Origin of the sequence: Flexithrix dorotheae DSM 6795 (genome assembly GCF_000379765.1) — a bacterium.
Classification (GTDB): Bacteria; Bacteroidota; Bacteroidia; order Cytophagales; family Flammeovirgaceae; genus Flexithrix; species Flexithrix dorotheae.
Genome location: NZ_KB903434.1, coordinates 1 through 115,343, shown reverse-complemented (window position 1 = coordinate 115,343; position 115,343 = coordinate 1). Strand labels below are relative to the sequence as shown.

At 36.0% G+C, this 115,343-nt stretch carries 91 protein-coding genes, 1 other RNA gene and 1 pseudogene (1 of these 93 running past the window's edge); 37 read left to right on the top strand and 56 right to left on the bottom strand.

Annotated elements, in window-relative coordinates:
* The 3 genes from A3EM_RS0109055 to A3EM_RS0109040 all read right to left on the bottom strand — a co-directional run.
* Positions 1–189 carry the start of a hypothetical protein gene (locus tag A3EM_RS0109055; RefSeq protein ID WP_169513340.1) on the bottom strand. The gene continues 4,734 nt to the left of window position 1, outside the view, so the window shows 189 of its 4,923 coding nt (coding positions 1–189); its start codon is at positions 187–189; the stop codon falls past the left edge of the window.
* A gap of 404 nt (positions 190–593) precedes the next feature.
* Positions 594–1,742 carry a hypothetical protein gene (locus tag A3EM_RS0109045; protein WP_020527876.1) on the bottom strand — a complete coding sequence of 383 codons (1,149 nt, stop codon included), beginning with the start codon at positions 1,740–1,742 and terminating at the stop codon, positions 594–596.
* Positions 1,743–1,881: 139 nt separating this feature from the next.
* Positions 1,882–3,858, bottom strand: coding sequence for a retaining alpha-galactosidase (locus A3EM_RS0109040; protein ID WP_020527875.1), 1,977 nt, complete (start codon positions 3,856–3,858; stop codon positions 1,882–1,884).
* A 553-nt stretch (positions 3,859–4,411) separates the two neighbouring features.
* Here A3EM_RS0109040 and A3EM_RS45655 point away from each other — a divergent pair.
* Both A3EM_RS45655 and A3EM_RS0109025 read left to right on the top strand, forming a co-directional pair.
* Entirely contained in the window at positions 4,412–6,016 is a 1,605-nt protein-coding gene (locus A3EM_RS45655; protein ID WP_020527873.1) for a GAF domain-containing protein, read from the top strand.
* A gap of 184 nt (positions 6,017–6,200) precedes the next feature.
* Positions 6,201–7,151, top strand: coding sequence for a D-2-hydroxyacid dehydrogenase (locus tag A3EM_RS0109025; RefSeq protein ID WP_020527872.1), 951 nt, complete (start codon positions 6,201–6,203; stop codon positions 7,149–7,151).
* 43 nt (positions 7,152–7,194) lie between these two features.
* Here the strand turns inward: A3EM_RS0109025 and A3EM_RS0109020 are convergent, their stop codons facing one another.
* Complete coding sequence (locus tag A3EM_RS0109020) at positions 7,195–8,790, bottom strand: sulfatase family protein (protein WP_020527871.1); 1,596 nt, start codon at positions 8,788–8,790, stop codon at positions 7,195–7,197.
* A gap of 192 nt (positions 8,791–8,982) precedes the next feature.
* A complete protein-coding gene (locus tag A3EM_RS0109015) occupies positions 8,983–9,546 on the bottom strand; it encodes a hypothetical protein (protein WP_020527870.1) in 564 nt (187 codons plus the stop codon).
* A gap of 114 nt (positions 9,547–9,660) precedes the next feature.
* Here A3EM_RS0109015 and A3EM_RS0109010 point away from each other — a divergent pair, with 114 nt between their 5' ends.
* On the top strand, positions 9,661–12,477 hold the full coding sequence (locus tag A3EM_RS0109010; protein WP_020527869.1) for a TonB-dependent receptor: 2,817 nt from the start codon (positions 9,661–9,663) through the stop codon (positions 12,475–12,477).
* Here the strand turns inward: A3EM_RS0109010 and A3EM_RS0109005 are convergent.
* Positions 12,474–12,974, bottom strand: a complete 501-nt coding sequence (locus A3EM_RS0109005) for an NADH-quinone oxidoreductase subunit C (protein ID WP_020527868.1) — start codon at positions 12,972–12,974, stop codon at positions 12,474–12,476. The genes A3EM_RS0109010 and A3EM_RS0109005 overlap by 4 nt on opposite strands.
* Positions 12,975–13,008: 34 nt before the next feature.
* Complete coding sequence (gene nuoB, locus A3EM_RS0109000; protein WP_020527867.1) at positions 13,009–13,530, bottom strand: NADH-quinone oxidoreductase subunit NuoB; 522 nt, start codon at positions 13,528–13,530, stop codon at positions 13,009–13,011.
* Positions 13,531–14,015: 485 nt separating this feature from the next.
* On the opposite strand from nuoB, the gene A3EM_RS41920 reads away from it, so the two are divergent.
* A complete protein-coding gene (locus A3EM_RS41920; protein ID WP_157637793.1) occupies positions 14,016–14,759 on the top strand; it encodes a CRISPR-associated endoribonuclease Cas6 in 744 nt (247 codons plus the stop codon).
* Between the two features lie 173 nt (positions 14,760–14,932).
* Here the strand turns inward: A3EM_RS41920 and A3EM_RS0108990 are convergent, their stop codons facing one another.
* The gene (locus A3EM_RS0108990) at positions 14,933–16,294 is read right to left on the bottom strand and encodes a sensor histidine kinase (RefSeq protein WP_020527865.1); all 1,362 of its coding nucleotides are present in this window, start codon (positions 16,292–16,294) and stop codon (positions 14,933–14,935) included.
* Positions 16,284–17,666 (bottom strand): sigma-54-dependent transcriptional regulator, encoded by a 1,383-nt coding sequence (locus A3EM_RS0108985; RefSeq protein ID WP_245576494.1) that lies wholly within the window; start codon positions 17,664–17,666, stop codon positions 16,284–16,286. The genes A3EM_RS0108990 and A3EM_RS0108985 overlap by 11 nt, the downstream gene beginning before the upstream one ends.
* Before the next feature lie 282 nt (positions 17,667–17,948).
* On the opposite strand from A3EM_RS0108985, the gene A3EM_RS0108980 reads away from it, so the two are divergent.
* Positions 17,949–18,575 (top strand): hypothetical protein, encoded by a 627-nt coding sequence (locus A3EM_RS0108980; protein ID WP_020527863.1) that lies wholly within the window; start codon positions 17,949–17,951, stop codon positions 18,573–18,575.
* A gap of 111 nt (positions 18,576–18,686) precedes the next feature.
* The gene (locus A3EM_RS0108975) at positions 18,687–21,647 is read left to right on the top strand and encodes a TolB-like translocation protein (protein WP_020527862.1); all 2,961 of its coding nucleotides are present in this window, start codon (positions 18,687–18,689) and stop codon (positions 21,645–21,647) included.
* A gap of 15 nt (positions 21,648–21,662) precedes the next feature.
* On the opposite strand, the gene A3EM_RS0108970 is transcribed toward A3EM_RS0108975, so the two are convergent.
* From A3EM_RS0108970 to A3EM_RS0108955, 4 genes are all read right to left on the bottom strand, one after another.
* Complete coding sequence (locus tag A3EM_RS0108970; RefSeq protein WP_020527861.1) at positions 21,663–22,697, bottom strand: hypothetical protein; 1,035 nt, start codon at positions 22,695–22,697, stop codon at positions 21,663–21,665.
* Between the two features lie 173 nt (positions 22,698–22,870).
* Positions 22,871–23,152, bottom strand: coding sequence for a DUF427 domain-containing protein (locus A3EM_RS0108965; protein ID WP_020527860.1), 282 nt, complete (start codon positions 23,150–23,152; stop codon positions 22,871–22,873).
* 195 nt (positions 23,153–23,347) lie between these two features.
* Positions 23,348–24,535, bottom strand: a complete 1,188-nt coding sequence (gene trpB / locus A3EM_RS0108960; RefSeq protein WP_020527859.1) for a tryptophan synthase subunit beta — start codon at positions 24,533–24,535, stop codon at positions 23,348–23,350.
* A gap of 229 nt (positions 24,536–24,764) precedes the next feature.
* Positions 24,765–25,460 carry a phosphoribosylanthranilate isomerase gene (locus tag A3EM_RS0108955; protein WP_245576493.1) on the bottom strand — a complete coding sequence of 232 codons (696 nt, stop codon included), beginning with the start codon at positions 25,458–25,460 and terminating at the stop codon, positions 24,765–24,767.
* A 267-nt stretch (positions 25,461–25,727) separates the two neighbouring features.
* Between A3EM_RS0108955 and A3EM_RS0108950 the strand changes: the two genes are divergently transcribed.
* Both A3EM_RS0108950 and A3EM_RS0108945 read left to right on the top strand, forming a co-directional pair.
* Positions 25,728–27,308 carry an NAD(P)/FAD-dependent oxidoreductase gene (locus A3EM_RS0108950; RefSeq protein WP_020527857.1) on the top strand — a complete coding sequence of 527 codons (1,581 nt, stop codon included), beginning with the start codon at positions 25,728–25,730 and terminating at the stop codon, positions 27,306–27,308.
* 221 nt (positions 27,309–27,529) lie between these two features.
* Positions 27,530–28,441 carry an SdiA-regulated domain-containing protein gene (locus A3EM_RS0108945; protein WP_157637792.1) on the top strand — a complete coding sequence of 304 codons (912 nt, stop codon included), beginning with the start codon at positions 27,530–27,532 and terminating at the stop codon, positions 28,439–28,441.
* Between the two features lies 1 nt (position 28,442).
* Here the strand turns inward: A3EM_RS0108945 and corA are convergent, their stop codons facing one another.
* Positions 28,443–29,549 carry a magnesium/cobalt transporter CorA gene (gene corA / locus A3EM_RS0108940; RefSeq protein ID WP_083925200.1) on the bottom strand — a complete coding sequence of 369 codons (1,107 nt, stop codon included), beginning with the start codon at positions 29,547–29,549 and terminating at the stop codon, positions 28,443–28,445.
* A gap of 289 nt (positions 29,550–29,838) precedes the next feature.
* Between corA and A3EM_RS0108935 the strand changes: the two genes are divergently transcribed.
* The 5 genes from A3EM_RS0108935 (at position 29,839) to A3EM_RS0108915 (ending at position 33,771) form a co-directional block, all read left to right on the top strand.
* Positions 29,839–31,314, top strand: coding sequence for a cobyric acid synthase (locus A3EM_RS0108935; protein WP_026210191.1), 1,476 nt, complete (start codon positions 29,839–29,841; stop codon positions 31,312–31,314).
* Between the two features lie 18 nt (positions 31,315–31,332).
* Complete coding sequence (locus tag A3EM_RS41915; RefSeq protein ID WP_020527853.1) at positions 31,333–31,920, top strand: Crp/Fnr family transcriptional regulator; 588 nt, start codon at positions 31,333–31,335, stop codon at positions 31,918–31,920.
* Between the two features lie 72 nt (positions 31,921–31,992).
* Complete coding sequence (locus A3EM_RS0108925) at positions 31,993–32,271, top strand: hypothetical protein (RefSeq protein ID WP_020527852.1); 279 nt, start codon at positions 31,993–31,995, stop codon at positions 32,269–32,271.
* 12 nt (positions 32,272–32,283) lie between these two features.
* Positions 32,284–32,997 (top strand): hypothetical protein, encoded by a 714-nt coding sequence (locus tag A3EM_RS0108920; protein WP_026210190.1) that lies wholly within the window; start codon positions 32,284–32,286, stop codon positions 32,995–32,997.
* A gap of 48 nt (positions 32,998–33,045) precedes the next feature.
* The gene (locus tag A3EM_RS0108915; protein ID WP_020527850.1) at positions 33,046–33,771 is read left to right on the top strand and encodes an SDR family oxidoreductase; all 726 of its coding nucleotides are present in this window, start codon (positions 33,046–33,048) and stop codon (positions 33,769–33,771) included.
* 47 nt (positions 33,772–33,818) lie between these two features.
* Here the strand turns inward: A3EM_RS0108915 and ssrA are convergent.
* From ssrA to A3EM_RS0108880, 8 genes are all read right to left on the bottom strand, one after another.
* Positions 33,819–34,219, bottom strand: a transfer-messenger RNA (tmRNA) gene (gene ssrA / locus A3EM_RS46895).
* 80 nt (positions 34,220–34,299) lie between these two features.
* Positions 34,300–35,370, bottom strand: a complete 1,071-nt coding sequence (locus A3EM_RS0108910) for a branched-chain amino acid aminotransferase (protein WP_026210189.1) — start codon at positions 35,368–35,370, stop codon at positions 34,300–34,302.
* A 321-nt stretch (positions 35,371–35,691) separates the two neighbouring features.
* Positions 35,692–36,483: an inositol monophosphatase family protein gene (locus A3EM_RS0108905; RefSeq protein WP_020527848.1), complete on the bottom strand. Its 792-nt coding sequence runs from the start codon at positions 36,481–36,483 to the stop codon at positions 35,692–35,694.
* Between the two features lie 21 nt (positions 36,484–36,504).
* The gene (locus A3EM_RS0108900; RefSeq protein WP_020527847.1) at positions 36,505–37,998 is read right to left on the bottom strand and encodes a S1C family serine protease; all 1,494 of its coding nucleotides are present in this window, start codon (positions 37,996–37,998) and stop codon (positions 36,505–36,507) included.
* A gap of 355 nt (positions 37,999–38,353) precedes the next feature.
* Positions 38,354–39,454, bottom strand: a complete 1,101-nt coding sequence (locus A3EM_RS0108895; protein ID WP_020527846.1) for a glycoside hydrolase family 88/105 protein — start codon at positions 39,452–39,454, stop codon at positions 38,354–38,356.
* Between the two features lie 195 nt (positions 39,455–39,649).
* Entirely contained in the window at positions 39,650–41,170 is a 1,521-nt protein-coding gene (locus A3EM_RS0108890; RefSeq protein WP_020527845.1) for a RagB/SusD family nutrient uptake outer membrane protein, read from the bottom strand.
* A 34-nt stretch (positions 41,171–41,204) separates the two neighbouring features.
* A complete protein-coding gene (locus A3EM_RS0108885; protein ID WP_026210188.1) occupies positions 41,205–44,585 on the bottom strand; it encodes a SusC/RagA family TonB-linked outer membrane protein in 3,381 nt (1,126 codons plus the stop codon).
* 220 nt (positions 44,586–44,805) lie between these two features.
* Positions 44,806–45,867 (bottom strand): FecR family protein, encoded by a 1,062-nt coding sequence (locus A3EM_RS0108880; protein ID WP_020527843.1) that lies wholly within the window; start codon positions 45,865–45,867, stop codon positions 44,806–44,808.
* A gap of 308 nt (positions 45,868–46,175) precedes the next feature.
* On the opposite strand from A3EM_RS0108880, the gene lepB reads away from it, so the two are divergent.
* Positions 46,176–47,294, top strand: a complete 1,119-nt coding sequence (gene lepB / locus A3EM_RS0108875; protein WP_020527842.1) for a signal peptidase I — start codon at positions 46,176–46,178, stop codon at positions 47,292–47,294.
* 368 nt (positions 47,295–47,662) lie between these two features.
* On the opposite strand, the gene A3EM_RS0108865 is transcribed toward lepB, so the two are convergent.
* The 9 genes from A3EM_RS0108865 to A3EM_RS41910 all read right to left on the bottom strand — a co-directional run bounded on the left by A3EM_RS0108865 (position 47,663) and on the right by A3EM_RS41910 (position 57,849).
* On the bottom strand, positions 47,663–49,204 hold the full coding sequence (locus A3EM_RS0108865; RefSeq protein ID WP_020527840.1) for a carboxypeptidase-like regulatory domain-containing protein: 1,542 nt from the start codon (positions 49,202–49,204) through the stop codon (positions 47,663–47,665).
* Positions 49,205–49,422: 218 nt separating this feature from the next.
* A complete protein-coding gene (locus A3EM_RS0108860; RefSeq protein ID WP_020527839.1) occupies positions 49,423–50,613 on the bottom strand; it encodes a DUF4097 family beta strand repeat-containing protein in 1,191 nt (396 codons plus the stop codon).
* Positions 50,614–50,769: 156 nt separating this feature from the next.
* A complete protein-coding gene (locus A3EM_RS0108850) occupies positions 50,770–51,750 on the bottom strand; it encodes a FecR family protein (protein WP_020527837.1) in 981 nt (326 codons plus the stop codon).
* Between the two features lie 244 nt (positions 51,751–51,994).
* The gene (locus A3EM_RS0108840; RefSeq protein ID WP_020527835.1) at positions 51,995–52,606 is read right to left on the bottom strand and encodes an RNA polymerase sigma-70 factor; all 612 of its coding nucleotides are present in this window, start codon (positions 52,604–52,606) and stop codon (positions 51,995–51,997) included.
* Positions 52,607–53,854, bottom strand: coding sequence for a hypothetical protein (locus A3EM_RS0108835; RefSeq protein WP_020527834.1), 1,248 nt, complete (start codon positions 53,852–53,854; stop codon positions 52,607–52,609).
* Positions 53,855–53,859: 5 nt separating this feature from the next.
* Positions 53,860–54,807, bottom strand: coding sequence for a DUF6263 family protein (locus tag A3EM_RS0108830; RefSeq protein WP_020527833.1), 948 nt, complete (start codon positions 54,805–54,807; stop codon positions 53,860–53,862).
* Between the two features lie 59 nt (positions 54,808–54,866).
* A complete protein-coding gene (gene pyrF / locus A3EM_RS0108825; RefSeq protein ID WP_020527832.1) occupies positions 54,867–55,682 on the bottom strand; it encodes an orotidine-5'-phosphate decarboxylase in 816 nt (271 codons plus the stop codon).
* A 107-nt stretch (positions 55,683–55,789) separates the two neighbouring features.
* Positions 55,790–56,137, bottom strand: a complete 348-nt coding sequence (locus A3EM_RS0108820) for an MGMT family protein (protein WP_020527831.1) — start codon at positions 56,135–56,137, stop codon at positions 55,790–55,792.
* A gap of 32 nt (positions 56,138–56,169) precedes the next feature.
* Positions 56,170–57,849: a glycoside hydrolase family 10-like protein gene (locus tag A3EM_RS41910; protein ID WP_020527830.1), complete on the bottom strand. Its 1,680-nt coding sequence runs from the start codon at positions 57,847–57,849 to the stop codon at positions 56,170–56,172.
* 244 nt (positions 57,850–58,093) lie between these two features.
* On the opposite strand from A3EM_RS41910, the gene A3EM_RS0108810 reads away from it, so the two are divergent.
* Positions 58,094–59,101 (top strand): hypothetical protein, encoded by a 1,008-nt coding sequence (locus A3EM_RS0108810; RefSeq protein ID WP_157637791.1) that lies wholly within the window; start codon positions 58,094–58,096, stop codon positions 59,099–59,101.
* A gap of 178 nt (positions 59,102–59,279) precedes the next feature.
* Positions 59,280–60,380, top strand: a complete 1,101-nt coding sequence (recF, locus tag A3EM_RS0108805; protein ID WP_020527828.1) for a DNA replication/repair protein RecF — start codon at positions 59,280–59,282, stop codon at positions 60,378–60,380.
* A gap of 31 nt (positions 60,381–60,411) precedes the next feature.
* On the opposite strand, the gene A3EM_RS0108800 is transcribed toward recF, so the two are convergent.
* The 5 genes from A3EM_RS0108800 to dxs form a co-directional block, all read right to left on the bottom strand.
* On the bottom strand, positions 60,412–60,996 hold the full coding sequence (locus A3EM_RS0108800; RefSeq protein ID WP_169513339.1) for a hypothetical protein: 585 nt from the start codon (positions 60,994–60,996) through the stop codon (positions 60,412–60,414).
* 294 nt (positions 60,997–61,290) lie between these two features.
* The gene (locus tag A3EM_RS0108795; RefSeq protein WP_020527826.1) at positions 61,291–62,106 is read right to left on the bottom strand and encodes an MOSC domain-containing protein; all 816 of its coding nucleotides are present in this window, start codon (positions 62,104–62,106) and stop codon (positions 61,291–61,293) included.
* 1 nt (position 62,107) lies between these two features.
* On the bottom strand, positions 62,108–63,466 hold the full coding sequence (locus tag A3EM_RS0108790; RefSeq protein ID WP_020527825.1) for a glutamine synthetase family protein: 1,359 nt from the start codon (positions 63,464–63,466) through the stop codon (positions 62,108–62,110).
* A 207-nt stretch (positions 63,467–63,673) separates the two neighbouring features.
* A complete protein-coding gene (eat, locus tag A3EM_RS0108785; RefSeq protein WP_083925206.1) occupies positions 63,674–64,999 on the bottom strand; it encodes an ethanolamine permease in 1,326 nt (441 codons plus the stop codon).
* A 102-nt stretch (positions 65,000–65,101) separates the two neighbouring features.
* Positions 65,102–67,027 (bottom strand): 1-deoxy-D-xylulose-5-phosphate synthase, encoded by a 1,926-nt coding sequence (dxs, locus tag A3EM_RS0108780; protein WP_020527823.1) that lies wholly within the window; start codon positions 67,025–67,027, stop codon positions 65,102–65,104.
* A gap of 341 nt (positions 67,028–67,368) precedes the next feature.
* Between dxs and A3EM_RS0108770 the strand changes: the two genes are divergently transcribed.
* Entirely contained in the window at positions 67,369–67,905 is a 537-nt protein-coding gene (locus A3EM_RS0108770; RefSeq protein WP_245576492.1) for a DUF2911 domain-containing protein, read from the top strand.
* A 77-nt stretch (positions 67,906–67,982) separates the two neighbouring features.
* On the opposite strand, the gene A3EM_RS0108765 is transcribed toward A3EM_RS0108770, so the two are convergent.
* The 7 genes from A3EM_RS0108765 to A3EM_RS0108725 all read right to left on the bottom strand — a co-directional run bounded on the left by A3EM_RS0108765 (position 67,983) and on the right by A3EM_RS0108725 (position 75,398).
* On the bottom strand, positions 67,983–68,390 hold the full coding sequence (locus A3EM_RS0108765) for a T9SS type A sorting domain-containing protein (RefSeq protein WP_020527820.1): 408 nt from the start codon (positions 68,388–68,390) through the stop codon (positions 67,983–67,985).
* A gap of 136 nt (positions 68,391–68,526) precedes the next feature.
* The gene (locus A3EM_RS0108760; protein ID WP_020527819.1) at positions 68,527–69,648 is read right to left on the bottom strand and encodes a BamA/TamA family outer membrane protein; all 1,122 of its coding nucleotides are present in this window, start codon (positions 69,646–69,648) and stop codon (positions 68,527–68,529) included.
* Positions 69,648–70,517, bottom strand: a complete 870-nt coding sequence (locus tag A3EM_RS0108755) for a hypothetical protein (RefSeq protein ID WP_020527818.1) — start codon at positions 70,515–70,517, stop codon at positions 69,648–69,650. The genes A3EM_RS0108760 and A3EM_RS0108755 overlap by 1 nt, the downstream gene beginning before the upstream one ends.
* A gap of 166 nt (positions 70,518–70,683) precedes the next feature.
* Positions 70,684–71,715, bottom strand: a complete 1,032-nt coding sequence (locus A3EM_RS0108745) for a S1C family serine protease (protein ID WP_020527816.1) — start codon at positions 71,713–71,715, stop codon at positions 70,684–70,686.
* 177 nt (positions 71,716–71,892) lie between these two features.
* Positions 71,893–72,924, bottom strand: coding sequence for a S1C family serine protease (locus A3EM_RS0108740; protein WP_026210186.1), 1,032 nt, complete (start codon positions 72,922–72,924; stop codon positions 71,893–71,895).
* Positions 72,925–73,421: 497 nt separating this feature from the next.
* The gene (locus A3EM_RS0108730) at positions 73,422–73,859 is read right to left on the bottom strand and encodes a hypothetical protein (RefSeq protein ID WP_020527813.1); all 438 of its coding nucleotides are present in this window, start codon (positions 73,857–73,859) and stop codon (positions 73,422–73,424) included.
* Positions 73,860–74,108: 249 nt separating this feature from the next.
* A complete protein-coding gene (locus A3EM_RS0108725; protein ID WP_020527812.1) occupies positions 74,109–75,398 on the bottom strand; it encodes a Gfo/Idh/MocA family protein in 1,290 nt (429 codons plus the stop codon).
* Between the two features lie 411 nt (positions 75,399–75,809).
* Here A3EM_RS0108725 and gyrA point away from each other — a divergent pair, with 411 nt between their 5' ends.
* The 3 genes from gyrA to A3EM_RS41905 all read left to right on the top strand — a co-directional run bounded on the left by gyrA (position 75,810) and on the right by A3EM_RS41905 (position 80,973).
* Positions 75,810–78,326 (top strand): DNA gyrase subunit A, encoded by a 2,517-nt coding sequence (gene gyrA, locus A3EM_RS0108720; protein ID WP_020527811.1) that lies wholly within the window; start codon positions 75,810–75,812, stop codon positions 78,324–78,326.
* 495 nt (positions 78,327–78,821) lie between these two features.
* Positions 78,822–80,093 carry a tetratricopeptide repeat protein gene (locus A3EM_RS0108715; protein WP_020527810.1) on the top strand — a complete coding sequence of 424 codons (1,272 nt, stop codon included), beginning with the start codon at positions 78,822–78,824 and terminating at the stop codon, positions 80,091–80,093.
* Between the two features lie 169 nt (positions 80,094–80,262).
* On the top strand, positions 80,263–80,973 hold the full coding sequence (locus tag A3EM_RS41905) for a hypothetical protein (RefSeq protein ID WP_020527809.1): 711 nt from the start codon (positions 80,263–80,265) through the stop codon (positions 80,971–80,973).
* A gap of 19 nt (positions 80,974–80,992) precedes the next feature.
* On the opposite strand, the gene panB is transcribed toward A3EM_RS41905, so the two are convergent.
* On the bottom strand, positions 80,993–81,811 hold the full coding sequence (gene panB, locus A3EM_RS0108705) for a 3-methyl-2-oxobutanoate hydroxymethyltransferase (protein ID WP_026210185.1): 819 nt from the start codon (positions 81,809–81,811) through the stop codon (positions 80,993–80,995).
* 440 nt (positions 81,812–82,251) lie between these two features.
* Between panB and A3EM_RS0108700 the strand changes: the two genes are divergently transcribed.
* The gene (locus A3EM_RS0108700) at positions 82,252–83,022 is read left to right on the top strand and encodes a TerC family protein (RefSeq protein ID WP_020527807.1); all 771 of its coding nucleotides are present in this window, start codon (positions 82,252–82,254) and stop codon (positions 83,020–83,022) included.
* A 40-nt stretch (positions 83,023–83,062) separates the two neighbouring features.
* Here A3EM_RS0108700 and A3EM_RS0108695 read toward each other — a convergent pair whose 3' ends face one another.
* The 3 genes from A3EM_RS0108695 to A3EM_RS0108685 all read right to left on the bottom strand — a co-directional run bounded on the left by A3EM_RS0108695 (position 83,063) and on the right by A3EM_RS0108685 (position 87,848).
* Positions 83,063–84,325 carry a M16 family metallopeptidase gene (locus tag A3EM_RS0108695; protein WP_020527806.1) on the bottom strand — a complete coding sequence of 421 codons (1,263 nt, stop codon included), beginning with the start codon at positions 84,323–84,325 and terminating at the stop codon, positions 83,063–83,065.
* A gap of 73 nt (positions 84,326–84,398) precedes the next feature.
* Entirely contained in the window at positions 84,399–85,364 is a 966-nt protein-coding gene (locus A3EM_RS0108690; RefSeq protein WP_020527805.1) for a hypothetical protein, read from the bottom strand.
* Between the two features lie 99 nt (positions 85,365–85,463).
* Positions 85,464–87,848, bottom strand: a complete 2,385-nt coding sequence (locus A3EM_RS0108685; RefSeq protein ID WP_020527804.1) for an ABC transporter permease — start codon at positions 87,846–87,848, stop codon at positions 85,464–85,466.
* 408 nt (positions 87,849–88,256) lie between these two features.
* Here A3EM_RS0108685 and A3EM_RS0108675 point away from each other — a divergent pair, with 408 nt between their 5' ends.
* Positions 88,257–89,303 carry a Gfo/Idh/MocA family oxidoreductase gene (locus tag A3EM_RS0108675; RefSeq protein WP_020527802.1) on the top strand — a complete coding sequence of 349 codons (1,047 nt, stop codon included), beginning with the start codon at positions 88,257–88,259 and terminating at the stop codon, positions 89,301–89,303.
* A 132-nt stretch (positions 89,304–89,435) separates the two neighbouring features.
* Positions 89,436–89,804, top strand: a complete 369-nt coding sequence (locus A3EM_RS0108665; RefSeq protein ID WP_020527800.1) for a transmembrane 220 family protein — start codon at positions 89,436–89,438, stop codon at positions 89,802–89,804.
* A gap of 35 nt (positions 89,805–89,839) precedes the next feature.
* Here the strand turns inward: A3EM_RS0108665 and A3EM_RS41900 are convergent, their stop codons facing one another.
* Positions 89,840–91,336 carry a BamA/TamA family outer membrane protein gene (locus A3EM_RS41900; protein ID WP_020527799.1) on the bottom strand — a complete coding sequence of 499 codons (1,497 nt, stop codon included), beginning with the start codon at positions 91,334–91,336 and terminating at the stop codon, positions 89,840–89,842.
* A 286-nt stretch (positions 91,337–91,622) separates the two neighbouring features.
* Here A3EM_RS41900 and A3EM_RS0108650 point away from each other — a divergent pair, with 286 nt between their 5' ends.
* The 5 genes from A3EM_RS0108650 to A3EM_RS0108630 all read left to right on the top strand — a co-directional run bounded on the left by A3EM_RS0108650 (position 91,623) and on the right by A3EM_RS0108630 (position 96,867).
* Positions 91,623–93,668 carry a GAF domain-containing SpoIIE family protein phosphatase gene (locus tag A3EM_RS0108650; RefSeq protein ID WP_020527797.1) on the top strand — a complete coding sequence of 682 codons (2,046 nt, stop codon included), beginning with the start codon at positions 91,623–91,625 and terminating at the stop codon, positions 93,666–93,668.
* 35 nt (positions 93,669–93,703) lie between these two features.
* Entirely contained in the window at positions 93,704–94,042 is a 339-nt protein-coding gene (locus A3EM_RS0108645; protein WP_020527796.1) for an anti-sigma factor antagonist, read from the top strand.
* Entirely contained in the window at positions 94,043–94,456 is a 414-nt protein-coding gene (locus A3EM_RS0108640; protein WP_020527795.1) for an ATP-binding protein, read from the top strand.
* Between the two features lie 248 nt (positions 94,457–94,704).
* The gene (locus tag A3EM_RS0108635; RefSeq protein WP_020527794.1) at positions 94,705–95,682 is read left to right on the top strand and encodes a pentapeptide repeat-containing protein; all 978 of its coding nucleotides are present in this window, start codon (positions 94,705–94,707) and stop codon (positions 95,680–95,682) included.
* A gap of 93 nt (positions 95,683–95,775) precedes the next feature.
* A complete protein-coding gene (locus tag A3EM_RS0108630; protein WP_020527793.1) occupies positions 95,776–96,867 on the top strand; it encodes an acyloxyacyl hydrolase in 1,092 nt (363 codons plus the stop codon).
* 4 nt (positions 96,868–96,871) lie between these two features.
* Here the strand turns inward: A3EM_RS0108630 and A3EM_RS0108625 are convergent, their stop codons facing one another.
* From A3EM_RS0108625 to A3EM_RS0108590, 7 genes are all read right to left on the bottom strand, one after another.
* The gene (locus A3EM_RS0108625; RefSeq protein WP_026210184.1) at positions 96,872–97,594 is read right to left on the bottom strand and encodes a carbon-nitrogen hydrolase family protein; all 723 of its coding nucleotides are present in this window, start codon (positions 97,592–97,594) and stop codon (positions 96,872–96,874) included.
* 12 nt (positions 97,595–97,606) lie between these two features.
* Entirely contained in the window at positions 97,607–98,062 is a 456-nt protein-coding gene (locus tag A3EM_RS45650) for a hypothetical protein (protein WP_020527791.1), read from the bottom strand.
* A 170-nt stretch (positions 98,063–98,232) separates the two neighbouring features.
* Positions 98,233–98,793 (bottom strand): DUF4251 domain-containing protein, encoded by a 561-nt coding sequence (locus A3EM_RS0108610; protein WP_020527789.1) that lies wholly within the window; start codon positions 98,791–98,793, stop codon positions 98,233–98,235.
* Positions 98,794–98,955: 162 nt separating this feature from the next.
* Positions 98,956–99,489: an NUDIX hydrolase gene (locus tag A3EM_RS0108605; RefSeq protein WP_020527788.1), complete on the bottom strand. Its 534-nt coding sequence runs from the start codon at positions 99,487–99,489 to the stop codon at positions 98,956–98,958.
* A 132-nt stretch (positions 99,490–99,621) separates the two neighbouring features.
* Complete coding sequence (locus A3EM_RS0108600) at positions 99,622–100,410, bottom strand: SDR family oxidoreductase (RefSeq protein WP_020527787.1); 789 nt, start codon at positions 100,408–100,410, stop codon at positions 99,622–99,624.
* 80 nt (positions 100,411–100,490) lie between these two features.
* The gene (locus A3EM_RS0108595) at positions 100,491–100,967 is read right to left on the bottom strand and encodes a c-type cytochrome (protein ID WP_020527786.1); all 477 of its coding nucleotides are present in this window, start codon (positions 100,965–100,967) and stop codon (positions 100,491–100,493) included.
* Between the two features lie 173 nt (positions 100,968–101,140).
* Positions 101,141–102,499, bottom strand: a complete 1,359-nt coding sequence (locus A3EM_RS0108590; protein WP_020527785.1) for a PQQ-dependent sugar dehydrogenase — start codon at positions 102,497–102,499, stop codon at positions 101,141–101,143.
* Between the two features lie 576 nt (positions 102,500–103,075).
* Here A3EM_RS0108590 and A3EM_RS0108580 point away from each other — a divergent pair.
* From A3EM_RS0108580 to A3EM_RS0108540, 9 genes are all read left to right on the top strand, one after another.
* The gene (locus A3EM_RS0108580) at positions 103,076–103,903 is read left to right on the top strand and encodes a CheR family methyltransferase (protein WP_020527783.1); all 828 of its coding nucleotides are present in this window, start codon (positions 103,076–103,078) and stop codon (positions 103,901–103,903) included.
* A 61-nt stretch (positions 103,904–103,964) separates the two neighbouring features.
* Positions 103,965–104,564, top strand: coding sequence for a chemotaxis protein CheB (locus A3EM_RS0108575; RefSeq protein WP_020527782.1), 600 nt, complete (start codon positions 103,965–103,967; stop codon positions 104,562–104,564).
* A gap of 237 nt (positions 104,565–104,801) precedes the next feature.
* Positions 104,802–105,623, top strand: a complete 822-nt coding sequence (locus tag A3EM_RS0108570; RefSeq protein ID WP_020527781.1) for a GAF domain-containing protein — start codon at positions 104,802–104,804, stop codon at positions 105,621–105,623.
* A 43-nt stretch (positions 105,624–105,666) separates the two neighbouring features.
* Positions 105,667–109,125: a PAS domain S-box protein gene (locus A3EM_RS0108565; protein ID WP_020527780.1), complete on the top strand. Its 3,459-nt coding sequence runs from the start codon at positions 105,667–105,669 to the stop codon at positions 109,123–109,125.
* Positions 109,126–109,228: 103 nt separating this feature from the next.
* A complete protein-coding gene (locus A3EM_RS0108560; RefSeq protein WP_026210183.1) occupies positions 109,229–109,771 on the top strand; it encodes a SiaB family protein kinase in 543 nt (180 codons plus the stop codon).
* A 15-nt stretch (positions 109,772–109,786) separates the two neighbouring features.
* A complete protein-coding gene (locus A3EM_RS0108555; RefSeq protein ID WP_020527778.1) occupies positions 109,787–110,149 on the top strand; it encodes a DUF1987 domain-containing protein in 363 nt (120 codons plus the stop codon).
* Between the two features lie 294 nt (positions 110,150–110,443).
* Complete coding sequence (locus A3EM_RS0108550; protein ID WP_020527777.1) at positions 110,444–113,557, top strand: ATP-binding cassette domain-containing protein; 3,114 nt, start codon at positions 110,444–110,446, stop codon at positions 113,555–113,557.
* An 81-nt stretch (positions 113,558–113,638) separates the two neighbouring features.
* Positions 113,639–114,562, top strand: a complete 924-nt coding sequence (locus tag A3EM_RS0108545; protein ID WP_157637790.1) for a hypothetical protein — start codon at positions 113,639–113,641, stop codon at positions 114,560–114,562.
* 28 nt (positions 114,563–114,590) lie between these two features.
* Positions 114,591–115,019: a hypothetical protein gene (locus tag A3EM_RS0108540; protein WP_020527775.1), complete on the top strand. Its 429-nt coding sequence runs from the start codon at positions 114,591–114,593 to the stop codon at positions 115,017–115,019.
* 50 nt (positions 115,020–115,069) lie between these two features.
* Here A3EM_RS0108540 and A3EM_RS41890 read toward each other — a convergent pair.
* Positions 115,070–115,343 (bottom strand): annotated as a pseudogene (locus A3EM_RS41890) (hypothetical protein); the annotation flags it as partial.

The window sequence follows — 115,343 nt, the reverse complement described above, 5'->3', positions numbered from 1 at the left end:
CGCCAGGGAGATTTTGTAAATCAACAATTGTTGTTCTGCAGGCAGACTTGAAAATTTATTTTCAAATCCGCTGTAAAGGGAATCTACAACCGCTTCTTCGCCTGTACCTTTAGTGAAAAGGCGCTCCACATCCACCAGGAGGCTGTCTGCATTGGAAAATGGACGCTCCCTGAATTTTTGTGCGTTCAAAATATTTGAACAAACAATAAATGTGATAACAAAAACTAAAACTTTTCCCTTCATTGTGTTTAATTGTGCAGTGATTCCCAGTTAACGAAACAAATTAAAAGCTATTTTGCTTCATTTAATAAGCTAAAACAATCCAAAAAGATTGCCATAAAGGCCTTAAAATTTAAAAAAATATTTCGTAAACCAGATTGTTAGCAAAGTCAGGATACTACTAATGAGTAATGCTTTTTATTATTTTGAAAATAGAAAAAAACTGATTGTCATTAGCCTGCTTATGGAAGACCCATTGAAAAGGAGAAAAGTTCAGAGAATATGGGTTGAGGGGAAATAATGTAAAAAGTCAGGTTGATTCAATATTTACTAAAATCAACCTGACTTGGGCCACTTGGGTATTTATATTTTTTTTACTTAATAATTTCTTCACCAAGAGAGATTTCCTCTACCATATCGAAGAAAGCCTGTTTTCTTTCTGAACTAATTCTCCAGTCTACCGGAACACTTTGGAAGCCATTTTCGAATTCCTCTCCGGTTCTGCGATAATCAAAAAATCCCCAAGAGGCATGCGCACTAATTGCAGAAGCAAAGTTATTGTACCCTTTTTCAAATTCGTAGTGGTCATCCTCATTAAATACAATTGGTTTGGGCGTATAGCCAGGAACGTTTTTTGTCTTTTCCACCATTGCCACAATTTCCCTTGGATCAGTAATGCCATTTCCATGCAGAAGTATAAAGTCAGCGACTTCTACCACATTTGATTTTGGGATCGATTTCCCTCCATAACTTGTGCTTACCAAATATCGAAATCCATTCCTGTTTTTGGATTGTATTTGTAGAATTAATTCATGAACCCTTTCCTGTTGTAAAATGGCATGATCATAGGCACCAGTGCATTCATTATTCACCTCGATTAACACATTTTTATAATCGTGATCAAACAACCAGTCGATTACATTATCTACCGCATCTTTTACGGCCTGCTCATCTTTTAGTCTTTCATCCTGACCAAAATAAAATAGTCCTAATATTGGTACCATTTCTAATTCCTCAGCTCTATCCAGTATTTTCTTCAACCGGTTCATATATTCCGGTTTCAAGTCTCCGTTTTCCTCATATGGACTATTATTCCAGGGGTGTTCTGCAGAATATCCATGTGGACTTCCTCCCTGCATATTGATGGTAAATCCAAGAAGTCCTTTTGCTTTCCAGGTGGACATTGAAGCTATAAAACCATCAGTATTTCTTTCAGGATCCCAGGTTTTGGTATCAGGATAAGCCCAGAGGCTCTGTGTTTCAGGGTTTGAATCATCAAAAATACCATTTACCAATCTGGCGTTGGGCAATAATCCTTCTACACGAAAGCCTCTCCATTCTATTCCCTCAAGAGTGATTTTATTATTTATATAAAAATCTTCTCCTTTTATTTTTACAACAGGTTTAATAGCTTCTTCTTCTATTTCCTCCCGAAATACGAATTGATCATTGCAGCTTAGTAAACAAAAATTGATAGCAATTAATAATGCTAATTGGTTTAAATTTTTAAAAATCGTAGTCATAGTCAAAAAAATTAAAAAAAATCCCGGTAAAGATTTTACTCTTCCGGGATTCTGCTAATTCAACAACTATTCCAATCTTTAAATAAATGTTAATAATATTGTTAGTGTTTTGATATTAATTTTTATTTAGAATTAAATTTTACTTTTTAGGTGTAATTCTTATTGAAAATCCTCCGCCTGGGGCTAAATCGAATTCCATTCTATTACTTGCTTTTATGGTTTTTGTTTCTTTAATATAATCTTCCCCTAATCGATCGGCATTTAAGCCATCTTTAAAAATTTCTGCTAAAAATTCCCCATCTCCAAGAAATGAAAAGTTTACCGCTAATGTTCGGGCTTCTGTATTAGTCATCCCCCCTACAAACCAGTCTTCTCCTTTTTGTTTGGCAATTACTGCATACTCCCCAACTTTTCCGCTAATAACCCAAGTATTGTCCCAGGTAGTTGGGACTTTACTTAAAAAATCCAGTATTTCCGGTTCTCCTTCATAAGCAGTTGGCGCATCTGCAAGCATTTGAAGGGGTGAATAATAAATAATAAACATAGCCAGTTGCTGGCATCTTGTTCCCTGACTCATTGGTCGATCAAACCTTACCACAAAATCTTCACTTTGTGCATTCACCATGGCACCGGGAGTGTAATCCATTGATCCTGCAAGCATTCTGATAAATGGAATAGTAACAGCATGATCAGCGGTAGTACCCATAGGTTTGGCAAATTTATTATACTCTAGTCCTCTTACGGCCTCCTGATTGATCACATTAGGAAAAGTTTTATTTAAACCAGTGGGCTTATATGCTCCGTGAAAATTGACCAACAACTTTCGCTTTGCAGCTTCTTCCGCAACCCGGTTATAGAAATCAACCATTACCTGATCATCCCTGTCCATGAAATCTACCTTTATTCCTTTTACACCCCACTCCACAAACTGATCCAATGCCTCTTCAAGTTGCGCATCCAAAGTTCTGGCTACACACCAGACAATTATATCCACATTTTTCTTTTTGGCATAATCCAAAATTTCTATCATATCAATTTGATCGTCTAGTTTTAATAAATCAAACTGATCGGACCAGCCTTCATCAAGGTTAACATATTCTATTCCATGCTCAGCAGCAAAATCGATAAAATACTTGTAAGTTTCTGTATTGATTCCACTTTTAAAATTAACACCTTTAAGGTTCATCGCATTCCACCAATCCCAGGCCACTTTTCCCGGTTTCACCCACGAAAAGTCCCCTTCTGCTGGTTTGCTTAGTTTGTATACCAAATCATTATCTAATAGCTCTGTATCAATTTCGGATACAATAAATACTCTCCAGGGAAAATTTCGAGTACCTGGAGATTCAGCAATATAATCGGCCCTTTCTGTCACTACAAGGTTGAAATCATTGTGGCCACCAATCTTTGTCTTAGTAGGATATCCGGGGAAAACACCTTTCAAACTATTTTTTCCTTTTTCATTAATAGCCAGATGCATTCCGGGATAATCAAACAAATCAGCCTCGGTTAATCCAATTTTCACATTTTTTTTGGCTTCTACCAATATTGGAAGCATTCCCATGGAATCTTTAGATACTTCCGAAAGCTTCAAATAATTGTAAAAATCTTCATAGCTATGTTGGAAATTATTTGTTCTGGGTTGGGAAATATAAATTGGGTAATCTTCTTCAAAATTATAAGTCACTTCTTCAGTCACTACTTTAAAATCCTTTTTTAGAGCTGATTTGAAGCGGTACCCAAATCCATCATTATACGCTCTTACTTCTAATGAATAGCCTCCTTTAAAAATGACTTCAACGAAATTATACTTTTCATCTATTTCGGATTTATTACCAAAAATTGGATAAATATCTTCATTTACATAGTCGTTAATTACTTTTCGAATTTTAGGATTTTCTCCGAGCACTTCACCATCTTCCAGAGTAATTGATATAGGTGAGGGTTTTATGATTTCCTGTTCCCTTACCTGTAATGAATAATAAATTTTCTCATTTACATCAACCTGAATAATCAGACTTTTGTCTGGGGATAAAATAGTGAAAGTTTCGTCTGTTTGAGCTATTAAAAGAAGTCCGTTTAGAATGAGCAGAAAAGATAAAGTAATTTTTTTCATACATATAGTTTTTGTGTCTCTGAATTAAAAGTCTCAGAGAGGTATTCTTTTATTGTTTCGGTTTTGTGCATTAGGCAATACCCAAATTATTATTGAGATCCAATTTTAAAAAGTCCCTTTTTTTAACTCAGGGGAAATGGTGTAAACTGGCAATTCGATTTTGAAATAAATCCTGGTTTTAAGAAAAATAGAAGCAAAATTTCCCCTCACAGTTTTTAAGATTTCACACTTTATCTTACATCAAAATAAAAATTAATGTAAATCTGAAGTTATAAACTGAATTTAAAAAGCTCTATATCATAAATGTGTGAAAGGGGAAAATTAAGGAAGAAATTCCATTATTTCTTGATTTTATAGGGTTTAAAAGAAAAAAAACTACCATTCTCCTCCAAATTCTAATAAAAAAAGGAGGCTGATAAAATTTTTCACTTAAGTAAACATTTCTAAAGTATAATTAAAAATTACCTGGACTAAAGAATGAAGTTTAGATGTTCAGAAAAGAATTTAAAAAATACTCGTTTACTCTTTCGTCAATTAAAATATAGAATTACACATGATAAGGTTTCCATATAAAATTATCAAAAGAGAAAATCTTCAAAACTTAAGTTTACATTTAGAATCGTTATCTACTGAAATAAATGCGGCTACCGAGTTTGTAAAGAACATTGAAAATGGGAAACTGAATACCACTTTCGAAGGGTTTGAAAATGATGAGAGTAATCTGATTTCTGCGCTTATTAAGATGCAGCAACATTTGCAAAAAATTGCAGAGGAAGAAAAAGAAAGAAATTGGTCTACGGAAGGGCTTGCAAATTTTGTGGAAATTCTTAGAAATAACCACGATAACGATTTATCAGTACTTTGCGATGAAATCATTTCCAGCCTGGTAAAATACATGGGAGCCAACCAGGGTGGTTTGTTCATCGTGAATGAAGAGGATAACGAAGACAAATACCTTGAAATGGTGGCCTGTTATGCCTATGACAGGAAAAAATATATCAACAAGAGACTTGACATTGGGGAAGGAATTGTAGGGCAGGCTTATCTTGAAAGGGAATCAATTTTTTTAACTGAAGTACCAGAGTCATTTGTAAATATTACTTCAGGGCTTGGTGAAGCGTCTCCAAGGTCTATTCTAATAGTTCCCTTAAAGGTAAATGATGAAGTTTTTGGAATATTAGAATTGGCTTCTTTTAAGAAGTTTGAAAAACACGAAATTGATTTTCTGGAGAAACTAGGGGAAAATATTGCTTCTTCTATTGCCACAACGAAGGTAAATGAGCGGACTAAGCGATTATTGCAGGAATCTCAAATGCAGACAGAGCAAATGAGAGCTCAGGAAGAAGAAATGAGGCAGAATAATGAGGAGCTGGTTGCCACTCAGGAAGAAATGCAGCGAAATCAAAAAGAGATAGAAAACGCACTTTCCCAAACTAAAAAACAAGCTGAGGAGCTAAGAGAAAAAGAAGAAAAAATAAAATCTTCGCAGGAAATGCTTCAGGCCATAATCGATCATATTCCTCAAGCCATTTTCTGGAAAGATAAAGACCTGAAATATATTGGTTGTAACAAACTTTTTGCAACAACAGCAGGGTTATCATCTCCAAAAGATGTAATAGGAAAGGATGATTTTGATTTGTTATGGGGGGAGGAAAATGCTAAATTATATAGAGAGGATGATGCAAAAGTGATTGCGACAAAGAAGGCAAAACTTGGTTTTGAAGAAAAACAAAACAATACGGAAGGTGATGATCGATGGTTAAGAACAAGCAAAATTCCATTATTGGAAGACAACGGGTCTGTTAGGGCGTTACTGGGAATTTTCGAAGATGTAACCGAGGCAAAAAATAGGGAAATTCAGTTGGAAGAGCAGCGAAATGAGCTGGAAGTTGCGAATAAAAAAATGTCTTCTAATGAACTGGTAATGAAAAAGGCTTTGGAGAAAGCAAGAGAATTTCAGAAGCAAAGTCGGGAAGCGAAACAAAATAATGCCATTTCAGAGGGTGATTTTAAAGCCCTTAAAGAAAATGAGCAATTGTTGAAAAAGAATATTGCCAAATATCAGGAGCGAGAGCAAGAGTTATTACAAAAACTTCAGGAAAAAGAATCGGAAATCGAGAACCTGAAAACTCAAATTCAAAAAGATTCGATAAAGTAATTTCAATTGACAATCTAAAATTTTTAATTGGTAGTAGGGCTTTATTCCTACTACCTTTTTTTATGCACCAGGATAAAGTAGATATTTCCCGTCCGGGGTAGTTTTTTGTAAAAAAACTAAGGAATATAAATGCTTCCTTCTAAATTACATCTCTAAATATTTTTTTGAATTCCAAAATATTAAAATGAAAATAGTTGTACTTGATGGATTTACTTTAAATCCGGGTGATTTAACCTGGGATTCCCTGGAAAACTTTGGTGAATGTCATATTTATGAGAGATCTACAAGAAATGAAGTCCTACAAAGGGCAATAGATGCTGAAATTGTAATCACGAATAAGGTTGTTTTGGATAAGGGAATTCTGGATCAATTGCCAAACCTGAAATATATTGGAGTTTCTGCTACTGGTTATAATATTGTGGATATAAAAGCGGCAAAAGAAAAAGGTGTTACGGTGACTAATGTACCAGGTTATGGAAGTTCGGCTGTGGCCCAACATACTTTTGCACTGATACTTGCCTTATCGAATCGGCTAACAGAAAATGCACAAAGTGTGAATAAGGGGAAATGGAGTAAAAATAAGGATTGGTGTTTCTGGGATTTTCCTATAATGGAGCTTTCTGGTAAAACCATCGGAATCGTAGGATTTGGTGAAATTGGGAGACAGGTGGCTAAAATTGCTCAAGGTTTTGGAATGAAGGTTATTTCCTTCCATAAACACCCTGAGCGGGATAAAATGCCCGGAGTTATTTTTGTAGATTTGGAAACACTATTTTCAGATAGCGATGTAATTTCCCTTCACTGTCCATTAACCGAAGAAAATAAAGGATTTATTGATGAGGCTTTACTGGGAAAGATGAAAAAATCCGCCTTCTTAATCAATACAAGTAGAGGTCCACTTATAAATGAAAAAGATTTGGCCTTGTGCTTAACCCATAAAAAAATTACAGGAGCCGGGTTAGATGTGCTTTCTGAAGAACCTCCTCAGGCTAATCATCCCTTAATCGGTTTGGAAAATTGTATCGTTACTCCTCATAATGCCTGGGCGGCTAAGGAGTCCAGACAAAGATTAATGAATATTCTTGTAAACAATATTGAAAAATATATGGATGGAAGCCCGGTAAATGTTATTTAATATCACCCAGGAATTCAAAAATTCCTGGGTGATTTACATTTTATTAATCGAGAGGGTTTTCTTCAAAATCTGAAAGATTCACCCAGCCTGCATTCATTTTTTCATCATTCATGTATCTTTCATAAAAGTTGGTAGTGTTGGGGTCTACATACTTGATATTGTCGAAATATTGACCATTACCAAACATTCTGGGATCTTCCTGAGCTTGTAATTCCTTGTACATTTGCTCTTTTAAATTTCTTTTTAATTCTGAATAAGAAGCATTTAAAGCAAGGTTTGTCATACAATCTCTATCCACATCTACCTTATACATTTCCTCTTCAATTCTTTTTCCAAAATTCAAATCCCAATATTTTTTCCTGTCAGCCATTAATCGGGAATCCAGGCAAACTGTTTTTGTAGGGCTACCGTCACAATTTAAATACCCAGTCTCAGGGTTTCCAGAGGGCCATCTTGAAGTCTCAAAGTTTTCAATATAAAGCATATCATCTTTGATAATTCCCCTTATTGGATAACCCCAGTCATTGGGTCTGCCCACATCATGACGTTCTTTTCCAATTAAAACATGATCTCTTTTAGGGTTGACAATTCCCGATTTTTCAGAATTAAAAATATCACTAAGGCTTAACCCCTGAAAAGCTGCCATACCACTTTTTTCAAGGGATAATCCGGCTACTTCAAGAAATGTAGGGACAAAATCGATGAAACTAACATAATCATTTACTTCCCTTCCCGGTTTTTTTATCCCGTTTTTCCACATAATGGCCAAAGGTAAATGATTGGAAAGCTCATATTCCTGTCCTTTTATTCTGGGAAATGGCATGCCATTATCAGAAGTAACTACAATGAGGGTATTGTCCAATTCTCCAATTTCTTCCAAATAAGCAAGCATTTTTTGAAGATGAAGGTCAAAATATTCTATTTCGAAGGCATAATCCAGCATGTCAGTTCTTACAGAATCATTGTCCGGCCAGAAGGCAGGAACTCTGTCTATATCTTCTAACTTTTTATCTCCCTTATTTATCCCTGCGCCAAATTCATAAGCTCTATGAGGCTCGGTGGATCCATACCAAAAGCAGAAAGGTTTATCTTCTGGCTTTTGGGATAAAAAGTCCTTGAAATTTTCTGTATAATTATTTCCTGAAATATGTTTTGCTGGAGGCTCTATGGTATGTTTATTAAAAGCAGGGCCTACTAATTGCCTTTTTTGTCCATTAATTTCTCCGGGATCTCCTGGTGCCCAGCCTTTTGCGGTGTGCCCTGTAAAATATCCATTATCCTTTAAGGCCTCAAAATAGGTTTTAAATTTTGATGGAAATTTTGGAACATGATTAGCTGCTTCTTCCAGTTGCCAGGAGTTTCTTCCCGTTAAAATACAAGATCTTGAAGGTGAGCATTTTGCGTTGGGGGTATAGGCTCTGTTAAATAAAATTCCTTCATTGGCAACCCTGTCAAAACCAGGAGTTTTTACCCATGAACAGCCATAAGCTCCCATATGCTCAAAAGAGGCATCATCTGCTATACAAAATAGGATATTTGGCTTTTTTAAGGTGGTGTTGTTATCACCCTCTTTGTTGCAGGAATACAATCCTGCAGCAATAATAAGAATTGATAAAATAAAGTTTGATTGCTTATTCATTTTCAATTTAGAATTAATTTTAAAATTGCCTGAAATTAACGGGTTTAAATACAAAAGCCTAGTAAGTGAGGAGAATTGGTTGTATAAGAATAAATTAAAATAATTGATTTGGAAAATATTTTCAGTCGTAAAAAAAAAAGCCCCTGAAACTTAATTCAGAGGCTATCATGAAATCTTATTTCTTGTTGGAAATTATTCTACTGTAGAAAACTCAGCATTGATATCAACAAATTGCAGGTTATTCTGATCTATTGGTTTTCCAGTATCTTTAGGCATTGGGAAATTTGAAATTTGGCCAGATAATTTGCCATCGGTAATAACATAGTCCTGAAGAGTAATAGTAATCGGAAATGAAATGCCTGTGATGCTTACGATTAATTGTAATTCTTTCTCACTACTTTTATCTACCCAAGTACCTGATTTTTCTTCTGTATCTTCACCAATACAGGATAAAAATAATTCATTGGATTCTTTTAATGTAATGGCAGATTTAGTAGGATCCTGACAAGGAGAACCAATATACAATAATGAGGTAAAGAAGGCAACAGCATCACTACCTGCTGGAAAAGTGGTTTCATTACCATCAATTATAATTGTAGTTTCATTTATAAAAGTAGCTGAAGAAACAGTATAGGTACCAACTAATGGATTAACTGTTGGTTCTTCATCTTCACTGCAAGAACCTAAAAAAACTGAAATCACTAAGATAATTAGGGCCGTTTTTGTATACATCAAAGTATGGTTGGATTTTAACATTGTTTTAAAATTTTTAAGTTAAAAAATATGTATAAAAAAAATGATATTTAGGTTTTAAAAGGTTTTTACAGTCTTTACATTTGAGATACTAAAAAATTCCCATCTCATAGCATCATGTTCAATAGAGGTACAAAAGTATTTATTTCAAGCATATTATTAAGTTTTATTTTAATTCCCAAAATTTATGCTCAAAATGAAATAATCATCTCAGGTACGGTAGAAGATTCAAAAACTCATGAAACTTTGATAGGGGTAAACATTAAACTGGAAAATAAGCTAATTGGTACAGTTACGGATAGCAAGGGTGAATTTTCTTTTAAAACCAATAGTCCTACTCCATTTACCCTGGTTTTTTCGATGGTGGGTTATAAAATGTTCGAATTAGTGGTTACGGATAGTAAAACGGATTTAAATGTTCAACTAAAGCAGGAAGTTTTGCTGGGACAGGAAGTCATTATTTCCGCTTCGAGATTTAAGGAAAATATCATGGAATCTCCGGTAAGTGTGGAAAAGCTGGATATTCTTGATCTAAAGCAAACTACCTCAGCAAATTTCTATGATGGGTTATATAATTTGAAGGGTGTTGACATGAATGTGCAAAGTCTTACCTTCAGGCTTCCCAATACAAGGGGGTTTAATGGAAATACCAATTACAGAATAAATCAGCTGATAGATGGAATAGATAATACCCCTCCTGGTTTGGGCTTTGCGGCAGGAAATATTTTTGGGTTATCTCCACTTGATATAGAAAGTGTTGAGTTGTTGGTTGGAGCATCCTCTGCGCTATACGGACCGGGAGGTTTGAACGGCACACTTTTAATGTCCAGCAAAAATCCTTTTGATTACCAGGGTTTGAGTGCTTCCTTACAGACCGGTATAATGCATGTAAATGCTCCTTACAGGGATAATCCGGCCCCTATGGTAGATTTTAATATGCGTTATGCGAAGGTTTTGAATAACAAACTGGCTTTTAAGCTAAGCGTTGGATATTTAAAGGCACAGGATTGGAATGCTTCAGACTATAGAGATAAAACAGACCTGAACAATCCGGAATTAAATCGGGAAACGAACCCTGGGTATGATGGGGTTAATGTTTACGGTGATGAAGTTTTATTTCCTGTAAACTTAAAAGATATTGCTCCAAATGTGGCTGCGGGGATTGCAGATGCTCAGGGCATTCTTCCGGATTCTCCTGAATACGATGATTTTATTCAGGGGATTGTAGATAGATTTCCAGACCAAATTGTCACCAGGACAGGATATGAAGAAAAAGACGTAGTGGACTATAATACTGAAAACATTAGGGTGAAAGGGGCAATCCACTATAGAATTAATAATGATTTGGAGGCAATTTTAGAAGGTGGTTATGGAAAAGGAACAAGTGTTTATACTGCTCAGAACAGGTTTTCTCTTGTGAATTTTAATGTGTTTAGCGGAAGAGCAGAATTGAAAGGACAAAACTTTTTTTTAAGAGCCTTTGGCATGAAAGAAGGTGCTGGAGATACATATGATGCCGGAGGAGGAATTTTAAGGTTTAATGAGAAATGGAAGACTAGCGAAGATTGGTATGCTGATTATGTCCAGGCATTTACACAAAATTTTTTCATTGGGAATTCTGAGGAATCTTCGCATCAATTTGCCAGGGCTGTAGCCGATAACCGGGATGTCAACGGAAATATTCTTATTCCTGGAGAAGTAGCTCGACCTCTGCCTGGTTCTGATGAATTTAATTCCATATTTAGTGAGGTTAGAAATACCAGTATAGATCAGGGAGGAGCAAAAGTGGTAGATAAAAGTAGCCTGCTGCATTTTGAAGGAATGTATAATTTTCAAAACTTAATTCAACCTGTAGATTTATTGGTTGGAGCAAGTTATAGAAAATACAACATCAATTCGGAAGGAACTACATTTTTCGATACGCCTGGGAATCCGATTTTAGTGGATCAAATAGGAGCGTTCGCACAATTGGGTAAAAGTTTATTTAAGGAAGCTATAAAAATGACTCTTGCTGCAAGGTACGACAAACATGAAAAGTTTAGTTCCAGGATAACACCCAGATTTTCGATTGTTTATTCAACAGGAAAAGAAAAATTAAGCCATTTCAGAGCCTCCTGGCAGACTGCTTTCCGATTCCCTGCTACAGCCGACCAATGGTTAGATTTAGATGTTGGTTTCTTTAGAACTCTTGGAGGGTTACCTGAAGTGCATCAAAAATATAACTTCGATACCAATCCCGTTTATCCATTATCAGATCCTAATCCTTTAATTGGCGAACCTGTATTAACAGATGGCCCTTTTGTTATTCCTGCATTTATCCCGGAAACCGTTACCTCATATGAATTAGGCTATAAGGGGTTGCATTTTCATAAAATGATCTTAATTGATGCCTATGTCTTCCAAAATACTTACGATGGTTTCATGGCGGCTCAATCTTTAGTACAAAATCCCAATACACCTGAAGAAAAAAGATACCAGACAACTATTTCTGTGGAAAAACCAGTAAATAGCTATGGGTGGGCAGTAGGCTTAGATTTTAGAATGCCAAAGGGATATTATTTTAGAAGCAATGTTTCTTACAATAGTTTGGAAGTACCAAAAGATGCGCCTCCAGGATTTCAGGCCAGATTTAATACGCCTGACTATAGGATAAACTTTGGTATTGCCAATAGAGAAGTGGCTAAAAATATTGGGTTTAACCTCAATTGGAGATGGCAAAATGATTTTGTTTGGGAATCTCCTTTTGGAGTTGGAAATATTCCTGCATACAGCACCCTGGATGGACAGGTTTCCTATAAAATTTCCAAAATAAAAACCTATGTAAAATTAGGGGCTTCAAATATGCTCAATAAATATTATACGACCGGTTTTGGGAATGCTAGTGTAGGAGGTCTGTATTATATTACCTTTACGTTTGATGAAGTTTTTAATTAGTAATCCACTTTAATTCCATGGTAATATTCCTGGAGTTTGTAGTCTTTTCTCAAGGGGAAACCCTCCCAGTCTGATGGGAGCAGAATTCTTCTCAGATCAGGATGATTTTCAAATTTTACCCCCAATAAATCATAAGTTTCCCTTTCCAGCCAATCAGCATTTTTCCATATCTTGCAAACAGAGGGTACAGAACAATTTCCATCTGAATCCAGGTCCCTGTTTACTAACACTTTCAATGTTATTCTTTTTTCAAATGGAATGGAGTTAAGATTATAGATGACCTCAATGGAATTGACATCAAGTCCATTATCAATGCCAGTAATACAGGATAAATAATCAAAATAAAAACTTTCATCATCCCTCAAAAAGAGACAAACCTGGAAAAGAATTGATTTATCAACTGTGCATACTGTTTCATCCACAGAATCATTTATTGTAATATTTTCCTTGCCAAACTTTTCGTGCAGTAGGCCAATAAGTTTTTCATCTAATTTCATGCTTAAAACCCAATCTTTTTACTCCAATTCAATTTTAGACTTTTGTTTGCTTCAATAGATTTTCAATAGCTTTTGGTGCCACCAGTGTTTCTTTCCTTATCTTTTCCTGAAGTTTAATAATTCCTCCAATTAAGGCTTCTGGTCTGGGCGGACAACCAGGAACATATACATCAACCGGAATTATTCGATCCACTCCTTTTACCACATGATAACCATGCTCCCAATATGGACCACCACAGTTAGAGCAACTTCCCATTGAAATTACATACCTGGGTTCGGGCATTTGTTCGTAAAGACGTCTTACCCGGTCTGCCATTTTAAAAGTAACAGTTCCTGCAATGATCATTAAGTCGGATTGCCTGGGAGAGGCTCTTGGAATTACACCAAACCTATCTAAGTCATATCCGGAGGCATAAGTAGACATCATCTCAATAGCACAACAAGCAAGTCCAAATCCCATAGGCCATAATGAAGACAACCTGGCCCAGTTGATTAAATCGTCTACCTTTGTTACCACAACCCCTCCTGATGCAAATTTTTTATCAAGTAAACCCATTTTTATGATTAAAAACAAAAAAAATAGTTACGCTAAAATTTAATGTAAGAATAATAACACTATCCGAAAAAAAACAACAAATGTTAAATTGATTAATTTCCCACTTTTGTTCTTTTGTATTTTAATGTTGTGATAGCAATATTAAAAACTAGGCTTCATTGAATAGAGAGCCTTTTTTTCCACAAATAACCTTCATAAATATTTATTTAAATATGAAAAAAGAATCTATTCTTAATTTGTAAGATATTTTTGAAACCTTTACATATTAACACACAAAGGTACTATGTTTTTCTTCCGAAAACCCTAACCTCTTACTTTTTGACTATTAATTAATAGCTAAATACCATAATCAACTCAAAACTGCGTTTTGGTAAAAACAAAATCAAAACTAAGTGTTGGACCAAAATTTTTAGAAGTTGAGGATTAGAATAATTTTTAAGTTAAAAAATAAAGGAGCTGTATTACCTTTCCATCACCAAAAACAGGTGCGTAACTTTATTAAAGAAGTTGTAGGAGAGGATTATTTGGCTGAAAATCCTTTTATTAATTTTTCTGGGTTAAAAGGTCAGACCAAGGTTGGTAGAGAAGGTTTAAATTATTTTTCGAAAAGAGTAACACTGATTTTTTCCAGTGGAGGAGGAGAGTTTATAAATTTCTTTTTAAATAAGCTTTTTGACTTTCAGCACCTATTATTGGGAGACCTTGTTCTTGAACCAGAATATGTAGAAAGAGAATATTTTACAGGGAAGTTTGGAAACTCTGTGAAATTCTTATGCCTTTCTCCAATTGTAATTTGTAATACAGACAATGTGGATAAAAACAAAGAGTTTATTCATCCTACTAAAGATGATTTTTCAGACTTTTTGTATGAGTCCACCATGTTGAGAATGGAAAGAATAGGCCAGTTCACACCTAAACAAATAAGTTCTTTTTTCAAATTCCAAATGGTTCCTGATAAACATTATCTTGAAAAGATTAATAATCATGATAAAAAGTTTGCCAGAATATATACAACCATAAATCAAGGAATGATTAAGGAGGTAAGGGGTTATACTTTGCCATTTGCCCTTTATGCAGCTCCGGAGGTTCAGAACTTCATTTATAATTGTGGTTTAGGGGAATTGGCAGAAAATGGTTTTGGAATGTTAGATCTGGCCGATAACAAGGAAGTTAAAAGAGAAATAATTTTCGAAAAAAGCCTAAAAAAAATGAGAATAAATATACAATAGATTAGATGCTTTGGAAGGGGAACGCCCTGATATCCCCTTTTCCAATTCATTAACTTTTCTCAAATTAAAGAGTGAAACCCTCCTCTATTAAGCTCAAATGCAAAGTCAGAATTCAACCCTAAAGTTTTAAGGTTGATTTTTTTGTAGATAATTTACCAAATGAAGATCAGAGCTTAAAACACTAAATTAAATGTAGTACCCTGGCCAGGATCTGAACTGGCAGTTATTGTACCTTTGTGCAACCGCATAATTTGTCTTGATAAACTTAGCCCAATCCCCGAACCCATTTTTTTAGTGGTGAAGAATGGAATGAATATCCTGTCAAGCGCATCCTTATCAATCCCGGGACCATTATCCTTTACGGAAATCACCGGACGATTATTTTGATTTTGTTGTCCCAAAAGAATAATCACTTTATTGCTATTTTCTTCTTTGGTTAATTCCTGCAAGGCCTGAACAGCATTTTTTATCATGTTTATCAAAACCTGTTCAATCATTTCCTGATCTGCTGTGACGATTAGGGATTCTGGTTCCAACTGAGTCTCAAATCGAATTTCATGCTCCTCGCATTCATGGTCCATTAATATTTTTATATGCCTGAAAATATCACTTACCCTCACATGATTTAAGTTGGGTTCGGGCATGTGCGTGAGGTTCCTGAAATCATTCACAAAGCGAATGAGGGCTTCACTTCTCCTTTTTATGGTTCCAACAGCAAGTGATATATCCTCCAAATCTTCAGTACTAAGATTAGGTTCTTCATTTTCCTTAATGTAGTTTACCTCTCCTTCAATTGTATTTGCCAGTGAAGAAATAGGAGTTACCGAATTCATGATTTCATGGGTGAGTACTCTGATAAGGTTTTGCCAGGCTTCCATTTCCTTTTCTTCCAACTCGCTTTGTATATTCTGGACAGTTACCAGTTTATATTCTTCTCCTTTAAGGTAAAGTTCAATGGCATAGATTGCCAACTGAACAATTTCCCCATTATCACGGATTCTTACCAAGGCTTTTGACCCTGTCCTTAATTTATTGAAATGTTCTACTAATTCCCCACTGAAGTCTTTTAGTTTGGAAATATTGCGAAGTCGGTTGACTTTAAACAGGCGTTTGGCAGCGGTATTGATAATTTGAACATCTCCTTTTTTATCAAAGGATAATATTCCAATTCCAATATGATGAATAATATTTTTGAGGTATTGATACTCGGCTTCTTTTTCAGCTCTAATATTTTTGAAATTCTGAATTACCTTATTGAATTCGAAATTCAGTTCATCAAAACTTCCTCCTCTTCCTGTAAGTTTATAAGACTGGGAAAAATCATCGTATCTGATGGAGCTTAAAAAGTCTATAAGTTCTTTATTGGTGTTCTCCAGTAAATTAATCACCGAAACCACCTGATAAACTACTACACCTAATACAAACCCAGCGGTAATGTATGTACCTGAAAAAACCAGGTAAAACATTGCAAAAATGGAGAATGATAACCCGAGTACCCGGGATATAATTTTTAATCGAAAATCCTTAAAGGCCATGCTTTTCCAACCTTCTGTACAAAGATGCTCTGGTTAGTCCCAGAGACTTTGCTGCTTTTGAAATATTTCCTGAATGTTTACTAATTGCCTTTTGAATCATCATTTTTTCTACTGTATCAAGATCATATTCAGAAAAATCTACTTCTTCAGAATCATTTTTCTCAACAAGAAAAAGAAAATCACTTGGTAAAAGTAATTCTTCTTCGCTCATGATGATTGCTCTTTCTAAAGCATGTTGTAGTTCCCGGATGTTGCCGGGCCAGTGGTATTTTTCAAATTTCTTTAATGTACTGGAGGCAAGTCTTTTTCTGTTCTTTCTGTATTTTTTACAATACATATCAATAAAGTGGGAGGATAATTCCTGCAAGTCGTCAGTTCTTTCTCTCAACGAAGGTAAACGGATTTCCACCGTATTAATTCTATACAGTAAATCCTGCCGGAATTCATTTCCCTCAACCATTTCGTATAGAGGCATATTAGTAGCACAAACCAATCTGATATCGATAGGAATAGATTTATTGGCACCCACTCTGGTGATTTCCCTTCTTTGAAGCACGGTAAGTAGCTTGGCCTGAAGGCTGAGAGATAAATTGCCTATCTCATCCAAAAAAAGTGTTCCACTGTTGGCCACTTCAAATCTTCCAGCCCTATCTTCCTTGGCATCAGTGAATGCTCCTTTTTTATGCCCAAAAAGTTCACTTTCAAAAAGACTCTCCGTGATGGTACCCATATCTACATTTATGAATACATTATCTTTCCTGAGAGATTGGTTGTGAATTGCTCTGGCGATTACTTCTTTTCCCGTACCGTTTTCTCCAAGAATTAAAATGTTGGCATCAGTTTCGGCTACCTTGCTAATAATATTGAAAACCTCCATCATGGAGGCACTTTTCCCAATAATTTCCTTAAAATGGGATTGATTAAGCTCAGAAGTGAGTTTATTCTTCTCCATTTTTAAGGTGTTTACTTCATCTTTAGCCTGTTTTAGTTTTACCGCTGTGGTAAGGGTGGCAATCAGTTTTTCATTTTGCCAGGGTTTTAAAACAAAATCAGTGGCACCAGACCTCAGGGCTTTTACAGCCATTTCCACATCCCCAAATGCAGTGATTAATATAACTACGGCTTCAGGGTTGATTTCCATGATTTGCTCAAGCCAGTGAAACCCTTCCTTTCCACTAGTGATATCCTTACTAAAATTCATGTCCAGCAAGATGACATCATAGGTATCATTATTCAGGAGAAAGGGGATTTTTTTAGGGTTACTCTCTATCTGAACAAGGTCAGCATGTTTTTTTAATAATAATTTGGCCGCCAACAACACATCTTCATTATCATCAATGACCAATATTTTTCCTAAAGGTTTACCCATTATATTTTATGCTCTTTAAATTATTAGTGAAGTTATTGAATCAAATTTATTCAAAATATCCAATTTTAGGGAAATAACTGGTATTTTAAATTTTCCCTTTTGATACTCCAATTTAGAAAATGATAGGCTTATTCGGAATACAATTTTTATAAATGGTAGTGAAAATCCATCTTCATCAGATGAAAAAGGTTCTGGTTTTAATGGAAAACTAAAAAGGACAGATTTTTCATTTGTGCCGGTAGAAATACTATCTTTATACGATTACAAACAATTAAATCTTCTATTATGAACAAAATCAGTTTCTTATTTTTGGCCGTGGTTTTAATCTTTTTCTCCGAATGTAAAAAAGAGGCAGATAAGGACGGTGATATTGAACAGGATTCATGGGAAGAGGAGGAGCAGGAACTTCCCCTAAATTCCAGAGTGGATTTGTTGCTGGACAGCATCCATAGCCTCGACAAGCAAGCCATTGCTTCAGAAAATGAAAAGATCAACACCACTAAATTGCTGGTGGAGGAAATAAAAAATATTATCCCTAATTACAATACTGCTTTAGTGGCTTCAATTGAGGAAAAAAGGGCTTTGGTCGAAGAAAATCTTTATTCTAAAGTCACCATGGAAGATGAAAGCTTTATGGTAGCCTATGATGATTATTGTCAGGAACTGATGGATAAAATTCAGGAATTTGCCACAAGTACGGATGAATTTGAAAAATATAAGCGGGCTGCATTATTATCTTCTGATATTTTAGAAGCCAATCATAGGGATTTTATGATCAGGAAAAATTATAATAATTACGTGCTGGAGTTTAATGTTCTTTTAGAAGAGAAAGGCGATAAAATCCGGGAATTAGGCGTAAAATATCAAGGTTTAAATAAATTCCCACTTTTCTATGGTGATCCTGAAAGTTAAAACTTCTGGAATTAGGGTATTAGGTGATCAGGTTGTATTTGAGGTATAAAATTGTCGGTGCGCTACCTTTTTTTAAATTCATTTTTTAAACTATTATTCCATATAGGCTTCATGAATAAATCTTTATTAGCCCTCCTTTCTTCGTTTTTTGTATTCATTCCTATTTCCTCATTATTTTCTCAACAATATCCTTTAGGGCTAAATCCTAATTCCTTAAAATGGAAACAGATAAATACTGAAAAGGTACAAGTCGTTTTTCCGGAAGGTGTTGAGGGTCAGGGGAAAAGAGTTGCCAATCTTATTGAATATTTATATAGTAATAATCTTGAGTCTATAGGCAGCAAAAGCGAAAAGGTGACTATTTTGATGCAAAATCAAACAGGAATTTCAAATGGTTTTGTGACACTTTCTCCCTTCCGATCAGAGTTTTTTCTTACCCCACCGCAGTTTAATTTTTTGGGAAGCGGAAATTGGCTGGATTTATTAGCAATTCACGAATATCGTCATGTTCAGCAAACTACCAATGCTAAAAGAGGAATCACAAACTTTTTTTATACCATTCTTGGGGAAAACACTTTGTCCTTTTTTAGAAGAACAGCCTTACCTAGATGGTATATTGAAGGGGATGCTGTAAGTTCAGAAACCGCACTATCCGAATCGGGTAGAGGTAGAACCCCTGCTTTTGATATGGAATACAGGGCATTACGCCTTGCCGGGAGAAAATTTAATTATGAAAAAGCCTCAGCTACTTCAATAAAAGAATTTGTCCCAAATCATTACAATCAGGGATATTACCTCATCAATTATGCTAGAGCTAATTTTGGTGAAGACATATGGAAAAATACTTTGGAGAATGCCGTAAAGTACAAAGGTTTATTTTTCCCATTTAGCCATTCTTTAAAGAAATCTACCAATATGAGAACTCCCCAGTTGTATAATGCGGCCTTTGCCGAATTGGATGAAAAATGGGAGGAGGAATTGGAAGATTTAACGCTTACTCCTTCAGTCCTGGTGAATACAAAGGCTAAACAACGATATACTAATTATCGCTTTCCCAATTACATTTCCAATAACCAATTGATTGTGGAGAAAAGCGGGTTTAAAGATATCAGAAGTTTTTATACGATTGATGGTCAGGGCACAGAGAAAAAAATAACCTTGCCCGGCTATAATTTAAATTATAATAGTACCCTTTCCCTTGCCGAAAATAAAATTGTGTGGGCAGATATTGAGTATGATATTCGATGGGGAAATGTAGATTATTCTGTAATTAAAATTTATGATTTAAACACTGGAAAAACCACACAACTCACCAAAAAGACAAAATATTTTGCCCCTGCTCTTTCCCCTGATGCTTCAAAAATTGTAGTGGCAGAAGCCACATTAAATGGGGATTATGCCCTGATAATTCTGGATGCCATCACTGGAGAAGTAATTCGAACGTTACCTAACTCAGAAAATCTTTTCTATTCCCTGCCTAAGTGGACTAAAGATGGGAAGGCTATTGTGACGGTAGCCCAAAAAGGACATAAGCAGGCCATCGTTTTAGTGAATGTGGAGGATGGGGGGTATAATGCCCTGACTAGTTTTGGAAACGATCAGGTTTCTTATCCTTTTGATGGCGGAGAATATGTATATTTCTCGGCTGCATATTCCGGGATAAATAATATTTATGCGGTAAATAAAATTACAAAAGAGTTTTTCCAGGTGACCAGTAGCAAAATTGGAGCCTTTCAGCCTGCACTGTCTCCTGATGGTTTAAAATTGGCCTATGCAGAGTATTCCGCTGATGGATATGACATTAAGGAAGTAAGTTTGGAAAATCGGACTTATGCCAGTCTAGACAAAATCCCCGAAAGTTCTTTGAATTTTTATGAGGCGGCAAAAGAGCAGGAAGGTGGAAGTATACTTAACAAAATCCCTTCGAATGAATTCGAAATAAAAAAATATAAAAAGACCACTGGTTTACTTAGGCCACACAGTATCCAGGTTTTTCCAAACCATCCTGTTTACAGAGCTGAAGTTCAAATGGAAAATAAATTTCAGACCTTTAACGGAGCGGTAGGTTATCAATATAATGCTAATGAGAATGCTGGAGGTTTTTACATGGATGTTTTGTATGCCCAGTTTTTTCCGGTGATGAATGGGAGTATTGGAATCCAGAATACCAGATCCAGAACGAATATGTATATTCGGAAAAACTCAGAAGACCAGCCTGATTTAGGGTTTTACACAAAAAAATGGAAGGAGGACGATTATAGAATTGGGTTATTTGTCCCCCTTAATTTATCGGATGGGAATCATTTTGCCAATTTAAGAATAGGAGCTTCTTATCATTATCTCAATGTAAATTATGATAATGTAAGTTTGGGTTTTAATGAAAGCCTCCAGGCAAGGAATGGGCCTGTAAATGTGATGGATTTTAGGGTAAGGTTTTCCAGACAACAGAGTAAAGCTATGCAATTTATCAACTCAAGGTTTGCCCAGGCTCTGGAAGTCAATTATTTATCTACTTTTAAAACCAATAGAAATCAGGGGAGTCAGTTTACCTCAACTGCTACTTTTTTCTTTCCCGGGATTTGGAAGAATCACAGTTTTTTTGTGGAAGGAAGTTTCCAAAAGGAAGGCTTTACGGATACCTACCAGTTTAGAGACAGTTTTAGGTATGCAAGAGGTTATAATAGTATACCTCATGATGATATTATAAGAGGATCAGTAAATTATGCTTTGCCATTATTCTACCCTGATGTGGCTTTGGGGCCTTTAGCATTTGTGCAAAGGGTAAAACTCAATTTGTTCTTCGATTATTCCCGAACCAGTTTTGATCCGGTAATACCCAGCCAGTTGCCCAATGATTCTGGTTTGCAGGTCCCCTCCGATCCAAGGACTCTATTACCCAATGAAACTTATAATTCTACAGGTGCAGAATTATCATTCGATTTCAGAGCCTTGAGATTAATAGATTTGGATTTAGGAGTACGATACAGTTACCTTTTGGATACTTCCAATATTTTTAGTGCAGGATTGAATAAGCATCAATTCGATTTCCTCATCTTAAGGATTGGTGGTTGATTAGTGGCCGAATCACTAATTTGTTCGGCAGTTATTTACAAAATTATATTTAATTAAATTTTCGTTTTCAATGATTTTATAGAACTCCTGAAGATAGGCTACACATTCTTTTTTATTCCTTTCTGACAGGGGTTCAAATTCATTGACCAGGTTAAATATTTCTTCTTTATTCTCCAGAAAGGGAATCATAGTTTTTTGGAACTCTTCAAGGGTACGGCAAAAACCCCTGAAATCCCTTACTCTCACATTTTCTATTCCCAAAGCCGGATCAGGGATGGCATATGTAGTATTTACAAAACCGGAGTAATCGAAATCATAAGGAATGGCTATCGGGGCGAATTCAGTTGGGTTTTTTGACTTGATTAATTTAATGTTATGAAGTCCGGGAATAGACCAATCCGTATTCCCTATCATAAACTGGAAAACGGCCAGCAAGTTGGCAATTTCTTTATTTGTTTGATCAGGATGAATTTTAGGTGTTTCAATTTCCAAAGCGTTATTTCTTTCAGCCAGCTGGTCAATCTCCTCAATTACAAAACCATAGCGCCTCAACGGGTCTTTTTTCCCTTGTGAATCCTTTTGTGTTACATCCAATAGTCGGACATTAAAGCTATAATCAGTTAAAAGATTATACATTTTGTACACTAAATATTCCTTCAGAATATATTGTTCATAAGTATCAGCTTCCTTACAAACAGTTACAATTTTCAGTTTTTTTAATGTATTCATTGATGCAGATCCAAAATCTACATGTTTAAAATTTAATTTTAAGGGTGGATAATAACAAATGCTTTTTCTTGAATTCCCCCGGGTTTTTACTTTAATTGTTTTTTCAATAATACTGTCTTCATGAAGGTAAAGGGTGAATTTTGCCGGATGATATTCATCTTTATATTTTGTTTTTAATAATTCTTTTACATCCATTTCGATGGAAATTTTTAATGGATCATCTTTGGCAAATAACCTTCTAGTTGGGGTTTTTGTACTTTGGGCAGTTACCAAATGACTAAGAATTACAAAGAGCAGACAAATCAGGCCCGGGTAGTTCATGAGTTGAAAAAAGTATTATGCAAATCATATTAATCAGGCTTAAATTAATGATAATTTATAATAATGCATAACTAAAGTGATATCAAAATTAAATTTCATAATACAAAAAAAGACTTCCTTTTTGAGAAGCCTCACTTATTAATATCCGGATTCTGCTAAGAAAAATTCCTTGATTATTCCACCACTTCAACACCTCTCCAAAATGCAACATGATCTTTTATGGCACTTGCTGCCTCAGAAGGATCCGGATAAAACCAGGCTGCATCATTATTGGTTTCCCCATCTACTTCCAGTGAATAGTAAGAAGCTGTTCCTTTCCAGGGACAATTGGTATGAGTTTCACTTTTCTTTAAAAATTCCTTATTTACCGTTTCTATCGGGAAATAATGATTCCCCTCAATCCGAACAGTTTTATCACTTTCGGCAATTACCTTGTTGTTCCAAATAGCTTTCATTGTTTTAGGTTTTTTGCAACATCGTCTGGAATTAAAAAAAATCCAACTATGTCGTGAAGTTTAGCATGTGCTGAAACTTGGTTATTAATTAATTTTCAGCAACCTAACATGTTTGCTTTGGAATTGGTTCAGGAAAAAAAATGGGCTGGTTCAAACTCGAAACAGCCCATTTTAACTATGAATTCCTGTATATGTTTAACTTTTGTGATCTTCAATCCATTTAATGTAAGTGGCTAAATCTTTATCTCCCCTTCCGGATAGATTAACCACAACTACTTCCTCAGGTTTGGCATTCAGTTTTTCCAGATAAGCCAGAGCATGTGAAGATTCAATAGCGGGAATAATTCCTTCCAGGCGGCTCAGCTGCAATCCCGCTTCCATAGCTTCTTCATCAGTAACTGGAAAATATTTTCCCCTTCCGGATGCAAATAAATAGGCGTGAACCGGACCGATTCCCGGATAATCCAATCCAGCTGAAATAGAATAAGGTTCTACAACTTGTCCATCTGGTGTTTGCATTACCAGTGATCTGCTGCCGTGCAAAACACCTTCTTTCCCCAACAAGGTAGTAGCGGCAGACTCTCCGGTATCCACTCCTTTACCGGCCGCTTCCAAACCAATTAATTTTACCTCTGAGTTTTCCGCAAAATGGTAAAAAGCCCCGGCTGCATTACTTCCGCCACCCACACAGGCCAATATATAATCAGGGTTTTCCTTTCCTGTTTTTTCTGCCAGTTGTTTTTTTATTTCTTCGCTTATTACTGCCTGAAATCTGGCTACCATATCGGGATAGGGGTGAGGACCAACCACAGAGCCAATCACATAATAAGTGTCTACAGGATTGTTTATCCAGTCTCTCATGGCATCGTTAGTGGCATCTTTCAATGTCTGGCTTCCGCTTACCGCCTCAATTACTTTGGCACCCAACATTTTCATTCTTTCCACATTAGGTTTTTGCCGGGCAACATCTATTTTACCCATAAAAACCTCACATTCCAGTCCCATCAAGGCACATATTGTAGCCGTGGCTACCCCATGTTGTCCGGCTCCTGTTTCGGCAATTATTCTTTTTTTACCAAGCCTTTTCGCCAACAGAATTTGCCCTATCGTATTATTTACTTTGTGCGCACCTGTGTGGCAAAGGTCTTCCCTTTTCAAATAAACATTGGTATTGTATTTTTCGGAAAGTCTCGATGCGTAATATAAAGGTGTTGGTCGGCCAACATAATCCTTTAACAGGGATAAAAACTCTTCCTGAAATGAAGGAGATTGAATAATTTCCAGGTAGTTGTTTTTTAATTCTTCTACATTGGGATGAAGCATTTCGGGAATATAAGCCCCTCCGAAATTTCCATAAAACCCACTTTCACTTACTGCTAACATATATTTTTACTTTATCTCTAATTATTTCTGAAAGAAATTCAAATTTAACATTTTGAATAGAAACTAATTGGATTCATTACTGTTTTTATCATTCTAAAGTTCCTCCCTTTAGCACCCTCAACTGAGAGGATTAAGAGGAGGTTTAATAGTTTTAATAATATAAACCATACAAGGTGAATTTCTGAAGGTAACTTTTTTAGTCTGGATTATATTTGTCCAGAATGTATTCTCAATAACTTGGATTTGATCCTTCCTGCCACAGTTGATTTACAAATTTTTTGATTTTGTCGGCATCTTTAAGGGCAGGAGAAATTTCAAATTTACTGTTTATATCGAGGGCAAATAAATTCGGGAGGTTAAGGTTTTTGATCATCTGCACATGGTCCGGTTCAATTCCCCCACTTAGAAAAAAAGGCAAATCACTTTTATAATCCTTGAGAATATCCCAATTGAAAGTTACCCCGTTTCCACCATAATTTTTCCCTTTTGTATCAAACAAAAAGAAATCACAATAGGCTTCATAAGGGTTTAGGGTAGTAAAATCAAACTCATCTCCAACACTAAATGCCTTAATAATGCCTGGTTTATCTTCAAACTTTGTTTTTAATCTTTGGCAAAACTCAGGTGTTTCCTTTCCATGTAATTGCACCAAATCAAGCTGGTATTTGCTTATGTTTTTACAAAGAAATTCAAATTCAGGATTTACAAAAACACCCACCTTTTTTACAGAAGATGGAAGTTTTTCCAAAATCTGAGAATCCATCTCTCCAATAAATCGGGGGGACTTTTCATAAAAAATAAAACCAAAAAAATCTGGCTGAAAGGCTGAGATGGATTTTAAATTATCCTCATCACGCATGCCGCATATTTTGAGTTTCAGTTTTTTATCAGTAGCTCCAACCATTTTATTTTCTAGTTTCGACAATCAAAATTAGTAAATCTCACAGATGCTTTAGCCATAAGCAGTCAATTTTTCTCTAATTTTGCAGGCAATTTTAAGGACATACTAAAATGTTATTGGCATCTGAAAATCATTAGTGGGTTGCCTCTTGGAATTCTAATCCTGATTATTGTTTCTCCTTAAAAACAATAGCGATTTGCTATAAGAGCTTGTTTAAAATTTAGGTTTCAATAAATGGACGTTTGCATCGAATTAGTTAAAATTTAAACATGCGCTAAAAAACCTTACTGAATGAGACACGAAATAGAATATAAATTAAGTCCTGAACTGGCTTATGACAAGGAAAGGCTAAACGCTTTTGTGAAAAATAAGTTAGGCGTTGCACATGAACCTGAAGTATTTGTCAGGCTTTTGAGAAGGTCAGTGGATGCTCGGTCCAAAAAGGTGAAAGTAAACGTAAAAGTGGAGGTTTTTGTGGAAGAATCCCCTGATGATTTAATTTCCTATCGAAAGGCTTATCCCAATGTGAAAAATGCAGATCAGGCCATCGTAGTGGGATGTGGCCCTGCTGGAATGTTTGCAGCACTTAGGTTAATTGAATTGGGAATTAAGCCAATAGTATTGGAACGGGGGAAAGATGTGAGAAACAGAAGGAGAGATTTAGCCGCCATCAATAAGGAACATATCGTAAATCCAGACTCCAATTACTGCTTTGGAGAAGGAGGAGCAGGGACTTATTCGGATGGTAAACTTTATACCCGATCCAAAAAAAGAGGCGACTTCCGCAGAATTCTGGAAATATTTGTCGCTCACGGAGCAAGCACAGAAATTTTGGTGGATGCACATCCGCACATTGGGACCAATAAATTACCTAAAGTGGTAGCTGAGATGCGGGAAAGTATACTGGCTGCAGGTGGGGAAATTCATTTCGATACAAGGGTTGAGGATTTTATTTTGAAGAATGGTGAACTAAAAGGGGTGAAAAATCAAAATGGAGATTTAATTGAAGGAATTGGGGTGATTTTAGCCACAGGCCATTCCGCCCGGGATATTTTCCACCTTTTGCTAAAAAAGGAAATATTCATAGAGCAAAAACCTTTTGCCCTTGGTGTAAGAGTTGAGCATAGCCAAAATCTGATTGACAAAATTCAATACCATTGTGAGGATAGGGGAGATTATTTGCCCGCGGCTCCTTATTCTTTGGTAACTCAATCTCGCTATAAAGGGCTGCAGAAAGGGGTGTTTTCATTTTGTATGTGTCCGGGAGGGTTTATGGTTCCTTCAGCAACTGCACCAGGTGAAGTAGTGGTGAATGGGATGTCGCCATCAAGAAGAGATTCGCAATTCGCGAATTCTGGAATTGTGGTTTCGGTAGATGATGAACAATTAAAGGCATATCAAAAGCATGGCCCCTTAGCTGGCATGATTTTTCAAAAGGAAATTGAACAGAAATCGTGCAAAGTAGCCGGAGGCACTCAGGTGGCTCCGGCCCAAAAATTGGTGGATTTTGTAAATAACAAAGTTTCCTCCAGTTTGTTGGATTCTTCTTATCAACCCGGGCTTACTTCTGTGGCAATGGATGAATTTTTACCGGCCTCCATAGCACAAAGACTGAGAATTGGTTTTAAAGATTTTGGCAAAAAAATGAGAGGTTATTTAACCAATGAGGCACAGATAGTAGCTGTAGAAAGCCGGACTTCTTCTCCTGTTAAAATCCCAAGGGACAGAGAAAGTTTCGAGCATGTGCAAATAAGAAGGCTTTTCCCATGCGGAGAAGGGGCTGGCTATGCAGGAGGAATTGCTTCTGCTGCTATGGATGGTGAAAAGTGTGCTGAAAAACTCGTGAATCTGTATGCCAGTAAAAAGTGTTAAATGTGGTGCTTTAAAGTCATTTGTTTAATCTTTGGCAAAAAACAGGAAATAGAAATTGGGAAAATCGTTTTAATTATACTTTTTTTATCGAAATAACATTTTTTGGCCAGCGAACTTAAATGACTTTATATATTATCTTAATGAATTTAAACAAGGTTAAATTCAACCTGTTAAATTCAGTAGTTTTACTGAAAAATTTTCAGTATTCTGCAAAAATCACAATGAACTACTATTCTATTTTTTTTACTTTTCTGGTTTTAAGCTTCCATAGTCTTTCTGCCCAGTATAATTGTTCCGAACCGATTGAAATCATCAGTTTACAAAGAACAGATGAAAAGCGCTTTGATTTAAGTGGGATTGCAGAGGTAGATGGAAAAATTTATGTGGTAGCGGATAAGGAGTGGAATAAGTATATTTATGAAATTAGTAAAAAAGGGAAAAACTGGTTTATTCATGAAGCTTATCCAATTAAAATGGAAGGGGATTTCGATTTTGAAGGACTGGACTTCGGTGATGGTGAATTTTATTTGTGTGATGAAAAAAACTCCAAAGTTTTTAAGCTTAACCCCACAACCCAAAAAGTTGAAGAATTTAACTTTTCCTGGGGGAAATTTAATGATGGGGCATGGGGAAATAAAGGTTTAGAGGGAATTGCTATCAATCCACAGGAACAAATTATATACCTGGCCAAAGAAAGGGGGCCAAGAAATATTTACGGTGTAGCATTGAATTCGGGAAAGGTATGTGAGCCATTTAAAATGCTTCTGGGTAATAATGAGCCTCCAGGTTCTGATATAGCAGATTTAAAGTTTAAAGATGGAATTTTATACATTTTAGCACGGGGCCAGTTTAAGGTGATAAAGCTGGATGTAGAAGCATACAAATCAAATCCTGTCCCGATAAATGAATTACCTTATTTTTCCTACCGGGAAGTGGCTTTTAATGCCATGCAGAAATTATATCTGGATAATGATTTTCCAATGGCAGAGGCTTTACTAATTACCGATCAGGAAATCTGGATTGGAATTGATAATAATGGAGGCCGATTGAATCCTGATAATAAGTGGGTAAAGAAGGAAAAATTATCTGGTACACAGCCCATTATTCTTCGGCTAAGCAGGAATGGTTTTTAGGCTAAAACCATTTGTTTTTCCGCATAAATATTGCCATAATAATCCCCACAACCACCATAGCTCCAAGGGTATAAAAATAGCCGTTCCGTGAATGTAATTCCGGCATATTTTCGAAATTCATCCCGTAAATTCCTGCGATGAAAGTTAAGGGAATAAAAATGGTAGAAATAATGGTCAGGGTTTTCATAATACTGTTCAGTCGGTTATCCTGATTGGAGGAATTTATGGCTAACAATCCCAAAACAGCATCTTTGTTGGCATCCATGGTTTGTATAACCCGGTTGAGGTGGTCATTCACATCATTAAAAAATTTGATGTTACTTTTTTGAATAAAATTGGATTTGATATTTACAATTCCAATGACTGATTCCTGTAGGGGCTCAGCAAATTTCCTTAGGAAGTTGAGTTTCTTTTTAAGCGCAATAATTTTTTCAATTTCGTTCCTGTGTGTACCGATCAAAAGTTCTTCTTCCAGGTTTTCAATATCCTGGCTGATATTATCTATTATATAGAGATAATGGTCCACTACCACATCAATAATTAAATAGAATAAATAATCTGATTTTTTACCTCTGGCTCTTCCTTTTCCTATCTGAATTCGTTCCCTCAATACATCGAAAATATCCCCGCGTTTTTCCTGAAATACAATAACATAATATTCTCCTAAGATGACACTTACCTGTTCGTGTTCTATAAACTTTGTCTCCTCATTATAAAAAAGCATCTTAAATGTAAGGAATCTATATTCTTCATAATCCTCTACCTTGGGCAAATGATCAACATCCAAAACATCTTCTAATAATAAGGGGTCAATATCAAATTGTTCTCCAAGTTTGGTAATAAGTCCAATATCATGAAGACCAAATATATTCACCCAGTTTACATGTGATTTTTTCAGGTTTTCCCTTAACCCTTCTATGTTATCCTTGTCATAAGTTTTGTATTCTTCCAGGTTATAAGAAATAACCTCCACCTCTACTTTTTCCTGTTTTTGAACACCTGAGAAAATAAGGCTTCCGGGAGCTTTACCTATTTTTGCTTTGTAGTTGGAAAAAGGGTTTTTGAGATTTATAGGATTTTTAATGTTAATTGGAGATTTCATTCGCATAAAAGTAGTAGTTGTAGGGACACAGCTTGATATATCCAAAAAGAACAGGCATTAATACAAAACTAAGTTGCCTGAATTAAATTAGAATAATATAACTGCCAAAATTATGAAAACCAAATTGCAGTTGTTATCCGGAAAGCAAATCTTCCCCTTTAATTTTTGATACTGATCATATTGCAAATTTTAAAATGCTCCTCAATATTTTGTGTCTTCTTCGTCCCTCCATGGATTATTTCTTAGTTTTAGGCTGGAGATTTTTCTTTCCATGCTTTCCTTTAAATCTCAGAAAATGACAAAAATATTAAAACCAATCATGTTTGTAGGGACTGGCTCAGATGTGGGTAAAAGTGTAATTTGTGCTGGTTTCTGTAGAATATTTAAACAGGATGGTTTTTCACCTGCTCCGTTCAAAGCGCAAAATATGTCCCTCAACAGTTTTCCCACTCCCGAAGGGTTAGAAATAGGCAGGGCACAGGCGGTACAGGCTGAGGCTGCAGGAATTCCCTGCAAAGTGGAAATGAATCCGGTATTGCTTAAGCCCACCAATGATAAAACCAGCCAGGTGGTGCTGAATGGAAAGCCAATTGGCAATCAATCGGCTATGGAATATTTTAATGGAAATAACCGGCAGGAACTATTCAATGAAGTGACGAAGGCTTTTGACAGGTTGGTTGCCCAATATTCCCCAATTGTAATGGAAGGGGCGGGAAGCATTTCAGAAATCAACCTTAAGGATCGTGATATTACCAATATGCGGATGGCTATCCATGCGCAGGCAGCTACAATTCTCATTGCCGATATTGATAGGGGAGGAGTTTTTGGAAGTATTTATGGAACCATCCTTTTGCTGGATGAGGAAGAAAGAAAACAAATAAAAGGGATCATTATAAATAAATTCAGGGGAGATATCGCGCTTTTTGAGGATGGCGTAAAAATGTTGGAGGAATTAACTGGTGTAAAGGTTTTGGGGGTAGTTCCCTATTTCAGGGATATATTTATTGAAGAAGAGGATTCTGTTGTAGTGGATAGAAAACTTAGGAAGGCAGTAAAGAACAAAGTCAATATTGCCATTGTGTTATTGAAAAGAATGTCAAATTTTACCGATTTCCAGGCCTTGGAACAGCACCCATATGTCAATATATTTTACTCCCACGATTCGGATGAAATAGCCCAGGCCGATATCATCATTATTCCCGGAAGTAAAAACTCCATTGCCGATCTGGTTGATATCAAAAATAATGGGCTTGCCAATGCTATTTTAAAGGCAAGGAAAGCAGGGAAAACCATTATTGGGATTTGTGGTGGTTATCAAATGATGGGTCTTTCAATTGAAGATCCACATGGCGTAGAAGGTCAAATTGAATATATGCCAGGTTTAGGTTTGCTCCCAATCAGGACTATTCTGGAAAAGGAAAAAACGACCAGACAGGTTACCTTTACTTATGGAGATTCTCCAACCGTATGCAAAGGCTACGAAATCCATATGGGAGAAACTATTGCAGAAAAAGGCATTAGTCCGGTTGTATTAAAGCAAGGTAAAATTCCAGAAGGCTGTAAAATTGATGCCAAATGTTGGGGGACTTATTTACATGGAATTTTAGATAATCATGTGGTAATTGAAGATATTTTAAAGCCTTTTTTAGGAAAGGAGAATTCTCATGAATTTGATTATCAGTCTTTTAAAGAAGAACAATATAATAAGCTGGCAGAAGTACTCAGGAATTGCCTCGATTTGGATTATGTTTATAAAGTGCTAAAAGACTAAAAAATTATTTAGGATGATATGAAAGAAAATCAATTTCAATTCTTTTATAAAAATTTAAATTCTATCAATCCTCTAACAGATTCAGCATGGCGTGACCTGAAAAGTTTTACCAGGGCAAAAAATTTTAAAGCCGGGGATTTTTTAGTCTTGGAAGGTCAGAAATCCCGTTACTGTTATTTTCTGGAGGAAGGAATTGTGAGGGTATTTTATAACAATGCAGGAACGGAATACAATAAGACATTTTTTATTCCCGGAACCTTTCCAACTACCCTGACTGCTCTACTCACCGATACCTCATCAAAAATAAGCCTTCAGGCGCTTACACCAACAAAAGTTGTTCAGTTTTCCTATATTGATTTTCGCCAATTATTCGACCAGCACCGCTGTCTGGAAAGGTTATTTTTAAAGATTATGGAGCAGATTTGGATAAAAAAGGAAAGGCATGATATCCATATGGTAACCAATGATGCAACCACAAATTATCTGATTTTTCAAAAGGAGTTTCCCGGAGTAGAACAACTTATTCCTCAGTATCATATTGCATCCTATTTGGGAGTTACCCCAATCCAGTTGAGCAGAATCAGAGCTAAATTGGCTAAATCATAAATTCATTAACATAGGTTAATGCCTTAGGAATTAGTGTCCTGCAATTTTGAATTGTAACTAATTCTCTAAGCAATGAAAACAATAACATTTCCATTACTGAACATCCTAATCATCCCGGGGTTTATATCCCTTTGTCTGATGATTCTGGTAGACTTTCTGCTTGGACCAGAGGCTGAGTTTCTCAACGCCTGGTTGATCCTGAACCGCTTACTTGGTTTTAATACCAACCTTCCTGAAAGCCTCATTTTGAAGCAATTTGGCCTGGGTATAGCCACAGCTATTATGATCCTGTCCAATTTACTTATTGGCCAGGTTTTAAGAGGGCTTTTCTTTTTATTCCTGAAATTTTAATCCTATTAAACTATGAAAAATCAAACGCTCATGATTAGCCTCCTCATATTGATTTACAGTGCTAATTGTTTTGGCCAATCAATTGAAAATGAATTGAGAAAATCCTGGCAAATTGGTTTGGGCTTTGGAGAACTGCCTATGCATGGCAGTTTAAAGCCGAGTATTACTTTCGGCTATCACTTTTCTGAACAGATGTATTTGGGAGTCATTTATCAGTTTAAGGATAAAATTAACCGAAATGAAACTTCATTTAATGCCAAATCGAATGGCTTACAGGGTTTGGTAAGTGCCTCTGAGGAAGTCGCGCAAAGATTTATGTTTCAGTTCCGCTATTCTCCTTTTAAGAATGGACCATATATTTCCACAGGTATACTTTATAATGGCACCGATAGAGAAACCATGATTTATGATTCCAGGTTTCGAAATATTCCTAACGAAGGTACTAAAGGCAACATAATTATCCTTCAGGAGCGACCTTCTGGCTGGGGATTAGGGTTAGGGTTTGGCTACCAACATAACTTTAAAAATGGTTTGGCCATCAATGCAGAATGGACACCTGCCTGGTTTAAAGGTTATGCTGATCCTGTTTATTCATTTTCCGGTTCGGCTCCTCTTTCAGGTTATGCTAAAACCTATTTAAAAAATAAAATGGATCAGGAGTTTAAATCCACTGTGACAAATCTATATAAGGTTTTTCATATAGGAATGGCTTACAGATTTAAGTAGACTTAGTTGAAAAGCAATGATTTATGATAATATAAAAATTTTGAAAAAATGAATTTATCTGGAAATACGATTTTAATTACTGGAGGAACTTCAGGTATTGGCCTGGCACTTGGAAAATATTTTCTGGCCAAAAATAATAAAGTTATTCTGTTAGGCAGAAACCAAAGCAAACTCGGACAATTACAAAAAGAAGGGTTTGAAGCTTTACGATGTGATTTATCTAATCAGAAAGATATTGAAGAAACTATAAAAATGGTGGAACAGCAATTTGATCATTTAAATGTGTTAATTAATAATGCAGGTATACAGTATAATTATCTGTTTCCAGAAATAGCTATTCCTTTTAAATCTATAGAAGAGGAAATAGAAATAAATGTGACAGGTCAAATGGTGTTCACTCAATTGCTAATACCAATATTGGCAGCCAAACCAAAGGCTTTCATTATTAACACCACTTCTGCATTAGGCGCATTTCCCAAAAAAGATGCATTGGTTTACAGCGCGAGTAAAGCTGCTTTTAGAAATTTCACACAGGGACTTAGAATTACCCTTAAGAATACTAGTATAAAAATCATGGAATTTATTCCTCCGGTTACTGAAACCAATATGACCGAGGGCAGGTTAGGAAAGAAAATATCACCTGAAGAATTGATTTCTAAAATAATTCCGCAAATGAAAAACGAAAAGGAATTGCTTACAACTATCCCAGTCAGGGCATTTTTATGGATTGCTTTTCTTTTTCCCGGAATTGCAGAAAAAATATTATCGAAATAGTCAATTTCAGCAAATAAAAAAGCTCTCGGAAAGTTCCGAGAGCTTTTTAGTGGAGCCGGAGGGATTCGAACCCTCGTCCAGAGAAGGCAACTATCATGTCTTCTACATGCTTAGATACACATTAAATTTTCGAGCTGATCATAGGTAGGCATCAGACCTGTAGAACAACCTTATCTGCTTAATTTCACCAATGCACCACAGCTTTACATTAGCTATTCCCGCGATTTCGACACCCCGTGATCACCGCCAGCAGGACTTAGGCAGTGCGAGATGATGGCCGGTGACTGTTAAGTCTACCTAAAATAATTAGACATCCTGTCTAAATTATGCAGCCATGGCGTAATTTTCTTCGCCAATTATTGTTTGGAACTATCTTTCAAGGCTCTCATCCCATGAGCCTGCATGCTTACCCACGTAACTACTCAACCTGTCTAATCCAGTCGGCCCCAGTTACTTTAGTATTTAATTAAACCGTTGTAAAAAAATAATCCTTTAAACTTTATTTCTCAGATTATTTAACAAATGCTTTTATATTCTATATACCCAACCTCTGGTGTCTTCAACTAAACCTCTTTGAATTCCAGTAAGTTCGGCATGTAGTTTAGTTGAAAACTCTCTTGTTTCCACTGCAGGAAGTTCGTAATCTACACCATCATACGCCATTAGAGCGATTTGGGTTATAGTAGCTGCAGTTCCTGCACCAAACATTTCCTTTAATGAACCATCTTTAATTGCCGAAACAATTTCCGCAACTTCTACAGGTCTTTCTTCCACTTTCAGCCCCCAGTCCCTGGCAATTTCCACCACACTTCTTCTGGTAATTCCAGGTAGAATAGTGTCGCTTGAAGGAATGGATACCAAAGTATCATTGATAACAAAAAGCACATTCATGGTACCAGATTCCTCAATGAATTTGTGGGACTTTCCGTCTGTCCATAATAGCTGGTGGTAACCCTGCTCAGCTGCTAATTTTGCAGGATACATGGAAGCTGCATAATTTCCTGCTGCTTTGGCAAATCCTGTTCCTCCCTGAGCTGCTCTGGTATATTCAGTTTCTACCTTTACTTTCACCGGCTCTGAATAATATGCACCAACAGGTGAGGCAAAAATGATAAACTTAAATGTTTCAGAAGGTTTTAAACCAATATATTCATCAGCAGCAAACTGAAACGGACGGATATACAAAGCTGAATCCTTTACATTTGGCACCCAGCTTCTGTCCAGGTCCAAAAGTTTATGCAAACCTGTCATGAATATTTCTTCAGGAACTTCTGGCATACAAAGCCTTTTGGCTGAAGCTTTTAACCTTTTGGCGTTCTCTTCTGGCCTGAAAACCAAAACTTCCTTGCCATCCGGACTTCTAAATCCTTTTAAGCCTTCAAAAACAGATTGTCCATAATGCAATACCGAAATCGCAGGACTTAAATTGAGATTATTGAATGGCTCAATTCTCAAATCAGACCACTGACCGTTTTTGTATTCAGCCAAAAACATATGGTCGGCATAAATTTTCCCAAAAGGAATATTGTTAAAATCAATTTCCGGCAATCGGGACTGATTCGTTTTCTGAATTTTAATATCCAATCCGATATCTATCATTTTTAAATCAATTAGTCCATTTATACATAATGCTAAAGCCCAAAGGGATTTAAACATTCAATAACTATAAAAGATGAATTTCCCAGGAGCTTCACCACTAAGTCCTTTTATATTTTAACTGTGTGGAAATGAGTTAACTAAGGAGGTTTATTAACTTAGTAATTAGATTCAAGCCACACCAGCCAAATTGTTTACGGTAAAATTAAATAAAATTATTATTACCGTAATAATCATTTATGTTTAAGCTTATCGAATTTATTCTAAATAAATGTAAGGATATAGCTTATTTAAAATGGAGTGCAAAATTATAACAATACTTTTCTAAAAAAAATTACTGTCAATTATCTTAAAAAGCTCAGGATGTACTTTTTTGGAAGCTGCCAGGATCTGATTGCCAAAAATATAGTCTTTCCCCATTTGGAAATCACTGACCGAGCCTCCCGCTTCCTGAACCAACAATATTCCCGGAGCTACATCCCAGGGTTTTAGTCCAAATTCAAAAAAAGCTTCAAACCTTCCTGAGGCAACATAGGCAAGGTCAATTGCTGCAGACCCCATTCTTCTCAGGCCATGGGCATTTTTTAAAATCTCGCCAAGGGTTTTAAAATATTGGGGAATTTTGTCTATTTCCTTGTAGGGAAACCCAGTGGAAACCAATCCTTCAGAGAGGGATTTCGAATTAGAGGCATAAATTCTTTCCCCATTGCAATAAGCGCCTTTCCCTTTTATAGCGTGAAACATTTCCTTTTGGTGAATGGCATTTGTCACACCAATTAAAATTTCATCGTCCTTAATTAGTGCAATATTTACCCCAAAATGAGGAACACCATGAAGGAAATTGGTAGTACCATCCAACGGATCAATAATCCAGTTAAAACCATTTTCAACTTTTTCACCAGTACCTTCCTCGGCAATGAAACCTGCTTCTGGTAAAATTTTACTAAGGCCTTCTACAATCAATTTTTCAGCTTCCTTGTCTACATAGGAAACGAGGTCATTCATGCCTTTATATTCAATATCCTCTACTTTAAACCTTCCTGATTCTATTTTAATAAAATCACCAGCTGATTTGGCAATTTCAATTACCTGCTCACAAATTTCCTTTAATTCCACGAACTGTTTTTAATATTTCCTTTAAAAATTTAAACCATAAAATACTTTCTGACCTTCCGGGTAATATCCTTCAATTAAGAATTCTCCCTGCGCATTGTCCAGAATAGCAATAAGCTCATTTGCTGTTTTAATGGGTTGTTTATCAATATGGGTGATGATAAAACCTTGTTCTACTCTGGCTTCCCTCAATTTTCCTTCCCTTAATTTAATAATTCTCAGCCCTGAGGTTATGCCTAAAATATCTTTGTCTCTTTCTGAAATTGGCATTACATCGGCTCCCAGATTTGAAATTTCAGTAGCCCCTTCACGAATAGTTTTCACAATTTCAACTCCATTGTTCTTATTCTTTAGAATAACATCCACATTATAAAGTTGATTATTTCGCTTATACACTACATTTATTTTGTCACCGGGTCTGTTTCTGGCGACCAGTTCCTGTAGGGCAGAAACATTATTCACTTCATTTTCATCAATGGCAATTACGATATCTCCAGCTTTAATTCCCGCTTCCTCTGCTCCTCCATCTGGGGAAACACCAATAATGAACACTCCCTCTACTTTATCCAAACCCAATTCTTCCACCAGATTGGCATCTACATCTTCAATACTCACTCCCATAAGTGCCCTTTGTACCTCCCCATAACTCAGTAAATCATCCATCACCTTTCTAACCAGGGTAACCGGAACAGCAAAAGAATAACCGGCAAAAGAGCCTGTGTTGGTAGCAATTGCGGTATTTACTCCAATTAATTTTCCATCTAAATCTACCAGTGCACCACCACTATTTCCGGGATTAACGGCTGCATCTGTTTGGATAAATGCTTCTATATTATAATTCTGGATAGATCTTGATCTTAATATGCCAATATTTCTGGCCTTAGCACTTACTATTCCTGCAGTAACTGTTGAAGTAAGATCAAAAGGATTACCTACTGCCAATACCCATTGCCCTGTTTTCACTTGATCAGAATCACCATAAGGCACAAAGGGTAAATTATCTTCCTTTACCTTTAACAATGCAAGGTCGGTGGTCGGATCTGTACCCACTACTGAGGCCCTGTAACTCCTTTTATCATCCAAAATTACCTCAATTATAGAGGCATTTTCAATAACATGATTATTGGTTGCAATGTATCCATCGCTGGAAATGATGACTCCTGAACCGGAAGACATTCTGTGTCCACCTCCGTGTCCCCGATCTCCTTCTCCCCACAAATCCTGAATCATTTCTTCCCATGCACTGCCATTTCCACCGGTATAAATAGTTTTGATATGCACCACTGCCGGTGTTACCCTTTCAGCCGCAGTCATAAAATTTAATCCATCAGGGACTGCGTAGCTGGTTGATTCGGTATTTTTTCCATTTTTTGCAAAGCTGGAAAATACAACACTTTGCTTTTCGGAAATTGATTCCGGAGTTTCTTCTCCCTTGAAAAAGTTAAAACCCGCCAGAGCGATCATTCCTCCAAAAACGGAAGCTAAAACAAGGGTCATTAAATATTTCTTCTGATCCATAAGATAGCACTTTACTGGTGATTAATATTATAATGGGGAAAATGCAGATTCCCAATATGGGTATTATCAGATTAGTTTGCTTAGTAGTCTAAAAAAAAGGAGAAAGCGAAAATTACCTTCAAGCAGTTTAAAAATTAAACACTTGAATATAAAAATAATAAAGTTGAGTGAAAATAATTGTCCTTTTAAATTAAATACTCAATTTAATTTTATGAATGGTTTTTACATATAAGGTAAGATGGTCAGTTTTTGTTCAGATTCCATGAAAAATTTAATCCTTTGGGAATTCCTGAAAAAATAAAAAAGCACTGAGAAAATTTCCCAGTGCTTATAAAAACAACTATAATAAAATGCCTTATTCTTCTAATTTTATCACTTCACTTCCAGCCAGTAAAAAAGCACCTGCTCCGTAAACTTCCCAACTATCTTTGGAGGTTGGTCTCGGGTCAGCACCAATTTGTTGTGTATAACCCAACATGCCATTGGGGTGAACTGCACCATTGAGGGCAACCCAGGCTTTCTTTACCACCGGTAAATATTCTGCTTTCTCTAGCATACCATTATTAATACCCCAAGCCAGTGCATAGCAATAAAAGCCAGTACCACTAGACTCTCCAATTGGATAAGATTTTGGGTCTAACAAGCTGGCTTTCCAAAAACCATCTTCTTGTTGAATACTGGCAATTTTTTTAGCCATCTCTTTATATAAATCAATGTAAAAATTTCTGGTTTTATGATCTTTTGGCAATTCCTCAATTACTTTTACCAATCCACCCATTACCCAGCCGTTTCCTCTCGACCAGAAAATCTTCTCCCCATTTTTCTCTCTTTTTCCCGTTCCATCTTCATTAATCACATAGCCTAAATCTCTGGCAAACAAATTTTCTTCTTTATCATATAAAAGATCATAACACTCTTTGTAAAGTTGATCCATATAATCCAGGTATTTGTCCTCACCAGTGGCATTGCTTAGTTTCACATAAGCAGGAGGGGCCATAAATAAGGCATCACACCACCACCAGTCAATTACTTTAATACCTTTTACTGCTGGCTTGCCTGCCATCATTTTATCAAGTGAATCTTTAAACGGAGCATAATAAGAAGGATCATTTTCTAAATTGGCCAGGTCGATATAAGTTTGGGCAATGGCATGATCATCCGCATGCCGGAGTCTTTTCCCCAGTTTCCACTGGTTTTCCTCACCCATTTTAAGCATGGCTTTCAGGAGTTTTTTTGAACCGGTTGTTTTATAGGCGGCCATTACTCCTGAATAGAATGCACCATTTGTCCAGTCATAAGATTCATGTTTGGGATTAGCCAGTTGCCAGTTGGCTACACTTTTCATTACCTTCTTAATTGATTTATCTGAAAATAATGCTTCATTATTTTGTGCTTTTCCAATATAAATAATTGAAAAAAAGCATAAAAACAGTAGGGTAAAATTTAACTTCTTCATTTTCTTTTTAGTCAATAATAATAATTTGTTGATAAGTACCTGAATTTCATTTTAGTACAAAAAAAATCTCTGGGTCAATAATCCACAAAATTTTTGGAATGCGATAATAGATAATATGAATTTTAAATAAAAAAAGCCCGGGAATGCTCCCGGACTTTTTTAGATAAGTAAAGTTTGAAATGAATTATTTTGAAATTAGTAGCCAGGGTTTTGAGGTTTAAGATTGACATTTCTATCCAACTCGTCCTGGGGTAATGGGAAAAAATAATCCCTGCTTGAATCAAAATTTTCATGAGGTTCAAGAGAAGAAGCTCCCTTAAATACGTTATCGCCAATATTCCATCTTTTGATATCGTACCATCTTTTGTATTCAAAGGCTAATTCTAATCTTCTTTCTTCCCGGATGATTTCAGTCAAATCACCACCTGCTGTTACATCAGCAGGGAAATCTACCTGAGTACCAGCCCAGTTTCTTGCCCTTGCCCTGATTTGGTTAATAAAGTCAATGGCATCTCCTGTATTTCCAAGGTTATTAGCCGCTTCAGCAGCAATAAGTAAAACCTCAGCATATCTCATCGCTGAATAGTTATTATCAGACTGTCCGCAATCTCCTCTTGAAAGCCCACAAGGTCCCCAATATTTTCCAATATGAGGCCTTGGAGAACCGTGGTTAGGCGCAAATTGGTCATATCCTACTAATTCATCACCGATATAGGCAGAATCAATAAAACTTACCTCCTTTCTGTAATCCCTTTCATCCCAATTATCAAATACATCCATGGAAGGAACAGCTACACTCCAACCTTCATTGGTATTTGGTAATTTAACACTCCTAACACCTGTTATTGGGCCCATCCAGTCAGTTTGTGCATTGTCACCTCCGGTAACCTGCCCTAGAAAATCGATGACAAATATATGTTCGGCAAGTCCGTCTGCATTGGAACCATCAAACAACAGCGCAAAATCTTCCATTAAACCATAACCGAAAGTCCCCTTGTTATCAATTACATATTTGGCTTCATCATAAGCTTTTTGACTATCCCCTAAGGTAAGGTGGACAGAAGCTAAATAAGCTGCTGCAGTACCTTTAGTTGGCCTGGACCTGATGCTTGCAGGATATTCATCTGGTAAATTTTGCTTAGCATATTCCAAATCGGAAATTATAGCCTCATAAACCTGAGCGGCAGGAGCTTTGGCTATATCTTTTACTTCTTCTGGGTTTTCAATGAAGAAATCAATATAAGGAATATCCCCAAAAATTCTTACCAAATGATAATAAGTGAAAGCTCTGATAAATCTGGCTTCTGCCTCCAAAGCATTTATCTCTTCTGCTGGTTCAGCAACAATTTTCGCACCTGCAATGCCAGCATTTGCTGCACCAATTATTTTATAAGCTCTGGGCCAAAAAGCGGTTACCATACCATTATTGGAATCCATATTGAAGTCATTGACCTGCTGTCTTCTACCGGGAGTATTTCGATCTCCAATATCTGCCATATCGCCTCTCAGCAATAAACTGAGCACTAATTTTCTTCCGTAAAACTGCTCGTTGGCAATGTGTGCATATGTACCTAATACACCTGTTTCTACATCTTTCGGAGTTTTGAAAAAGGCTTCAGGCGCAAGTAAACCCACTGGTTCTTCAACCAGATCTGTACAGCTAAAAGCTGTAACTAACAATCCTAATAATATTGATCTATAAAGTGTTTTTTTCATTTTCTTTCCTTGTTTAATTCGAGAAATCATTTGCTTAGAATCCGATGTTTAAGCCTACTGTGTAAGATTTAGCATTCGGATAGCTGGCATAATCCAAACCAAGGTTTCTGTTACCATTAGTGGAACCATCAGTTCTGTAATTTACTTCAGGATCATAACCTTCGTAGTCTGTGAAAGTCAGGATATTTTGAGCACTCACATACAACCTGAATTTTCGGATTCCCATTTTTTCTGTAATTTGGGTTGGGAAGTTGTACCCTAAGGCCAGGTTTTTAAGTCTTACAAATGATCCATCGTAAATCCATCTGGTAGAAGCTCTTCTACTTCTTCCTCCAAAAGCCTTAGGCACATCTGTATTGGTATTTTGAGGAGTCCATCGGTTTAAAGCTGCAGTAGTTGCATTGTTTCTACCTGCCATCAGATCAAGTTCCATTAGGGTATAGCTGTAAATATCATTACCCTGTGAAGCCTGGAAGAAAATATTTAAATCAAAACCTTTATAGCTAAAGTCATTATTGAATCCCCAGATAAAATTTGGATTTGGATCACCTATGATCGTTCGGTCATCAGCATTTAGTTGACCATCTGGCACGCCAGTTAAATCTCCATTTTCATCCTTTGTGCCATCAATATCCCTGTATTTTTCTCCTCCAACTTCAGTCTCGAATCCACCTCCGGGTAAAATTTCGTCACCATCCTGATATGGTCCGTCATAAATCCAGCCGAAGAATGAACCAACAGGTTCTCCTTCCCTTAGAATCTGAGTATTACCCAAACCTACCATGTGGCCAGGTCCGGAGGCATATTGAATATCGATACCACCGTTTGGCAGCTCAAGCACCTTATTTCTGTTGGCAGAAATATTAAAATCCATATTCCACTTAAATTCCCCAACTAAATTTCTTGAACTTAGGGTAAATTCAAATCCTTTGTTTTCTACTTTACCAATGTTTTTTAACTGGCTGCCATAACCAGAATATTCTGGAAGTGGTACACTAAATAGCAAATCACTAGTCTCCATGGCATAGTAATCCATAATTATGTTAATTCTATCTTCTAGTAAACCTACATCTATTCCAATATCAAATTGTGCGGTGGTTTCCCAAGATAAATCTCTGTTAGCTACAGAAGTGGGGGCAACGGCATTTACAGGAGCTCCATTCTGTACTGTTAACACAGGACTCAATTGTGCTAATGTTTGGTATGGTCCGATTGCTCTATTTCCGGTTAAACCATAACTCACTCTCCATTTCCAGTTACTTACTACATCCAATCCATTCATGAAGTTTTCTTCTTTCATATTCCAGGCAAATGCACCTGAAGGGAAGAATGCCCATTTTTTTCCTTCACTGAATACAGAAGAACCATCATATCTGGCATTAAAAGTCAATAAATACTTACTGTTGAAATTGTAGTTTACCCTACCGTACCAGGATGATAGTTCCCATTCATTTAGGTTTGAGTTTGGACTTTGCCAAACTGCTGAACCATCCAGGTTCCAGTATAATCCGGCATCGGTGGGAAATCCCTGACCTCTACCGCCCCAGCTTTCATTTCTGGATTTTTGATAAGAATAACCAGCCATTACAGAAAAGTTATGATTACCAATATCTTTATTGTATGTCAAATAGTTTTCATTTAACAGTAGTGAGTTTTTATAGGAATTAATTCTTCCATCCCCACCAACTCCTGCACCTCCTTGCAATACAGTTGGAGTATATTCACCTGTTCTTCCATTATCAGAGCTTGCACCAAGTGTTAACCTAAATTTCAGGTCCTTGAAAATGTCGTATTCTCCGTATAAATTTCCCTGAAACCTGTCGGTTACATTTTCATTAACATACTCAGTAGCGATGGCATAAGCATTATCGTGTGGATCACTTAGTCTTGCAAGGGTATAAACTCCATTGGAATTTCTAATTGGCTGGTCTGGTCCCATTTTAAAGGCTGCAGCTACTACACCAGAGTTATTTGCACCACCAGACCCTTCCTGGGTTCTCGCTCCTTCCTTATCTGTTCTCCTGGCAAAAAGGTTTAAACCAAATTTAAATTTTTCACTTGCCTTAATATCAATATTACTAGTAACCGAATATCGCTTATATCCAGAATTGATAATAATACCTTTCTGATCGTAGAGGGTACCAGATACATAATAATTGACATTATCAGAACCACCTGATAAACCTAACTGGTAGTTTTGGATATTTCCAGGTTGGAAAATAACATCCTGCCAGTCGGTATTGGAGCCCAATGAAGTGAAATTAGGATTGTCACTGGCTTCCTGTATATAATTTACAAAATCATCTGGCTTTAAAAGTTCAAGTCTGTTGATCTCATTCTGTACAGAGTAAGAAGCATTAAAATCTACATTAGTTTTTCCTGCTTTTCCTCTTTTTGTGGTAACCATGATTACACCATTGGCTCCTCTGGAACCATAAATTGCAGTTGCAGAAGCATCTTTTAATACTTCAATAGACTCAATATCTTCTGGTGGTGGTAAAGCTGCACCCACAAATCCATCTACTACATAAATAGGATCACTACTGGCATTAATAGAAGTTCCTCCCCTTACTCTTACTTTATATGAGGCGCCAGGCTCACCATTGTTGGATGTAATCTGCACACCAGCAGCCCGGCCCTGCAATGCCTGAACAGTTCCTATGGCGGGATAAGCAGTTAAATCTTCAGACTTAACGGAAGACACAGAACCGGTTAAATCACTTTTCTTTACAGTACCATACCCCACTACCACGACTTCATCCAATTGAGCCAAGTCTGGCTTCAAAGTGATATTGAAGGTTGATCTGTTACCTACTTCTATTTCCTGGGTTTCAAACCCGATATAACTAAAAGACAGGACAGAACTCTCTTCAACATTTAGGGAAAATTTTCCATCCAAATCGGTGGTAGTACCCGTTGAAGTTCCTTTTATAATTACACTCACACCGGGCAGTGGCAGGTCATCTTCCCCACTTATTACAGTACCGGAAATCACTGTCTGAAGTATTTCGAAATTATCTTCCAGTTCTTCTGCAACAGGTGCTTCAAATATATTTTTCTTACTTACAAAAATATTATCGTTTACCCTTTTGAACCGAAGGTCTGAGCTTTTGGAGATGTGTCTCAATAAATCCGCAAGAGATTCATTTTCGATGGCGGTGCTAATTCTCTGATTTGTATCAATTTTCCTGTTATCATAGGCGAATTTAAAATCAGTTTTATTCGCGATGAGTGCAAAAGCCTCTTTCAAAGTGGCATTTTTTAAATCTACACTCAAAATTACTTCTTCGATACTTTTTCTTTGGGCGTTACTTTCTTTGGCGATCAGTAAGCCGGCCATGAGGCATTGGAAAATTATACCATAAAATAAATACCTGGACATAATCAAGATTTGTCTTAGTAGTTTCAATTTCATATTTTTATATGTTTTTGATTGACGAAAAAATTCAAAGACGCATTCTTACTCAATCTCGAAAAGCCAAGACCTTCCCAAATTTTGGCAAATCGAATAATTGATAAGAAAGACTTAAAGCTGGCTACTTCCCATAGCCGGCTTTTCTTTTTTAGCTTGAGTTGGGGTGTGTTTTCATTTTATATTTACTTTTAGTTAATTATTATGATAATCAGTTAAAAAACTATTTGTTAATTATTGTCACTATCTTATCCTCAATTAAAAAGTCGAACTTTACAGAGAAGCTAAGTCCTTCAAGCACAGCCTTTAAGGACTCATTGTGAAATTCTCCTTCAAACTCACTTTCCAAAGGTTTTCCCTTTAGCAGAAAATTTACTCCATACCATCTCTCCAGTTTCTCCTTCACTTCTTCAAAACTTGCATTTTCGAAATACAGGATATTGTCTTTCCAGGAAAGGACTTGTTTTCTGTCAAATTCACTTTTCACCAGTCGTCTGTCCTTCTTGCTAAAGGTGCTCATTTCCTCCGGTAAAAGGAATAATTCCTGACTGGGATTTACATTGTTATCTGAAGTTTCTTCCTGATAGGCAACTGCCACTTTTCCACTGGCTACAGCAACCTGTACATCTTCATCTTCAGGAAAAGCTTTAATATTAAAAGAAGTGCCCAGCACCGTAGTTTTTACTTTGCCTGTATTGATAATAAAAGGACGATTTTCATCTTTGGAAACATCAAAAAAAGCTTCTCCTTCCAAAAAAACTTCTCGTTTATTATTACCAAAAGATTGGGGAAATGTCAGTTTGGAATCGGCATTCAGTTTCACACTGGTACCATCCATAAGGACCAGAGAAGTTTTTACTCCTTTTGGGCTAAATTTTTCAACCATCTCAGGAGCAGTATTTTCAGCTACCAGATCAGTTTCTTCTGTTCCCAGGGAATTCAGGTTTCGATAAAGAAAAACTCCACTTAGGGTCATAATTACTACCGCTGCGGCTATTTGGCTTAATCGCCAAAATTTGAAGCCTCCTTTTTCGGTAGTTAAAAAAGACCTTTTAGTGCCTTGTTCTATACTCGCAAATAATAAGTTTTTTTCTCTGTCCGAAAATGTTAATTCATTAAATGAAATTGATTGTACTAAGGATTTGGCTTTATTTACCTTTTCAATATTTTCCGGATTTTCCAAAATCCAGTTTTGCAACTCTTCATATGGTCGCCCGGTTTTTACCCAGTCAATGAATGCCTCATCAAGTAAAAAATCATTAATGTGGTAATCGTAAAATTTCATATTAAGGGCTTGAAGTAAATAAAATGTTTGCTTGTAATAATTGCCTGATTTAGGGTGTTTCCCCTTCCACACTCTTATAGGAAGGCAAGTCTTTATTTCTACTCTAATTATTTAATGTTTTTTTAAAAATAATTTCAGATTTTGCTTAAATATCTGATTTACAGTGATATATTTTTTTTGTTAAAAATTAAAATAGGGTGGTGGTTTATTTTTTTGAGCTAAAACAGGAAATTAAAATTACCTTTTATTACAATACATAAATAAATTATGTATTTTAGTGTTATATATTAAAAAAAATTAAATTTCCAATGAATAAAATAGCACAAAAAGTTCCACAGGGAAATAATGGAAAAACTGAAGTGAAGGGTAAAAAGTCGGTAGTAAGGGAATGGCTGGATGCCATCGTATTTGCAGTAATTGCAGCCACTATAATCAGGGCATTATTTTTAGAAGCCTTTATGATTCCTACTCCTTCCATGGAGCGATCACTTTTGGTGGGCGACTATCTTTTTGTAAGTAAATTTCATTATGGCACCAGAACTCCCCAAACTCCGCTTCAAATTCCCCTGACTTTTCAAAAAATATGGGGTACGGAAATTCCGGCTTACCTGGAATGGATTGACCTGCCCATGTTCCGGCTTCCGGGATTTTCTGAGATCAGGCGGAATGATCCTGTGGTATTCAACGTGCCTCATGATTTGGAAAACCCGGTGGATATGAGAACTTACTATATAAAAAGGTGCGTGGGCATAGCCGGAGATACTTTAAAAATAAACAATCAGCAAGTTTATATCAATGGTGTTCCCGCTGAAACCAAACCTGGAATGCAATCGAGCTATTTCCTCAAAACCAGTCAGGTAATTAACCAGAAGGTGTTTAAGCGGAATAAGATTACAGATATCTACCGAGCAGAAGGTGGGTATGTGGTACAGACTACTGCAGCAACTGCTGAAAAACTAAAAGTGCTTGGTTTTATTGAAGCCATTGAACCCATTATTTATGAAAAGGGTGTAGCATATGGTGCGGCTTATTTTAATGAATCAGGTTTCAATCATTGGAATATCGATAATTTCGGTCCATTATACATTCCCGAAGCCGGAGCTTCTCTGGAGGTAAATGAACAGTTTATCGCTAATTATGGCCATTTGGTGAAACATTATGAACATCATCATGAGGTGGAGGTAAAAGAGGATAAACTTTTCATTGAAGGGCAGGAAATAAAACGATACACTTTCCAACAAGATTACTTTTTTATGATGGGGGATAATCGTCATAACTCTTTGGATTCCAGGGAGTGGGGGTTTGTACCCATGGATCATATTGTGGGGAAAGCACTAATTACCTGGTGGTCTGTGGATGAACAGGAAAGCTTTGCGAATATTTTGGATAAGATTCGCTGGAACAGGATTTTTAGGGGGATTGAATGAGAAGATTGATTTCAGATGGGAAAACCTGCGTTTCGGGATTTCAAATCCCGAAACGCAGGTTCATGAAGTTCAGAAGGATCAACAATATTAAAATATTTTAACTCAAAAAATTATGGACATAATTGCCAGCTTCTTGTTATGGTTTTTGGTGGATGTTTGTGGAATGAAAAGTATTATTAAGGAAAAGAGTATTTGGTGGAAAATTATTAAATTCCTGATAATGATTTTTATCGGGTTTGTGGGAATGGCAATTTATATCACTATTTTCTCTTAGAGTTTAAATTTTTATTTTGAAACGAGGTTCCTGAATTGAGCATTTGCAGGGAAATAGGTGAAATTTAAATATGCTCTTATTCTGAAAAATCATTTTATTTAATTGGTTTGGGATCTTTGTTGGAATTTACCCTTCCTGACCTGTCTTTTAGATGAAGCTCACCTTCCAGGCCATTAATATGTATTGCACCTGAACGATCTTCAATCCGGATATCTTTATATGAATCTGAAATTTCAATTCCTCCCGACCGATCCTTTATCTCTGTTTCTCCACCTATATTGTTCACCAGGATTTTTCCCGAACCGTCTTTAATTTGTACGGTATGCTGGTGGGTAGAATCCATGGCAATTTCATTCATTTCAATTTGCCCTGACCGGTCCGTAAGTATCAGGCTTCCGCTTACTTTCCTAACTTTTATGCCTCCCGAAGAATCTTTTATATCCACATTTCCGGTAATCCTGCTGATGTTAAGTTCACCGGAACGGTCATGCACTTTTATATCTCCGGTTACATTTTTAATCTGGATATTTCCAGAACCATCTTTCACATAAATATTATTGGTAATATTCTGAATGGAAATTTGTCCTGAGCCATCTTTAATTTCCAAAAACAGGTCTTTGGGCACACTAACCTTCAGGTTGATTTTTGATCCTGGTGTGCCCAGGGCATTTCCAACTGGAAAACCAATGCTGCCATTTTTTTTGTATTTCTGAATCCTGAAAACACTTTTTAAAAAAGCAGCTCCCTTTTCTTCTTTCATGGAAAGATCAAGAAAACGATCCAAAAACTTTTGATTTTCCTGTTCGCTGATAGATGCTGTAATAATTTCGGCATCTACTTCAATGGTATTTTTCCCGGTTTCATTAGGCATTATTTTTAAAAAACCAGTACCGCAATGAATATTTATTTTATCCAGAAAAGCGGCATCCAGACTCAAATGGGCATGTGCTACAAATTTTTTGAAAATCACATTGGTGGCCTCTTTATCTTTTTTTGCCTGGCTGGTGGCCAGTTTTTTCCATTGATCCTGATCGCCTAAAATCACCACCTCACTTAGCATCTGAGGTTTGTTTTCCAAGGCTATGTGCATTTTACCATGTGAATTGAGTTGGGATAAATCAATTTCATAATTATCATAGCCCACCCTGGATACATACAAAGTATCGTTTAAAAATCGGCTTGGGATCATTATCCCAAATTCACCATCGGGGTTGGATACAATGCCTACTTTTTTCCCTTTTATACTTACAGAAGTAAGAGGTAGTGGTTCACCGGTAGTTTTATCAATTATTTTTCCCGAAAGGAAAATATCCTTCATCATGCGTTTTAATACTACCTGATTACCTTGAATGGCATAGTTTAAATCCGCTTTTTCAAATAATTGCTGAAGTGCATTTCCCAGTGGCTCGCCTTGAATGTCAAGGCTTACGACTTTGTCCATGGGAATATCATCGAAATAGCTAAAATTAAAATTATAAGAAGAATCAAGATCGTCCAGCACAGCAGCCAAGGGTACACCCTGATATTGTAAATACACCTTTTCATCCAGAATATTGGATTGACAATAACCTGTGAAGTTTAAAAAACTAAATAGGCTTAATAATAGAAAATGATGAAATATTACTTCTTTACTCAAACCGAAATTTGTTTTTGGAACAAGATAAATTCAGGTATATTCTCGAAAGTTAATAAAATAAGTTGGGGTTGTGTAAAAACTTAATATTTCAATTTGACAAAAAAATTGTCCGTGCAGGAAGATCTGACAGGGCCTGTATTTTTGCGATCCTGCCTTAGGCCCTATTTAGGCCAGGTTTCCATCCAGGTTTTTGTTTTCCAGCAACCCCATATCAAGATTTACTGTTTTTTCACCCAATAGTTATTGGAGTTCACTTTGCCAGATTTATCTCTAACGGTTAAAGTTCCCTGAATTTCATGAACAGAAATTCCCCCAGACCGGTCTTTAATATCCACATCTCCATCTATTCCTCTTAGCCTGATTCCTCCCGAACGGTCAATCATTTTTACGGCCGAACCAATACTATTTCCTACAATTCCTCCGGATCGGTCTTTAATATCCACAATTTTATTGTCATATTTTCCAAGTGCCACCTCGCTGAAATAAATTTTTCCTGACCGATCGCTTACTGACAAAGAACCATCAATTTGGGATAGGTTGATACAGCCGCTTCCATCCCGCACTTCCAGATTTCCTGCAAGACTCGAAAAATAAATTTGCCCGGAATGGTCTCTTATAAAAGCATTTCCCACCAGGTTATTCGCCTTAATTTTACCCGATTTGTCTTTTATTTCAATATAGTTTATTTCATTATTTTCCTTGCCAATATTTTTAAGTTCTATTCCTCCTGAGGCATCGGTAATCTTCAAATTACCAGAAATATCGTTAATGGTAATAGCGCCTGATTTATCCCGGATTTCCACACTTCCGTCAATATTTTTCAGCTCAATTCTGCCAGACTTATCATTTACATCTACATCATTTTTTAGGTTTTCTATTTTTACCGGACCCGATTTATCATTTATCCTGACCTGCAAACCCTCTGGTACCATAATTTTCAAATGGATTTTTGAGCCTGGAGTCATGAACATATTGCCAAAAGAATAGCCTTTACTTGTGCCTTTTTTGTTGTATTGCCCTTCAAAAAAGCTTTTTAAATAAATATCTCCACCCTGATTATCCAATTCCAACTGGAGGTATTTTTCCATAAACTTTATAGCATTTCCTTTGCCCAATCCCGTGTTTAGAATCATGGCTTCTACCTTAATTTCATTATTTTCGCTTTGGATTACTTCTATATCACCTGCTCCACAATTGACTGTAAATTTATAACCATTGTCAACCGGCATGGTCAGTTTCGCTTTGGTGACATACTTTCCATAAATCAGGGAAAACCCCTGTTTATTTTTAATGGTTTCCTCAATTTCCATGGTTTGAGCACCTGCCAAAAAACACCAGGTCACCAAAACCAGAGTTAAAAAACCTTTACTTTTGAAGATAAAAATGATTGTTTCAAATAAAGTTTTCATTGGTATATTCATTTTAAAATTTCACATAGTTCTCCCGGCCAGAAAATTTGATTTTTCTGAAAAAGAGGGTTTATTTATTAAGTATGAATTAAGAGGATTTTTGCACCCGGATAATTGATTGATCAGATCAATTAAAAGGTGAAAAAATGAAATGGGTTAGCCACAATCTCCCCCTGATAATATGTATTGATTGTTTTCTTTCCTAAAAGTGATTCCGGAACCAAGCTCCATAATTTTAAAGATTTCCTCAAGTCCCGGATTTTCAAATTTCCCGGTATAATTACAATTGAAAATAGCCTTATTTTCTACTATAATAGTCACCTCAAAATATCGCTCCAGATCTCTAATCACATCCTTCATTTGGGTTTGGGTAAATTCCAGTTTTTTATTTTTCCAGGCGAGGAAGTTAGGGTTTTTATTTTCAGCTTTAGCCATATTTCCAGCTGTTTCGTCCCATAGGGCCGTTTCACCGGGAATAAGCGTAACTTCCTTGTTTTCAGTCGAAAAGGCGACTTTCCCCGTCACTAAAACTATTTCTACAGCATTATCGAGTTCATCTTCCCTCAAATTAAAAGATGTGCCTAAAACCCTGGTTTCCGTATTTCCGGCATGGATAATAAAAGGTTGCTCAGGATTTTCACTCACATCAAAAAAAGCTTCTCCTTCCAGGTAAACTTCCCTTTCTTTTCCTGCAAATTCCCCTGGAAAATAAAGCACTGCATTTTTATTAAGGAAAACCTCTGTACCATCGGCAAGGACAATTGCTTCCTGACCAGTAGTTAAGGCACTTACTTTTTCCAAACCGAATTTTTCAAATTCCCAATTCATGAGCGCAATACCCAAGCCCAAACTTATGAGAATAACAGCGGCTATTTTGTAAACCCAGGTGAAGTTATTTTTCGATTTACTAATGTTAAATACCTTGTTATCAATTTTGGAGGGATTGATTTTTTCCCAAGCCATATTAATATCAGGGGTTTTATCCGAAAAATCATGAATACCATTTTCCCAAACTGATTTTACTTTTTGGAATTCAACTTCATTTTCAGGGTTTTCAGCCCTCCAGTTTTCCACCTCACTTCTCTCTGTTTCGGAGGCTTCAGCGGTAAGATACGATATGATATTTTCGAACTTCATTTATTTAAAAAAAACATCAAATGATCAATAAGTGTCTGATAATCTAATGGTGTTTCTCAAAATTAATAATGGTTGTATTTAAAAATGGCCCAGGTGCATTTGAAATCAATTTAGTAAAAATTCATATGCAGCCATCAGATACAAGAATTTTGGTTACACCTGGGTCCACTAAATAAAATAGTATAGCTTCTAATTATACCTTTATTTTAAAGGCGAAAATTTTTGTATATAGGCCTAAAAGAAATTAAAAAAAATCTGAAAAAATATGCAAAATACTGAATATCAGTAATATAATTTTATCCCAATAGGTCCCCAGATAGGCTTTCAGCTTTTGAATTCCAATACCTATTTGTGCTTTTACAGTTTTAGGACTAAGGTTTAGTTCCTCGGCAATTTCATTATAAGTCATCCCACCTACCCGACTCATGGTGAAAATTATTCTGCATTTTTCAGGTAATTGGTTGATGCCATCTCTTATGATTCCTGCCAATTCTTTATTATCAAATTCTTCTTCCACCAAACTTACCCTGGGCTGGTCATCACCCAACAATTCTGATTGAAATGTAGTTTGGGCGTATTTACTTTTAAGATAATCGTAGGATTTATTTTTTACTGCGGTAAACAGATAAGATTTTATCGAAGATTTTAATTCCAAAGCTGCACGTTTTTCCCACATATAAATAAAGACTTCCTGGACCAGTTCTTCTGCTATTTCTTCAATTCGAACAAATTTTAAACAAAACCGAAAAAGGGGGGTGTACCAGGTTCGAAATAAATATTCATATGCGGGAATTTCCTCATTTTTGATCAGGGCAACTAGTTCTGCATCTTCAATTTTTTCGTAGGATTTATTCATTCATGAAATGGTTTTCACCTGTTTTTGTGAAAAAAGCAGTAACAATACTCCAACTGGCATAAATAGTGAAAATATGAAGAGGAATAAAAAATATGAAGGAAAACCTTGAGAACCTAACATAAATAAACCTGGCTGGCCTATGATATAAAGCTCACTGAGAATAAAGCAAATGAAAAAAATTCCTAAGCCAATTTTCGCTTTTAAATCGGAAAAGTGTAGAAATTTCAAATGGTTGAAAAAGGCTAATATGAAAATGGTGACAAACCCAATAAACACCAAATGGAGGTAACCAATTGTGAAGTTTTTAACCTGATAAGCCAGCATAGCCACAGGCTGATAAGCTGAAATAATTTGTAACCCGGTTTTTAAAATGAAGGCGATTAAAACTATAAAAAATAATTGCCCTGCTATTCTTCCTTGCCATAGCTTTTTTAGAGGTTGCCAGGATTTTTTTAAAATTAGAAATAAATAATATAGCACCACAAAATGAGCCATGGCAGAAAGATACCCAATAATTTTCACCCACAATGGTGGCTCAGTCCAGAGAGCGGAAAGCGCAAAACCAGATAAACAGGTAAAAAGCATTATCCAATAAAACCTTTTCAGAGAAAGGGAATTGAGTTTGATTTTATCATTTTCCAGCATTTTAAAAAACAAGCCGAATAGAATAAAACTGAAAAATCCATTGTACTGGAAATGCAGGTAAAAATAAATGGCCAGGTAATACCAATGACTGCCTGAAAGTCCATTGGCTATGATTGGTCCAAGTGCAAATGGCCCTATGGTGGACAATATCATTAAATAAAACCCTCCCCTAATGAATAAAAAAGCAGGAGATTTAGAAATTATTTCCCGTTTACTTTCCTTTAAAAACTTGTAAGTGAACCACCAGGACAGGAAAATATGCAGGGTGGAAAAAATGATGGAAAAAGTGGCATACCCCTGAATGGGAAAGGTAAATAACATGCCCAGTACCGCTATCTGGAATAACCAGAAAAGCACTTTAAAATGTCTGGAAAGTTTTTTAGTTAATGGGAGAAACTGAAATATGACAAGTGCAAATAAGGCATTAAATACCCAACCCAAAAAGGCTACATGGGAATGTGCGTGCAAAAAATATTTATAATTTACCCCTTTGATGGGAGAAACAAACTGCCATCTTAAAAAAGCTCCCAGAAATCCAATCAGGACCAGATAAATTAGGGAAATCTTAATCCATTTACCAATTACAATACTGTTTTTGCTCAAGGTAATTAGTCAAGCCTTTTATGGTTAATGGTACTTTTTAGAATAATAGGCCAACTCATGGGCTGAGGAAGCATATCTCCAGTCATGGTAACTGTGCCATCAAAATCCTGATTGAGTAACCCTTTTTTATTAATTCCAGAGGATTTTTCCAGGGTAACGGTACCTTTTTGAGTGCCTTCCAGATTATAAGTAATTTGAGCTCCCTGAATTTTTAAAGGTTCGGAATCATCGGTGGTTTTACAGGTAGAATTAATTTCAATAAGGTATTCGTTATTTTTCACATCGGCCAATGTCCAGGTATTATCCAGGGTAAGGGCAAATCCCGATTTTATTTTGGATTGTTTAGACCAGGAATCTCCAATTTTTACGGGCTTTTCAGGATAAAAACCGAACATCTGGTCAAAGTTTGCCTGCAAAGCTTCATTTCCAAATTGTTGTCTTAAGTTTTTGGCCAGCTCTTCTTTTTGTTCTTCATTCACGTTTTCCAGCCTTTTTAGCATATCCTCCATTATTTTATCAATACCCTCAATTTGAGATATTTTTCCAATCCGGTCCATTTTCAGATTGAAACTCTTTCCCGCCAAAACCGAGTAGCCCATAGCCAAAGGGTGTACTTCTTCATCCGGGTTTTGGGAATCAAACTCGATTTTTCCCATACTTCCATCCTGAGTGAATTTTAATTGATCATAGGTAATTTTAATATCGTATCCGACTTTCTTATCCCCGCCCATCACCTCAAAAAGATAGACCATGGCGATAGTCTGTTTCATATTTTGGCTTTGTCCCATCACTTCCTGGGAAATATCCTGACTAGTTACCATTTCCAGCTTGTAGCTGTCCCCTTTTTTTAGGTTTAATTCTATTTTATATTTCTTCAGGATGTGAGAGGACTGTCCTAAAAAAAATATAAGAAGTGTAAAAATCAGGATAGCGTTTCTTTTTAATTTTTGCATTTCTGTGGGTATAAGAAGTGAAAAATGATTTTGGAGAGTGTGCGCAAATTTTTTATGAATTATAAATAGAGATTTAAATATTTCTCCATTTCCTGTTGTACTGTTTGGGCCGCCTTCGAGGCAGATTTCCCAAAATCTTTATCAGTAGAAGCATAAATAATTCCTCTGGAAGAATTGACTAATAATCCACAATTATCATTCATCCCATATTTAGAAACGCCTTCCAAATCGCCACCCTGAGCACCGATGCCAGGAACCAGAAGGAAATTATCCGGGGCAATTTCCCGAATGGCTGAAAAACGCTCTGCTTTGGTAGCTCCAACCACAAACATAAGCTGGTCGGTAGTAGCCCACTCCTGGCTTTTCAGAATCACTTCCTGAAAAAGCTGTTTGTTTTCTCCTGTGCTTAAAATCTGGAAATCCTTGCTGCCTTTATTGGAGGTGAGTGCTAATAAGATGACCCATTTTCCATCAAATTCCAGAAAAGGGGTAACCGAATCTTCACCCATATATGGGGCTACGGTTATGGAATCGAAATCCATGTTTTCAAAAAAAGCTTTGGCATACATTTTTGAAGTATTCCCAATATCGCCCCTTTTTGCATCGGCAATGGTAAAAAATTCTTTGGGAATATAATCGAGTGTTTTTTGCAAACTTTCCCATCCTGCAGGTCCCATTGATTCATAAAAAGCAATATTTGGTTTATAAGCTACACAATAATCGGCTGTAGCATCTATAATCTGCTTATTGAATTCAAAAATGGGATCTTTTTCCTTCAGCAAATGCGGAGGGATTTTTTGAAGATCAGTATCTAAACCCACGCATAAGTAGGAATTTTTTTGCTTTATCTGTTCGAATATAAATTGCTTGTTCATTTGAATTTTGTGGGAGTCACCATTTTATTTATGCACACTTGGAAGGATTTTTTACCAGAGTATTACATAATCAAAAAAATAAATCTGTAATCAAAATTAGGCGGGTATCATTCAATTTCCAACTCAATTGCAGGGTCCCAATGGTATTTCTTAAAATCCTTTACTTTATCCTTTTCTACTGGGACTCCTTCCTCTTTCAGTCGATCTGCCATTAAAGTGGGAGTGGCAAAGTGGTGCTTGCCTGTTAGCAAGCCTGAACTATTCACTACACGGTGCGCAGGTAAATCGGCATACTTTTCTCCGAAGGAACTATTCAGTGCCCAACCCACCATTCTGGCACCACTTTTCATGCCCAGAAATTTGGCTATTGTCCCATAAGAAGTTACCCTGCCTTTGGGAATCAGCTTTACTACTTCATACACTTCCAGAAAGAAATTTTCATTTTTCTTTTTCATGATTTGAAGTTAAAAAACTTTTTGGGAAAGTTTTAAAAAGAACTAAAAAGCCAGCCAAAATGATTGTTTATACCTTTATTAAAATGCTGATAGAGATATTGGAACTCTTTAATGGTATATTTCCCCAATACCAAAAGTTCCTCTTTTTCTGGTATTGCAGGCTTACTTTCGTTGTTCATTCTGTCAAGAGAAGTAAGGACAAAGGAATATTTTTCCACCAATTCTATTTCTTTGATCACAAAAGAAGTATCCTGAGCCGGGATAATTGTCATCAGGTTTTCCGGATTTTGAATGCCATCCTCAGGATTAGTATCATTGGGAATTTTATAAAGTGCATATTTATAAACACAGTCTCCATCCTCAGCCTCAGCAGGTTTTGTCCAGGTGAGGCTGGCGTGTAAACCTTCTATTTTTAGTTTGAAATTTTCAGGGGAATTTGGGGAAATATCATCCAGCCAGGTCATTGGAGGAACAAGAGCAGGAGTTCGGTAATAAAAGTTGGCCAGCGAATCTCTGAAGTTTCCACGATTCCTCAAAAAGTTTTTCGCCCTGAAAAATACACTTCCCTGAATATTTTTAAACCTTCTGTTGTAAGTGATTTGTTTGGGGATTTCTGTTTTATCATACCAGCTTTTGTCGGAATCCCAATATACTTTAAAAGCGGCATGGCCAATATACAGATGGCGTCCGAAGGAGTTTTTATCCCACCATCTTATTAAAGTTCTGTAGTTAACGGATTTCAACTTTGTACTGAAATAAACCTGGGGGGCCACATAATCTATCCACCCTTTTTCCAGCCAGAGTCTGATATCTGCATTTAAATGATCGTAACTGGTTACGCCTCCTCTTGTATGTGATCCAAGTGGGCTATCATAAATATTTCTCCATACTCCAGCCGGACTAATTCCAAACTTCAGTTTTGGGTTAACAGCCTTGGTCGCAGTGTTGATATCCATCACGAGCTGACTAATATTATTCCTCCTCCATTCGTCTTTGTCTTTGCTATCACCTTTATATTTCCAGTATTGGGCATCATCTTTTAGCTTCATATCTGGTTGGGGATACGGATAGAAGTAGTCGTCAAAATGGAGTCCGTCAATATCATATCTGGAAACCAAATCTTCACATAATCCAATCAGATATTCCCTTACTTCTGGAATACCGGGATTAAATATTTTCATGCTGCCATAAGTGAGAAACCATTGTGGTTTTCGATTCACAATGTGGGACTCATGGATATTTGAAAATCTGGTATGGTAAACAGCCCTTAACGGATTGAGCCAGGCATGAAATTCCATGTTTCTTTTATGGGTTTCCTCCAGCATAAAGGTGAGTGGATCAAACCCATTTTCAGGAGCCTTTCCCTGTTCTCCCATCAACCATTCCGACCAAGGCTCATAATTACTTTTATAAAAAGAATCTCCGGATGGCCTAACCTGTACAATTACCGCATTCAGGTTGGCTTCCACACAATTATCAAGGATTTTAATATATTCTGCCTTTATTTCTTCAATAGATAACCCTTTTTTTGAAGGCCAGTCCATATTATTTAAAGTAGTAATCCAAATCGCTCTGAATTCATGTTTTGGAGGATTTTGTGCAGAAACAAGAAGATTGGATACACTTAGGATTTGAATGATAATTACACCAATAAAAGTGACTAAAAATCCCAAAAATAATTTCCTGATGCTTTTATGCTTTTTTTGATGCATTTTAAAAAATTGGTAAGTAGCTAAAAAAATATTTTGCCCAAAAAGTGTGCAGAAAGAAAAGATGCGAATTTAACTTTCAATATTAAAAGGCTTCCAATAAAATTAAAAGTGAATAAATAATCAATTATTGTCGGGAAAACTAAAATAAAAGGTGTGATGATAAACTTTCTGGAAATAGTCCATTTTCATTAACCAACCCAGCACTTTTGGCGTCTAACCCATAATGCCAAAAAACAAATTTAAAATGATTCGAATAATATTATTTTTACTATTTCTTATTTCAATTCAATTTACAAATGCACAAAGTGTTGATATTCCATCAAAAAAATGGGGAATCAGTTTTGGGAATTCCATCAATTTTACCGGATTGCGGCTAAATTTCAGAGATAATAATATTGAAAAAATTAACGGAATAAACTTCACCATTTGGAATCCAAGAGAGCCGGTAACAGGATCAGTGAATGGTTTAGCAATTGGCTTACCCATTACCGGTTCCGGAAATTTGAATGGTGTTGCTATTGGAGCCGGAGTAATGGCGGAAAAATCAATTCATGGAATTAATATTGGGATTTTAGGTACAGGTAGTGGGGAAGATATGAAAGGATTTAACATTGCAGGTTTGGGAATAGGAAGCGGTTCTGAAATAGCTGGAATTAATCTGGCAGGTCTGGGGTTGGGAACAGGTGGAGATTTAAAAGGAGTTTCCATAGGAGGATTGGGCATTGGAGCTGGAGAAAGTATTTCGGGGATAACCTTTGCCGGATTGGGAGTAGGCAGTGGAAATGAGATAAAAGGGCTGACATTTGGAGGATTAGGTGTAGGTGCAGGATCAAACATTTATGGTATAACGGCTGCAATACTTGGGGTGGGCAGTGGAGAAAATGTGGTGGGATTAACCGTTGCAGGAATAGGAATAGGGGCGGGAGAATCCTTGAAAGGAATAAACATAGCGGTAATCGGAGTAGGTGCGCCAAATGTAAGCGGGATAAATATTGCCGCTGCGGTAGGAGGGGAAAATGTTAGTGGTTTAGCAATAGCTCCGGCATATTTTAAAATAGAGGGAGGAACTTTAAAGGGACTTTCTGTGAGTGCTTTTAACTATGTAAAAGGGGAAAACAGGGGAATAAATATTGGTGTTTTTAATTATGCAGTTTCGAACAAAGGATTACAAATAGGCATTTTAAATTATGTGAAAAATAATCCGAAAGGGTTGAAAATTTTGCCCATTTTCAATGCCGATTTTTCAAAATAATTCTTGAAAAGTGAATCTTGATTATTTTAGCAAATTTGCACAATTTCAACTCTTAAAAAAGTCCTGATCATTTGTTTTTCGTAATTTAGTCCAAAATTTATTGAGTTTTAGAGGCAGAAATAATTTACCTGAAGCAGTGAAAAGTATTACTATTGGGTGAGGTTAAAGTTGGTTGTTCATGCATTTACAAAATTTACATTTACTATCTTTTAAAAACTATGAACATTTAGATCTTGAATTTCCAAAAGATATAAATTGCATTGTGGGGGCAAATGGCGTAGGTAAAACCAATTTACTCGATGCCATCAATTATCTGTGCATGACAAAAAGCGCATTTAATTATGTAGATAACCAAAATATAAAACACGGTGATCCATTTTTTTTGGTGGAAGGAGAAATTGATTCAGGAGAGCGAAAATTTAAAATTCATTGCAGTCTTAAAAATGGCCGGAAAAAATCCTTTAGACTCAATAAAAAAGAATACGAAAAAGTTAGTGAACACATTGGGAAATTTCCCTGTGTCCTCATTACCCCATATGATACAGATTTGGTGAGGGAAGGAAGTGAAATCCGAAGAAAATTCATGGACAATACCATTTCTCAAACGGATAAAATTTATTTGGATAACCTATTGAAGTATAATCACTTAATTCGGCAAAGAAATAATCTCTTAAAGTATTTTTTCGAAAACAGGACCTTTGATCAGGATTTGCTGGATTCTTACAATGAACCCATCATTGGGTTGGGAAAAAGCATCTATGAAAAACGAAACGCTTTTGTGGAAGAATTTTTACCTATTTTCCTTGAAAATTATGCTTTTATTAGTGATGAGGCTGAGCCAGTTGCACTCACCTATCAATCTCATCATCAGACTGCAAATTTTGAGGAAGAATTTAGAAGGAATATCAAAAAGGATTTACAGCTTCAGCGTACATGTATGGGTATTCATAAAGATGATTTCCTATTTGAAATTTCCAACTACCCCCTCAAGAAATTTGGTTCCCAGGGCCAGCAAAAGTCCTTTGTAATTTCATTAAAACTAGCCCAGTTTCAGGTAATTTATGAAATTACCCAAAATAAACCGCTGTTGCTGCTTGATGATATATTCGACAAACTTGATGATAATAGAATAGCAAAATTACTGGAATTGGTTTCCAAAGGTACTTTTGGGCAAATCTTTCTTACAGATGCCAGACCAGAGCGATCAGCCGTTTTACTGGATAATATGAGGGAAAAGGTGGCTTTCTATAATATGGAAGAAATTATTCCCGGAACCTGAAAAACTTGATGAAACCACATCAATTTTCTAGCTAGAAAGCCCTCATAATTTGAATTTTGGATTTATATTTTCCAGTGAGTTCGCAGTCTTCAATATCGAGATAGATTGAGCCGCTTCCCACTAAAAGATAGTCTTTTTTCCGCCAGTGTCCGTCCTTCTTTTCAAGGAACAAAGTGATTTTTACTTCTTCACCATTTGGAGTAAAAACTTCTCCCTTTACGATTTGAGCACCTTTACAATCGTCTATTCTGTTCATTTCTGAAACTCTGAATCTGGGTGAAGTCCCTTTTTTAGCGTGCATGGTTTCCACTTCCACACCGGTAGGAACCTTCAGGTTATCCAGGTACTTATAGTAGGGAAAACAGAAATAATTTCCGGTATAATCACAGGAGGCAATGTCTAACATCAGTTCTCCAGAGCCCTTTCTGCTATAAGTTTTTCTTTCCCAGGAGCCGTTGTACTTTTGGAAATACATTACAACCTCTACCTCTTCATCCTCTATCATTGAAACAACAAATGCTGATTCAATGACAAGTCCTCCTCCATGGCTGCAATCGTCAGGCCTTTCTTTATGGTTGATTAGGCATTTTGGCCTTGGAGCCTTTTGTTGAGCCATTGCCTGGTTGATTACAAAAATTGAATTTAATACTAAAAGACAAGTAAATATTAATCTCATATATTCTTCCGCTAACTTAAAAAAGGCACCCTTGTAAGTTTTTTACCTAATTTTGATGTTTTTTGAACGCAGGTGCTTTACCAAAATATATCTATCGTGCTTTTGATATTATTTTATTAAGTTCCATTAACGGTAATATTGCCAATTCGGTATTAATTCATATAGATAGGCAGGTGTTTAGTTTTACATGATTTGATGTAAGAATTGAATAAACAGGCTAATAAAAAACAGGCTTTAAATCATACTAATTTTAGATTTTAGAATATTTAAAGAGTTGCCCAGCTTTAAAATACCGTTGTTGGCATGTAAAAGGTTTTGTCCGAAATAGATTTTTTTATCCTTTTTTCTGTAGCTGGACAAGGTTTTTAGAGGTTCTTTTCCCTTTTGCCCATTTTCCTGATCTATCGTGGTAAGCACACACCTGGCACATGGTTTTGCTACTGTGAAATCAATTTCCCCAATTTTAATTTTGTCCCAGGAATCTTCAGCGTAAGGAAGTGTGCCATTTACTACTAAATTTGGCCGAAATCTATTCATGGGTACCGGACTGTCCAATCGGGTATTTAGATCTGCCAAAGAAGCCTCTGAAATCAAAAGATTGGGATAGCCGTCTGCAAAACTTACAATTTTTCCATCCGGATTGTATCGCGTGTCCACAATTCTATTCGAATCATTTGGCATATAAACCAGTCGGCATTTAAAGTCTAAAAATTCGGAAAACCATTGGTCATATTGATCACTTAAAAAAACAGCTTCGCAATGGTCGTCCCATACCTCTACAGTAGTTTTTTCCCCAGTCTGTAGTTTTTTGTCGATATTTAGTTCACCAAAATCTTTTACAGAAATAATCAGCTGATCACTGATGATCCGGGTTTTGGCCAAAGCCATTTTTGGATGTTTCCGCTGGCTAAGAAATCTGCCGTTTTCATCTACAAGCATCCATCTTCTATCATATTGCAGGCCGGTGTCTTCCAGAATTGATTCTTTTATGCTAATTCCTGCTAGTGATTTTACAGGGTAAATATTGATTTCAGTAAGTTGAATATCCATCTTAAATTATTTCAAAATATCTTTTTAATTCCCAGTCGGTTACTTTTTGAGCAAACTGCCTGACTTCCCACTCCCTGGTGCGCACAAAGTGGTCCACAAACTCTTCCCCAAATAATTCTCGGGAAATTTCTGAGTTTTTCATTTTTGCGGTAGCTTCTTCAAGAGATGATGGCAGTGTCCCATTCGAAAAATTCTCATAGCCATTGCCTTGGGTAGGCTTTACTTCTAATTTCAATTTATGTTTAATTCCATAAAGACCCGCGGCCAGACAAGCTGACATGGCTAGGTACGGGTTTACATCAGAGCCAACAACTCTGGTTTCCAGTCGGGTAGATTTTTTGGAGCCGGGTAAAGCCCTTAAGGCTACGGTTCTGTTATCAATTCCCCAGGTGAGGGTAGTGGGTGCCCAGGCGCCTTCCACTAATCTTTTATAACTGTTAATTGTTGGAGCAACCATAGGGAGCATATATGGAAGGCAATGTAATTGACCTGCCATATAACTTTCCATTAAATCACTCATCTGGTGGGCCTTTTTCTCATCATAAAAGAGATTGTTCTTTTTTTGATCGTCCCATAAACTTTGATGAACATGACCACTACAACCTGGTAATTTTTCATTCCATTTGGCCATAAAGGTGGCCATTATATTTTGTTTGTAGGCAATTTCCTTAGCTCCTGTTTTAAATAATACCGCCCTGTCGGCTGCTTCTAAAATTTCACTGTACATAATGGCGGCTTCAAAAACTCCCGGACCTGTTTCGGTGTGCAGGCCTTCCAACGGTACGCCAAATTGTTCTAATTGATCGAAAAGGCTGTTGAAAAATTCACTGCCAATGGTTGCCCTTAAGATGGAATAACCAAACATTCCCGGGGTAATCGGCTGGGGTTGACTGAATTGTTTATCTGCCAGACTTTGGGAAGTTTCTTTAAAATTAAACCATTCAAATTCCTGTGAGAAAAAAGGTGTAAAACCTAAACCTCTGGCTTCTGCAGTAATTTTTTTTAATAAGCTCCTGGGGCAAATATCCAGAGCCTTATCAGCCCCGCTTTTAAAATCTGCAAGGAAAAATGGAATATCATTATCCCATGGGACTTTTCGGTAGGTAGTTAAATCAAGTACAGCCTGTGCATCAGGATAGCCAGTATGCCATCCTGTAAATTTTCCATTGTCATAAGAAACATCTGCTGCATCCCATCCAAATACTACATCACAAAAACCAAATCCTGTTTCTACCACCGATAAAAACTTTTCCTTGTGGATTACTTTTCCCCTTAAAATCCCATCGATATCGCAAATGGCAAGTTTTACTTTATTTAAGGGAGAATTTTTTACTTCTTCAATGATCTGGTCTTTGGTCATTTTTGAATATTGTTTTCGATTTGGAGATTGATGTTTTATTGAATGAAGTGATTTAAACTTTTTCTATTTCCTGAAAAATGTTTTAAAAAAGCCTTTTCTGCGTTACTTTTTTCAATAATAGCGCTGCTATTCTTTTCAAAAAGTGTCTTAATAAGTCTCTTTTAAATTCATTTTCGGTTAAAAACAATAAGTTTGAATCACTTCGATTTATTTCCTTACAAAAAGTTTAAACCCAATAAAGGAAATAAAAATGATTCCGAAATAAACTCCGGCCAGCTCTAAGTTATAAATGGTCATTGAAATGAAAGAAAAAACGGCAATAATCAAAGCTAAATAGGGAAAAATGGGATAAAGCGGGACTTTAAAAGGTCTTTCCAAATTTGGCTCTTTTTTCCGAAGTTGAATTAGGGCTATCATGGAAATGAAATAAAGGGTTAATGCTCCAAAACAGGCTATGGTAATAATTTCTCCGGTTTTTCCAGTCAGTAAGGCAAGAATTCCGATAATCAGGTTGACTATTAGAGCATTGGCAGGTGTCTGGAATTTTTTATTCACTAAGCCCAGTTTTTTAGGGAAATAACCAATTCTGCCAAATTCAAAAGTCGCTCTTCCTGCTGCTAAGATAATTCCATGGAAAGAGGCTACTAAACCAAAAAGTCCGATCACAATCAAAAGGTGATACAAAAATGCACTTTCTCCTACTACCCTGCCCAAAGCAAGTGGCAATGGAGAATCGGATAACTCATTGGTTTCCGGATTGAATACTACTGCTTCCCAGCCGGCTACACCTACAGAAGAAGCAAATGTGAGCAAACATAAGGTTACCAAAGTCAGTAAAGCAGAGCCAAAACCAATCAATACATTTCTTTGAGGGTTGATAGTTTCCTCCGCCACATTGGCAACTCCTTCTATGGCAAGGAAAAACCAGATGGCAAATGGAATTGCGGCAAATGCTCCGGTAAAACCATTGGGTAGTGCATTTTTAGTGAGGTTTTCAAACTCGAATGAAGGAAGTGTAGCTCCAGCAAATATTAATAATTCTACTACAGCAAATACTGTAATGATTAATTCAAAGGAAGCGGCTGCTTTTACACCATAAATATTTAAGCCTGTAAAAATTAAATAGGCAATTATAGCGATCATTAGCGGATTAATATCCGGAAGGAAAATATTAAAATAAGCTCCAATAGCAAGTGCAATTGCTGGAGGAGCAAAAACAAATTCTACTAATTGTGCCATTCCCGCCAGAAATCCGAGATTTTTGCCCAGTCCCCTGTCCGCATAATCAAAAGCACCACCGGCTTTGGGAATTGCACAGGCCAGTTCTGTGTAGCTAAAAGTAAAGGTAATGTACATGATGATGATGAAAAAGGTGGCAATGGCCATGCCCATGGTTCCCCCTTTTTCCAATCCTAAATTCCATCCGAAATACATCCCGGAAATCACATATCCTACACCAAGCCCCCATAGCATTAATGGTCCCAGTGTTTTTTTTAAGCCAGTTTGTTGATCAGTTTCCGGAGGTTTGTTCATTTTAGTAGGAAAAATGTAGTTAGAATGAAATCTTCCTTTAAAAAAACAAAAAGCCGCCAATTATAAAAATTGGCGGCTGTAAATATTTCTTTTAAAAAGTTTTTATAATGGAGAAGTTACCTTTTTCCCAATTAACTCTAAAACTTCTTTCTCTATACCATCGGGACAAAACCCTGAATACCTTTGGAGTTCGATTTGTTCTCCCTGTTCTACCACTTCATCCGGGATTCCAAGCCTTTTTACTTTGGAAGCATAACCCTTATCAACCATAAATTCAATGATGGCACTTCCGAAACCTCCCTGAATACAGCCGTCTTCCACAGTGATCACCTTGTTGAATGTTGAAAAAACTTCATGAAGCATTTCCTCATCCAGGGGTTTCACAAATCGCATATCATAATGTGCTATATCTAATCCTTTCTTTTCCAGTCTGGCAGTCACTTCTTTGGCATAATTCCCAATATGACCGATGGTTAAGATCGCCAAATCCTTTCCATCTCTGATTTTTCTGCCTTTCCCAACCGGAATTTCCTGCATTTCAGTTTTCCAGTCCGGGGTTACACCCTGGCCTCTTGGGTATCTGATGGTATAAGCCTGGCCTTCTCTTGGCAATTGAGAGGAATACATCAGGTTTCTCAATTCAGGTTCATCCATTGGCGCAGCTACAATCAGATTAGGCAAACATCTCATGTAGGCCAAATCATAAGCTCCATGGTGAGTTGCCCCATCAGCTCCGGCAAATCCAGCTCTATCAAGGAAAAAGTTTACTGCCAGGTTTTGGATACACACATCGTGAATGACCTGATCGTAAGCTCTTTGCATAAAGCTGGAATAAATATTACAGAAAGGCAATTTCCCTTGAGTAGCCAGACCTGCTGAGAAAGTTACCGCATGCTGTTCGGCAATTCCTACATCAAAAGCCCGGTCAGGCATGGCTTTCATCATGATATTCATGGATGAACCAGATGGCATGGCCGGGGTAATTCCTACAATTTTATCATTCTTTTCCGCCAGCTCTACGATGGTATTACCAAAAACATCCTGATATTTTGGAGCTTGCGGTGTATCAAATATTTTCTTCTTTATTTCCCCGGTTACTTTGTCAAATTTTCCAGGGGCATGCCATTTGGTCTGGTCTTTTTCTGCCGGGCCATATCCTTTTCCTTTTGTAGTAATACAGTGCAAAAGCTTAGGGCCGGGAATATCTTTCAGGTCAGATAAAACACTAACCATGTGGTTGATGTCATGGCCATCAACTGGTCCGAAATACCTTAAGTTAAGCGCTTCGAAAAGATTACTTTGGGAAAGCAGGGTAGATTTTAGCAGGTGATCTAACCTTGAAGCTGCTTCTCTGGCTCCTGGGGCTACTTTATCCAGTTTGCCAAGTATTTTCCAAATGTCTTCCTTTATTCTGTTATAAATATGGGAAGTTGTAATGTCTGTAAGATAATCTTTGAGTGCGCCAACATTTGGGTCAATGGCCATACAATTATCATTTAAAATAATGATAATGTTAGAATCGGTGAAACCCGCATGATTCATAGCCTCAAAGGCAAGGCCTGCAGTTAATGCGCCATCTCCAATAACAGCAATATGTTGTTTTTTGTTATCTCCCTTTAGTTTGGAAGCCATAGCCATTCCCAGCGCAGCGGAAATTGAGGTAGAAGAGTGGCCTACTCCAAAAGCGTCATACTCACTTTCCCATCTTCTTGGAAAACCGGAAATACCCTGATAAGTTCTGTTGGTATGGAACTTTTCCCTTCTTCCGGTTAATATCTTGTGACCGTAAGCCTGATGGCCAACGTCCCAAACTACCTGATCGCTGGGTGTATTGAAAACATAATGAAGTGCAACCGTCAATTCCACTACCCCCAGACTTGCCCCAAAATGTCCGCCAAATACTGAAACATTATCAATAATATATTGACGGAGTTCCTTGCAAACTTTATAAAGGTCTGAAGGATCGATTTTTTTCAAGTCGTCCGGGCTATCTATTTTTGAAAGTAATTCTCCTGGCTCAATTAACATTACAATGGGGTCTGAATTAAATAATGGTAGGATGCAACTACCTTACACAAATGTGCTAAAATTTAAAACAAGTGCAAATATAAATTAACAATTGTTTGAATGGCTCATAAATAACAATTTAAACTGTAAAAATGTTTTTGGGGAGTTTGAAATTTATTTCTATTTGGAAGTGATTGTAAGATATTGATATTCAGTATTTTGATAATTTTATTGAAAGTCTGAAATACCTGAGTTGCATCTCTGGGTACAAAAATCTGAAGGTTTATTTTTTAAGTGGGAATTAATTTTATCAGATATGATGTTAGAGGATTTGAATATTTTTTCATACAAAAACACGCTTAATGATGAACTACTCACTAAAAAATGAAGCTTTTCTAAGACATTTATTGACATTCTTTTTTTGTATTTCTTTGTCTTCTGTTTTTGCGCAGGGTAAACCCAGCCCTGCAAAAAGTCTGGAAGCCAAAGTTGATGGTCTGACTATAAAAATGGATTATAGTTCCCCGGCTGTAAAAGGACGGAAAATTTGGGGAGGATTGGAAGCTTATGATAAAGTTTGGAGAGCCGGAGCCAATGAAGCGACTACTTTTGAAGTAGATAAAGCTGTGAAAATAAATGGGAAAGCATTGCCCGCTGGAAAGTACAGTTTTTTTATTATTCCTAAAGAATCGGGGGACTGGACTATTATTTTCAATACTGTAGCTGAGCAATGGGGTGCTTATAAATATGATGAAAGTAAAGATGCTCTGCGGGTGGATGTAAAAACCGAAAGCCTGGATGCTACTCAGGAGAGATTAGAATATCAATTTGATGAAAAAGCTAAAGAAGTAGCAATGGTTTGGGAAAAGGTAAAGGTACCATTTAAGGTAACCATGTAATTGAGGAAAACTTAAAAATAAAAAAACCAACCATGTACGATCTGGTTGGTTTTTTTAATCCCAAATTCTTTTCATTTCTATAGTTTTAAGAGGTTTCTTCTGATACTGGTTCTTCCATTAGTGATAATCATGGTATATTTTCCTTCCTGAGCCCGTGTTAAATCTAATTCTTCGGTGTGGAAATCTTCCATTTTTAAAAACCTTTTGCTGGTTGCGATTTCACCAGTAGTTTGAGAAATCAGGGTAATGGTCATTTCTCCTTTAATTTCTTCACTGTCAATTTCTATTTTAAAAAAATCACTTCCGGGATTAGGATAAACTTTAGTGGCTTCTTCAAGTATTTGCCTACCTATATTTTCACTATTTAGATGTTTATAACTAGTGGCTATTGGTTCGTTGATTTTCAAACCTGCTGCATATAGATTGTTTGTGAATAACAATGCAGTACAGAAGATTGCGGTTAAAGTAATTTGCAGCGTTTTCATGATTTCAGGTTTTTAAAGTGACTTTTTGATTATAAACCAAATATGCCTGATTAATGAGGTACAAGAAAAAGAAAAAAAGTGAACTGGTAATAAAAAGGAGGGAGGGGGAAAATAGAAGAGTAAACCAGAATAGACTTCAAAAAGCCTCATTCACACCAAAGTAAAACCCATTATTGCCATTGGGACCAATACCATAGTCTAGCCGGATTACTGAAGGATTGCCTTTCAGAATCTGGAAGCGGATTCCTCCTCCAAAACTTGGTTTTATTCCTTTGGTTAGATTTGAAGGGATATCTGCTACTTCTCCTGCAGAAACAAAGCCCGCTACCTTCCACCTTGGGCGAAATGAATACCTGTATTCTGCCTGAATGGCGTAGATATGGTTATCAATATACCGTCCCTTAAAATATCCCCGTGTTCGGTCCGCACCACCAAAAATGGCTGCATTCTGAAAAGGTACATCTCCAAAATTGAATTCGAAATATCCCTGAATAGCCAATAAATGATTTTCCTTTAAAGGAAAGTATTTCCGGGTATCAATTTCATATTTATTAAAACTGTGGGTACTGCCCATCGCTTTACTGGTAAACCCACCATACAATTGTAAATAATGGCCTTTATTCGGAGAAAAATAATTGTCTCGCGTATCGAGATTGAATACCACACCAAGCCCACTGAGGGTAGTGCCGGTTGAACCGATTACCTCTCCGTTTGCCAAAATTCCATCTTCTTTAACTTCAATTACATCATGTTGAAAAAATCGGTATTCGAAACCAAAGTTTAGGGATGGAGGGAGGCGTTTCAGGAATGCCGCTTTCACTTCATAGGATTCCATATTATATTCCTCCAGGTTGGAGTCTGGTGTATTATTTCCTATACCCCAAAAGTTGTTTGGAAAGATTTTATATTTAAATGCCCCATTAAAAAAATACCTTTCATTTTTGAAATAAATCTTGGGAATGACATCCAGGATGAATTGATTTTTTATCGTGTATATCGCAGATATAAATACGTTGGAAAGTCTGGTGTCAATCCTGCTTCCTTTTGTCCTGAAAAATAATTGGCCACCGACTCCAAAACCGAATTGTGTTTCAGGAGTATAGAAAATTATGGGAATTAATACTGTTCGGAAGTTCTTAAATTCTACTGTATCTGATTTATATCCAGCTTCATGGGAAGGGTTATTCTGTCCAAATGCTGATTGATGAACAACACCAGAATAAATCAGGAATAATATAATAATGAGGCTTTTTTTCACTAGAAAAAGAATTCATCAATAAAAATTGTAAAACCAAAATTAAATGAAATTACATCAGTAAACACAGATTCTTTAGTCTGGGTATTATTAATGAAATCCTCTTTTGTGCCAGAAAGGAAAATGGATTTATAAGATAGGACAAGGTCAAATCCTACTTTATTGTCGATAATATAGGTAAATCCTGCCCCAACTTCAATTCCACCACCTCTGGTATTTAAGGCTTCATGGAAATTTTGTGGACCATTCAAAATTTGGGAATCCTCTCTTGAATTGGCATAGAAAATGGAAATTTCAGGGAATAATGAACCATAATCGTGATCGGAAAGGTAATACCTGGACCACGGACCAAGTTGAAGCAGTTCTGAAGAATAACTAATGGTAGAATTCTGGCTACTTCTTGAAATTTTAAAATCCCCGCCTACTGCCCATTTATCTTTCACAAAAAAGCCACTTTTGGTGCCAAATGAATAGCTGTTATCAAAAGTTTTTTGATTATTGGAAGAGGATGTGCTGAAAGCTCCCGAACTAATATTTCCATTCAAACCAGTTAAAAACCTTTCTTTTTGAAATGGGCCACTGTAGTGCCTGGTGGAATCATTTTCACTCTGAGCGAAAAGATAACCACTTTGAAACATGATAAAATAAGTAAGGATTAGGATGATTTTAGACTCAAAACTCCTAATCAGTCCATTGGTGATTACCATAAAAAAGGAAATAACAATCCTTTCGGTTCTAATAGCGTGTTTAAAATTTAGGTTTTCCGAAATGTCGGACCAAAGCGAAAACGTCCAGGTTTGGGTTCTCACGAAAAAAGAAAATTTTTGAATAGCAGCGCTATTTGGAAATTTTATTTTGAAGTGAAGTTTCATAAATGGGCGTTTGCAGCGAAATAGTTAAAATTTAAATATGCTCTAATGATAAAATCATTGAATAAAATCTTAAAAATCAAACACTTGCCAGATACCAGTTTCACATTTAAAGAAGAGTTTGGGCTAATTTTCAATTTGAAAATTCAGGATAATCAAAACTAGTTTTTTATGGCACTAAACCTTTAAGCGTAATGATTTCCCCTTTCCGCAATACTTTCACACTAAAGGTATCTCCAGACTTTAATTGGGCAAAATGATCCAAAAGTTCTTCTTCATTTAATTGAGGAGAAATATTGAATTTATCAACTGATAAAATAATATCCCCTCCCAAAAGTAATTTTTCCCCCTCTATTTCAGCTTCATAAACACCTCCTTTCAATCCCATAATATCGGTAGGTGACAAGGGAACTACCTTTTGTACTAAAAGCCCCATTTCCTGCGGAAGATTAAAAATTTTGGCGAGTTCTCCATTTAATGGCACCGATTCCAATCCGGTCCAGAATGGCCTGCGGTCGATAACAAGTTTTTTGGCAATATTGGTGGTAGCTGCAAAACCAAGCCCTTCAAAGCCCCCTGACTGACTCAAAATATAACTGACAATTCCAATCACCTCGCCATTTAGATTAAACATGGGCCCACCGGAATTTCCATGATTGATGGCGGCATCAGTCTGGAAAAACTCGGATTGTATAAAACCATGTGATCTGGCTGTTTTGATGTGTTTTGCACTAATATTTCCCACAGATAAAGAATGCTCAAGCCCCAAAGGAGAGCCAATCACAATCACTCTTTCTCCCGTTTTGACATTATTACTTTCTCCTAATTTAGCCACCACTCCATTTTTTTTAGGCCAGTTTAGTTTGATTAAAGCCACATCTGCTTGTTTATCAACAGAAACAATTGAAGCGGGAATTTCTTCTCCATCCAGAAACTTTACAGATATTTTTTCAGCAGTATTTACCACATGAGAAGCCGTAAGGATTTCTCCTTCTTTGGAAATAAGCACCCCGGATCCCAATCCCTGGGAAGCTACCATGGCTCTTCCCATTCCTCCCAGATTAGTAAGGCTTTTCTCCTGGGTCATTATCACTACTACCGAAGGATTTACTTTACGGAAAAGCTCGCTTACATCCTGAGATTGGCCTTGAAAAATGACACCGAAAATCATTAATAACAGGGTAAGAAATTGTTTTTTCATTCTAGTTTTCTATTTAATTCTTGGGTTAATATCAAAGTCAATAATTTAAAATCTGAGGCTTTGGTCGCCATCAGATGAACAGAAAGTCTGTCCTGACGAAATTCGCGATATATTTCAGCCGATCAGTCGACCGATTTTTTTATAATAAATTGAATTACTTATTCAATTTCAGCAGCCCTAAGGTACAACTCCTTTTAATACTTCTTTTTTCCCTGCCCTGAAAACAGTGAAGGTAAAGGAGTCTCCAGTTTTAAGGCTTGCCAGCTGATCCACTATTTCGTCTATTTTTTCTCCTGAATCCAGTGCAATGTCATTAATAGCCAAAATAATATCACCACCTAATAAAATACTTTGCCCCTCAATTCTGGCTTCATAAATTCCTCCCCTTACTCCCATAATATCAGCAGGAGTTAGAGGAACTACTTTTTGGACGAGTAGCCCGATAGGTTGTGGTAAATTGAAGATTTCTGCTAATTCTCCGGTAAGAGGGATTCCTTCCAGCCCCGACCAAAAAGGATTATCTCCCAATACCAGTTTTTTTGCAATGTTGCTGGTTGCGGCAAATCCAATTCCCTCAAAACCACCTGACTCACTTAATATATAACTAACAATCCCAATGACTTCCCCATCCATGTTGAACATGGGCCCTCCGGAATTTCCTTTATTTATGGAGGCATCCGTTTGAAAGAATTCGGATTGAGAGAAAACACTTTTGGTTTTATGCGATTCATGTTTGCCACTAATATAACCAGTAGAAAGAGAATGTTCTAGGCCTAATGGGGCTCCAATAACCATTACCATTTCCCCGGTTTTTACCTGATCGGAGTCTCCAATTTTTGCTACCGTAGCATTGGCTTTTCTGCTCACCAGCCGGATAAGGGCAACATCAGCACTTGGATTGGAAGCTATTACCTTTGCCGGAATTGCATCTCCATCCGAAAATTTCACCATAATATCCTCAGCGGTATGCACTACATGAGAGGCGGTCAATATATCCCCCTCTTCGGAAATGAGTACCCCGGAACCAAGTCCCTCTGCATCAATCATGGCCTTCCCCATTCCTGCAACTGTAGTTAAGGATTTTTCTTTGGTGTAAATCACCACTACCGAAGGGTCCAGTTTTTTAAATAATGGCGCAAAATCCTGGGAAAATAATGAGTAAGTGGAGGTGAAAAAAAGTAATAACAGGGCAAAGTTTTTTTTCATCATATGTTTCTTTAAAAAATCAAAAAATGAAATGTCATTTTTTTTTGCATAATCGGTTCGGACTATTTTAAAAGTGAAATCAAAGAAAACATACCCAAACCAATTAGGCCTAAAATTAACATATTAATTGAAGTTTGGAAGATTTCCACTTGTACTTTTTAAAATGAAGGAATTTTAAATCTGCATCGGATTAGCAGAAAAGGTAATTAAAAGGTTTTAGGCTTTCGATGGGTTAAGCCTTACTAAAAAAACGAGGTCATCAAAAGTTAGTGATTTCATGAGGAAAATGCTTAGATTTTGGTTTAAGCGATTCCATTTTGAGATAAATAATGAGGGATATTTTTTAGGAAAAAACTGGCAGGACAGTCCCCACTGAAAGCATGGAACCATATCTGCCATAACCAGCCTGAAGGATTTACTTCAGACAGTTTCCACATGGGATAAAAAAAACTGCTAACTTTTGATAGTAGCAGTTTTGAAGGTTAAATAGTGCTTACAATTTAAAATTTTGGATCACTTAATAAAAGCTTATCTAAAGAATCAAACTCTAAAAGGGTACAACCCTCTCTCGGTTTATAAATTTCCTTAATATTAAGATCTTTTATACTTAACTTCCCAAAATAGCTGTCAGGCGAAATGATATAAATATTGGCCAACAATAATTTTTTCATCTGTGGGTAAAAGACTTCTTTCATCCATAACCTGTCCTGTTCACCAATTACCGACAACAGACTTAAGTTTATAATAATACTTCTGGCCCCGGTTTTTTGAAGCACTTCTAAAATAACCAGGCAGGCATTTCTGAGTCTTTCTTCAAAAATAAAACCTTTAGATTCCAGATAAACCAGATTTTTGTCTTTTAAAAAACCTATAAAAAATTGTTTTTCCCTAAGAAAAATATCTATTCCCTTAAAGAAAGATTTATTTAATATTCCCATGATTTCTATTTGTTAGGTAATAGATAAAGGATGTTTTTAACATTTTGAGGTTTGTTAAATTCTCCTTTTACCTGTCAAACTTGGAAGGCTTTTACCAGATAAGGGAACATTTGTGAGTGGGAGGAAAAGATCAGGGAGTCAGTAAGTGAATATTTGGATGTATTTGAAAATGGATCATAGATAAAATCAAAAATGAAGGAAAATAGTATCACATTATTATAAATTGTAAATGTGATACTATTTTAAAGACTAAACAGGGTATTTCCACGGGCCTCTGTAGTCCCGAGATAGGAGCTTATTGGCCTCATTATCATTTACAATCAACTCCTTTTTTCCATCCCACTCTACACTTCTTCCAAGTTTATAAGAAAGCATTCCAAGCAAACTCATATTTGTCGCATAGTGGCCTTGTTGGATATCCGCAACTGGTAGTTTATCCGTTTCAATTGATTTAATAAAATCATCCCAAAGTTCCGGAATATTTTGCCAGTCGGGTTTGTGTAAACTATGATCCATGTGAATGATTTCCCCTTTTTTATCATTTGGGTAGAAAGTCCATCCATCCAGCCAACCCATATGGAAGGTGCCTTTGGTGCCATAGAAATAACATCCAATGTTGTGGTTTTCGGCATTATTTGTTCCAAACTTTCGGTGTTCCCAGGTAGCCGTAAATGATTCAAATTCAAAATTAATAACCTGATGATCCGGAGCATCAGAATTGTCTCTCACTATATTTTTACCTCCGGTAGAAAAAACCTTTTTAGGATAATTTTCTTCTGTCCACCACAGAATCTGATCGAACCAGTGAACCCCCCAGTCCCCGGCAGTGCCATTGGCAAAATCGAGGTAATTTCTAAAACCTTTAGGATGAATTTGGGGATTATAAGCATCAAGCGGAGCGGGACCACACCACATATCCCAATCCAGCCCTTTTGGAGGTTCGGAATCTTCCACAATTTTTGGTTCATGATATCCGTAATGGACAAATGACCTGACCATACCAATATCTCCTGCTCTGCCTGATTTTAAGAATTCAATTCCGGCCATATTGTGAGGAGAAATGTGTCGGTGCAGCCCAACCTGTACCATTTTGTTATTCGCACGAGCAGCTTTAATCATGGCCTTGCCCTCATTTATAGTATGCCCAATTGGTTTTTCCACATATACATGCGCACCGGAATTCACCGCATCTATGGTTACCAGTGCATGCCAGTGATCAGGAGTGGCATTAATTACGATTTCTGGTTTTTCTTTTTGCAACATTTCCCGGTAATCACCATAAAGTTTAGGCTTGTCATTACACAATTCTTCCACTTTAGAATTGGCATCCTGAAGTTGATTGGCATCTACATCAACCAGTGCCACAACTTTCACATTTTGAGCTTTAATGGCAACGGTTAGGATATTCATACCCCACCAGCCGCTTCCTACCAGTGCAGTTGTATATTTTTTATCTTTAGCATGGAGATTAATAATAGGAAGAGCAGAAAAAGCTAAACTTGCTGCAGAGGATTTTTTTACAAAGTCCCTTCTTTTCATTTTCAATTTAGGTTTAATAAAATGACTGATATTTTTATTGATAGGGTGAATTTAGGGAATTCTATTTAAAATGGAAGATTTGGAAATAAGATAAGAGCCATTTTGGGAACGTTTTTTCCTTCTTTAGTTTTAAAAACCAACTGACTGATCGAATAAACATCTACCAATTGATCCAATTGGAATTATACTGAATGAGACCTCAATATCGGATTTATGAACCCATTGAAAGAGATATAATTCCTTTATGGGATTAAGAGAAATATGGCAGCTCCATGAAATTTTCTTAAAAAACTTAAAAAGTTGGATAAAATGCCGATAAACTGCATTAAGCTGCCATCATTATATGATTAATTAATGATTAATTTGTATCTTGCACCCCTTTATTATTAAGACGTTTTTTAATAGAAAATAATGGCTGAAGGAGAAAATATTATCCCGATTAATATCGAGGATGAAATGAGAGGTGCCTACATCGATTATTCGATGTCGGTAATTATTTCAAGGGCCTTACCAGATGTGAGAGATGGCCTTAAACCAGTACACAGAAGAGTATTATTTGGAATGGCTGACCTGGGGGTTTACTACAATCGCCCCTATAAAAAATCAGCAAGAATTGTAGGGGAAGTTTTAGGTAAATACCACCCCCATGGAGATTCATCAGTTTACGACTCAATGGTGAGAATGGCTCAGAACTGGTCATTAAGAGTACCATTAGTTGATGGTCAGGGAAACTTTGGATCAATCGATGGCGATTCCCCAGCGGCAATGAGGTATACAGAAGCCAGGCTTAAGGAAGTGGCTGGTGAGATGCTGGCTGATATCAAAAAAAATACAGTAGATTTTCAGGGGAATTTTGATGATTCCTTACAGGAACCATCTGTGCTACCCGGGAAATTTCCAAACCTTTTGGTAAATGGAACTTCTGGTATTGCCGTAGGTATGGCAACCAACATGCCTCCGCATAATTTAGGTGAAGTAGTAGATGGCATTATTGCCTATATAGATGACAAGGAGATTTCTATTGATGGCCTGATGGAGCATATCAAAGGGCCTGATTTCCCAACTGGAGCAATTATCTACGGTTATGATGGGGTAAAGAAAGCTTTGGAAACCGGAAGAGGCCGGGTGGTAATGCGATCTGTGGCCGAAATTGAGGAAACCAAATCGGGAAGGGAACAAATCGTAGTGACCGAAATTCCATATATGGTGAATAAGGCCATGATGATTGAAAAGACAGCTGCCTTAATCAATGATAAAAAGATTGAGGGAATTTCCGATATAAGAGATGAATCTGACAGAAATGGTATCAGGATAGTTTATGAACTGAAAAGAGATGCTATTTCGGATGTGGTATTGAATACCCTATACAAGCAAACTCAGCTTCAGACTTCATTTAGTGTTAATAATATTGCCCTTGTAAATGGAAGACCAAAAACACTAAATGTAAAAGATCTTATCAGGCATTATGTTGATCACCGGCATGAGGTAGTGATCAGAAGAACGCAATATGATCTTGATGAAGCTGAAAAAAGGCTTCATATTTTAGAAGGTTTATTAATTGCTCTTGATCACCTGGATGAAGTAATTACATTAATCCGGAATTCAAAAGATCCTGAAGTGGCCAAAATTGGCTTGATGGAAAACTTTAGTTTGAGCGAAGTTCAGGCGAAAGCTATTCTGGATATGAGACTTCAGCGGTTGACAGGTCTTGAGCGTGATAAAATCCAGGCGGAGTATAATGAAGTCTTGAAATTAGTGGAGGATTTGAAAGAAATTCTGGCTAATGAAGGCATGAGAATGGATATCATTAAAGAAGAGTTGACAGGGCTGAAAGATAAATATGGTGATCCAAGAAGATCTGAGATTGTTTTCAATGCAGAGGATTTTGAAGTAGAAGATATGATCCCTAATGAGGAAATGGTAATTACGATTTCCAATGAGGGATATATGAAAAGGACCCCATTAAAAGAATACAGGACTCAGGGAAGAGGTGGTGTTGGTTCCAGAGGTGTGGTAACCAAACAGGATGATTATCCGGAACATTTATTTATAGCCAGTAGCCATAACTTCCTGCTTATTTTTACGGAAATGGGTAAGGTATTCTGGTTAAAAGTTTATAAAGTTCCGGAAGGAGGAAAAACATCCAAAGGACGGCCAATGCAAAACCTTATCCAGATTGATAAGGACGATAGCGTAAAAGCGGTGATTAATGTAAATAACCTGAAAGATGAGGATTACATTAATAACCATTATCTGGTGATGGCTACCACCAAAGGTGTTATTAAGAAAACTACATTAGAAGCTTATTCTAGGCCAAGGCAAAATGGAATCAATGCCATTACCGTGAGAGAAGGAGACCAGTTATTGGACGTACAGCTTACCAATGGCAACCATGAAGTTTTACTTGCCTTAAAATCCGGAAGAGCGATTAGGTTCAATGAATCTTTGGTAAGACCAATGGGGAGAGGCGCTTCAGGAGTGAGAGGGATTTCCCTTGCCGGTCCGGAAGATTCGGTAATTGGGCTGGTATGTGTGGAAGATAAAGAATCAAGTCTGCTGGTGGTTTCGGAAAAAGGTTTTGGTAAACGATCTTCTATTGATGATTACCGAATTACCAACCGAGGAGGAAAAGGAGTAAAAACTTTAAATGTTACGGAAAAAACCGGTCAGTTAATTAGTATTAAGGATGTCAATGATACTGATGAATTAATGATCATCACTAAATCAGGAATTACTATCCGGATGAGTATGAATGCCATCAGGGTAATGGGTAGAGCTACCCAGGGTGTAAAACTGATTAGATTGAATGATAATGATGAAATTGCTTCTGTAGCAAAAATAGAAAGGATTGATGAAGAGGTTGAGTCACAAGTTGATACTGAGGAAAATATAGACAAAGAAGAAAGCTCAGAGGGAGGAGAAGAATAATCTTTCGGTTTTAAATAGCCTGGTCTGATTAGTTTTAATTGGAGCAGGCTATTCTTTCTAAATATTAGCAGGCATTAATCATCAACAGTTATGAATAGTGCCGTATCTTTCATTATTCTGCCAACCAGCCGGAAAAATCAATTAATCCTAACACATCATTCTGGGTATTTCTCCCTGCTTAAGTCCGCGAACTGGGCCTAAAGTTTTCATTTCATTCCTTTACACAGGGAAAAATGATGCTGAAAATCTGGTAAAATTGGGGATAACTTACATTTAATAATTAAGGGAATAAATATTAATTTTTTTATTTTTGTATCTGCAGATCAGGATTTTGTAATTAGGAATGAAATTTATGCCTGCAAAACTAATAAAATAAATAGGAGCATAATCTTAATACTACCAAACTAATATTTCACAATTTCAATTAATTAGACAATAAAATTAGTAATTAAGTTAGTCCTGCAAGGCTAATCTTCAAACTTAAATTCATTTAGTATGAAAAATTTTGTTTTATCATTTATTTACATAACTGCATTTTGTTTTGCTTTTATTACAAATGCACAAGAAATTAAAAAGCCATCAGAGTTTAAAGCTATTGATTTCCTGAATAAGGGAGAACTGGACATGGCCAAAGCTCATATCGATGGATATATTGCTGAGCCTAAAAATGCGAAAAAATTAACTAAAGGTAAGCCTTGGTTAACCAAGGCAAAAGTGTATTCTGCAATTGCTCTTGCAGAGGATGAAAAATATGCGTCTCTTTCTGATAATCCTTTGGAAGAAGTAATGAGTGCTTTGGATAAAGTAAAGGAATATGAAAAAGAATCTACCCAGACTTATATGGAGGCTTTTGGTCCTCAGCTTCCTGGCTTTGCTGCTCCAATCGTAGATAATCTTTATGGTGCATTCTTTAATAAGGCGGTAGATGCTTACAACGCTGATGATTTAGAGACATCAATAGAAAATTTTGAGAAAGTACTGGTAGTGGTTCCAACTGATACGAACTCTGTGCTGAACATCATCAATGCAGCTTATAACCTGGAGCCTGCTGACGAGGCAAAAATCAGAACTTACTGCCAAAAATTAATCGATTTGAATTACGACAAACCAACTGGTTTTAAGTATTTGGCACAACTTGATTTGAACTTGGCTGAAGAAATGAGAGCTGAAGCTGAAAATGCTGCTGATTCGGCTAAAATGCTTGAGTTCTATGCTGCTGCACTGGAAACCGTAAATGCAGGTAGAAAAGCTTTTCCTGAAGATCAGGACTTACAAACGCACCAAATCAATTGCTACATCAGATTAGATAAGACTGATGAAGCTATTGCCTCTCTTGAAGATGCTGTTGCTGCAAAACCAGACAAACAACTTTATTTTAACTTAGGTATTCTTTATGACAGAACTGATAATTTTGAAAAATCAGCTGAGAAATATAAGAAAGCCATTGAGTTAGATCCTGATTATTATGATGCTAACTTCAACCTTGGAGCTATGTATTTTACACTTGGAAATAAAAAGATCGTAGCATCAGGTGAGCATAAGGATATGAACGGTAAATTCACCAGTGATGAGGGTAAAAAATTAGAAGAAGAAGGAAAGGATTTATTTGGAAAAGCAGTTCCTTATTTTGAAAAAATCACACAACTTGAGCCAAAGGAAAGACAGTCTTATGAAATTCTGGAAAGAATGTTCTATTACTTAGGCGAAAAAGAAAAACTAGCTGCTGTAAGGAAGCAACTTGAGGCTTTACCAGAAGCTGGAGAATAATTAGACTTATTTCAGTACAGAGAAAGTCCCTTAACCTGATTGGTTTAGGGACTTTTTTTATTGGAACAATGGTAACACATATTAGTCTGGGGCTTCATGCGTTATGGAATGACAAATTAAAATTTTTGGACCAATTTATTTTTTGGTCATTTGAATTTAAAATTCCATTATGCTTTCCATAAAGTATATTCTCCTGGTTGTAGGACTTTCGGTCCTTACCACTTTCAAGACTTTTGGACAAAAAAATAAAATGTATTTCCGTGAGCCTAAAGTTTTACTGGACTTTGGTTTAAGCGCAAATGCATATAAAGGAGATTTAAATGAAACATATTCAAAATGGAATGGATTTGTCCATTTGGGATTAAAACTGAATAGGAAAAAAAGGTTGAATAGTCAGTTTGAAATTAGCTTTGGGAAATTGAAAGGACAAAACCTGTTTTTAACAAGGCCTGAAGACAATACAAAAACGGTGAATAAATTTTTTGCTACAGATGTCTTTTCAGTCAACTACAACCTTTTTATTAACCTTATAAAAAAAGAAAATTTTGCTGTTTACCTAAGTCAGGGTGTTGGATTTATGAAGTTTTTACCGAAAGATGAGTCGGGAAATGAACTTACTCAGGAAATAGATACCAGAGCCACTGATGAAGATTACAATACCAATGCTTTTCAACTTCCCACCAATTTAGGAGCCTTGTATTTTTTTAAACCAGGATTTGGAATAGGGTATCAAATGGGATTAGTAAATCCACTTACGGATTACCTTGATAATATTTCTCAACTCGGAGAAAAATCCGGAAATGATAATATTTTCAGGGTGAAATTTTCCTTTTACGCTCCGCTTTCATTTGAAGATAAAAATAAAAGACGAAGGAGATAACTAAAGAAAACAACCAATCTTAATAAGATTCCTTTTTGTTGGGAAATTCCTTTCCTTTCACATCTTTAATATATCCCTGAACGGCTTCGGTCATTACATTAAACAAATCGGCATATCTTCTTAAAAACCTGGGTTGGAAATCTTTGGTAATACCCAACAGATCGTGTGTGACTAAAACCTGTCCATCTACACCGCCACCAGCACCTATACCAATAACCGGGATATTCACCGATTTGGCTACTTGTTCCCCCAGCTTGGCCGGGATTTTTTCCAGTACAATGGCAAAACAGCCACATTCTTCCAAAATTTTAGCATCTTCAAGTAACCGTTTAGCTTCTTCTTCTTCTTTGGCCCGAACGGTATAAGTGCCAAACTTATAAATAGACTGAGGAGTTAAACCCAAATGGCCCATTACAGGTACACCAGCACTTAATATCCTCAAAACAGATTCCTTTATTTCCCGTCCTCCTTCCAGTTTTACAGCATGTGCCCCGGACTCCTTCATAATCCGTATAGCAGATCTTAAAGCTTCCGAAGAATTTCCCTGATAAGAACCAAAGGGGATATCCACCACTACAAATGCCCTTTTTACAGCCTTTATCACAGAGGTAGCATGATAAATCATTTGGTCTAAGGTAATAGGAAGGGTGGTCTCATTTCCAGCCATTACATTGGATGCCGAATCGCCAACCAGAAGTATATCAATGCCGGCAGCATCAAGAATTTTTGCCATGGAGAAATCATAGGCGGTAAGCATGGATATTTTTTCACCCCTTGCCTTCATTTCCTGCAAAATATGAGTGGTAACGCGCTTTATGTTTGATTGATGGACTGACATTGCACCAGTTTTAGATTAAAATGGAAGTAGATAATATCCTTAATATTGCCAGAATTACTCTAAATTGATAGGGTTTTTCTTTAAATATTTTAGGAGGTTTTTCAATTTAATTGCGAAGGTCTGTATATTTCGGGGAAATGACAAATATGTTAATTTTAAGGGGATTAATTTGAGATTAATTACTTCACTACGAAATTAAATTACTCCTTTGGATTAAACTTTTACGCATAAATTTGACTCAACATTTTTTTAAATTTACTCGTATTGAAAGTTTTATTTTATTGCCAAAAAATTAGTAAAAAACGGATACCAAAAGGTTTTAAACTATTAAATAAGCACCCGTGCTATTATTTCCGAGAAATAGTAATCTATCTATCGGTCTTTTATGGCAAAATAATACACGATTAATTTTGAATTACTACTTAAGAAGATAACAAAGAATGGCTGAAATACTCACCACGGCTGGACTAATTAGCTTGTTCACCCTTACATGCCTGGAAATAATTCTTGGCATTGATAATATTATTTTCATATCCATTGTGGCCAACAAACTGCCACCGCATCAGAGGGATAAAGCGAGAAATGTAGGAATTATTCTTGCGCTGGTAGTGAGGATTTTGCTGTTATTGGGAATTACCTGGATAATTGGACTTCAGGAACCTATTTTCAGCATCAGTTTTTTTGAAACAATTCATGTAGATCCGGATTTTAGTGGCAGAGACCTGATCCTGTTGGGTGGAGGTTTGTTTTTAATGGCTAAAAGTATTGCAGAAATTCACGATAAAATTGAAGGTCATGAAGAAAAAACAACAAAGGTTTTTACCGCAAGTATGGCAAAAACCATTTTTCAAATTGTAATCATTGATATAGTTTTCTCTTTTGATTCCATTTTAACTGCCGTTGGATTAGTGAAAAATGTAACCATTATGATTACAGCAGTAATTATTTCTCTTTCCATTATGCTTTTTGCGGCCAAATCCATTGGAGATTTTGTGGAAAGACATCCTACACTTAAAATGCTTGCCCTCTCTTTTTTGGTATTAATAGGGTTTTTGCTGGTCATTGAGGGATTTGGCGAGCATGTGCCCAAAGGATACATCTATTTTGCCATGGCTTTTGCTTTTATAGTAGAATTACTGAATATGAAAACCAGGAAAAATACCATCAAACAGGAACTGCTACAAGGAGCTGAAGTAGAAGAAAAAAATTAGTGTGGCATTTTCTGGAATTTCAAAAGGAAGAATTTTTATATTAATCTTCTTCCTTTTGAGCTAAAAACTCAGGGTCTGGCATAAAAGTAAGAGAACTGAGTTTTTCTTCTGTAAAAATTTCATTGGAAAGTTCCATGATTTTTTTTGCATCAACCGCCTTAATTTGTTCAAAAATACTATTAAGGCTTTCAATTCTTCCCAAGTCTAGCATGCTTTTACCCATCATGAGCATGAAACCCAGATTACTTTCATCGGACATAGCCAGTTGCCCCATAATTTGTTGTTTGGCAGCATGCAACTGAAGACTTCCCAGAGGCTTTTCTCTTAGTTTTTTCAGTTCCTTATTCACAAGTGACCTGCATCTTTTTAATGTTTCAGTCTCAGTTGCAAAATGAATGGCAAATAAGCCGGTATCCTGAAAAGATGTCACATGGGCATCAATGCCGTAAACAAATCCATATTTTTCCCTTATAGCCAAATTTAGCCTTGAATTCATTCCGGGGCCTCCCAGGAGGTTAACTAACATAAAAAACGGAATTCTGTTTTCATGATCTTGTGGAAAAGAAGTAGTACCGATGGCACAATGGGATTGGCTAATCTGCTTGGTTTTGGTAACCTGTTGTACGGAATAACCGGTAAAAAGCTGTCTGTTTTTTGGTGCCTGAAGCCTTGGAATTTCTTCAAGGTATTTTCCCACGATTCTTATTACTTTTTTAAAAGGCAGTTTGCTTACACTGGAAAAAATAACCTCCTCAGTATCCAGGTTTTCCCTAATAAAATTATCGAAATCAACCTTATGAAAAGCCCTGACACTTTCCTTAGTTCCAAGAATATTGTAACCTAAGGGATGATCGCCAAATATGACTTCATCGAATTCATCCTGGATGGCATCTGAAGGATCATCCTTGTACATGGACATTTCCTCCAATATCACACTTCTTTCTTTTTCAATTTCCTTGGCGGGAAAAACAGAATTAAAAGTGATATCCGATAATAAATCTACAGCCTTTTCGAAATGTTCATCCAGCAAAGAAGCATAAAAACAGATCTTTTCTTTGGTGGTATAGGCGTTCACTTCACCACCAACCGAATCGAGACGATTTAAAATGTGATAGGCCTTTCTTTTTTTAGTGCCTTTAAAGGCCATATGTTCCCAAAAATGTGCAATGCCAATCTGGTGAGGCTTTTCATCCCGACTGCCAATATTGAGAATAAAACCGCAATGCGCAATTTTAGTATTCTCTACCTGCTTATGTAAAACCCTTATCCCATTTGGAAAGGTGTATTCTTCAAATTCCGTCATGTTTCCTTTCTACTTCTTCCTCAAAATCCCTGAGATTTTAATGGAGCTGTCAAAAATAAATCAAGAAAGTGTATTAAACGAAGATATTTTCGAGTAGATGGAAATTTTTAGTCTCCAAAGAATAGGTGTTTTGTATAAAGGGTTTTGCGCCAAAGCCTTCCTTCCAGTTCATTAATCCCTTATTAATGGTATTATTTTCTTTGTTGGTACAAACACCCAGGCTGAAAAAATTGTAATTTGAAAAATGACTGAGCAGATGATTCATTAGAAAATCTACTGCACCCAGCTCTCTTCCTTTCTCTGAACTGGAAATATATTGGGCATGCACAAAATTGGAGTTGGTAAAAATAACCATTCCGGAAAGCAAGTCTGTATCCTTATGACAGGTAAAAAGATGAATGTGATCCGGGAATTGTTTTTTCAGATAATGGATTTCTTTTAAAGCATGTGTAGGCTGAGTTCGAAATTTTGTATATAGATTATTTTCCAGGTTTTCCCAGAATTTTTCCCAACTTTCATCCAGGTGAATTTTTAATCCAAGCTTTGACGCTTTTTTAATTCCCCTTTTTCTTCTTTGCTGAATGTGAACAGGTGTCTTTAAATTGATTGCAAAACTAATTTCCTGATTAATAAGCCGGGCATTTACCCGATTGAAAGAAAAATCTTCAATTGAATGAGGTTCTGATTTTACAAAGTCCGGACAGGATTTATAAATAAGTTTATTGATGTTTTGCTGATGTAAATAATCAAAAAGGGAATGAAAGCATGCTGAGGTTGTTTCCACATCTATTTTTTTACTAAATATAAGCCCTCCATAAGTAAGTCCCTGATGGGAATACAGAATGCCGTCATGAGTATTAGCAGGAAGGACTCCTAAAATTTTATCATCCTCCAATATCACTAAGGAAAAGTCCTGAAATCTATCGGCATGATATTCCATGAAATTTCGGAAAAATAAAATAGAAGATGCCTGTGAATCCGCTATGAATTGATCCCAGTCCTTTTTTAAAGTCTCCTGATATTTTCTGATTTCCAACATGCCTTCAAATTATTGGGGAAAACCCTAATTTCCAATTTTGCCCAAAAAAAGAAGGAAGACAAATAGCCTTCCCTCATCATATTTATTTTAAATCAAAAATTACTCACTTCTCAGGCTATTTACCGGATTTGCCCAGGCTGCTTTTATGGAATGATAGCTTACAGTGGCCAAGGCAATGAATAAAGCCAGAAAAGCTGCCATTAAAAATGAGCCAAATCCAATATCTATTTTATATTGGAAATCCTGAAGCCAGTTTTCCATGGCAAAATAGGCTATGGGCCAGGCAATCAGGTTTGAAATTAATACCAGCTTTACGAATTCTGAAGACAATAAAACTACAATAGCAGAAATTTTTGAACCCAGTACTTTTCGGATTCCAATTTCTTTTGTTCTTTGCTCGGCTATGAAAGAAGCCAGTCCAAATAGGCCAAGGCATGCAATAAAAATGGCCAGCCAGGTAAAATTGATAATTAACAATGAAAAAACTTCGTCACTTTGATATAGATTACCAAAATCCTCATCAAAGAAAGTATATTCCATAGGTAAGGCAGGGTTGACTTCAGCCCATTGTTCTTCCATTTGGGCAATTGTTTCAGGAATATTTCCACCTTTTATTTTTATCACCATGGAATTATTTGCCTCAGGTAGGTAACTGATAAGGATAGGCTCAATTTTATGACGCATGGAGGTAAAGTGAAAGTCCTTTACTACTCCGACCACAGTCATATCAGTTTGTCTTATCTGCACTTTTTTCCCAATCGGATCATCCCATCCTATCGCTTCTGCAGCAGCTTCATTGATGATAATAGACTCTTCCCGCTCAGTTCCGAATTCAGGAGAAAAATTCCTGCCAGCAGAAATTTCCATATTCATCAGGGAAAAATAATCTTCATTACATGACATTATGCTTACAATCCAGGGATCATCATCCTGGCTATAACCTTCAGGGACGATTCCCCTTCTGCCAAATCCCTGACCTGGCAAAGATGAAGCAAAAGCGACTTTCTCTATACCTGAAATTTGCTCTAATTTATTTTTTAAGGTTACTGCTTTTTCCTGAAGCTCCTGATTGGCTAATCTTAAATTGATGATTTGATCTTTGTCAAATCCCAGGTTTTTATTTTTGATATAATCCAATTGTTGGAAAACGATGGTAGTCCCGATAATCAGGCCAATGGAAACGGCAAATTGCAATACTACCAAAACTCTACGAAGGAAGACGCCTTTTTTGCCACTGGTAAATTTCCCTTTCACAATTTTGATAGGCTGGAAACCTGAAAGCACTACTGCCGGATAAATTCCTGAAATAATACCTAACAAAAGAGTACCTCCCAAAATGATGATATAATTTTCCGGTTGGGAAAAGAGAAATAAAATGGGGTTGCTTTCAATGGGCAAAGCAGCATAAGAACCAAAAACGGCTACTAAAATGCAGGCAAGTGACAGAGACAAAAATGACAGGAATATTGATTCGCCAATGTATTGGAAAATTAATTGTCCTCTGTTTGAGCCCAGAATTTTACGCATACTTACCTCCTTGGCCCTTTTTGATGATTGTGCTGTAGAGAGATTCATAAAATTGAATGAAGCAATCAGAATGACGAAAATGGCTACAATGGTGAGTGTTTTCACATAGCCAATTTGACCTTTTTCCTGGTTTAAACCATCGAATAAAATATCTGAAGATTGTAAATGAGCTTCTTCAAATCGCTGTGTGGTGACATTAAAACTTTCTCTCACCCCTTTTTTTCTGATCAGGTCTTCAAGCTTGGCATCAACCTTAGTCTGGGATTCGGGTGCATCGAGTAAAATATAAGTGGACATACTTATAGAATTCCATGAATCCAGCCATTGCACCCAGCCTGAGTCCTGCTGAGTAGGGTATAGGGAAACCATCACATCAAATTTCAGATGAGAATTATCTTTTACATCTTCCATAATGCCTACCACTTCTATCTCATTTTGATTGTCTAATGTAATGGTCTTTCCGATAGGGTCTTCAACTCCAAAAGTTTTTTTTGCCATAGTTTCGGTGAGCACTGCGGTATAGGGTGTGGATAATACATGGCCCTTTTTTCCTTCTTTCAATTCAAAATCGAAAACGGTGAACAGGGAAGGCTCTGCATACACCAGATTTTCAGTATAAAAATTCTGATCTTTATAAGTGACCAGATTTCTCCCACTTAAATTGATTCTTACAGCTTCTTTAACTTCTGGAAATTCTTCTTTAAGGGCTTTGCCAAGGGGAGGGTAGGTAATACCAACCAGGTTGTTACTTACACCAAGTGCTTTATCAATGGTTAAAACTCTTAAAATCCGGTCGGAATTTTTATGGAATTTATCGTATGAAAGTTCATTTTGAACAAAAATGTAAATCAGCATGCAGCAGGCCATGCCCACAGCCAGACCCAAAATGTTAATTACAGCCGTTACCCTGCTTTTTTGGATATTTCGAATGGCTACCTTCAGGTAATTTTTAAACATATGCTTTTGTAAGTTTATGACACTAAAAAAATTTCTTTTCAATTACATTGGTGCGACAGGAGCTAATTTTATTTGACAAGAAAGTTCCCGGTAATTATTTGATTAACACTAATAAAACAAATCCGGATTTTGTGTTAGTCACACTAGTCTCAATAAATCTATGAAATTCCAATTCCTGAGTCCAATAGATTTTTTCGAGTGGTAATATTGATACAGAAATGGTTACCATCAGTAGTTGGCTTTTTATTGGGATGAATTTTTTAAAATAAAAGGATGGGTGAATTGCCACATTGAATTGTATGAATCCTTTATCCCTGAATTGGAAAATTGCCTGAGGATCTCTAATTTTCCCTAAAATCTCTTCAGAAAAATTAATTCTCAAAATAAATAATCACAACTGCTAAGAAAATGAAAGATCAGATAAAAGTTGGAGTAGCCTCTTTTGGAATGTCGGGTAAGGTTTTCCATTGTCCTTTATTGGCATCGAATGATGGTTTTAAAATCAGTAAAATATTAGAAAGAACCCATAGCAGATCTGCAGATACATATCCATATGCGGTAATTTCCAGAAAATATGAAGAACTCATTGATGATCCGGAAATAGAACTGATCATTGTAAATACCCCGGATCATTTACATGTGGAAATGGCCACTGCAGCATTGGAAAAAGGGAAACATGTAATTGTAGAAAAACCATTTACCATCGCTTCCGAAGATGGTCAAAAATTAATTGACCTGGCGAAAGCAAAAGGAAAAATGCTGAGTGTTTTCCAAAACCGCAGATGGGATGGGGATTTTCTTACAGTAAAGAAAGTAATTGAAAATAAGTTAGTCGGGAGACTTGTAGAGTTTGAATCTCATTACGATAGATATCGAAATTTTATTCAGGAAAATACCTGGAAAGAGAAAAAAGGAGCAGGAACAGGTATTTTATATAATCTTGGTTCCCATATGATTGATCAGGCATTGGTGTTATTTGGAATGCCCACTGCAGTAACTGCTGACCTGAGAATTACCAGAACGGGGGGAAAAGTAATTGATAATTACGAAATCCGCATGGATTATGATAACTTAAAAGTGTTGTTAAAGTCTGGATATTTGGTGAGAGAAGCTGGTCCCCGATATACCTGCCATGGTACTTTAGGCTCTTTTACCAAATATGGAATAGATCCGCAGGAAGATATGCTGAAGGCTGGTTTTCTACCTGTTGGTGACGACTGGGGAACTGAAAATGAGGAGGACTTTGGCTGGCTAAATACAGAAGTAGGAGGCTTGCATATAGAAGGCCAGATCGAAACTATTCCAGGGTGTTATCAGGATTATTATCAGAATATATATGAAGTAATTCGGGAAAATAAGCCACTTTTAGTAAAACCGGAGGAATCATTGGACGTGATAAAAATCATTGAACTGGCTCAGGAAAGTCATCAGCAGAGGAAAACAATCACTTTATAATTGTGAATTGAATGGAAATGATATTCTTTTTGCTGCTGATGATAAATGGAATAATATTATATTGAGAATTTCCCCTGATTATCGGATATTTGCGGCAAAAAACGAATCCAACTTCGAAATAAAGTATATATAATGAAAATTTTAAACATCATTTTTACTTTTTTATTTGCCGTATTTTCTGTTGTTCAATTGAATGATCCTGACCCATATATTTGGGCCACTTTTTATGCGATAGTAGCGGGAATTTCTGCTTTCGCTATTATGGATAAATATAATATTCCATTGATAGGAATTTTGATGACACTAAGTCTTGTGGGCACCATTTATTTGTCTCCCGGAGTCTACGACTGGTTTGCCAATCACAATACTGATGAAATATTTGAGAAAATGGCTCCCAATAAAATCTTCATTGAGGAGGCCAGGGAATGTTTCGGTCTGGCTATTACTTTTGTGGTGTTGTTAGTTCATTTTCAGGCTGCAAGAAAGAGAAAGATTGCTTAACATCTTAATATCACGGAAGCTTTGTACGGCTCTTGTTAAATATCAGCCTTAAAATATAAATAAAAGCCTGATTCACCATTGTTATTGAAGGAGTACTCGAAGCGATAAACTGCATTATAAAAGGTAACAATATCCAATCCAAGCCCATAACCATATATGGGCTTGTTTGTTAGTCTTTCATTAAAAATTTCCACATTGTTGTTTCTCACTCTGCCAGCATCAAAATAACCTTTAAGATAAATGGCAAGCGGAATGGTATTAAACTGATCGATAGGGATTACATTTTTTGCATTAATCTCCTTATCGAATAATTTCCATCTCATCGTATTTTTGATAAGTCCGTAATGGTAACCATCAACCACATATAAATCATATCCTCTTACAAAATTTTGATTGTAACCAAGCGCTTTAAAAAGGTTATAAGGCTGTTTTTCAGGAAATGATAATTTTCCAGAGGCTGACAATGAATAAAAAAAGTTGCTACCCAAATCCATATATTTTGAATAAATCCCAGCCACTCCAAAAATATCCACATCGTCCCAAAGCCCCAGTCCTAACTTATAAGCCTCTACCGAGAAATAATGTCCTTTTCTGGGATATGCTGCAAAATCCCTAAAATCTTTAGTGAAGCTATAGCTTAATTCAAAAAACTTCTGATAACGGACCGAATCAAGGAAATAATCCGGATTGAGTTGAGCCACCGTATCGGCAATACTATTATTAAAAAATCTAAGTCCAAAAGTATGAAAATTATAAAAACCGTCTCTTTTCGTGAGGGAAATTCCTGCATCAAACCGGGTCCTCATAACCCTGCCATCTCCATCCACATTTGTAAGTTTGTTGTTAATGGTATTGTAAGCCATATTTTTATTTTCAGCATAACTAATTCTGGTGGTAATACCCAGGTTTTGGGCTTTATTGAGATAGGGGACCCTATAAATTAGTCTTACTCTTTTGGTAAAGCCAAATTGAAACAAAATCCCCAAATCTTCTTTTCTACCCCTGAAATTTTTTCTTTTAAAATTGATGCCATAATTCAGTCTGCTTAAATCATGGTTCTGGTTTTGCCACCATTCATTGAAACTTCGGTCAGCCAGGCTAATGATGGGAATAGGAAAAGTATACCATCTTTCTTTCAGGCTTATTTGAACTACAATTTCATTTGAAGCAGTCCCTGCTTCATAATAATCGATTTCCTGTGTAATGAATAGATTGGTGTTTCTTAGTTTATTTTCCTCCAATTCGAAAAACTGAGAAATATTTTCCTCAGAAATTTTACTTCCCACATTAAAATCGAGCTCTCTTAAAATGATATGTTTTTTAGTGACTTTGTTTCCAATAATCACGATTTCATTTACAATTAAACTATCTTTTGTACCGGAGAATTCAGGCGCTGAAGGATGATTTAGTTCAAGGGCAAATAAATGACTAAATTGAAATATACTAATGGCAAGCAGTGAAAGAAATCTGCCACATTTTTTTGCGATTATAAAATTTTGATTGTTTACAGAAACTGATATCCAGTCTATCATTAATTCAACTTGTTGATTATATTTAAAAAAATAAATGTACCCAAATTTGAATTCTGGTACTTGTGGTTGTAATTGATTGGCAACTTTTCAACTTTTTTTTACTTTTGAAGCCTTTAGATGTATGGAGTAATTGAAGCTTCCAAACTTCAAAAACAAGCTTTGCAACTATTTGGTATAAAAAAACAATCCTCAAATAAATTTATACCGATCTCTTTAAATAAAATACTGTTTTTTAAATAAATCCTTCAAAATTAGCAGCTTCGAAAGTAGCACAAAGATAGACTAAATGAAATTGTTTCAGTTGACCAGCAAAAGTTTCCGAAGGATTGCCTTAACATTGGCCTCACTAAGCTGGGGGATTTTGTTATTTGCCGGTCTTATTGAGCAATATCGTTACGAACTTCATATCCAGAATCAAAACTTCTCACCAGTATTTAAAGGTACTTTTCTCAACATTTTTATTATTGGAATCTACATTTATTTCTGGCAAAAAACCAGGGAAAAAAGACATGTAGTACTCCATGATATGATATGGCAGGTATTTCTCACCGCCCTGGTTTGTACCTTATTTTCAGGGATTTTGTCATTATTATCCAATGTGTTTCATTCAACACCAAATAATGACCACCTTATAAAAATATTTACTTTTTACATTGAATTTGCACTCTTAATTACCCTGCTTTTTTCTGCTTTTGTCATTTGGAAGAGAATGATTTTGTACGAGAAAAGTGAATTTGCTTTTTTCTCCTGGTATGGTTTTGAGTATGCTTTATTCTCTGCAATTGTCCTTCATTTTTTTGAAATAGATAGCCTGGAAGTCATTTTTACCCCACTGATTGGTTTTTTCTTTATCTGGATAATGGTGATAAGTGTGAATCTGAAATGGGTTCCTCATTTAGTGTTTTCCCAAAAAATTACCAGTGTTTTTCAATTGGTGGTTATTCTTTTTTGTCTGGCTTATTTTTATGCCAGTCTGTCTTCGTATCAGGAAAACGAAAGTTTAATATTAGGAGATTATGGACAAAATATTTTCTTTTCAGGGCTATTTCTTTTCATCATAACCTATTCATTTACATCACTTTTAGTTATAATTTTCAACCTGCCCACTTCTTCGGTATTTGAGAAGAAAATTAAGGAGCTTTCCATTTTTCATAAACTTAGCGATACTATAATAGAAGGGGAAAATGTAGAAGCCCTTTATCAGATATTGTTGGATAGTACCCATAACACAGTGGCTGCAGATGCTTCATGGTTGCAGACAAATGAAAGCAAGGATTTTAAATGTATAAACTTCTCCGACCGGAAAGCCCTGGAAATTAAAAAGTTGATATATAATTCCGGCTATGATGGCAAAAAAACAAAAATTATAGGGAAGCGGAATTTTTTCACTAGTCCTAATCATCAGGAATATAAATCCATTTTGGCAGTACCTATAAAATCAGGTGAGCAAAACCTTGGCACCATGGTTCTGATGAAACATATCAATAATGCTTTTGATAATTCCATGGTAGAAATGGTGAATACTTTTGTGGCCCAGGCTGGGATTGCTATTCACAATTTTAACCTGATCTCCCAGGCAGTTGAGAACGAACGGTATAAAGGGGAATTGGAAATTGCCAAAAGGGTACATTCCCGCTTATTGCCCAAAGAGCAGTGGGTGAATGAGAATTTTGAAATTTTTGCCATTTCTGAATCGGCTACAGAAGTAGGAGGGGATTACTACGATTTCTTCAAAATTTCGGAGGAAGATTTTGTGATAATAATTGCCGATGTTGCAGGAAAGGGAATTTCAGCGGCTTTTAATATGGCCCAAATGAAAGGAATTTTCCAGGCTTTGGTAAGGTCAAACTTAAATGCGTCAGAATTTTTGGTGAAGGCCAATGCAGCATTATCTGATTGTTTGGAAAAATCGGCTTTTATTACTGCGAGTTATTATCACATCAATACAAGAACAAAAAAAATCACCTTCTCAAGGGCTGGTCATTGCCCTACTTTATTTTATAAAAGTGATGAAGATAAAGTGAAATACCTGGAAACAGGAGGATTAGGTTTGGGAATTGTGAGAAATGACCGGTATGAAAACTATGTGGAGATTAATGAATTGCCATTTCAAAAAAATGATTTGATGATGCTATTCACCGATGGAATTGTAGAAACTATGAACAATGAAACATCGGAACAATATGGGTATGATCGATTACATAAACATTTTGAGAGTCATAAAAAGTTGCCGTTAAAGAAAATTGGAAAATCTTTGATCGAAGAATTAATTAGCTTTAAAAATGACACAAATATTGATGATGATTACACTGTTTTGATAATTAAATTTTAATTTGCTAACCATTTCAATATTAAACACGTACATTAATGCAGATGGAGTTAAAAACACAAAAAGAGGGTGATTTTTACATCATTAAAATAAAAGGCGAACTAGAAGCTAGTTCTTCCGTACAATTGGATGATGCCATACAGGATGTGATCGACCAGGGGGGAAGTAAAATTTTGTTCGATTGCTTAGAATTAAGCTATATTTCTTCTCCGGGAATTGGTGTTTTTACTTCCAGAATTGAAGATCATGAAGAAGGAACGCTATCCATGGCACTTTTTGGGATGAACGATAAAGTTTTTAATGTGTTTAAAATTTTAGGATTAGATAAATTACTGCCTATCGTAACTACCAAGGATGAAGCAAAACCATTGATTTAAATGACACAAAAGATAAGGGTTAGTTGTAGCAAATCAAATTTAAAGACCATCAGGGATTTTGTAAACTCTGTATTAGGAGAGCATGAAATACCTGACAAGGAAATGAATTTGATTATTGTGGCAATTGACGAAGTGTGTTCCAACCTGATTATTCATTCTCATTCCTGCAATTCAGCAGATGAACTCGAAATCAGGATTACTTCAGAAAGTGAAAATTTGGTTTTCGAAATAATTGACCAGGGAGAAATTTTTAATATCACCGATTATTCTGTTCCTACTATGGAAAAAGTAATCAAAAATAAGAAGAACGGGGGAATTGGTTTGATCCTGGTGAAAAAGATAATGGATAGAATTCAAATTGAAAAAAATGAAGGTCTAAATGTTTGCCGGCTGTATAAATCATTAGCCAGGTAGAAAGAAAATAAAGATTAGAAGAAGGCTTTGGAATTGATATTCCGAAGCCTTTTTTGTTTGGTGATTAACTAAAATGAATTTAATGGTGGCTTTTGAATAGAATAGAAGTACTATTATTTTAAAAAAATCAAAATTACTTCTCGGAAATAAATTAAAACCTGAAGCGGTCTCATTCAAAAAATATTCTTAACTTTAAAAAGGCTGGGAAGAAACTTCATGGAGGGATTTGAAACTTTTCTTAATCACACATGAAATACTTTATTAATACTTATGGCAGATCCTTTTGGGCTTTATGTATTTTGCTTTTCTCCCTTCAAAACCTGAACGCACAGCAATTTAAATTAAATACCAGGGGAATGATTTTCCCCAACCCGGTAAACTATAAATATAAGCCCGTAGGATTACTTAATTGTGATAGTAGTGTTTTTAATCAGGAGGTAGATTTTTTTTCTTCCCAAATATTTTGCTCTGCAAATTTTTCACAGGCTACTTTCCATGCGCCATGTATTTTTAAAAAAACCGACTTTAAAAGTAAAGTTGATTTTAAAGGATGTGAGTTTCGGTTAGGAGCCAATTTTTGTTTTGTGAAGGCAAAAGCGCCAGTAGATTTCAGTGGAAGCCATTTTTATGGCAATGCCCTTTTTTGGATGTCCGGTTTTTCTGATGAGGTTAATCTTTCGGATGTAGATTTTAGCCACGATGCTTTTTTTATGGGTTCTCATTTTCAAAGTGTCAATTGCCAGAATAGTAATTTCCGGGGTGAAACAGGTTTTGAGGAAATTAGTGTAGATGATTCCCTGGTTTTAAAAAAGGTGAAATTTGCTAAAGAAGTAAGGTTTAATGATGCCAGGTTAGGTTCACATTTTATTCTGGAGGAGATAAGCAGCGACCATGTTTTAAGGTTTACCGGAGCATTTTTACCTGATACTTTGGAAATCAAAAATTGTAAGTTATTACTGCCCATAGATTTTGATTCCTGCTTTCCCAACCCAAATGGAAAGTGTCTGGTTTACTTGGAAAATATAAGCCCTGAAGATTTGTGGATGGATTTTCGGCTTTTTGAGATTTGGTTTCCTTCTCAAAATTTCATGGATTTTATGGAAAGGAAAAAGATATACGAAAAATTTTTAAAATTAGAAGAAAAGCGTAACCGAAAGGAAAGTTTAAATGCCTTGAAAAATCAATACATACAGTTTCTAAGCCGGGAATCCGGGATGGATTATTGAATGAATTAAAACATTTACCTTGTAGTTTGTTTATTTAAAAAAGGCTATAATGCCATCAAGAAAATGTTATAAACTACTATTTGTGTTCCTAAAATGAAAAACCCTGGCTGGTTTATCACTTCAATGGTGTGTTTGGTTTGCTCAGCTTTTAGTTGTTTTTCCCAGGAGAAAAACTGGTTTGTAGGATCTGGTGGGCATGTTGGGTTTATAATTCCTCATGACCAGTCATTAAAAGAAGTCTCCAAAAGTAATCCATGGGGTTTTCAAATAGAAACAGGCCTTATTTTAACTGGAGAAAATGCCTGGGAAAATTGCAATTGCTTTTCAAAAATGGGTTTGGGGTTTTATTATTTTAACTACCAGAATCCGCAGGAATTGGGCAGTTCCTATAACTTAATGTTGTTTGGAGAACCTTATTTAGGGTTTAAGTCCAGGTTTTTCATGACGATAAGAGGAGGCATGGGAATTTCCTATCTCAACCAGGTTTATGATGAAATTTCTAACCCAAATAATCTGTTTTACAGTTCTCCAATAAGTTTTATTCTATTAGCAAATTTGGGATTCAATTTTAAAATAACTCCATCTTTCACCGCTCAGATAGGTGTCAATTACAATCATATCAGTAATGGAGGAGCCCGGCAGCCTAATAAAGGCATGAATTTTCCTACCATATCTGTAGGATTAGAAAAAAATCTCAACGATTTACAATTCCCTGAATATTCCCCTAAGTCAGGGTTGCTTTCAAAACCCTGGCAGCGTTATCTTATTATGGGTGGATCCAGAAGGACTCTTGAAAAGGATTCAATAAATAAGGAAACAGCTCATCTGAATATTGGGCTAGAAGGTGGAGTGATGCGAGCTGTTAGTAATGTAAATGGGATTTCCGGAGGATTTGAGTTTTACTATAATGGAGCCCAGGGAGAACTTTCTGAAAGAAACACAGGAGCATTTAAACCCTTTCTTTTTTCCTTAATGCTGGGACATGCCCTTATTTTTGGACGGTTTTCTTTCACCCAGCAAATAGGTTTTTATGCTTATAAACCCTATGAATTTAATGATAAATCTTTTTTTCAACGGTATGCTGTTTATTATCGGTGGGGGAAATGGTTTAATGTGGGAGTTTCTTTAAAAGCCCATGGTCATGTAGCTGATTTTATGGATGTGAGGGTAGGAGCAAGATGGTGAAAGATCAAATAGCGGTTGTTTTTTCAGTATAAGTATCAAAAAGGAGTATACCTTCATCTTTTTCGCTAAGTTGTGCGATTAATTTGCCCTCTTTATTCCATATAGCAGAATTTCCAGTACTTTCAAAATTATCGCAAAAGCCTGTACAATTGGCCATCAATACAGGTATTTCATACTTTTGGGAAATTTTGGAGAAATGGATTTTGGCTTTTTCCACACCTTTTTTTGATTTCGCTACACTCGCCAGATAAACATTTGCCCCGAGTTTATGAGCTTTTTCCGCATGTTCCTGTTGCAAACTTTCATAGCAAATGGCTGGTGCTATTTTCTGATTGTAAATGGAAATAAGTACTTGTTCTTTCCCTGGTATAAACCAAGGCCATTCATCTTCATGCAACATTTGTTTTGCATAAGATTTTCTGGGTATTTCAGGTTGAAAAACGATCATACTGATAAGAATTCCATCTTTTGAAATTAATGGTAATCCCAATCCGATTGATATTTTATTTGAATCGCTTATTTGTTGGAAAATATCAAGCTTTTCATCATGCAGGGTAGTTGCCAGACTTTTGGCAAGTTTTGGTTCATATCCCGTAAGTGATAGCTCAGGGAAAAAAATAGCACCAGGTTTAAAGGCTAATATCTTTTGAAGAAAAGAAATATGTTTATCAATATTTTTTGAAATATCTCCTTTTTCAGGATGCATTTGTGCCACACAAATTTTCATCGGGTAAGTTTTTTATTTTTGGATTTCTTCGCAGCCATTGGGTTCAACAGTGTAGGATAAATTAATAATTTTCCATCCCTGGCTGGTTTTAAAAAAAGTAAATACATCAATACCGCAATGGGAAAATTTATCATTTACACTGAGTGTATATGGAATCCAGGCTGTGGCAATTTCGTGGTGAATTTTTATGTCATAATCCAATGGTTTCTCCTGAATGATTTGATTGGGATTAAATCGTCCAATGTCTTCCTGAAAGTACCGCATAGAATACTTCACAGAATCCTGTCTCTTTATGACGGACCAGATTTGCACGTTAGTAGCAAAGAGACTCTTAAATAAAACTGTATCCTGTTTTTCCAACGCTTCAAAAAACTGATCCACTTTTTTAATGATTACTTTTTCCTCAGGGTCCTGAGCATTACAATTAAAATAGAGCAGGAAAATAAAGAGGAAGATTATATTTTTCATCTATTTTGGGTAGTTTCATTATAGGTTGCCATGAATTTAAAAAAAATCTACTGGAATCGACACCTCCAATATTAAATGGAGACTTTCAAATATGAAAATAAAATCAGCATCATAAAAAAAGAGGGACTCAAAAATAAAATTGAGGCCCCCTTCTCGGTATTTTATAAGAATTAATATAATGGTGTGCCTTTGTAAACGATTGATTCTTCTGTGCTTACGAATCTTCCCTGAAATGAAATCCTTTCTCCAAAATCACCTGAAATATAAGCTCTGGCATTTCCATCCGACTGAATGGTAATGATGATACTGGCTGGGCCCATTGCAGCTCCCATTACTCTGAATTTTACCGTAATTGGCTGGCCATCTTTGCCTTCATCCACTTCAAATTTTGTTACTCTTCCATCAAGGGTAATTCCTCCAACTCCATTCCATCCTACCAGATGATCAAATCCCAGTTGTACAGTGGAGGTTTCATCCTTCAATCCCACAAAATTGGTAGTAGGGTTCATGTTATAACTCATCCCATATCTGTCAAAAACGGTATGTGTTTCCAGTACAAAGGCCTTATTGTTTACTATTTCAAGTAACCTGGCTTTATTTTCAATTGCCTCTTTTTTCTTTAGCTCCTTGCGTTCCTTTCTGGATAATTTTTTTTGATTTTCATCCGTTTGAGCATTTGCAAATATTCCCACCTGGAATAATAAAATTGCAAAAATTAATAGCTTTTTCATTGTTAATGTGTTTTTAGTTTTTTTTGTACTTTGAATAAATTCACAATACAATGATAACCTGGAAGGATACTCACTTCATTTTATAAGAAGTGAACTGGCAGAAAAGAGGAATAGAGGGGAATTTTTCCAGAAATATCCTTTATTTAAATTGGTCTATTGAGGTTATTTCCAAAAACTGCCGATGTGTACTTTGGACTCATTTCTTTCTTTATTCAAGAAAAAAGTTTCCAATGCAAATTTATTGGAATGAAAGGCTAATTCTTCCCATGGAATTTCATCATAATTAAAAAGCCTGAGTTCAGAACTTTCAGAAGTGGGAGAAAGGTCTATTTTATTTATGGTCGCAATGAAGTGCAGGAAGACCTGGTTTACAGTTGGGAGATTAAATACTGAATGCAGGTGTCGAATGGTAATATCCACATTTGCTTCTTCCTGGGTTTCCCGTTTGGCACCTTCTTCTACAGTTTCACCATTTTCCATATAGCCGCCTGGTAAATTCCAGAAACCAAAGCGGGGTTCAATTGATCTTCGGCAAAGCAGAATTTTATCCTGATAGAGAGGAATACAACCCACAACTATTTTTGGATTTTGATAAAATATTGTATCACAATTGTTGCAAACAAACCGTCTGTTATTATCTCCTTCAGGAATAATAAAAACAATTTGATCGCTTCCACAATTGCTACAAAATTTCAAGTTTTACGAGTTTTGATAGGGTGAATAATTTATTATTAAATCTAATAATTATCCCAGCCACAAAGATAAGTGATTAGAAATGTTTTTATTCTTTGCTATAAAAAGAGCAAAAATTGAAAAATAATTCCAGAATTACAGACAAGGGGTGCTGCCTCCATCCACAGGAAGATTTATTCCATTAATGTAAGCGGCTGCAGGAGAAGCTAAAAATGCCACAGCATTAGCTACTTCTTCTGGTTGGGCAAACCTTTTCGCAGGGAGGCTTTCCTGCATAAAAACTTCGTACTCTTCTACAGGTTTTCCAGCTTTTTCTGCCCTGTTTTTTATCAAATTATCCAGTCTTCCGGTTTTGGTAAGACCAGGGAGTACATTATTAACTGTTATGCCAAATTGCCCTAATTCTGTGGCGAGAGTTTTTGCCCAGCTTGCTACAGCTCCTCTTGTGGTATTAGAAACACCCAAACCAACTATAGGAACTTTCACAGAAGTGGAAATGATATTAATAATTCGACCGTAATTTCCTTTTTTCATTAATGGTACTAGGACTTGCGTCAGATGCTGGTTACAAACTAAATGTGCTGAAAATGCTTTTAAAAAATCCTCAGTATTGGCATCATAAGCACTTCCCGGGGCGGGGCCTCCAGTATTATTTACCAGAATATGAAATGCTGACTGGGATTGGGAGAACTCCTGAATAACATCTTTAACTTCATTAGCCTTAAAAAAATCAGCTACTAAAAAGCTATGTTGCTGACCTTTTGAGCTATCAAGTTCCAGAATAACTTCCTTTAAGGCAATTTCATTTCTTGCCATTAAAGTTACATTCGCTCCAAGGGAAGCCAATGAAATTGCTACAGCTTTCCCAATACCTTGAGTACTGCCGCAAACTAATGCATTTTTGCCGGTTAGGTTAGTATCCATTTTAATAGTTGTTAGACTAAAAAATTAAACCTGAAGGAAAACTTCTCTTTCCTTCAGGTTTGAAAAATTTGAGTAATTAATTATTTGGCTTCAAGAGCTGCTCTTACTGTGGCAACTTCTTCTTTAGAAACTGCATCAGCATCATTTCCAAAACTTGACCTTACAAAGGTAAGTACATCAGATACCTGTTTGTCATTCAGGAAGTTGTGAGGAGGCATTACATTAGAATACATCTCGCCTTTTACTTCAATATCACCGCTTAGCCCGCCTAAAACAATCGTGATTAATTCAGTTTTATCTCCAAGAACGTATTTAGTCTGGGTGAGTGGAGGGTTCATCCCAGCTACTCCGTTTCCATCTTTTTGGTGGCAAACCATGCAATAGGTATTATATACTTTTTCCCCGGCTGCAATTACATCCTCAGCGGTTGGAGCCGCAGGTTTTGGTTCTTCTTTAACAACAGGTGCTTCTTTTTGGGCAGTTTCTTCCTTTTTCCCCTGGCATGACCAGGCCGAAATTATTATACCTGCAATCAGAACAAATAATCCTTTTCTCATTTCTGTAGTAAATAATAGATTAAAATAAAATAAATATAGCTTGAGTAACTAAAGGCTGAGTATTTGAAAACATAAAATATCAACCTCTATCCTACACAATAGTTTGGCAAAAAAAAATATAAATCTTTGATAAACAAATTGAAAGGGAGTTGAATTAATAATTATTCAACTTTTTAATCCTTCAATGCCAGTTTATTTCCGTAATAAATCACTCTCCAAATTTTTCCTTTAGCAGAATCAGAGATAAATAAGGATCCATCCGGGCCTTCTGCAAGGCCTACAGGCCTGAATTTGGCATCGTTGGTAGACATTACAGAATCTACCTGAGTAAAGCCCTCAGCAAATCTTTCCCATTCTTTTTCAGGCTTGCCATCTTTGAAAGGGACAAATGCAACGAAATATCCCTGTTGAGGAAAAGGAGCCCTGTTCCATGAACCATGAAATGCGATAAAGGCACCATTTTTATATTTTTCAGGGAATTGATCACCTGTATAAAAAAGAAGGTCGTTTGGGGCCCAATGACCGGGGAAGGCTAAAATTGGAGGAGTAATCCCTTCACATCTTTCTATCTTTTGTCCATCTCCGCCATATTCAGGAGCAAGTATTTTTTTCTCCTGAAATTGATCGTAATAACAATATGGCCAGCCAAAATCATCTCCATCGGCAATTTTTAGGAACTCTTCTGCAGGAAGTTCGGCACTTTGCTCCTGAGTATAGTATTCTGGGAATAAATGACTGAGTTGATCTCTACCGTGTTGTAAGGCATAGAGCGCGTTATCTTTAAAGTTCCAATCGATGGCTACAGCATTCCTTATCCCTGTTGCGTATCTGTGCCCGTCATCTTTTAAAGTCTGATTAAATTTTTCAGCTTTAAATTGCCAGATACCGGCCTGAAAGTCCAATTGAGAACAAGGGTCATGACCTTTTGAACCAGGTGTTCTGGGAGATTCCTGGCATGCATTGGATGGTGCACCAATAGTTACATACATATTTCCGTTCCCATCGAATGCAATGGGCTTGGAGGCATGGGTTCTTTGAACAATGAAACCAGTAACAATGGTATCTGGTAGTGTGTTTGGTTTTACAATTCCATTTTCCATTTTATATCTGTATACTGCAGAATCGGATGAGCAGTATAAGAAATCTTTATAAATGGCAATACCTGTTCCCCCAAAATCTCCGAAGCCTGAAATTAAATCTAATTTCCCATTCCCGGAAGAATCTTTTAAATAAAGCACACCCTTTTCATCAGCCAATGTTCTCATTTTTACAAAAATATCACCTTGATTATTGATAGCGATATGCCTGGCCCGGCCAATTGAATCAGTTACGGCAATTGCCCCAAAGTTTTCAGGGAGGGTTAGTCCTCCATTATCTGCATCAGCGGCCGGAAATGCATGATCAGCCTTAACGTTTACATTTTCTTGTTTTGAACTGCTACTGTCACAGGAAAATAAGCTAATAGCAAATATGGTAATGGCAATTGAAACAGCGAAAGAGCTTTTGAGATGATTTTTAAATGAGCGTTCCATTTTGAGTGAGATATTAGGATTTTTTTAATGTTTGAATTTAAGGAGATTTAAGTAAAATAGTAATTATTATTCATTGAAGTTGTTCAATGTTTTTAAGATAAAATTAAAATTCGCTTTTTTTTCTTTAATTCAGTATCTGAAAAGAAGGGTAAATGAAATTGAAATTGTTAGGCCTTCCTTTTAGACTTTGATAATCCTTGGAAATGGATATATCCAGACATTTATATATAGGGAAAAAATTAAATTGTAAAATCAGAATGGACCGGAAGAATATGATTATATTAGCCTGAAACTATTGGTTTTGGATTTTTTCTATAAATTGAATTAATAATTTTTTAAACTGAATCGACTTCTTTTACAGGTGTATTTTTTATTTAGGTTTCTTTCCCAAAAGGGAGTTATCTTACTTCAAACACAAGGCGAAAAAGAGAGATTGGAAAATACCAATTGAGACATTTGTTCGTAGTTACATTAACTTTTATTAAAGGCAAAGGGATTACCTGAAAAAAAGACCACTTTGCAATTAAAAAAGGCAGATTTCCGGAATAAGAGGAATGTCTTTAAATTAATGAAAATATGCAGCAGGAAATAGAAATTGCGGAACTTAGGAAACTCACAGAGTTAATCAAAGATAAATACGATTATGACTTTAAGAACTATGCTATGTCTTCATTTAAGCGTAGGATTAAACGCATCGTAGAATTGTACAAATTTAAAACAATAGATTCTTTGATCGATAAATTAGAATCTACACCATCTTTTTTTGAGGAGTTTGTTTCCGAAATCACTGTAAATGTTACAGAGATGTTTAGAGATCCGTCTTTTTGGTCGGTACTCAAAGAACAAATCATTCCAAATATTCTGCTGAATCACAATAAGCTTAATGTATGGCATGCAGGATGTTCATCAGGCGAGGAAGTACTTTCCATGACAATTTTACTAGAGGAAATGGGAGTATTAGATCGTTCAAACATAATTGCAACTGATATTGACACTGCCATAATTGACAGGGCAAAAAAAGGGACTGTGAGCCTTAAGAATATGGAATTAAATTCTTCGAATTATGAAAGGTTTGAAGGGAAATATACCATAGACAAATATTTTCAGGAACAAAATGGTAAAGCTGTTTTTGATCCTAATTTAATGCGGCAGGTATCATTCAGAAAACATGATTTGGTAAAGGGGGTAGTATTTTCAAAGTTCGATTTGATTTTGTGCAGAAATGTAATGATTTACTTTAATCAGACTTTGCAAAACGATGTGTTATATAAATTGCATGAGAGCCTTTTCCGATACGGATACCTGGCTATTGGGTCCAAAGAGTCTTTAATTTGGTGTGATATTGCCAATAAATTTATTGTAGTAAATAATGAAGAAAAGATTTATAAAAAAATAAAAGACTAAAGGAAAAATATCACACAAAAAATCTAAAAACATTTAAATCAAAAGCCGGGTTGGTATCGCAATGACGAGATTCAAATTAAGTACAAAATATAAGGCAATTGCAATAGGAGGATCAGCAGGAAGTTTTCAGCCGATTACGAAGATATTATCGGTTATTCCTAAGGATTTTCCACTGCCAATATTTTTATGCTTGCATCGTTTGAAGCATGTTCGTCATGGATTTGTGGAGGCTTTGTCTATAAAAAGCTTAAAATCAATTCATGAGCCGTTTGATAAGGAATCAATCAAAAGAGAGTTGGTTTATCTAGCTCCTGCAAATTATCATTTGTCCATTGAATTGGGAAATACCATGTCCCTCTCAACAGAAGGATTAATAAATAATTCGAGGCCTGCAATCGATATTACCTTAGAGTCTGCGGCTTATGCCTACAGAGATAAACTAATTGGAATATTAATGTCAGGTGCAAATAAGGATGGAGCGCTTGGCATGCAGAAGATTAAGGATAGGGGAGGTCTGACCATTATTCAAGATCCTGAGGAAAGTATGATTAGTACTATGCCTAATTCTGCATTATCAGTAACGGAGATTGACCATGTGCTAAAAACAGATCAAATAATTGAGTTTTTGTTAGAATTAGACCAAATGCTTAGGTCTGGTTAATAATAAAAATTGATTTCTTAAGTATAAAAAGGGTACTCTTTTGAATTCAGGTTAATACCCCCTGAACTATACGATCACTTTCAAATAATTAACTTAAACAATATTTCAGAATTAGCTGGGCTATTTAATGTATTGATATGCATTGCAAATTAGTCATGCATTAACGGTTATCGAAATTATAAAAAATTATGCAAGGCTAAAAAGTAGCGACATTCTTCTTTCGTAAAACTTACAGTTATGAAATTTATCAATAAGAATATTAATGCTTTCCTCATCTCCCTAATTGTATTATTTGTAGTAGTATCGGGATTTTCGGTGGTGGAACTAATGGGAAACCCGGAAAGAATCTTAAAATCGATAGGGATTATTGAAATTTCAAAAATCAATATTGCCAAAGAAGCTTCAATGCCTGTTTATCTTTTGCTGGGAGCTAATCTTTTTCTCGTATTATTATTACTTTTTTCTTTTTCCTTAAAAGCATTCCATAATGCTAAGGAGAATATAATCTATGTGGAGAAAGAAAGGAAGGATGAAGATTTTGATTCAACCATTGGCCAGGATCAGGGTTCTGTTTTTACTGAAAGGCTACATAGGTTTAAATCTATACTTCACAGTTCGGAAGAAAGACTTAATTATAAGGGAGCATTATCAGAAATATGTAAGGAACTTGATGCTAGTATGGGAGCATTATATCTAAGTACTGAAGAAGACGGAATTAGATATATTGAGTTGGAAGCAGGTTATGCTTACCAAGTTCCTGAAAGTAAAAAACTTAGGTATGAATATGGAGAGGGAATAGCAGGTCAGGTAGCTGGAAGCGGGAAAGATATCGTATTAGATTCGGTGCCAGATGGCTATATCTCTATCATTTCTGGTTTAGGAAATGCCACCCCAAATAATTTGGCAATTCTTCCAATAAAATTAAAAGAACACGTTAAAGGAGTGTTAGAAATCGCATCATTTTCTGAATTTAAGAATGGTGATATAGATTTTTTAAAGCAGGCCATTGAGCTTTTTTTAGAGGAGGAAGAATTATCTGAAGTAGAGGTGGATAATTAATATCAAAAATTTTGACAATCTCGCAGGGAAACTTTATTCAGAAATGTTTAAAAAAATAAAAATAGGCACCAAGATTACCCTACTGTTACTTTCAGTGGTAATCATCTCAATTCTCGCCATTAGTTACCTTTCCTACATCCAGAGTCAGGAGTCGATCCAGAGTAGATATAGGGAGACATTAAGTGTAATCAATTCTTCTAAAAGTGCTGAAATAAGTGGATTATTCAATCAATTAGAAGCTAATCTTGGCATCATTAAGAAATTCAATTTTGGAAATGAATCCCATTTGGAGGATGAGCCTATTGAGGTAGCCATTGATTCTATTCAGCCGAATGCTGAATCTTTTTCTGATAATTCTCTTTCTAACCTTCAGCCTATTTATGAAAACTACGGGTATAAAAATATAATAATTACAGACAATGATGGAGTTGTAACGAATCAATATAACAAGGCATCCAATGATGTTTTTGTAGGGCAAGTTTATAGAAACTTCAACGAAGTAAAATCTGAAGCAAGACATATTTACTATAGCGATCCTTTTATTGGGCTGGATGAAAAGGTTTGTTTATATGTAGCTTCTGAGTTACAAAATGAATTCAACGAATCTACAGGATATGCAATTATTGAGGTAAATGTAAGTGAAAAAATATTTCCTATCCTTCAAGATTATTCAGGTTTGGGTGAATCAGGTGAAATTTTGCTTTGTAAAGTATCTGGTTCCATGGTTAGGTTTATTAGTCCACTGCGAAAGTCGGATGTGGGACTAATGACTACTGTAGTTGATCCTCAGAATAACGATTATTCTATGGCTGCAACTAAAGCGGTAATGAATGATTCAACTGATTTTATTTGGGATATTGATTATAATGATGATAAAACTTTAGCATGTTGGTCCTTCATTCCTAATACCAAATGGGGTATGATTGTAAAAATGGATGAAGAAGAGATAAATAGTGTGCAGGAATCCTTAATATGGACTTTTTTAAGGTCTGGTGGGATAATTTTAATCTTCTCTATTTTTATTTCTTTAATTTTCTCTAAATTTCTAACAAATCCGGTTTTATCTCTAAAAAATAAATTAAAGTTAGTCTCAAAGGGTATACTTCCAGAAGGATCTACTAAATCCTCTAATGATGAAATTGGAGAAATGGCTTTTGCAGTCCAGGATTTAGTATCGTCATTGAAAAATACCGCTGATTTTGCCCATCAAATTGGAGAAGGTAATTATGATGCAGACTTTACTCCAATGAGCGAGGATGACCTTTTAGGAAATGCTCTTGTAACGATGAGTGAAAGTATCAGGGAGTCTGAAAAAAAGGATAAAGAAAGAAATTGGATTGTAGGGGGTATTGCCGAAATAAGTCAATTATTAAGATTACATAATAACCTTGAAGATCTTGGTGATGAGATTACGGGTTATATGGTTGAAAAAATTGGAGCTATCCAAGGAGCATTTTATACCTTAAATGATGAAGATTCCAATAATCCTTTATTTGAAATAAAGTCGAGTTATGCCTATGGTAAAAAGAAATACCTTAAAGCGAGCTTTAAATTTGCAGAGGGATTAGTGGGGCAATGTGCAGCAGAACAAGAGGTGATTTTAAGAACTGAAATTCCCCATGACTATGTAACCATTTCATCTGGGCTACTTGGGGACCAAAGACCTAGTTGCTTATTATTGGTTCCATTGATCACAGATGAAAAGATATATGGAATAATGGAATTTGCCGGATTCGATAAATTCAATAAGACCCAAATATCTTTCGTAGAAGAAATTAGTGTAATTATCGCCAGAACGATTTTCAACATTAAGGTAAATGAGAAGACTGTAAACCTACTTCAGGAATCTCAGAAAATGAGTGAGGAATTACAACTTCAGCAAGAAATTCTTAGACAGAATGCTGAAGAAATGGAAGCTACTCAGGAAGAACTAAAAAGGACTAATCACAGATTAGAAGATCAAATATTAGAAGTAAACCGAAGTCAAAAAAGGCTACAAGTATTACTTGAAAATGCTTCTGAGGTAATAACAATTTATGAAAAAGATGGAGTAGTAAGATATGTTAGCCCTTCAGTTGAACCAATTTTAGGTTACTATGCAGAGGATTTAATAGGCTTTAAAGATATAGAAAATGTTCATCCTAATAGTGTGAAAACATTTGAAGGTATGTTCGAAAAACTATTAAAGTATCCTGATAGAAGTATAACAGTTCAGTATGAATATAAACAGAGTGATGGCGAAACTGTTTGGTTGGAGGCTACAGGAAATAACCTACTTAATGATTCTGCAATTGAGGGAATTGTAATTAATTCTAGGGATATTACGGAAAGAAGAAGGGCCGAGAAAGAGGAACGAATGAGAAGCCAGATGCAGGCACTTTCTGAAAATTCACTAGATTTGATAAAGAGGTTAAATAACAAGGGAATTTTCTTTTACATTAATCCTGTAATTTCTACCCTCACAAAACAAAAACCAGAGTATTATCTATCCAAATCGCTTGAGGAAATTGAAATTGATGGGGGAATAAAAGCGTCCTGGAAAGAAATTTTTGAAGAGGTTCTTGAGAAAAAGGAAAAAGTTTCTATAGAGATGAATTTCCCAATTCTTGACGGAGAAGAGCGAGTGATGCAGGTAAATGCAATTCCTGAATTTGGAGAAAATAATAAGGTAGAGTCAGTATTATTTGTATCTCACGATATCACAGAAAGGAAGAAAACGGAAGTTGAGATTAGAGCAAATAATAAGAAAATTACGGAGAGTATTAATTATGCTAAAAGAATTCAAACTGCAATTTTACCTGACGACAGAATCATAAAGCAGGTATTTGAGGATTCATTTATTTTTTATCAACCAAGAGATGTTGTAAGTGGGGATTTTCCATGGTTTATTCAAAAAGGAGATGATATCTATATAGCAGCAGCTGATTGTACTGGACACGGAGTTCCAGGAGCATTAATATCTCTGATTGGTTATTTTATTCTGAATGATATAATTAATGGGAGGAAGAATCTTTCTGCCGGAGTGGTTTTGGATCGTCTGAATGCTGGTGTTACCAGAACATTGAGACAGGATGATGAGGATGCAACTACAAGAGATGGTATGGATATAGCACTTTTGAGGGTGAACTACAAAGATAATTTCATTGAATATGCGGGAGCCAACAGACCATTATATTTATTTACCAATAACGAATTAGTACAGGTTAAAGGAAATAAGTTCCCAATTGGAGGAGGAAAATATAAAACCAGAACTGAGTTTACCACCCATAGAATGGACATAAGACAAGGGGATGAGTATTATATGTTCTCAGATGGATTCCCAGATCAATTTGGAGGAGAATTAAATAAAAAATTTGGTAACCAAAGAATCAGGGCAATAATTTCCGAAAGAAACCATAAAAATATGGCTGACATTAGAGACCGATTCATCCAAGAATTTAATGATTGGAAAGAAGGTAAAAGACAGACGGATGATGTATTAATGATAGGAATAAAGTTCTGATAAATACAAATTTCAATACATATAAAACAATAATTTTAATTCTTATAAATTATAGTATTAAGAATCCAACCATAAGAGTTAGGTAGCTGAAAAATAACGAGTTATGAAATATATCTATGATTTACACAAGACCATGTTGAAGAAAAACCTGATATTGGTTTACGAGGGTGAGTTTACCCAGGAAATAACTAAATCAGTATTAGCCATGGCAGAAAGAAATATGGATTCTTTTGGCGAAGAATCTGGTATTAAAAGAAAAGTTTTCAATGTTATGGTAGAATGTCTTCAAAACATTTGTAAGCATTCAGAAAGCTTTGATGTGGAGCTTTATGGTAAGAACAATGCCATATTTATGATTGGAAAGCAGGAAGATGAATATTTCATAACCTCAGGAAATGCTATCCTTTCCAATAATGTTGAAAGTATGTCTGAAAAACTTACCAACATTAATAAACTTGATAAGGATGGTCTTAAATCTTTATATAAAGAAATTATCCGAAACGGTTCTCTTTCAGAGAAAGGAGGGGCTGGATTAGGATTTGTAGATATGGCTCGGAAATCAGGTAAAAAATTAGTTTTTGACTTTGAGCCAATAAACCAAGAACTTTCATTCTTTTCATTAAAAACCACTATTCCTAGAATCTAATAAACGCTTAATAATATGAATATTTTAAACTTAGAAGGGACTGAAGATACTCCAAAAATACTTTTAGATAAAGAAAACAAAGTTTTTGAATTATCTGGAAGATCCTTACCGGAGGATTCAGCTGAATTTTTCCAGCCTGTTTTGGATTGGTTGGAGCAGTACAAGGATAATCCTAATGATAATACTCCTTTTTTATTTAAATTAGAATACTTTAATACCGCTTCTTCCAAATTAATTTTAGATATTTTATCTAAACTTGAAGAGGTAGAAGGTGCTAACGTAGTTTGGTACTTTCATGAGGATGATGAAGATATGGAAGAAGCAGGAGAAGAATTCTCTGAATTAGTTGATGTTCCTTTCGATTTTAAAACTTACTAAGGTTTTATAATTTCCCATAGTATAAAAAGTGCTATGGGAAATTCTTCTCTAATCTATAACAAAGCAAACATTTTTTGCTTTTCGTAAACACCTGCACAAAATTAATTTATCAAGCAGGAAAAAAGCTTGCCTCCTAAGAAAGCCTTACTCATTCTTATTCTCCTAAATTTAACTTGCACTTTTTTACTTATCATCAGCAATATTCTTTGCCAACTCCGTTAAGATATTAGTTTTTTTTAATTGAAAATTTTTGAGATATAGTTTCTTATTTAAAAATTTTATCAATCCAGATAAATGAGTGAAGAAATCCTAAAAGCACTAACCCAGTTATTTGCCATAATCTCCAAGCAGGATGGAGGGGTTACAGAGGGTGAAAGAAACTTTGTAATAAAGTATTTTAAGCAGGAATTGGATACAAATACTGTTAAGGAATATATTGCATTGTACGATAAATTTTCAGATTATGGTGTAAAGGAATTAGTTCCTGCAGAGGATGAGGATGGTGGAAAAAAACGAGCTAAAAAGAGGTTGACCAATGTAAAGGATTCTGTGAGGACACTAGGGATTTGTAGGAAAATTAATAAAACCCTAAACCAAAAACAGAAGGTTATTGTATTAAGTAAGCTTCTGGAATTATTAGCAGCAGATAGATCATTTACTCCTCAGAGGATGGAAATTATAAATACTGTATCCACTGTATTTAATGTTCCTACCGATGAATATAAATTAATTGAAAGTTTTGTAATTGAAGAGCACTCATCAAAATTAAATCATGAAGATATCCTGATTTTCGATGATGAGATGCCTCCTGAAGGAAGTAAAATTAAATTTATTGATTCAGGACTTCTTGATGGAGAAATTATTTTTGTTAGGGTTAAAAGTGTTGGTCTTTATTTCACGAAATACACTGGGATTGATGAAATATATCTCAATAGTATGCCAGTGAAAAAAGGCAGTATTTTACAGTTTTCACCTGGAAGTGTATTTAAAACTCCTAAAGGAGCTCCATTATATTACAGTGACCTTGTTTCAAGATACAATAGTGACAAAGAGGCCGATAAAATTTCCTTCAATGTTTATGGACTGGAATTTAAATTTCCAAATGGGGATATCGGTCTTAGAAATGTAAATATTTCAGAAAATACTGGAAAGCTCATTGGAATAATGGGAGCCAGTGGAGCTGGTAAAACTACATTGTTAAACACTTTAGCCGGTTTAGAAAATCCTTCTAAAGGAGAAGTGTTGATAAATGGATTTAATATTTACACCGAAAAAGATAAGATCGAGGGGATTATAGGGTATGTAGCCCAGGATGATTTATTGATAGAAGACCTCACAGTTTACCAAAACCTGTTTTACAACGCGAAGCTTTGTTTCAAAGGTTCTACCAAGGAGGAATTGGACAAGCGTGTAATGGAAGTTTTAGAGAGTCTTGGATTGGATAGAATTAAAGATCTAAAGGTTGGAAATGTATTAAATAAAAAAATAAGTGGTGGGCAAAGAAAAAGATTAAACATTGCTCTCGAATTAATTAGAGAACCAGCTGTTTTGTTTGTAGATGAACCCACATCTGGATTATCGTCCCGGGATTCTGAAAACGTAATTGACCTTTTAAAAGAATTGTCTTTAAAAGGTAAGTTAATATTTGTCGTAATTCACCAGCCATCTTCAGATATATATAAAATGTTTGATAAGATGTTTCTGATGGATACTGGTGGCTATCCAATCTTTTATGGTAATCCAGTAGAGGCAGTTGTTTACTTCAAAAAAGCCTCAGGACAAGTTGACAGTGAGCAGGGGCAGTGCCATACCTGCGGTAATGTTAATCCGGAACAGATTTTCAATATTATTGAAGCCCGTGTGGTGGATGAATATGGAGAATTTACAAACAGGAGAAAGGTTCAGCCAATGGAATGGCACAAATGCTTTCAGGAAGAACATGTTTTGGATAGAAAGGAAGATATAAAAGAAAAACCTCCCAAAACTTTAAAGATCCCAACAAAGCTAAATCAAACAGTGATTTTTGCCATTCGGGATTTTCTGTCTAAGATTAGTAATACCCAATATTTGGCTATTAATTTAGTTGAAGCTCCATTGTTGGCTTTAATATTGGCCCTTATTATTAGATATAAAGGAAGCCATGATATGGAATATATTTATAGGCATAATGATAATATACCTGCCTATATACTAATCTGTATAATTGTTTCCCTTTTTATGGGATTGTCAGTAAGTGCTGAGGAAATTATTAGGGATAGAAAAATTCTTAAAAGAGAGAAGTTTTTGAATTTGAGTAGAAGTAGTTACTTAATTTCCAAACTGATTATCTTATTTTCCCTTTCAGGTATTCAAACCCTGAGTTTCGTTTTGATTGGCAATACGATATTAGAGATTGAGGGGCTAAATATAATGTATTGGCTTGTTTTATTTACGGTTTCTTGCCATGCCAATGTGCTTGGGTTAAATATTTCGTCTGCATTTAATTCTGCGGTTACAGTATATATTCTAATTCCATTATTAATTATTCCTCAATTGGTTTTAAGTGGGGTGATTTTTGACTTTGATAAATTAAATAATGTCATAAGTAAAAGAGGAATGGTTCCTCTAATTGCTGATGGGATGGCTTCCAGATGGTCCTACGAAGCATTGGCTGTGGAGCAATTTAAGGGAAACAAATACCAGAGTGGGATATTTGAATACGAAAAGCAAGAAAGCATCAATAACTTTAAAGCAGCCTACTGGATTCCAAAAATGCAGGAGTTAATTACAGCGACTAATTCTTTGCTTGAGCAAAAAAATGATTCTACAAAAGCTTTAGCTGCAGCTAATCTACAGATTCTCAAATCGGAGTTTTTGAAAGATCCTTACACCATAAATGCTGGAGAAGGAAACCTTGAAGATTTTAAAAATATATCTATTGAAAATTATGATGAATCAGTTTCATCCCGATTATGGTATCATTTGGAAGATTCAAAAGGATTTTATAGCCTTAACTTAGTAAATGCAGGTGAGGCTAAGGATTCTATCCTTTATGTTATGCAGCAAAGGCTTAAAGAAGGAGAAAACCTTAAGGAGCTGATTGATAGGTATTCTAATGATCAGTTGACTAGCCTAATGAAGAATAGTTCGGCCGAAGAAAGGATTGATGTGGAAAATGGAGAAATTATCCAAATTGTTGATCCTGTATACCAGATGCCAAAACTTTCGGAAAATCCACTAAATTATAGGGCACAATTTTTAGCCTCAGAAAAACCATTTTTTGGGAAATATTTTGATACTTATGTTTTCAATTTGGCGGTGATTTGGTTAATGACTTTTATGCTCTACATTTCCTTATATTATGATTGGTTGTCAAAGTTAATTAGGCAATTTAGTAATGTAAGTTCGAGAAGATTTAAAAGAAAATAATAATACTAAGTGATCGTTGATCAAAAACTTTGTTTTCATAGTTTTAAAAATTTTTAATCTATTTAAAGTCTCACTTTAATTTTGAAAAAAATAATCATGAGAAACCTGTATTCAATCATACTATCAATAACACTATTAGTAGGATGTGGGGCAAATAATGCATCAAGCAGCGAAAGCCCTCAGCAATTAGCCGGATCTGTAGATCCTGTACAAGAAGAAGCCTCTGCGGTGGATGACGACATTATAAATGATATCTTGCAATCAATTCCATCTCCATTAGAAATTTCATTGTTAATTAAAGAAGTTGGTTCAGTTTATAATAAAGCCGACCTAAATGATCCTGGCAGGGTTTCAAATTATAATACTAATTTTGATAAAGCCTTAAACCTGGGTATTTATGGAACAGATTTAGGATATTCAAATATTTACAACAAAAATCAGGATGCTCTGAATTATCTAAATTCAGTTCAAAATCTGGCAGAAGGCCTTACAATAGGACAATTCTTTGATTATGCTACTTTAAAGAAATTGGCAGAAAGCGCAGATGAAGATTTAGAGGCTCTTTTAAGAACAACCACTGCAAATTTTGAAAAAATTAATTATCACCTCAGGGAACAAAAAAGGGAATATTTAAGCATTTTGTTGTTGACTGGTGGCTGGATTGAAGCAGTTTACTTAACCACTCTGGTTCACAATAGAACAAAAAATGAGGTCTTAAAAGAAAAGATCGGAGAACAGAAAATTGTACTTGATAGAATTTTACTTGTTCTTGATGTTTATAAAACAAAAAATGGATTTGGTGAATTAATTACTGATTTGAAAAAGCTTCAAAGCATCTATGATCAAATAGAGATTGAAACAGTTTATGGGCAACCCACAATGGTTGAGAAAAACGGTGTACTTGTGGTTGTTGACAACACCAAAAGTGTAATAAAGATTTCTGACCGGGATATTGATAGTATTACCAGTTTATTAAAATCAATTAGGAATAAAATAATCAAGTAACTTTTTAACCGGAAAACAGAAATTATTTATGAAAAAAGTAATTATTGCAGGGATTGTATTGATTACCAGTTTTTTCCTGAATTCGGCCTTTGCACAATGTAATTCAGAGCTTTATGTAAATAAAAGTATGAAATCTTTGGAATCTGGGTTTCAATTTTCAAAAAGTTATAGAATTGATGGTAGAGGAGGTACAAGGAAAAAGGTAGAGTATACCTGTGTATTTAGTAAAGATACAAATTATCAGATTAGAATATCAGGAAAAGATGGAAGTGCTCAGGGTTTAATTGGGACTTTATACGATTCCAAAAGGAACAAAATGGTTTCTAGCTTTTACAATAATAAATTTTTGGAAGGTTGGACCTTTAAATGCAGGGCAACAGGGATTTATTATTTAAGTTTTACATTCCAAAACTCAAAAAGTTATTGTGGCGCTGCTGTCTTGGCGTTCAGACGATAGCAAGAATACTACTTATCTTATTTAAATGTTGAAGAGGGCTAATGGCCCAGTCATGGTCGGAAGAAATTCCGACCATTTTTATTTTTAAAGATTCGTTCCGGGTTACCTCCAGCTAGATAAATCATAATGGCAATAGCAAGTTCTCTTATTTCGGTTTTAAACCTTTTTTTAGCAGTTTTATAACCAATATTATTAGCTTTTTTGTAAATAAGCAGGAGCATGGCAACTATTAGGGTCATATAAATGATGACTTCAATACCATTTTTATTGAGTGATACCAGGTGGCTGACATTGAGTTCTTGTTTGATAAAACGGAAAAACACT

Excerpts from the sequence above, each read along its gene's own strand:
- trpB (WP_020527859.1), bottom strand. The coding sequence starts at position 24,535 with ATGTTAGCAGTAAGTGAAAGTGGGTTTTATGGAAATTTCGGAGGGGCT.
- A3EM_RS0108575 (WP_020527782.1), top strand. The coding sequence starts at position 103,965 with ATGACGAGATTCAAATTAAGTACAAAATATAAGGCAATTGCAATAGGA.
- A3EM_RS0108860 (WP_020527839.1), bottom strand. The coding sequence starts at position 50,613 with ATGAAAACTTTATTTGAAACAATCATTTTTATCTTCAAAAGTAAAGGT.
- A3EM_RS0108650 (WP_020527797.1), top strand. The coding sequence starts at position 91,623 with ATGAAATTGTTTCAGTTGACCAGCAAAAGTTTCCGAAGGATTGCCTTA.
- A3EM_RS0108800 (WP_169513339.1), bottom strand. The coding sequence starts at position 60,996 with ATGGCTCAACAAAAGGCTCCAAGGCCAAAATGCCTAATCAACCATAAA.
- A3EM_RS0108625 (WP_026210184.1), bottom strand. The coding sequence starts at position 97,594 with ATGAAAATTTGTGTGGCACAAATGCATCCTGAAAAAGGAGATATTTCA.
- A3EM_RS0108600 (WP_020527787.1), bottom strand. The coding sequence starts at position 100,410 with ATGGATACTAACCTAACCGGCAAAAATGCATTAGTTTGCGGCAGTACT.
- A3EM_RS0108850 (WP_020527837.1), bottom strand. The coding sequence starts at position 51,750 with ATGAAGTTCGAAAATATCATATCGTATCTTACCGCTGAAGCCTCCGAA.
- A3EM_RS45650 (WP_020527791.1), bottom strand. The coding sequence starts at position 98,062 with ATGAAAAATATAATCTTCCTCTTTATTTTCCTGCTCTATTTTAATTGT.
- A3EM_RS41910 (WP_020527830.1), bottom strand. The coding sequence starts at position 57,849 with ATGCATCAAAAAAAGCATAAAAGCATCAGGAAATTATTTTTGGGATTT.
- A3EM_RS0108580 (WP_020527783.1), top strand. The coding sequence starts at position 103,076 with ATGCAGCAGGAAATAGAAATTGCGGAACTTAGGAAACTCACAGAGTTA.
- eat (WP_083925206.1), bottom strand. The coding sequence starts at position 64,999 with ATGAACAAACCTCCGGAAACTGATCAACAAACTGGCTTAAAAAAAACA.
- A3EM_RS0109025 (WP_020527872.1), top strand. The coding sequence starts at position 6,201 with ATGAAAATAGTTGTACTTGATGGATTTACTTTAAATCCGGGTGATTTA.
- A3EM_RS0108715 (WP_020527810.1), top strand. The coding sequence starts at position 78,822 with ATGAAAAATTTTGTTTTATCATTTATTTACATAACTGCATTTTGTTTT.
- panB (WP_026210185.1), bottom strand. The coding sequence starts at position 81,811 with ATGTCAGTCCATCAATCAAACATAAAGCGCGTTACCACTCATATTTTG.
- A3EM_RS0108690 (WP_020527805.1), bottom strand. The coding sequence starts at position 85,364 with ATGTTGGAAATCAGAAAATATCAGGAGACTTTAAAAAAGGACTGGGAT.
- A3EM_RS0108635 (WP_020527794.1), top strand. The coding sequence starts at position 94,705 with ATGAAATACTTTATTAATACTTATGGCAGATCCTTTTGGGCTTTATGT.
- A3EM_RS0108745 (WP_020527816.1), bottom strand. The coding sequence starts at position 71,715 with ATGAAAAAACAATTTCTTACCCTGTTATTAATGATTTTCGGTGTCATT.
- A3EM_RS0109015 (WP_020527870.1), bottom strand. The coding sequence starts at position 9,546 with ATGTTAAAATCCAACCATACTTTGATGTATACAAAAACGGCCCTAATT.
- A3EM_RS0108830 (WP_020527833.1), bottom strand. The coding sequence starts at position 54,807 with ATGCAAAAATTAAAAAGAAACGCTATCCTGATTTTTACACTTCTTATA.
- A3EM_RS0108560 (WP_026210183.1), top strand. The coding sequence starts at position 109,229 with ATGAAATATATCTATGATTTACACAAGACCATGTTGAAGAAAAACCTG.
- A3EM_RS0108965 (WP_020527860.1), bottom strand. The coding sequence starts at position 23,152 with ATGAAAGCTATTTGGAACAACAAGGTAATTGCCGAAAGTGATAAAACT.
- A3EM_RS0109020 (WP_020527871.1), bottom strand. The coding sequence starts at position 8,790 with ATGAATAAGCAATCAAACTTTATTTTATCAATTCTTATTATTGCTGCA.
- A3EM_RS0108570 (WP_020527781.1), top strand. The coding sequence starts at position 104,802 with ATGAAATTTATCAATAAGAATATTAATGCTTTCCTCATCTCCCTAATT.
- A3EM_RS0108685 (WP_020527804.1), bottom strand. The coding sequence starts at position 87,848 with ATGTTTAAAAATTACCTGAAGGTAGCCATTCGAAATATCCAAAAAAGC.
- A3EM_RS0108910 (WP_026210189.1), bottom strand. The coding sequence starts at position 35,370 with ATGATAGATATCGGATTGGATATTAAAATTCAGAAAACGAATCAGTCC.
- A3EM_RS0108700 (WP_020527807.1), top strand. The coding sequence starts at position 82,252 with ATGGCTGAAATACTCACCACGGCTGGACTAATTAGCTTGTTCACCCTT.
- A3EM_RS0108795 (WP_020527826.1), bottom strand. The coding sequence starts at position 62,106 with ATGGATATTCAACTTACTGAAATCAATATTTACCCTGTAAAATCACTA.
- lepB (WP_020527842.1), top strand. The coding sequence starts at position 46,176 with ATGAATAAAATAGCACAAAAAGTTCCACAGGGAAATAATGGAAAAACT.
- A3EM_RS0108925 (WP_020527852.1), top strand. The coding sequence starts at position 31,993 with ATGAAAACAATAACATTTCCATTACTGAACATCCTAATCATCCCGGGG.
- A3EM_RS0108895 (WP_020527846.1), bottom strand. The coding sequence starts at position 39,454 with ATGAAGAAGTTAAATTTTACCCTACTGTTTTTATGCTTTTTTTCAATT.
- A3EM_RS0108900 (WP_020527847.1), bottom strand. The coding sequence starts at position 37,998 with ATGGATCAGAAGAAATATTTAATGACCCTTGTTTTAGCTTCCGTTTTT.
- A3EM_RS0108630 (WP_020527793.1), top strand. The coding sequence starts at position 95,776 with ATGAAAAACCCTGGCTGGTTTATCACTTCAATGGTGTGTTTGGTTTGC.
- A3EM_RS0108595 (WP_020527786.1), bottom strand. The coding sequence starts at position 100,967 with ATGAGAAAAGGATTATTTGTTCTGATTGCAGGTATAATAATTTCGGCC.
- A3EM_RS0108555 (WP_020527778.1), top strand. The coding sequence starts at position 109,787 with ATGAATATTTTAAACTTAGAAGGGACTGAAGATACTCCAAAAATACTT.
- A3EM_RS0108810 (WP_157637791.1), top strand. The coding sequence starts at position 58,094 with ATGATTCGAATAATATTATTTTTACTATTTCTTATTTCAATTCAATTT.
- A3EM_RS0108935 (WP_026210191.1), top strand. The coding sequence starts at position 29,839 with ATGACAAAAATATTAAAACCAATCATGTTTGTAGGGACTGGCTCAGAT.
- A3EM_RS0108990 (WP_020527865.1), bottom strand. The coding sequence starts at position 16,294 with ATGGCCTTTAAGGATTTTCGATTAAAAATTATATCCCGGGTACTCGGG.
- A3EM_RS41905 (WP_020527809.1), top strand. The coding sequence starts at position 80,263 with ATGCTTTCCATAAAGTATATTCTCCTGGTTGTAGGACTTTCGGTCCTT.
- A3EM_RS41900 (WP_020527799.1), bottom strand. The coding sequence starts at position 91,336 with ATGATAGACTGGATATCAGTTTCTGTAAACAATCAAAATTTTATAATC.
- A3EM_RS0108725 (WP_020527812.1), bottom strand. The coding sequence starts at position 75,398 with ATGAAAAGAAGGGACTTTGTAAAAAAATCCTCTGCAGCAAGTTTAGCT.
- A3EM_RS0108675 (WP_020527802.1), top strand. The coding sequence starts at position 88,257 with ATGAAAGATCAGATAAAAGTTGGAGTAGCCTCTTTTGGAATGTCGGGT.
- A3EM_RS0108730 (WP_020527813.1), bottom strand. The coding sequence starts at position 73,859 with ATGGGAATATTAAATAAATCTTTCTTTAAGGGAATAGATATTTTTCTT.
- A3EM_RS0108790 (WP_020527825.1), bottom strand. The coding sequence starts at position 63,466 with ATGACCAAAGACCAGATCATTGAAGAAGTAAAAAATTCTCCCTTAAAT.
- A3EM_RS0108920 (WP_026210190.1), top strand. The coding sequence starts at position 32,284 with ATGAAAAATCAAACGCTCATGATTAGCCTCCTCATATTGATTTACAGT.
- A3EM_RS0108950 (WP_020527857.1), top strand. The coding sequence starts at position 25,728 with ATGAGACACGAAATAGAATATAAATTAAGTCCTGAACTGGCTTATGAC.
- A3EM_RS0109010 (WP_020527869.1), top strand. The coding sequence starts at position 9,661 with ATGTTCAATAGAGGTACAAAAGTATTTATTTCAAGCATATTATTAAGT.
- A3EM_RS0108645 (WP_020527796.1), top strand. The coding sequence starts at position 93,704 with ATGCAGATGGAGTTAAAAACACAAAAAGAGGGTGATTTTTACATCATT.
- A3EM_RS0108550 (WP_020527777.1), top strand. The coding sequence starts at position 110,444 with ATGAGTGAAGAAATCCTAAAAGCACTAACCCAGTTATTTGCCATAATC.
- A3EM_RS0109005 (WP_020527868.1), bottom strand. The coding sequence starts at position 12,974 with ATGAAATTAGATGAAAAACTTATTGGCCTACTGCACGAAAAGTTTGGC.
- A3EM_RS0108915 (WP_020527850.1), top strand. The coding sequence starts at position 33,046 with ATGAATTTATCTGGAAATACGATTTTAATTACTGGAGGAACTTCAGGT.
- A3EM_RS0108640 (WP_020527795.1), top strand. The coding sequence starts at position 94,043 with ATGACACAAAAGATAAGGGTTAGTTGTAGCAAATCAAATTTAAAGACC.
- A3EM_RS0108770 (WP_245576492.1), top strand. The coding sequence starts at position 67,369 with ATGATGAACTACTCACTAAAAAATGAAGCTTTTCTAAGACATTTATTG.
- A3EM_RS0108945 (WP_157637792.1), top strand. The coding sequence starts at position 27,530 with ATGAACTACTATTCTATTTTTTTTACTTTTCTGGTTTTAAGCTTCCAT.
- A3EM_RS0108820 (WP_020527831.1), bottom strand. The coding sequence starts at position 56,137 with ATGAAAAAGAAAAATGAAAATTTCTTTCTGGAAGTGTATGAAGTAGTA.
- A3EM_RS0109040 (WP_020527875.1), bottom strand. The coding sequence starts at position 3,858 with ATGAAAAAAATTACTTTATCTTTTCTGCTCATTCTAAACGGACTTCTT.
- A3EM_RS0108840 (WP_020527835.1), bottom strand. The coding sequence starts at position 52,606 with ATGAATAAATCCTACGAAAAAATTGAAGATGCAGAACTAGTTGCCCTG.
- A3EM_RS0108890 (WP_020527845.1), bottom strand. The coding sequence starts at position 41,170 with ATGAAAAAAACACTTTATAGATCAATATTATTAGGATTGTTAGTTACA.
- A3EM_RS0108610 (WP_020527789.1), bottom strand. The coding sequence starts at position 98,793 with ATGAAAAAGCTATTAATTTTTGCAATTTTATTATTCCAGGTGGGAATA.
- nuoB (WP_020527867.1), bottom strand. The coding sequence starts at position 13,530 with ATGGGTTTACTTGATAAAAAATTTGCATCAGGAGGGGTTGTGGTAACA.
- A3EM_RS0108980 (WP_020527863.1), top strand. The coding sequence starts at position 17,949 with ATGAACAAAATCAGTTTCTTATTTTTGGCCGTGGTTTTAATCTTTTTC.
- A3EM_RS0108975 (WP_020527862.1), top strand. The coding sequence starts at position 18,687 with ATGAATAAATCTTTATTAGCCCTCCTTTCTTCGTTTTTTGTATTCATT.
- A3EM_RS0109045 (WP_020527876.1), bottom strand. The coding sequence starts at position 1,742 with ATGACTACGATTTTTAAAAATTTAAACCAATTAGCATTATTAATTGCT.
- dxs (WP_020527823.1), bottom strand. The coding sequence starts at position 67,027 with ATGTTAATTGAGCCAGGAGAATTACTTTCAAAAATAGATAGCCCGGAC.
- recF (WP_020527828.1), top strand. The coding sequence starts at position 59,280 with ATGCATTTACAAAATTTACATTTACTATCTTTTAAAAACTATGAACAT.
- A3EM_RS0108565 (WP_020527780.1), top strand. The coding sequence starts at position 105,667 with ATGTTTAAAAAAATAAAAATAGGCACCAAGATTACCCTACTGTTACTT.
- pyrF (WP_020527832.1), bottom strand. The coding sequence starts at position 55,682 with ATGAACAAGCAATTTATATTCGAACAGATAAAGCAAAAAAATTCCTAC.
- corA (WP_083925200.1), bottom strand. The coding sequence starts at position 29,549 with ATGCGAATGAAATCTCCAATTAACATTAAAAATCCTATAAATCTCAAA.
- A3EM_RS0108695 (WP_020527806.1), bottom strand. The coding sequence starts at position 84,325 with ATGACGGAATTTGAAGAATACACCTTTCCAAATGGGATAAGGGTTTTA.
- A3EM_RS0108540 (WP_020527775.1), top strand. The coding sequence starts at position 114,591 with ATGAAAAAAGTAATTATTGCAGGGATTGTATTGATTACCAGTTTTTTC.
- A3EM_RS0108765 (WP_020527820.1), bottom strand. The coding sequence starts at position 68,390 with ATGAAAACGCTGCAAATTACTTTAACCGCAATCTTCTGTACTGCATTG.
- A3EM_RS0108740 (WP_026210186.1), bottom strand. The coding sequence starts at position 72,924 with ATGATGAAAAAAAACTTTGCCCTGTTATTACTTTTTTTCACCTCCACT.
- A3EM_RS45655 (WP_020527873.1), top strand. The coding sequence starts at position 4,412 with ATGATAAGGTTTCCATATAAAATTATCAAAAGAGAAAATCTTCAAAAC.
- A3EM_RS0108755 (WP_020527818.1), bottom strand. The coding sequence starts at position 70,517 with ATGAAACTTCACTTCAAAATAAAATTTCCAAATAGCGCTGCTATTCAA.
- A3EM_RS0108885 (WP_026210188.1), bottom strand. The coding sequence starts at position 44,585 with ATGAAATTGAAACTACTAAGACAAATCTTGATTATGTCCAGGTATTTA.
- A3EM_RS0108970 (WP_020527861.1), bottom strand. The coding sequence starts at position 22,697 with ATGAACTACCCGGGCCTGATTTGTCTGCTCTTTGTAATTCTTAGTCAT.
- gyrA (WP_020527811.1), top strand. The coding sequence starts at position 75,810 with ATGGCTGAAGGAGAAAATATTATCCCGATTAATATCGAGGATGAAATG.
- A3EM_RS0108880 (WP_020527843.1), bottom strand. The coding sequence starts at position 45,867 with ATGAAATTTTACGATTACCACATTAATGATTTTTTACTTGATGAGGCA.
- A3EM_RS0108590 (WP_020527785.1), bottom strand. The coding sequence starts at position 102,499 with ATGGAACGCTCATTTAAAAATCATCTCAAAAGCTCTTTCGCTGTTTCA.
- A3EM_RS0108665 (WP_020527800.1), top strand. The coding sequence starts at position 89,436 with ATGAAAATTTTAAACATCATTTTTACTTTTTTATTTGCCGTATTTTCT.
- A3EM_RS41915 (WP_020527853.1), top strand. The coding sequence starts at position 31,333 with ATGAAAGAAAATCAATTTCAATTCTTTTATAAAAATTTAAATTCTATC.